112 protein-coding genes, 1 tRNA gene, 1 pseudogene and 1 riboswitch (2 of these 115 running past the window's edge) are annotated in these 112367 nt (G+C 71.3%); of the genes and pseudogenes, 56 read left to right on the top strand and 58 right to left on the bottom strand.

Annotated elements, in window-relative coordinates; all coding sequences use genetic code 11:
* Positions 1-150, top strand: the end of a protein-coding gene (locus ASF35_RS13445; protein WP_055968363.1) for a cytochrome c oxidase assembly protein. 1809 nt of this gene lie to the left of the window's left edge; the window shows 150 of its 1959 coding nt (coding positions 1810-1959); its start codon lies off the left edge, out of view; its stop codon occupies positions 148-150.
* 95 nt (positions 151-245) lie between these two features.
* Here the strand turns inward: ASF35_RS13445 and ASF35_RS13440 are convergent, their stop codons facing one another.
* Complete coding sequence (locus ASF35_RS13440; RefSeq protein WP_055968361.1) at positions 246-863, bottom strand: superoxide dismutase; 618 nt, start codon at positions 861-863, stop codon at positions 246-248.
* A gap of 207 nt (positions 864-1070) precedes the next feature.
* On the opposite strand from ASF35_RS13440, the gene ASF35_RS13435 reads away from it, so the two are divergent.
* From ASF35_RS13435 to gcvP, 10 genes are all read left to right on the top strand, one after another.
* The gene (locus ASF35_RS13435; RefSeq protein WP_235492973.1) at positions 1071-1646 is read left to right on the top strand and encodes a CDP-alcohol phosphatidyltransferase family protein; all 576 of its coding nucleotides are present in this window, start codon (positions 1071-1073) and stop codon (positions 1644-1646) included.
* Positions 1647-1655: 9 nt separating this feature from the next.
* A complete protein-coding gene (locus ASF35_RS13430) occupies positions 1656-2468 on the top strand; it encodes a DUF881 domain-containing protein (RefSeq protein WP_055968357.1) in 813 nt (270 codons plus the stop codon).
* Positions 2469-2470: 2 nt separating this feature from the next.
* Entirely contained in the window at positions 2471-2803 is a 333-nt protein-coding gene (locus ASF35_RS13425; protein WP_055968355.1) for a small basic family protein, read from the top strand.
* Positions 2796-3524, top strand: coding sequence for a DUF881 domain-containing protein (locus ASF35_RS13420; protein WP_055968353.1), 729 nt, complete (start codon positions 2796-2798; stop codon positions 3522-3524). Before ASF35_RS13425 ends, ASF35_RS13420 begins: the two co-directional genes overlap by 8 nt.
* Before the next feature lie 61 nt (positions 3525-3585).
* Complete coding sequence (gene gcvH / locus ASF35_RS13415; RefSeq protein ID WP_055968352.1) at positions 3586-3963, top strand: glycine cleavage system protein GcvH; 378 nt, start codon at positions 3586-3588, stop codon at positions 3961-3963.
* A gap of 128 nt (positions 3964-4091) precedes the next feature.
* Positions 4092-4526 (top strand): FHA domain-containing protein, encoded by a 435-nt coding sequence (locus ASF35_RS13410; RefSeq protein ID WP_055968350.1) that lies wholly within the window; start codon positions 4092-4094, stop codon positions 4524-4526.
* Positions 4523-5239, top strand: a complete 717-nt coding sequence (locus ASF35_RS13405) for a MerR family transcriptional regulator (protein WP_055968348.1) — start codon at positions 4523-4525, stop codon at positions 5237-5239. The genes ASF35_RS13410 and ASF35_RS13405 overlap by 4 nt, the downstream gene beginning before the upstream one ends.
* Before the next feature lie 4 nt (positions 5240-5243).
* Positions 5244-5705 carry a bifunctional nuclease family protein gene (locus tag ASF35_RS13400; RefSeq protein ID WP_055968346.1) on the top strand — a complete coding sequence of 154 codons (462 nt, stop codon included), beginning with the start codon at positions 5244-5246 and terminating at the stop codon, positions 5703-5705.
* Between the two features lie 178 nt (positions 5706-5883).
* Positions 5884-6474 (top strand): MerR family transcriptional regulator, encoded by a 591-nt coding sequence (locus tag ASF35_RS13395; protein WP_055968345.1) that lies wholly within the window; start codon positions 5884-5886, stop codon positions 6472-6474.
* A 52-nt stretch (positions 6475-6526) separates the two neighbouring features.
* A riboswitch (glycine riboswitch) is annotated at positions 6527-6615 on the top strand.
* Positions 6616-6690: 75 nt separating this feature from the next.
* A complete protein-coding gene (gene gcvP / locus ASF35_RS13390; protein ID WP_055968343.1) occupies positions 6691-9573 on the top strand; it encodes an aminomethyl-transferring glycine dehydrogenase in 2883 nt (960 codons plus the stop codon).
* A 13-nt stretch (positions 9574-9586) separates the two neighbouring features.
* On the opposite strand, the gene ASF35_RS13385 is transcribed toward gcvP, so the two are convergent.
* The 3 genes from ASF35_RS13385 to sigK all read right to left on the bottom strand — a co-directional run bounded on the left by ASF35_RS13385 (position 9587) and on the right by sigK (position 11713).
* On the bottom strand, positions 9587-10351 hold the full coding sequence (locus ASF35_RS13385) for an alpha/beta fold hydrolase (protein WP_235497339.1): 765 nt from the start codon (positions 10349-10351) through the stop codon (positions 9587-9589).
* A 64-nt stretch (positions 10352-10415) separates the two neighbouring features.
* Positions 10416-11120, bottom strand: coding sequence for an anti-sigma factor domain-containing protein (locus tag ASF35_RS13380; protein WP_055968339.1), 705 nt, complete (start codon positions 11118-11120; stop codon positions 10416-10418).
* On the bottom strand, positions 11117-11713 hold the full coding sequence (gene sigK, locus ASF35_RS13375; RefSeq protein ID WP_055968337.1) for an ECF RNA polymerase sigma factor SigK: 597 nt from the start codon (positions 11711-11713) through the stop codon (positions 11117-11119). Before sigK ends, ASF35_RS13380 begins: the two co-directional genes overlap by 4 nt.
* A 149-nt stretch (positions 11714-11862) precedes the next feature.
* Between sigK and ASF35_RS13370 the strand changes: the two genes are divergently transcribed.
* The 3 genes from ASF35_RS13370 to ASF35_RS13360 are packed head-to-tail and all read left to right on the top strand — an operon-like array spanning position 11863 to position 13343.
* The gene (locus ASF35_RS13370; RefSeq protein WP_055968334.1) at positions 11863-12549 is read left to right on the top strand and encodes an alpha/beta hydrolase; all 687 of its coding nucleotides are present in this window, start codon (positions 11863-11865) and stop codon (positions 12547-12549) included.
* A gap of 1 nt (position 12550) precedes the next feature.
* On the top strand, positions 12551-12916 hold the full coding sequence (locus ASF35_RS13365) for a hypothetical protein (RefSeq protein WP_055968332.1): 366 nt from the start codon (positions 12551-12553) through the stop codon (positions 12914-12916).
* Positions 12909-13343, top strand: a complete 435-nt coding sequence (locus ASF35_RS13360; RefSeq protein WP_055968329.1) for a hypothetical protein — start codon at positions 12909-12911, stop codon at positions 13341-13343. Before ASF35_RS13365 ends, ASF35_RS13360 begins: the two co-directional genes overlap by 8 nt.
* Here ASF35_RS13360 and ASF35_RS13355 read toward each other — a convergent pair.
* From ASF35_RS13355 to ASF35_RS13325, 7 genes are all read right to left on the bottom strand, one after another.
* Entirely contained in the window at positions 13313-14131 is an 819-nt protein-coding gene (locus ASF35_RS13355; RefSeq protein ID WP_055968327.1) for a hypothetical protein, read from the bottom strand. The two genes, ASF35_RS13360 and ASF35_RS13355, sit on opposite strands and share 31 nt — an antisense overlap.
* Before the next feature lie 31 nt (positions 14132-14162).
* The gene (gene cobA / locus ASF35_RS13350) at positions 14163-15347 is read right to left on the bottom strand and encodes a uroporphyrinogen-III C-methyltransferase (protein WP_055968325.1); all 1185 of its coding nucleotides are present in this window, start codon (positions 15345-15347) and stop codon (positions 14163-14165) included.
* Positions 15348-15349: 2 nt separating this feature from the next.
* The gene (locus tag ASF35_RS13345; RefSeq protein ID WP_055968323.1) at positions 15350-16657 is read right to left on the bottom strand and encodes a sulfate adenylyltransferase subunit 1; all 1308 of its coding nucleotides are present in this window, start codon (positions 16655-16657) and stop codon (positions 15350-15352) included.
* Positions 16657-17595: a sulfate adenylyltransferase subunit CysD gene (gene cysD, locus ASF35_RS13340; protein ID WP_055968321.1), complete on the bottom strand. Its 939-nt coding sequence runs from the start codon at positions 17593-17595 to the stop codon at positions 16657-16659. Before cysD ends, ASF35_RS13345 begins: the two co-directional genes overlap by 1 nt.
* A gap of 37 nt (positions 17596-17632) precedes the next feature.
* Entirely contained in the window at positions 17633-18457 is an 825-nt protein-coding gene (locus tag ASF35_RS13335) for a phosphoadenylyl-sulfate reductase (protein WP_082495506.1), read from the bottom strand.
* Between the two features lie 62 nt (positions 18458-18519).
* A complete protein-coding gene (locus tag ASF35_RS13330; protein ID WP_055968319.1) occupies positions 18520-19767 on the bottom strand; it encodes an MFS transporter in 1248 nt (415 codons plus the stop codon).
* Positions 19764-20345 carry a winged helix-turn-helix domain-containing protein gene (locus ASF35_RS13325; RefSeq protein WP_055968317.1) on the bottom strand — a complete coding sequence of 194 codons (582 nt, stop codon included), beginning with the start codon at positions 20343-20345 and terminating at the stop codon, positions 19764-19766. The genes ASF35_RS13330 and ASF35_RS13325 overlap by 4 nt, the downstream gene beginning before the upstream one ends.
* Positions 20346-20448: 103 nt before the next feature.
* Here ASF35_RS13325 and ASF35_RS13320 point away from each other — a divergent pair, with 103 nt between their 5' ends.
* Together ASF35_RS13320 and ASF35_RS13315 are read left to right on the top strand one after the other, a co-directional pair.
* Positions 20449-21069 carry an L-threonylcarbamoyladenylate synthase gene (locus ASF35_RS13320; RefSeq protein WP_055968315.1) on the top strand — a complete coding sequence of 207 codons (621 nt, stop codon included), beginning with the start codon at positions 20449-20451 and terminating at the stop codon, positions 21067-21069.
* The gene (locus ASF35_RS13315; RefSeq protein WP_055968312.1) at positions 21066-21779 is read left to right on the top strand and encodes an alpha/beta fold hydrolase; all 714 of its coding nucleotides are present in this window, start codon (positions 21066-21068) and stop codon (positions 21777-21779) included. Before ASF35_RS13320 ends, ASF35_RS13315 begins: the two co-directional genes overlap by 4 nt.
* Here ASF35_RS13315 and ASF35_RS13310 read toward each other — a convergent pair.
* Genes ASF35_RS13310 through ASF35_RS13290 form a run of 5 tightly spaced genes read right to left on the bottom strand, consistent with a single transcriptional unit; the run spans position 21765 to position 26804 of the window.
* Positions 21765-22916: an MFS transporter gene (locus ASF35_RS13310; RefSeq protein WP_055968310.1), complete on the bottom strand. Its 1152-nt coding sequence runs from the start codon at positions 22914-22916 to the stop codon at positions 21765-21767. The genes ASF35_RS13315 and ASF35_RS13310 overlap by 15 nt on opposite strands.
* Positions 22917-22950: 34 nt before the next feature.
* Positions 22951-23901: a DNA-3-methyladenine glycosylase gene (locus ASF35_RS13305; protein ID WP_235499156.1), complete on the bottom strand. Its 951-nt coding sequence runs from the start codon at positions 23899-23901 to the stop codon at positions 22951-22953.
* Positions 23861-24466 carry a DUF1992 domain-containing protein gene (locus ASF35_RS13300; protein WP_055968309.1) on the bottom strand — a complete coding sequence of 202 codons (606 nt, stop codon included), beginning with the start codon at positions 24464-24466 and terminating at the stop codon, positions 23861-23863. Before ASF35_RS13300 ends, ASF35_RS13305 begins: the two co-directional genes overlap by 41 nt.
* Before the next feature lie 57 nt (positions 24467-24523).
* Positions 24524-26044: a glycerol kinase GlpK gene (gene glpK / locus ASF35_RS13295; protein WP_055968307.1), complete on the bottom strand. Its 1521-nt coding sequence runs from the start codon at positions 26042-26044 to the stop codon at positions 24524-24526.
* A 37-nt stretch (positions 26045-26081) separates the two neighbouring features.
* On the bottom strand, positions 26082-26804 hold the full coding sequence (locus ASF35_RS13290; protein WP_255353967.1) for an MIP/aquaporin family protein: 723 nt from the start codon (positions 26802-26804) through the stop codon (positions 26082-26084).
* 239 nt (positions 26805-27043) lie between these two features.
* Between ASF35_RS13290 and ASF35_RS13285 the strand changes: the two genes are divergently transcribed.
* Positions 27044-27319, top strand: coding sequence for a hypothetical protein (locus ASF35_RS13285; protein ID WP_156364793.1), 276 nt, complete (start codon positions 27044-27046; stop codon positions 27317-27319).
* Positions 27320-27339: 20 nt separating this feature from the next.
* On the opposite strand, the gene ASF35_RS13280 is transcribed toward ASF35_RS13285, so the two are convergent.
* Positions 27340-28611, bottom strand: coding sequence for an HNH endonuclease signature motif containing protein (locus ASF35_RS13280; protein WP_055968303.1), 1272 nt, complete (start codon positions 28609-28611; stop codon positions 27340-27342).
* Between the two features lie 229 nt (positions 28612-28840).
* Positions 28841-29572 (bottom strand): hypothetical protein, encoded by a 732-nt coding sequence (locus ASF35_RS13275; protein ID WP_055968301.1) that lies wholly within the window; start codon positions 29570-29572, stop codon positions 28841-28843.
* Positions 29573-31549: 1977 nt separating this feature from the next.
* On the opposite strand from ASF35_RS13275, the gene ASF35_RS13270 reads away from it, so the two are divergent.
* From ASF35_RS13270 to ASF35_RS13255, 4 genes are all read left to right on the top strand, one after another.
* Positions 31550-32275: a transglutaminase family protein gene (locus ASF35_RS13270; RefSeq protein ID WP_055968299.1), complete on the top strand. Its 726-nt coding sequence runs from the start codon at positions 31550-31552 to the stop codon at positions 32273-32275.
* Positions 32276-32463: 188 nt separating this feature from the next.
* The gene (locus ASF35_RS13265) at positions 32464-33531 is read left to right on the top strand and encodes a BtrH N-terminal domain-containing protein (protein ID WP_055968297.1); all 1068 of its coding nucleotides are present in this window, start codon (positions 32464-32466) and stop codon (positions 33529-33531) included.
* Between the two features lie 137 nt (positions 33532-33668).
* Complete coding sequence (locus tag ASF35_RS13260) at positions 33669-34124, top strand: PaaI family thioesterase (RefSeq protein WP_055968624.1); 456 nt, start codon at positions 33669-33671, stop codon at positions 34122-34124.
* A 94-nt stretch (positions 34125-34218) separates the two neighbouring features.
* A complete protein-coding gene (locus ASF35_RS13255; RefSeq protein WP_255354069.1) occupies positions 34219-34836 on the top strand; it encodes a 1-acyl-sn-glycerol-3-phosphate acyltransferase in 618 nt (205 codons plus the stop codon).
* Positions 34837-34880: 44 nt separating this feature from the next.
* Here the strand turns inward: ASF35_RS13255 and ASF35_RS13250 are convergent, their stop codons facing one another.
* From ASF35_RS13250 to ASF35_RS13240, 3 genes are read right to left on the bottom strand one after another with little or no spacing between them, the layout of a single operon-like run.
* The gene (locus ASF35_RS13250; protein WP_055968294.1) at positions 34881-36083 is read right to left on the bottom strand and encodes an NAD(P)/FAD-dependent oxidoreductase; all 1203 of its coding nucleotides are present in this window, start codon (positions 36081-36083) and stop codon (positions 34881-34883) included.
* On the bottom strand, positions 36080-37468 hold the full coding sequence (locus ASF35_RS13245) for a cytochrome P450 (protein WP_055968293.1): 1389 nt from the start codon (positions 37466-37468) through the stop codon (positions 36080-36082). Before ASF35_RS13245 ends, ASF35_RS13250 begins: the two co-directional genes overlap by 4 nt.
* 25 nt (positions 37469-37493) lie before the next feature.
* Positions 37494-37814, bottom strand: coding sequence for a 2Fe-2S iron-sulfur cluster-binding protein (locus ASF35_RS13240; RefSeq protein WP_055968291.1), 321 nt, complete (start codon positions 37812-37814; stop codon positions 37494-37496).
* A 131-nt stretch (positions 37815-37945) separates the two neighbouring features.
* On the opposite strand from ASF35_RS13240, the gene ASF35_RS13235 reads away from it, so the two are divergent.
* Positions 37946-38953, top strand: a complete 1008-nt coding sequence (locus tag ASF35_RS13235) for an AraC family transcriptional regulator (protein ID WP_055968289.1) — start codon at positions 37946-37948, stop codon at positions 38951-38953.
* 27 nt (positions 38954-38980) lie between these two features.
* Here ASF35_RS13235 and ASF35_RS13230 read toward each other — a convergent pair whose 3' ends face one another.
* Complete coding sequence (locus ASF35_RS13230) at positions 38981-39649, bottom strand: TetR/AcrR family transcriptional regulator (protein WP_055968287.1); 669 nt, start codon at positions 39647-39649, stop codon at positions 38981-38983.
* 296 nt (positions 39650-39945) lie between these two features.
* Here ASF35_RS13230 and ASF35_RS13225 point away from each other — a divergent pair.
* Positions 39946-40452, top strand: a pseudogene (locus ASF35_RS13225) (hypothetical protein); the annotation flags it as partial.
* 33 nt (positions 40453-40485) lie between these two features.
* On the opposite strand, the gene ASF35_RS18100 reads toward ASF35_RS13225, so the two are convergent.
* Both ASF35_RS18100 and ASF35_RS13220 read right to left on the bottom strand, forming a co-directional pair.
* A complete protein-coding gene (locus tag ASF35_RS18100; protein WP_156368041.1) occupies positions 40486-40794 on the bottom strand; it encodes a hypothetical protein in 309 nt (102 codons plus the stop codon).
* 183 nt (positions 40795-40977) lie between these two features.
* On the bottom strand, positions 40978-41781 hold the full coding sequence (locus ASF35_RS13220) for an alpha/beta fold hydrolase (RefSeq protein WP_055968282.1): 804 nt from the start codon (positions 41779-41781) through the stop codon (positions 40978-40980).
* 143 nt (positions 41782-41924) lie between these two features.
* On the opposite strand from ASF35_RS13220, the gene ASF35_RS18455 reads away from it, so the two are divergent.
* Entirely contained in the window at positions 41925-43685 is a 1761-nt protein-coding gene (locus ASF35_RS18455) for a GNAT family N-acetyltransferase (protein ID WP_055968281.1), read from the top strand.
* Here ASF35_RS18455 and ASF35_RS13210 read toward each other — a convergent pair.
* Entirely contained in the window at positions 43669-44622 is a 954-nt protein-coding gene (locus ASF35_RS13210) for a DMT family transporter (RefSeq protein WP_055968279.1), read from the bottom strand. The two genes, ASF35_RS18455 and ASF35_RS13210, sit on opposite strands and share 17 nt — an antisense overlap.
* Positions 44615-46969, bottom strand: a complete 2355-nt coding sequence (locus ASF35_RS13205) for an excinuclease ABC subunit UvrA (protein WP_055968277.1) — start codon at positions 46967-46969, stop codon at positions 44615-44617. Before ASF35_RS13205 ends, ASF35_RS13210 begins: the two co-directional genes overlap by 8 nt.
* A gap of 87 nt (positions 46970-47056) precedes the next feature.
* Here ASF35_RS13205 and ASF35_RS13200 point away from each other — a divergent pair, with 87 nt between their 5' ends.
* The 3 genes from ASF35_RS13200 to ASF35_RS13190 are packed head-to-tail and all read left to right on the top strand — an operon-like array spanning position 47057 to position 49041.
* Positions 47057-47485: a hypothetical protein gene (locus ASF35_RS13200; RefSeq protein ID WP_055968275.1), complete on the top strand. Its 429-nt coding sequence runs from the start codon at positions 47057-47059 to the stop codon at positions 47483-47485.
* On the top strand, positions 47482-48645 hold the full coding sequence (locus tag ASF35_RS13195; protein ID WP_055968273.1) for an MFS transporter: 1164 nt from the start codon (positions 47482-47484) through the stop codon (positions 48643-48645). Before ASF35_RS13200 ends, ASF35_RS13195 begins: the two co-directional genes overlap by 4 nt.
* A gap of 9 nt (positions 48646-48654) precedes the next feature.
* Positions 48655-49041, top strand: a complete 387-nt coding sequence (locus ASF35_RS13190; protein ID WP_055968271.1) for a low affinity iron permease family protein — start codon at positions 48655-48657, stop codon at positions 49039-49041.
* A gap of 4 nt (positions 49042-49045) precedes the next feature.
* On the opposite strand, the gene ASF35_RS13185 is transcribed toward ASF35_RS13190, so the two are convergent.
* On the bottom strand, positions 49046-49840 hold the full coding sequence (locus tag ASF35_RS13185; RefSeq protein WP_055968269.1) for an alpha/beta fold hydrolase: 795 nt from the start codon (positions 49838-49840) through the stop codon (positions 49046-49048).
* Between the two features lie 45 nt (positions 49841-49885).
* Positions 49886-50794 carry an alpha/beta hydrolase gene (locus ASF35_RS13180; protein WP_055968267.1) on the bottom strand — a complete coding sequence of 303 codons (909 nt, stop codon included), beginning with the start codon at positions 50792-50794 and terminating at the stop codon, positions 49886-49888.
* Between the two features lie 55 nt (positions 50795-50849).
* Here ASF35_RS13180 and ASF35_RS13175 point away from each other — a divergent pair, with 55 nt between their 5' ends.
* From ASF35_RS13175 to ASF35_RS13150, 6 genes are all read left to right on the top strand, one after another.
* On the top strand, positions 50850-51509 hold the full coding sequence (locus tag ASF35_RS13175; RefSeq protein WP_055968265.1) for an MBL fold metallo-hydrolase: 660 nt from the start codon (positions 50850-50852) through the stop codon (positions 51507-51509).
* 25 nt (positions 51510-51534) lie between these two features.
* The gene (locus ASF35_RS13170; protein ID WP_055968620.1) at positions 51535-52464 is read left to right on the top strand and encodes a DMT family transporter; all 930 of its coding nucleotides are present in this window, start codon (positions 51535-51537) and stop codon (positions 52462-52464) included.
* Between the two features lie 45 nt (positions 52465-52509).
* The gene (locus tag ASF35_RS13165; protein ID WP_055968263.1) at positions 52510-54045 is read left to right on the top strand and encodes a UDP-N-acetylglucosamine 1-carboxyvinyltransferase; all 1536 of its coding nucleotides are present in this window, start codon (positions 52510-52512) and stop codon (positions 54043-54045) included.
* Positions 54046-54089: 44 nt separating this feature from the next.
* Complete coding sequence (locus ASF35_RS13160; RefSeq protein WP_055968618.1) at positions 54090-54866, top strand: glycerophosphodiester phosphodiesterase; 777 nt, start codon at positions 54090-54092, stop codon at positions 54864-54866.
* The gene (locus tag ASF35_RS13155) at positions 54863-56203 is read left to right on the top strand and encodes an MFS transporter (protein ID WP_055968261.1); all 1341 of its coding nucleotides are present in this window, start codon (positions 54863-54865) and stop codon (positions 56201-56203) included. The genes ASF35_RS13160 and ASF35_RS13155 overlap by 4 nt, the downstream gene beginning before the upstream one ends.
* 62 nt (positions 56204-56265) lie before the next feature.
* A complete protein-coding gene (locus ASF35_RS13150; RefSeq protein WP_055968259.1) occupies positions 56266-56640 on the top strand; it encodes an RNA polymerase-binding protein RbpA in 375 nt (124 codons plus the stop codon).
* Between the two features lie 13 nt (positions 56641-56653).
* Here ASF35_RS13150 and ASF35_RS13145 read toward each other — a convergent pair whose 3' ends face one another.
* The 3 genes from ASF35_RS13145 to ASF35_RS13135 are packed head-to-tail and all read right to left on the bottom strand — an operon-like array spanning position 56654 to position 60070.
* Complete coding sequence (locus ASF35_RS13145) at positions 56654-57466, bottom strand: polyprenol monophosphomannose synthase (protein WP_082481942.1); 813 nt, start codon at positions 57464-57466, stop codon at positions 56654-56656.
* 14 nt (positions 57467-57480) lie between these two features.
* The gene (gene lnt, locus ASF35_RS13140) at positions 57481-58980 is read right to left on the bottom strand and encodes an apolipoprotein N-acyltransferase (protein WP_055968257.1); all 1500 of its coding nucleotides are present in this window, start codon (positions 58978-58980) and stop codon (positions 57481-57483) included.
* A gap of 13 nt (positions 58981-58993) precedes the next feature.
* Positions 58994-60070 carry a Xaa-Pro peptidase family protein gene (locus tag ASF35_RS13135; protein ID WP_055968255.1) on the bottom strand — a complete coding sequence of 359 codons (1077 nt, stop codon included), beginning with the start codon at positions 60068-60070 and terminating at the stop codon, positions 58994-58996.
* Between the two features lie 106 nt (positions 60071-60176).
* Here ASF35_RS13135 and ASF35_RS13130 point away from each other — a divergent pair, with 106 nt between their 5' ends.
* Together ASF35_RS13130 and ASF35_RS13125 are read left to right on the top strand one after the other, a co-directional pair.
* A complete protein-coding gene (locus ASF35_RS13130) occupies positions 60177-61724 on the top strand; it encodes a M20/M25/M40 family metallo-hydrolase (RefSeq protein ID WP_055968252.1) in 1548 nt (515 codons plus the stop codon).
* Between the two features lie 136 nt (positions 61725-61860).
* Positions 61861-62796: a 5'-3' exonuclease gene (locus tag ASF35_RS13125; protein ID WP_235497768.1), complete on the top strand. Its 936-nt coding sequence runs from the start codon at positions 61861-61863 to the stop codon at positions 62794-62796.
* Here ASF35_RS13125 and ASF35_RS13120 read toward each other — a convergent pair.
* The 8 genes from ASF35_RS13120 to pafA form a co-directional block, all read right to left on the bottom strand.
* Positions 62786-65572: an RNA helicase gene (locus ASF35_RS13120; protein WP_055968250.1), complete on the bottom strand. Its 2787-nt coding sequence runs from the start codon at positions 65570-65572 to the stop codon at positions 62786-62788. The two genes, ASF35_RS13125 and ASF35_RS13120, sit on opposite strands and share 11 nt — an antisense overlap.
* Positions 65573-65595: 23 nt before the next feature.
* Positions 65596-66465 carry a YegS/Rv2252/BmrU family lipid kinase gene (locus ASF35_RS13115; protein WP_055968248.1) on the bottom strand — a complete coding sequence of 290 codons (870 nt, stop codon included), beginning with the start codon at positions 66463-66465 and terminating at the stop codon, positions 65596-65598.
* 35 nt (positions 66466-66500) lie between these two features.
* On the bottom strand, positions 66501-67343 hold the full coding sequence (gene tatC, locus ASF35_RS13110) for a twin-arginine translocase subunit TatC (RefSeq protein WP_235492968.1): 843 nt from the start codon (positions 67341-67343) through the stop codon (positions 66501-66503).
* Positions 67344-67346: 3 nt separating this feature from the next.
* Entirely contained in the window at positions 67347-67625 is a 279-nt protein-coding gene (gene tatA, locus ASF35_RS13105) for a twin-arginine translocase TatA/TatE family subunit (RefSeq protein WP_055968245.1), read from the bottom strand.
* Positions 67626-67650: 25 nt separating this feature from the next.
* Positions 67651-68616, bottom strand: a complete 966-nt coding sequence (locus ASF35_RS13100) for a YafY family protein (protein WP_235492967.1) — start codon at positions 68614-68616, stop codon at positions 67651-67653.
* A complete protein-coding gene (locus tag ASF35_RS13095; protein ID WP_055968242.1) occupies positions 68613-69581 on the bottom strand; it encodes a YafY family protein in 969 nt (322 codons plus the stop codon). Before ASF35_RS13095 ends, ASF35_RS13100 begins: the two co-directional genes overlap by 4 nt.
* A gap of 20 nt (positions 69582-69601) precedes the next feature.
* Positions 69602-70522 carry an FKBP-type peptidyl-prolyl cis-trans isomerase gene (locus ASF35_RS13090; protein ID WP_055968240.1) on the bottom strand — a complete coding sequence of 307 codons (921 nt, stop codon included), beginning with the start codon at positions 70520-70522 and terminating at the stop codon, positions 69602-69604.
* Positions 70523-70625: 103 nt separating this feature from the next.
* Complete coding sequence (gene pafA, locus ASF35_RS13085) at positions 70626-71987, bottom strand: Pup--protein ligase (RefSeq protein WP_055968239.1); 1362 nt, start codon at positions 71985-71987, stop codon at positions 70626-70628.
* A 114-nt stretch (positions 71988-72101) separates the two neighbouring features.
* Between pafA and ASF35_RS13080 the strand changes: the two genes are divergently transcribed.
* Positions 72102-73082: an aldo/keto reductase gene (locus ASF35_RS13080; RefSeq protein ID WP_055968237.1), complete on the top strand. Its 981-nt coding sequence runs from the start codon at positions 72102-72104 to the stop codon at positions 73080-73082.
* A 34-nt stretch (positions 73083-73116) separates the two neighbouring features.
* On the opposite strand, the gene ASF35_RS13075 is transcribed toward ASF35_RS13080, so the two are convergent.
* From ASF35_RS13075 to dop, 5 genes are all read right to left on the bottom strand, one after another.
* Positions 73117-74736 (bottom strand): alpha/beta hydrolase, encoded by a 1620-nt coding sequence (locus tag ASF35_RS13075; protein ID WP_055968235.1) that lies wholly within the window; start codon positions 74734-74736, stop codon positions 73117-73119.
* Between the two features lie 114 nt (positions 74737-74850).
* The gene (gene prcA / locus ASF35_RS13070) at positions 74851-75546 is read right to left on the bottom strand and encodes a proteasome subunit alpha (RefSeq protein WP_055968233.1); all 696 of its coding nucleotides are present in this window, start codon (positions 75544-75546) and stop codon (positions 74851-74853) included.
* 22 nt (positions 75547-75568) lie between these two features.
* On the bottom strand, positions 75569-76384 hold the full coding sequence (prcB, locus tag ASF35_RS13065; protein ID WP_055968610.1) for a proteasome subunit beta: 816 nt from the start codon (positions 76382-76384) through the stop codon (positions 75569-75571).
* A gap of 11 nt (positions 76385-76395) precedes the next feature.
* Complete coding sequence (locus ASF35_RS13060) at positions 76396-76602, bottom strand: ubiquitin-like protein Pup (RefSeq protein ID WP_055968231.1); 207 nt, start codon at positions 76600-76602, stop codon at positions 76396-76398.
* A gap of 105 nt (positions 76603-76707) precedes the next feature.
* Positions 76708-78210, bottom strand: coding sequence for a depupylase/deamidase Dop (dop, locus tag ASF35_RS13055; RefSeq protein WP_055968229.1), 1503 nt, complete (start codon positions 78208-78210; stop codon positions 76708-76710).
* A gap of 152 nt (positions 78211-78362) precedes the next feature.
* Between dop and ASF35_RS13050 the strand changes: the two genes are divergently transcribed.
* Positions 78363-79538 (top strand): glycosyltransferase family 1 protein, encoded by a 1176-nt coding sequence (locus ASF35_RS13050; RefSeq protein ID WP_055968226.1) that lies wholly within the window; start codon positions 78363-78365, stop codon positions 79536-79538.
* Here ASF35_RS13050 and ASF35_RS13045 read toward each other — a convergent pair.
* The 5 genes from ASF35_RS13045 to ASF35_RS13025 form a co-directional block, all read right to left on the bottom strand.
* A complete protein-coding gene (locus ASF35_RS13045; protein ID WP_055968223.1) occupies positions 79528-79950 on the bottom strand; it encodes a GNAT family N-acetyltransferase in 423 nt (140 codons plus the stop codon). The genes ASF35_RS13050 and ASF35_RS13045 overlap by 11 nt on opposite strands.
* 89 nt (positions 79951-80039) lie before the next feature.
* A complete protein-coding gene (gene arc, locus ASF35_RS13040; protein ID WP_055968220.1) occupies positions 80040-81761 on the bottom strand; it encodes a proteasome ATPase in 1722 nt (573 codons plus the stop codon).
* Positions 81762-81870: 109 nt separating this feature from the next.
* A complete protein-coding gene (locus ASF35_RS13035) occupies positions 81871-82758 on the bottom strand; it encodes a tRNA (adenine-N1)-methyltransferase (RefSeq protein ID WP_055968217.1) in 888 nt (295 codons plus the stop codon).
* Positions 82755-83708, bottom strand: coding sequence for a site-2 protease family protein (locus ASF35_RS13030; protein WP_055968214.1), 954 nt, complete (start codon positions 83706-83708; stop codon positions 82755-82757). The genes ASF35_RS13035 and ASF35_RS13030 overlap by 4 nt, the downstream gene beginning before the upstream one ends.
* Positions 83709-83736: 28 nt before the next feature.
* Complete coding sequence (locus tag ASF35_RS13025; RefSeq protein ID WP_055968211.1) at positions 83737-84384, bottom strand: HAD family phosphatase; 648 nt, start codon at positions 84382-84384, stop codon at positions 83737-83739.
* A gap of 53 nt (positions 84385-84437) precedes the next feature.
* Here ASF35_RS13025 and ASF35_RS13020 point away from each other — a divergent pair, with 53 nt between their 5' ends.
* The 4 genes from ASF35_RS13020 (at position 84438) to ASF35_RS13005 (ending at position 91350) form a co-directional block, all read left to right on the top strand.
* Positions 84438-85736, top strand: coding sequence for an MFS transporter (locus tag ASF35_RS13020; RefSeq protein WP_082495504.1), 1299 nt, complete (start codon positions 84438-84440; stop codon positions 85734-85736).
* Positions 85737-86009: 273 nt separating this feature from the next.
* On the top strand, positions 86010-89657 hold the full coding sequence (gene metH, locus ASF35_RS13015; protein WP_235499159.1) for a methionine synthase: 3648 nt from the start codon (positions 86010-86012) through the stop codon (positions 89655-89657).
* 117 nt (positions 89658-89774) lie between these two features.
* Positions 89775-90620, top strand: a complete 846-nt coding sequence (locus ASF35_RS13010; RefSeq protein ID WP_235492966.1) for a PAC2 family protein — start codon at positions 89775-89777, stop codon at positions 90618-90620.
* Between the two features lie 28 nt (positions 90621-90648).
* Entirely contained in the window at positions 90649-91350 is a 702-nt protein-coding gene (locus ASF35_RS13005) for a DUF2786 domain-containing protein (RefSeq protein WP_055968202.1), read from the top strand.
* Here ASF35_RS13005 and ASF35_RS13000 read toward each other — a convergent pair.
* Together ASF35_RS13000 and mshC are read right to left on the bottom strand one after the other, a co-directional pair.
* Positions 91340-91813, bottom strand: a complete 474-nt coding sequence (locus ASF35_RS13000) for a hypothetical protein (protein WP_156368040.1) — start codon at positions 91811-91813, stop codon at positions 91340-91342. The genes ASF35_RS13005 and ASF35_RS13000 overlap by 11 nt on opposite strands.
* A gap of 43 nt (positions 91814-91856) precedes the next feature.
* Positions 91857-93074, bottom strand: coding sequence for a cysteine--1-D-myo-inosityl 2-amino-2-deoxy-alpha-D-glucopyranoside ligase (mshC, locus tag ASF35_RS12995; protein ID WP_055968195.1), 1218 nt, complete (start codon positions 93072-93074; stop codon positions 91857-91859).
* A 126-nt stretch (positions 93075-93200) separates the two neighbouring features.
* On the opposite strand from mshC, the gene ASF35_RS12990 reads away from it, so the two are divergent.
* From ASF35_RS12990 to corA, 3 genes are all read left to right on the top strand, one after another.
* Positions 93201-93470, top strand: a complete 270-nt coding sequence (locus ASF35_RS12990) for a hypothetical protein (protein ID WP_055968192.1) — start codon at positions 93201-93203, stop codon at positions 93468-93470.
* Position 93471: 1 nt separating this feature from the next.
* On the top strand, positions 93472-94305 hold the full coding sequence (locus tag ASF35_RS12985) for an FHA domain-containing protein (protein ID WP_055968189.1): 834 nt from the start codon (positions 93472-93474) through the stop codon (positions 94303-94305).
* A gap of 78 nt (positions 94306-94383) precedes the next feature.
* Positions 94384-95343 (top strand): magnesium/cobalt transporter CorA, encoded by a 960-nt coding sequence (corA, locus tag ASF35_RS12980; protein ID WP_055968186.1) that lies wholly within the window; start codon positions 94384-94386, stop codon positions 95341-95343.
* 3 nt (positions 95344-95346) lie between these two features.
* On the opposite strand, the gene ASF35_RS12975 is transcribed toward corA, so the two are convergent.
* Both ASF35_RS12975 and ASF35_RS12970 read right to left on the bottom strand, forming a co-directional pair.
* The gene (locus ASF35_RS12975) at positions 95347-96039 is read right to left on the bottom strand and encodes an SDR family oxidoreductase (RefSeq protein WP_235499154.1); all 693 of its coding nucleotides are present in this window, start codon (positions 96037-96039) and stop codon (positions 95347-95349) included.
* 10 nt (positions 96040-96049) lie between these two features.
* Entirely contained in the window at positions 96050-96889 is an 840-nt protein-coding gene (locus tag ASF35_RS12970; protein ID WP_055968181.1) for an undecaprenyl-diphosphate phosphatase, read from the bottom strand.
* A gap of 48 nt (positions 96890-96937) precedes the next feature.
* On the opposite strand from ASF35_RS12970, the gene ASF35_RS12965 reads away from it, so the two are divergent.
* A complete protein-coding gene (locus tag ASF35_RS12965) occupies positions 96938-97897 on the top strand; it encodes an aldo/keto reductase (RefSeq protein WP_055968178.1) in 960 nt (319 codons plus the stop codon).
* A 1-nt stretch (position 97898) separates the two neighbouring features.
* The gene (locus ASF35_RS12960) at positions 97899-98102 is read left to right on the top strand and encodes a DUF5703 family protein (RefSeq protein ID WP_369797013.1); all 204 of its coding nucleotides are present in this window, start codon (positions 97899-97901) and stop codon (positions 98100-98102) included.
* 57 nt (positions 98103-98159) lie between these two features.
* Here the strand turns inward: ASF35_RS12960 and ASF35_RS12955 are convergent, their stop codons facing one another.
* The gene (locus tag ASF35_RS12955) at positions 98160-99470 is read right to left on the bottom strand and encodes a M20/M25/M40 family metallo-hydrolase (protein WP_055968175.1); all 1311 of its coding nucleotides are present in this window, start codon (positions 99468-99470) and stop codon (positions 98160-98162) included.
* A gap of 9 nt (positions 99471-99479) precedes the next feature.
* Positions 99480-99878: an SRPBCC family protein gene (locus ASF35_RS12950; protein ID WP_156364791.1), complete on the bottom strand. Its 399-nt coding sequence runs from the start codon at positions 99876-99878 to the stop codon at positions 99480-99482.
* Between the two features lie 36 nt (positions 99879-99914).
* On the opposite strand from ASF35_RS12950, the gene ASF35_RS12945 reads away from it, so the two are divergent.
* The 8 genes from ASF35_RS12945 (at position 99915) to ASF35_RS12910 (ending at position 109068) form a co-directional block, all read left to right on the top strand.
* A complete protein-coding gene (locus tag ASF35_RS12945) occupies positions 99915-100790 on the top strand; it encodes a MoxR family ATPase (RefSeq protein WP_055968169.1) in 876 nt (291 codons plus the stop codon).
* Positions 100791-100807: 17 nt separating this feature from the next.
* A complete protein-coding gene (locus tag ASF35_RS12940) occupies positions 100808-102271 on the top strand; it encodes a VWA domain-containing protein (RefSeq protein ID WP_082495503.1) in 1464 nt (487 codons plus the stop codon).
* A 175-nt stretch (positions 102272-102446) separates the two neighbouring features.
* Positions 102447-104600 carry a family 16 glycosylhydrolase gene (locus ASF35_RS18095; RefSeq protein ID WP_156368039.1) on the top strand — a complete coding sequence of 718 codons (2154 nt, stop codon included), beginning with the start codon at positions 102447-102449 and terminating at the stop codon, positions 104598-104600.
* Between the two features lie 174 nt (positions 104601-104774).
* A complete protein-coding gene (locus ASF35_RS12930; RefSeq protein ID WP_055968163.1) occupies positions 104775-105851 on the top strand; it encodes an SDR family oxidoreductase in 1077 nt (358 codons plus the stop codon).
* Between the two features lie 78 nt (positions 105852-105929).
* Positions 105930-106475: a hypothetical protein gene (locus ASF35_RS12925; protein ID WP_055968160.1), complete on the top strand. Its 546-nt coding sequence runs from the start codon at positions 105930-105932 to the stop codon at positions 106473-106475.
* 2 nt (positions 106476-106477) lie between these two features.
* Positions 106478-107125 carry a hypothetical protein gene (locus ASF35_RS12920; RefSeq protein ID WP_055968157.1) on the top strand — a complete coding sequence of 216 codons (648 nt, stop codon included), beginning with the start codon at positions 106478-106480 and terminating at the stop codon, positions 107123-107125.
* Between the two features lie 172 nt (positions 107126-107297).
* On the top strand, positions 107298-108248 hold the full coding sequence (locus tag ASF35_RS12915) for a class II glutamine amidotransferase (protein WP_055968154.1): 951 nt from the start codon (positions 107298-107300) through the stop codon (positions 108246-108248).
* Positions 108249-108381: 133 nt separating this feature from the next.
* Positions 108382-109068: a GAF and ANTAR domain-containing protein gene (locus ASF35_RS12910; protein WP_156364789.1), complete on the top strand. Its 687-nt coding sequence runs from the start codon at positions 108382-108384 to the stop codon at positions 109066-109068.
* Positions 109069-109105: 37 nt separating this feature from the next.
* Here the strand turns inward: ASF35_RS12910 and ASF35_RS12905 are convergent, their stop codons facing one another.
* On the bottom strand, positions 109106-109651 hold the full coding sequence (locus ASF35_RS12905; protein ID WP_055968147.1) for a TetR/AcrR family transcriptional regulator: 546 nt from the start codon (positions 109649-109651) through the stop codon (positions 109106-109108).
* Between the two features lie 89 nt (positions 109652-109740).
* On the opposite strand from ASF35_RS12905, the gene ASF35_RS12900 reads away from it, so the two are divergent.
* Complete coding sequence (locus ASF35_RS12900; RefSeq protein WP_055968145.1) at positions 109741-110688, top strand: alpha/beta hydrolase; 948 nt, start codon at positions 109741-109743, stop codon at positions 110686-110688.
* Positions 110685-111479, top strand: a complete 795-nt coding sequence (locus ASF35_RS12895; RefSeq protein WP_055968141.1) for an SDR family oxidoreductase — start codon at positions 110685-110687, stop codon at positions 111477-111479. Before ASF35_RS12900 ends, ASF35_RS12895 begins: the two co-directional genes overlap by 4 nt.
* A gap of 69 nt (positions 111480-111548) precedes the next feature.
* On the opposite strand, the gene ASF35_RS12890 is transcribed toward ASF35_RS12895, so the two are convergent.
* Together ASF35_RS12890 and ASF35_RS12885 are read right to left on the bottom strand one after the other, a co-directional pair.
* Positions 111549-111634 (bottom strand) — tRNA-Leu (locus ASF35_RS12890).
* A gap of 76 nt (positions 111635-111710) precedes the next feature.
* Positions 111711-112367: the 3' portion of a DUF445 domain-containing protein gene (locus ASF35_RS12885; protein ID WP_055968137.1), read on the bottom strand. It continues 621 nt past the right edge of the window; only the last 657 of its 1278 coding nucleotides appear in the window; its start codon lies beyond the right edge, outside the window; the stop codon is at positions 111711-111713.

The raw sequence follows: 112367 nt of genomic DNA, 5'->3' as shown, positions 1-112367 counted from the left end.
CTGCTCGCGCAGTGGTTCCGCTCCGACCAGCGGGAGGCCCGGCGCCTCGACCGGGCGGCCGACCGCGACGGCGACGCCGAGCTCGCGGCGTACAACGCCCGGCTCCAGGACCTCGCCGCCCACGGCAAGCGGCGCGACCCGGACGCCTGACGGCCCGCCCTCGGCCCGGACGCCCACGTCCTGCACGCACCGGGGCCCCGCACCGAACTCGGTGCGGGGCCCCGGTGACGAGGGGGAACAGGTCCTCAGAAGATGACCTGGCCGCCGCTCGTGGCTGCCGTGAAGCGCTCCTGGGCGTCGGCCCAGTTCGCGATGTTCCAGAACGCCTTGACGTAGTCGCCCTTGACGTTGAGGTAGTCGAGGTAGAACGCGTGCTCCCACATGTCGAGCTGGGAGACCGGGATCAGCGTGGCCGGGATGTTGGCCTGCTGGTCGTACAGCTGCACGATGACGAGCTTCTGTCCGAGCGTGTCCCAGGCCGTGATGGCCCAGCCCGAGCCCTGGATGCCCAGGGCCGTGGCCTCGAACTGCGCCCGGTAGGCGTCGAACGAGCCGAAGTTGTCGTCGATGGCCGCGGCGAGCTCGCCGGTCGGCTTGTCGCCGCCGTCGGGGGACAGGTTCTTCCAGAAGATCGAGTGGTTGATGTGACCTCCGAGGTTGAACGCGAGGTTCTTCTCGAGCAGGTTGATCGTGTCGTACGACCCCGCCGCGCGGGACTCCTCGAGCTTCTCGAGGGCCGTGTTGAGGCCGTTCACGTAGTTCTGGTGGTGCTTGCTGTGGTGCAGCTCCATGATCTTGCCGGAGATGTGCGGATCGAGTGCGCCGTAGTCGTAGGGCAGCTCGGGCAGGGTGTAGTCGGCCACGCGTCCTCCTAGGTCGGGGCACACGTGGTGCCCGCGGTTTCGAATCTGGTCGTGCTCGTTCAGTCTGTCAGTCGCTCCCGCACACGCAAGAGCGGCCCGCCATGCGGACGCGGGGAGCTTTCGTCGCGCCGGTCCGGGACGTCCCCGTCCGTGCGGTGCGATGCCCTAGGCTGATCCCCGCGATGACGGAGCAGCAGGAGGATCGACGTGGGTGAGGACAGGGTCCTGACGATCCCGAACCTGCTCAGCGTGGTTCGGATCGTCCTGCTGCCGGTCTTCCTCTGGCTGGTGCTCGTGCCCGAGGCCGACGTGCTGGCCCTGCTCGTGCTCGTGGTCTCCGGCATCACCGACTACCTCGACGGCAAGCTCGCCCGGCGCCTGAACCAGACCTCGAAGATCGGCGCGATCCTCGACCCCGTCGCCGACCGGCTCTACATCCTCGCCGTGGTCGTCGGGCTCGCGCTGCGCGACATCATCCCGTGGTGGCTGGCGGTCATGCTGCCCCTGCGCGACGTCTTCCTGTTCAGCCTCGTGCCGTTCCTGCGCACCCGGGGCTACAGCTCCCTGCCGGTGCACTTCCTCGGCAAGGCCGCCACGGCGGGCCTGCTCTACGCCTTCCCGCTCCTGCTGCTGGGCGACGGCAGCGGCACGGTCGCCGACCTCGCCGACGTCTTCGGCTGGGCCTTCGCCATCTGGGGCGTGGGTCTCTACTGGTGGGGCGGGGTGCTGTACGCCTTCCAGGTGCGCCGGCTGCTGGCCACCACCGAGCGCGTCCCGCGCTGAGGTCGCTGCGTGTCCGCCGTCCGTCCCGCCGAGAACCTGCTGGAGCAGGTGGCCGAGAACGCGCTCGACGACGACTACTACGTCGTGCGGGCGGGGGAGCCGTACGGCGACCGCTCCGCGACGACACCCGCGGTCGGTGTCGTGGTGGCGGTCCTCGCGGCGCTGCTGACCATCACGGCGGTCCAGACGCAGAACGACCGGCCCGGGTCCGACCTCGAGCGGCGCACCCTCGCCGCCGACGTGGCCGACCGGCGTGACGTCCTGGCCGCCCGCCAGGGTGCCGCCGAGGCGTTGCGCGACCAGGTCGCAGCGCTCCAGGGCGGCGCCGGCCCCGAGACGTCGACCGACGTCGCCTCCGACACGGTGCTCGCCGGGGGCAGGGCGCTGCGCGGCACGGCGCTCGTGGTGACCATGGCGGGCAGCCCGGACGGCGAGCGCGCGGGTCGTCTGACGGTGCAGGACCTGCTGACCGTGGTGAACGGACTCTGGTACGCCGGCGCGGAGGCGATCTCGGTGGGTGGCCAGCGCCTCACGTCGGAGTCGGCGATCAGCAGCATCGACGGCAACCTCACCGTCAACTTCTCGCGCATCGAGGTCCCGGTGCGCATCGTCGCCCTGGGCGACGGGGCCTCCCTGCGCTCCCGGCTGGAGTCCAACCCGGCGGGACGGTACCTCGCAGGTCGGGCCGACAGCGTCGGCATCTCCGTGGGCATGGCACCATCGGACGACGAAGAGGTGCCGTCCGCGCCCGAGGAGCAGACTGGCCTGCGCCGCGCCGAGCCACTGCCGGCGTCGGCGGACGACGCGCGAGGGGAGGGCTGAGCATGATCCCGGTGCTCGGACTCGTGGTGGGCGTGGCGCTCGGGCTGTTCCTGCAGCCGGAGGTGCCGTTGTGGCTGCAGCCGTACCTGCCCATCGCGATCGTCGCCGCCCTCGACGCCGTCGTCGGCGCCCTGCGCGCGCTCGGGGAACGACGCTTCGACGACCGGGTCTTCGTGGTCTCCTTCATCTCCAACGTGTTCATCGCCGGCTTCATGGTCTTCCTCGGCGACCAGCTCGGCGTGGGCTCGCAGCTGTCGACCGGCGTGATCGTGGTGCTGGGCATCCGCATCTTCGCCAACGCGGCGGCCATCCGGCGCAGGATCTTCCATGCCTGAGTCCGACGACGCCGCGCCCGTCGCCCAGGAGTCCGGCAACCGGTTCGCGTCGCAGGCCGTGGTGGCCCTGCTCGTGGGCGCCCTCGCCTTCGGTGTCACCGTCCAGGTCCGTCAGGACGACTCGACCGACTTCGGGTCCTTGCGGGGGATCGAGCTCGTCGAGCTGCTCAAGTCGGTGGACGTCGCGAACGAGCGCCTCGCGGCCCAGATCGACGACCTGACCGCCACCCGCGACCGGCTCCTGAGCTCGCGCGGCGACTCCGGCGAGGCCGAGGACGTGGCGCGCCAGCGGGCCGAGCAGCTCGCCGTGCTCGCCGGCTCGATCGGTGCCACGGGCCCCGGCGTCCGGCTCAGCATCGACGACGCCGACGGCGTGGTCGACGCGGGACTGGTGCTCGACGTGCTCCAGGAGCTGCGCGAGGCGGGGGCCGAGGCGATCGTCGTGAACGAGACCGCCCGCGTCGTGGCGCAGACCTACGTGCTCGACGACGAGGACGGCCTGCGCATCGGAGGTCGCCAGGTCACCAGCCCGTACGTGATCGACGTCATCGGGGATCCCGGCACCCTGGACGAGGCGGCGTCGTTCCGCGGCGGCATCATCGACATCCTCCGCGCCCGCGGCGCCCAGGCCTCGGTGGCCCGGCGCGACACCATCACCATCACAGCCCTGGCTGACGTGAAGACCCCCGAGTACGCTCGTCCCGACGTCGGCGGCTCGTGAACCGGCCCCAGCTGATCTCACGACCCCACCCCACCACGACAGCACTGACCAGGAGCGACGCGTGATCCCTGAGGACCTGTACTACAGCGAAGAGCACGAGTGGGTGCGCGTCGAGGGCGACGTCCTCGTCGTGGGGATCACCGACTTCGCGCAGGACCAGCTCGGCGACATCGTGTTCGTCGACCTCCCCGACGTCGGCGACGACGTCCAGTCCGGGTCCGTCGTGGGCGAGCTCGAGTCCACGAAGTCGGTCAGCGACATCTTCTGCCCGGTCGACGGCGAGGTGGTGGCCCGCAACGAGAGCCTCGACGGGGCGTCGGAGGTCATCAACTCCGATCCCTACGGCGAGGGCTGGCTGTTCAAGGTCCGCCCCGCCGACGATGACCCCACCGAGGCCCTGCTCGGCCCCGAGCAGTACACCGCTCTCGTCTCGTCCTGACCTTCGCGGAGGGGCCCTGGGCGACCGTCCACGGGTGCTAGGTTGGACACCTGAACCTCGACCTCGGGGTCAGACATGGTCCCACCGTCCAGCCCACGCCCAGCACACGTACAGCCAGGAGTGATCCGATGTCCTCGCCCGGTCCCGAGCACGGCAACATCCCGGACGAGACGACGCACATCCCGTTGATCGACGCCGACACCGAGGAGATGTCGTCGACCGACGTCGCCGCGGTCGAGAACCTGCCGCTGGGCAGCGCGATGCTGCTCGTCCAGCGTGGTCCGGGTGCCGGTGCACGGTTCCTGCTCGACACCGAGAAGGTCTCGGTCGGGCGTCACCCCGACAGCGACATCTTCCTCGACGACATCAGCGTCTCGCGGCGTCACGCCGTGTTCGCCCGCGCGGGCCAGGGCTACGTCGTGAGCGACCTCGGCAGCCTGAACGGCACCTACGTGAACCGCGACCGCATCGACGGCGACATCACGCTCGGCGGCGGCGACGAGGTCCAGATCGGTAAGTACCGGCTCATCTACTTCGCCGGCGCGCAGCGAGGCCAGGCGTGACCCAGCCGCTGCCCGAGCTCGCGCGGCTCGGCATCGGCAAGGTCCTCGCCGAGCTCCGCGAGGAGTTCCCGTCGCTCACGATCAGCAAGATCCGCTACCTCGAGCGCGAGGGTCTGCTGGAGCCCGAGCGGACCCCGTCGGGCTATCGCAAGTTCTCCTTCGACGACGTGGAGCGGCTGCGCTTCGTGCTGCGCCAGCAGAAGCGGTACTGGCCCCTCAGCGCGATCCGTCAGGCCCTCGACGAGATGGACCGAGGTCTGGTCCCGCAGACCGACATCGACGGCAACATCCGCGTGCCCGACGTCTCGAGCGACGCCGACGGCCTGCCGACGCCCGCGGCGTTCCTGGAGGGACGCAGCCGGGTGCGGCTGAGCCGGGCGGAGGTGCTCGAGAGCTCCGGCGCCACCGAGGAGCTGCTCGAGCAGGTCGAGCAGCACGGGCTGCTGGCCCGCCGACCCGGCCAGAGCGCCTACGACGGCGACGACCTCGTCGTCGTCGACGCGGTGGTCCGGCTGGCGGCCCTCGGGGTCGAGCCGCGCCACCTGCGCGCGGTCGTCACCGCCGCCGAGCGCGAGTCCGACCTGCTGGCCCGCGTGGTGCCTGAGCGTCGTCGGCGGGAGGACAAGGCCGCCGCTGCCGAGCAGCTCGGTGAGCTCGCGGCCCTCACCATGCGCCTGCACACCGTTCTCCTGCGCCACCACCTCCGGGACTGACGTCGTGCGTGAGCTCGACGTGGTCGGCGTCCGGGTGGAGATGCCCACGAACCAGCCGCTCGTGCTGCTGCGCGAGAGCGACGGCGTGCGCTACCTGCCGATCTGGATCGGTGCCGTCGAGGCGTCGGCCATCGCCTTCGCCCAGCAGGGTGACGCGACGCCCCGCCCCCTGACGCACGAGCTGATGCAGCGGGTGGTGGAGGTGCTGGGCGACGAGCTCGACGAGGTGCGCATCACCGACGTGCAGGACGGCGTCTTCTTCGCCTCGCTCGTCTTCGGCTCGGGCGCGACGGTCGACGCCAGGCCGTCGGACTCCATCGCGCTCGCCCTGCGGACGGGTGCGCGGATCGTGTGTGCCGAGGACGTGCTGGACGAGGCCGGCATCGCCTCGACCACCGACGAGGACCAGCAGGTGGAGCGGTTCCGTGCGTTCCTGGACGACGTCGAGCCCGAGGACTTCGCCTGAGCGGTCGGACGACCGGATGAACTCTCAACCCTCGCGTGAGGGTTGCGACACGCCGGTGAACGCTGATGTGATTGACCGGGGGCATCCGCGGGCCTACCGTGAGACCACTGCCGCAAGCGAACACCGTTGTAGTTTCGCCGAGGTGGTCTTTCTTCTCCCCATCTGGAAGGCCAGACCCATGATCGAGCGACGCGACGACGCCCCGGCTGCTGCGGAGGCCGCCGAGGCCGCTGCGCAGGCCGGCGACCAGGGTCTGCTGTTCACCGACGACCTCGAGCCACTGCCCCGCAACACCGGGTTCCGCGGCCCCACGGCCTGCAGCGCCGCCGGCATCACCTACCGCCAGCTCGACTACTGGGCACGCACCAAGCTCGTGGAGCCGACCGTGCGGTCGGCCACCGGCTCGGGCACGCAGCGGCTGTACTCCTTCAAGGACATCCTGCTGCTCAAGATCATCAAGCGACTGCTCGACGCGGGTGTCTCGCTGCAGCAGATCCGCACGGCCGTCGAGCACCTGCGCGAGCGCGGGACCGACGACCTCACCCAGGTCACGCTCATGAGCGACGGCGCGAGCGTCTACGAGTGCCGTTCGGCCGACGAGGTCATCGACCTGCTCCAGGGTGGCCAGGGCGTCTTCGGCATCGCCATCGGTGGTGTCTGGAAGGAGATCGAGGGCACGCTGCACGAGCTGCCGAGCGAGGTCTCCGTCTCCGACGACACCGCGGCCGACGAGCTCGCTGCGCGTCGCCGCGCCCGTCTGACCAGCTGAGGGCCCACCTCGCCGCTCACGCGTGCCGTCGCTGGTACCGTGAGCGTGCTGTCGAGCACGCGTGGGAGAGATCGCCCAGGCGGCGCCGAAGGGGCAATTCCTCCCCGGAACCTCTCAGGCACCACGGACCACGCGGACAAGGCGACCCTGAAGCACCCGTTCCATCGGGGGTGACAGGTGGGGAGGGACCCAGTCGACGACCCCTGGAGCCCTCTCATGTCCTCTGACCGCCCCTCCTCCGACCGGCCGCAGTCCGTCCCGGCGGCCCTGCGCCGCGACACCGACCACTTCGTCGACCGTCACATCGGACCGCGCGCGAGCGACCAGCAGGCCATGCTGGCCCGGATCGGCCACGACTCCCTCGACTCGCTCATGCGGGCCGCGGTGCCGGAGAGCATCCGCGCCTCGGCTCCGCCCGCGCTGCCCGAGGCCCTGGGGGAGCCGGAGGCGCTCGCGACCCTCAAGGCCCTCGCGACGCGCAACAACCCCGGCGTCTCGATGATCGGGCTCGGGTACCACCCGACCGTCACCCCGGCCGTGATCCGCCGCAACGTCCTCGAGGACCCCGCCTGGTACACGGCCTACACCCCCTACCAGCCCGAGATCTCGCAGGGACGGCTCGAGGCGCTGCTCAACTTCCAGACGATGGTCGCCGACCTCACCGGTCTGTCGACGGCCAACGCCTCCCTCCTCGACGAGGGAACGGCCGCCGCCGAGTCCATGACGCTGGTGCGCCGCGCCGCGCGGGGCAAGGACCTGCGGCCCCTCGTGCTCGACTCGCGCCTGCTGCCGCAGACGATCGCCGTGGTGCGCACGCGTGCCGAGGCGCTCGACATCGAGCTGCTCGACGTCGACCTGGGCGTCGACGACGTGCCGGCCGACGTGGCGGGCGCGATCATCGCGTACCCGGCGGCCGACGGTGCCGTGACCGATCCCAGCCGTGCCATCGAGGCGGTGCACGCCGCCGGAGGGCTCGCCGTCGTCGTGGCCGACCCGCTCGCACTCGTCCTGCTGCGCTCGCCGGGGTCGCTGGGTGCCGACGTCGTCGTCGGGTCGTCCCAGCGCTTCGGCGTGCCGATGTTCTACGGCGGACCGCACGCCGGCTTCATGGCGGTGCGCGACGGCCTGGAGCGACACCTGCCCGGGCGACTCGTGGGAGTCTCGGTCGACAAGGCGGGCCGACCCGCCTACCGGCTGGCCCTGCAGACGCGTGAGCAGCACATCCGCCGGGAGAAGGCGACGTCGAACATCTGCACCGCCCAGGTGCTGCTCGCCGTCACGGCGTCGATGTACGCGGTCTACCACGGCGCGGAGGGCCTGCGGCGGATCGCCGACCACGTGCACACCACGGCTACCACGCTCGCGGCGGGTCTGGTGGCCGGTGGCGTCGAGGTGCTCCACGAGTCGTTCTTCGACACGGTCGTGGCCCGTGTGCCCGGCGAGGCCGACGCCGTCGTGGGCCGGGCTCGCTCCGAGGGGCTGCACCTGCGCCGCGTGGACACCGACCACGTGGCGGTGAGCACGTCGGAGGTGACCACCCTCGGCCACCTGCAGACCGTCTGGCGGGCCTTCGGGGCCGACACGTCGCACACGGCGCCCGCCCCGGCAGCCCTGCCCGACGCCCTGCTGCGCGACGACGCGATCCTCACGCACCCGGTGTTCTCCGAGCACCGCAGCGAGACGCAGCTGCTGCGCTACCTGCGCACGCTGAGCGATCGCGACTACGCCCTCGACCGCGGGATGATCCCGCTCGGCTCGTGCACCATGAAGCTCAACGCCACCGCCGAGATGGAGCCGATCAGCTGGCCCGGCTTCGCCGACCTCCACCCCTTCGTGCCGGCCGAGGACGCCGCCGGCATGATCGAGCTGGTCGAGACGCTCGAGTCCTGGCTCGCGAGCGTCACCGGCTACGCGGCGGTCTCGGTGCAGCCGAACGCCGGGTCCCAGGGCGAGCTGGCCGGTCTGCTGGCCATCCGGGCGTGGCACCGCAGCAACGGCGACGAGGCCCGCGACGTCTGCCTGATCCCGAGCTCGGCCCACGGCACGAACGCCGCCTCGGCCGTCATGGCCGGCATGCGCGTGGTCATCGTCAAGGCCACCGAGGCGGGTGAGGTCGACCTCGAGGACCTGCGCCGCACGTGTGCCGAGCACGCCGACGACCTCGCCGCGATCATGGTCACCTACCCGTCGACCCACGGGGTGTACGAGGACGGCATCACCGAGCTGTGCGACGTGGTGCACGCGGCCGGCGGCCAGGTCTACGTCGACGGTGCCAACCTCAACGCCCTGCTGGGCCATGCCGAGCCGGGCACGTTCGGTGGCGACGTGTCGCACCTGAACCTGCACAAGACCTTCTGCATCCCGCACGGCGGCGGCGGACCGGGCGTGGGCCCGGTCGCGGTGGCCGAGCACCTGGTCCCGTTCCTGCCGAGCCACCCGCTGCACCCGGTCGCGGCTCGCCGTGAGGGGATCGGTGCCATCAGTGCCGCCCCGTACGGGTCGGCCGGCATCCTGCCGATCCCGTTCGCGTACGTGTCGATGATGGGGGCGCAGGGACTGACCGACGCCACGTCGGTGGCCGTGCTGTCGGCCAACTACGTCGCCGCCCGGCTGAAGGACGCCTTCCCGGTGCTCTACACCGGACGGTCCGGGCTCGTGGCCCACGAGTGCATCCTCGACCTGCGCGGCATCGCCAAGCAGACCGGGGTGAGCGTGGACGACGTGGCCAAGCGGCTCGTGGACTACGGCTTCCACGCCCCCACGATGAGCTTCCCGGTGGCCGGCACCCTGATGGTCGAGCCGACCGAGTCCGAGGACCTGGCCGAGCTGGACCGCTTCTGCGACGCGATGCTCGCGATCCGCGCCGAGATCGACCAGGTCGCGGCAGGGGAGTGGCCCGAGGGCGACAACCCGCTCGCCCAGGCGCCGCACGCCGCACGTGAGCTGCTCGACTGGCAGCACGCCTACCCGATCGCCACGGGCGTGTTCCCGACCGGCAGCACCCAGGACAAGTACTTCCCGCCGGTGGGCCGCATCGACCAGGCCTACGGCGACCGCAACCTGGCCTGCTCGTGCCCGCCGATCGAGGCCTTCGCCTGACGGTGCCCGGACCTCAGCGTCGGTCGGCCGCGTCGTCCCACCAGCGGACGACCCGGTCGACCACGACGGAGGGGTGACGCACCCACTGCACGTGGTCGGTGGTCCCGCCCTCGGGGGTGGCGTCCTGCGTGTACACCCAGCGGGTGACCGCCGACGGCTCGCAGAACAGCTCGATGAAGCGCTTGTTGGCCGCCGACACGGCGTAGGCGTCGGCCTGGAGGTGCACGACGAAGGTCGGCGTCGACACCCTGGCCGAGGCGTCGAACGGAGGCTCGCCGGTGCGCACGAAGTGCGCCCACTCCCGCATGAGCGTGGCGGCACCGGGTGCGCCGAACGCAGGCTTGGGCAGGTGCCCCATGACCCGGGCGAGGACGGGGATGGCCGAGGCGAACGCCAGCATCGGCAACCCTCCGTAGGGGTAGTACCGGTGGTGCGGGACGGAGGCGCCGACGAGCACGAGGCCGTCGGCCGTGCGTCCGGGGTCGGCGCTGCCCTGCAGGCCGATCGCGAGCTGGGCCCCGAGGCTGTGGCCCATCAGCAGGACGGGGCGCTCGGGGTCCTCACGTCGCGCGGCCGAGACCGCGTCGGCGAGGTCGGCGATCTCGTCACCGTAGGACCAGTCGGCCGAGCGGGAGGCGACCGGGGTGTCCGGCTCGAACCCGCGTCGGCCAAGCGCACGCGCCTGCCACCCCACGTCCTCGAAGGCGGCGACGAGTGGCCGGTAGAAGCGCGACGGCACGGCCATGGCCGGGGAGACGAGCACGATCGGGTCGGACACGAACGTCATCGTGACGTACCGCGCCGACCGGCCGACCGCCAGGGTCGAGCAGGGGCGTCGAGCCTCAGGCGTCCATCTCGGCGACCGGGTCGGTCGTCGGGGCCGGCGACCCTCCGTCGGGCTCGACGGTGACGGCGAACGCGTCGGCACCGCTGATCGACTTCGCGTACATCATCCCGGCACCGCGTCCGAGGACGCCGACGGAGCGCGGGATCCCGTCGTGCATCGCCCAGACCTGATAGACGTGGTCGTCGTCGAGCGTCTCGAGATCGGTGCCCATGACGACGGCCGCGTCGTGCGACGGGGAGGCGACGATGCGCATCGTGCCCCCGGTGCGCACGCTCCCGTCCAGCATGGTCGCGTCGTCGGCCACCATGACCGCGCTGATGCCTGCGGTGTCGGCCCGCAGCTCCTCGGCCCGGTCGTGCTCCACGAGGTACCCACCGACGGACACCGCGGCCACCAGGAAGGACGCCGCGACCAGCAGACGGGGCACGGCTCGCCGCACCCGGCTGTGCTGGGCGATCGACGTGACCACCGGCCGCTCCTGGGCGGTGGTGGCCACCTCGGCCAGGAGCCGGTCGCGCAGGGCGAGCGGCGGACTGTCGGCCTCGGCCTCGGCCAGGCGTGCAGCAGTCAGGTGGAAGCCGCGGAGCTCCTGCCTGCACTCGGCACACTGGTCGAGGTGGGCCTCGAAGCGGCCCCGCTCGTGGGGGTCGAGGGCGTCGAGCGCGTACGGCGCGGCGAGTCCGTGCAGATCGGTGGTCATGAGGCCTCCACCCCGAGGCAGTCGCGCAGGCGGATCAGCCCGTCGCGCATGCGGGTCTTGACGGTGGCCGGGTTGGCGTCGAGCACCTGGGCGACCTCCGCGTACGTGTATCCCTGGTAGTACGCGAGGTTGACGGCCTCGCGCTGCAGGTCGGTGAGTCCCTCCAGGCAGCGACGCACCTGCTCGTGCTCCAGCCGCACCGTGACGGTCTCGAGCACCTGGTCGTGGTCGACGCCGGGGGACCAGTCATAGCTGTTCTCGCGGTTGGTGGCGGCCTGGTCGTGCCGGACGGCGTCGACCGCGCGGCGGTGGGCCAGCGTCAGCACCCAGCTCTTGGCACTGCCACGGGCCGGGTCGAAGCGGGCGGCGGTCTGCCAGACCTGGAGGAAGACCTCCTGGGCGACCTCCTCGGCCCGCGCGGGGTCGCGGATGACCCGGCGGGCCATCCCGAACACGGTGGCACCCAGGGCGTCGTAGAGAGCGGCGAAGGCCGTCTCGTCCCCTCGTGCCACGAGGACCAAGAGGTCGTCGGGCTCGACGGGTTCCTGGGACTCGGGAACGGCGGCGAGCCGATCGGCTGCTGACTGGCTCATGCGCGACTCCTTCCCGAACAAGCTTCTACGTGCCATTCGCGGCTGCCTTCGATTCGGATGGGTGGTGCAGGGGAGGACTTCTCAGGTCATCCTAGGCGGGACCCTCTGCTCGCCCTGCGACCGTGGTCCCGCTGTGCCACCGTGGTCGCATGGACGCCGAGCAGCGATCGGGTCGCCTGGACGACGTGCACGTCCCCCAGCGGCCGAGGGCCGTCGTGCTGATGCTGCACGGAGGCCGGCAGCAGAGCGAGGAGCCGGTGCGCAATCGGCACGCGAGCTGGTGGCGGATGGCCCTGCTGTCGAAGGCGTTCGCGCGCACCGCTCGCCGTGAGCACCTGGCGGTGCACCTGCTGCAGTACCGCGCACGCGGATGGAACGACGCGGCCCGCCCGTGGCCCGTGGCCGACGCGCGCTCGGCTCTCTCCGCGCTCCGCGAGCGGCACGGCGACCTGCCGGTCGTCCTCGTCGGGCACTCGATGGGTGGGCGCACCGCGTGCCGCGCGGCCGACGACCCCTCGGTGGTCGGTGTCGTGGCCCTGGCGCCGTGGCTGCCGCAGGGTGAGCCCGTGGGCGCGCTCTCCGGACGTGCCCTGCACGTCCTGCACGGCACGATGGACCGGTGGACGTCGGCACGGCTCAGCGCCGACTTCGTGGAACGTGCTCGACGGGTGGCCACCGAGGCCACCTGGGAGTCGCTCGCCGGCGCCGGGCACTACATGTTCCGGCGGGTGCGGGCCTGGAACGCGTTCGTGGAAGACTCGGTCCTGCGGATCGTCGGCGCACGGGCGGACGGCCGCCACGACCACGACGACGACGCCACCAGAGGACCAGCCTGACGTGACCGACACGATCGCCTACGGCGTGGCACTCCTCGCGACCGTGGTGGCCGTGTTCGCGGCGGGCCACACGGTCCGGGACGCCCCGTTCGGCAATCCGCTCTTCTACGCCGTCGCCGTGCTGGAGGCCGTGCTCCTCGTGGTGATGGTCGGGGCCTTCGTGGCGCTGGCCGGCACGGACCGCGACGTCGCGGGTGGGCTCTTCGTCTCCTACCTCGTGACCGTCGTGGTGATCCCGCCGGCGGCCGTCCTCTGGGGGATCGCCGAGAAGAGTCGCTGGGGCACGGGGGTCGTCGTGGTGGCGCTCCTGACCGTGGCCGCCCTCATGGTGCGGCTCCTGGGCATCTGGAAGGGAACCTATGTCTGAGTCGTCCGCCCCGTCGCCGGGTCGCACGTCCACCGGGCCGGGCCGCGCCCTCGTCGCCGTCTACGCGGTCTTCGCCGTCGCGGCCACGGCACGGTCGGTCTACCAGCTCCTCGTGAAGGCGGACGAGGCCCCGGTGGCCTACACCCTCTCCGCCGTCGCCGGCGTCGTCTACGTCGTGGCGACCGTGGCGCTCGCGACGGACCGGCACCGGCTGGCCGTCGCCGCCGTGGGCTTCGAGCTGGTGGGGGTGCTCGGCGTCGGTGTGCTGTCGCTCGTCGACGGTGCGCTGTTCCCCGACCAGACGGTGTGGTCCGACTTCGGTGCCGGGTACGGGTACATCCCCCTGGTGCTGCCGTTCGTGGGCCTGTGGTGGCTGCACCGCACCGCGGGCCAGGCTCAGTCCAGGCCGCAGGCCGACCGCACGTAGTCGAGGATCGCGGTCCGGCGCTGACGGTCGAGCGGCAGGACGAAGGTGGTCCCGTCGGGCAGACCGGGAGCGGAGACCTCGACGGGGACGAGGCGACCCACCTTGTCCTCGGCGATCGCGTGCGGGTCGCAGCGCGCCGGCTCGAGGACGAGGTCGGCGCGTACCGGAGCGCCACCGACCGCCACGTCGGTCGCGGACCCACGGGTGGGCCGGACGAGCGGCGTGGGGCGGTAGCCCACGATCCGGACCGCGCTCGCCCGGTCGCGCGGCGTGAGCGTGATCGGGATGCGCAGTGCACCGCCGTCCTCCACCGGCAGGCCGACGTCCAGCCGCGCGGCTCCTTCCAGCGTCGCGCGGGCGCAGTCGCCGTCCAGGACCCGCGTCACGGCCCCGTAGCGGTCCTCGACGGCGAGGGTGGATCGTCGTTCGCCGCCGTCACCGAACCGGTAGGTCAGGGTCACGGTGTAACGCGTCGTGCCACCGCACCGCCCACGGGGGAGCGTGACGACCACGTCGGTGTCGTACCCCGCTCCCACCGTCTCGGTGCCGGTCCAGACGACGGCGCGGGAGCGGCTGGAGGTCAGCACCAGGTCGGAGACGACCAGGTCGCGGTCGCTGCGGTTGCTGATCCGCACGAACGCCCCACGGTCCTGACGCTGCATGCGGCCCTGGTCGACGAGGGCGCTCACGCCGTCGGGCAGTGGAGCGTCCCGCGGGTCCGGGCTGCAGGCCGGGAGGAGCGCGGCGAGCAGCGCGACGCCACCGACGACGACGCGGGCAGACCTCATGTCGTCATGGTGACGTGTGGTGGGGGTCGTGTCAGGAGGCCCAGTCGGGGGAGAGCCGCACGACCTCGCCCACGACGGTGACGGCGGGGGAGCGGACTCCCCGCTGGACGCAGAGGTCGGCGATCGTGCCGAGGGTGCCGACGGTCGTGCGCTGGTCGGGGGCGAAGCCACGCTCGACCACCGCCACCGGTGTGCCGGGCGCGTGCCCCGCCGCGACGAGGCTGTGCGCGCTCTCGGCGAGCCGGCGCACGCCCATGAGCATCACGATCGTGTGGCCCGGGGACACGGGCAGCTCACCGAGCTCGTCGTGGGCCGTGACCACGCTGAACCCCGTGGCCACGCCGCGATGGGTCACGGGGATGCCGGCAGCCGCCGGCACGGCGATCGCGCTCGTGACCCCGGGGACGACCTCCACGGCCACCCCGGCGGCCTCGCACGCCAGGCGCTCCTCGCCGCCGCGACCGAGCACGTAGGGATCCCCGCCCTTGAGCCGCACGACGACCTTGCCGGCGCGGGCGTGCTCGACGAGGAGCCGGTTGATCTCGTCCTGCGGGACCGGGTGGTGGTCGGGCAGCTTGCCCACGTCGATCACCTCGACGTCGGCCGGCAGCTCCGCGAGCACGTCGAGCGGGGCGAGCCGGTCGACCACCACGACGTCGGCCTCGGCGAGAAGACGCCGCCCGCGCGTGGTCAGGAGGTCGGCGCTGCCGGGGCCCCCGCCCACGAGGGCCACGAAGCCCTCGGGGTGGTGGGTCCGGTGCCGCAGCGGGAGGTCGCCGGACTGCAGGGCCGCCGCGACGGCGTCGCGCAGCGTGGAGGCTCGACGGGCGTCGCCACCGCCGCTGACCGCGACGTGCACGTCGTCGACCGCGGCGACCGCCGGCATCCAGGCGGTCGCCCCGTCGGGGTCGCCCCCCTTCAGGCACCACACGCGTGCCTGCTCGGCGTCGGCGGCCACCTGGTCGTCGACCGGGGTGTCGGTGGCGGTCTGCACGAGCCAGGCGCCGTCGAGGTCGCCCGGGCGGTACCCACGCTCGATCCAGGCCAGTCGACCCTCGACCGCGAGCTCCCGGATGCGTGCGCTCACCGTGGGGGAGACCACCACGAGGTCGGCCTCGGCCGCCAGCAGGGCGTGGACCCGTCGGGTCGCCACGTTGCCACCCCCGACGACCACCACACGGCGTCCCTCGGGGCGCAGGGTCAGCGGCAGCGGCATGATCAGACCGAGGCGGTCGCGAGCAACGCGTCGCCGACCATGCCGGCCGCGAGGGTCGTGCCGTCCTGGGCGTCGACGAGCAGGAACGAGCCACCTGCGCGGGCGTGCAGGTACTCCTCGGCCGGGACGGGCGAGGCCAGCCTCAGGCGCACGTGGCCGATGTCGTTGAGCTCCAGGCGGTCGGCCGCGTCGAGGCTGGCGGTCTCGAGGTCGAGCCGGCCGGTGATCTCGGTGACCATCGCCTGCACCGTCCTGGTGCCGTGCTTCACGAGGACCTTCGTCCGCGGCGCCAGCGAGTGGTCGGCGAGCCAGGCGATCGTGCCGTCCACGTCCTGGGTGAGCGACGGGACGCTGCGGGAGGTGACGATGAGGTCTCCGCGCGCGACGTCGACGTCGTCGGTGAGCCGCAGGGTGACCGACTGCGGTGCGAAGGCCTCCGTCAGCTCGCCGTCGGCCGTGTCGATGGCGGCGACGGTGCTCGTGCGGCCGCTCGGCAGCACCGTGACCGGGTCGCCCGGGCGGACGAGACCCGACGCGATCTGCCCCGCGTACCCGCGGTAGTCGCGGTGCTCCTCGCCGCCGGCCGCCTGAGGCCGGATGACGAGCTGGACGGGGAAGCGCAGGGGCTCGGAGTGCGGCTCGCCCGCGGGCGAGAGCGTCTCCAGGAACGTGAGGAGGCTCGGTCCGTCATACCAGGGGGTGCGCACCGACCGCTCCACCACGTTGTCGCCGTCGAGGGCGGACACCGGGATCGTGGTGACGTCGGTGAGACCCAGGGACGCCGCCGAGGTGACGACCTCGTGCGCGACGCGCTCGTAGGTGGCCTCGTCGAAGCCGACCAGGTCGATCTTGTTGACGACCACGACCACGTGCGGCACCCGCAGCAGCGACGCGACCGCGAGGTGCCGACGGGTCTGCTCCTGCAGCCCCTTGCGGGCGTCGACGAGCAGCACCACGACGTCGGCAGTGCTGGCGCCGGTGACGGTGTTGCGCGTGTACTGCACGTGCCCGGGGCAGTCAGCGAGGATGAACGACCGCTCGGCGGTCGCGAAGTACCGGTAGGCCACGTCGATCGTGATGCCCTGCTCGCGCTCCGAGCGCAGGCCGTCGGTCAGCAGCGCCAGGTCGGCGGAGGCGAGGCCGCGGTCGCGGCTGACCCGCTCGACGGCGTCGAACTGGTCGGCGAGCACCGACTTGGAGTCGTAGAGGAGCCGACCGACGAGCGTCGACTTGCCGTCGTCGACGGAGCCGGCCGTGGCGAGCCTGAGCAGCGTCTTGGTGGGCAGCGTCTTGGTGGGCAGCGTGCGCATCAGAAGTACCCCTCCTTCTTGCGGTCCTCCATGGCGGCCTCGGACGCGCGGTCGTCGGCCCGGGTGGCTCCCCGCTCGGTCAGACGCGTGGCCGCGACCTCGACGACGACGTCGTCGACGGTGGCGGCGTCGCTCTCGACCGCACCGGTGCAGGACATGTCGCCGACGGTGCGGTAGCGGACCAGTCGGCGCTCGACGGTCTCGCCGGGCCGCGGCTGCGAGACGTCGCTGACGCTGACGAGCATCCCGTCGCGCTCGAAGACGTCGCGCTCGTGCGCGTAGTAGAGCTCCGGCAGCGCGATGTCCTCGGCGGCGATGTACTGCCAGACGTCGAGCTCGGTCCAGTTGCTCAGCGGGAAGACCCGCACGTGCTCACCCGGACGGTGGCGGCCGTTGTAGAGGTTCCACAGCTCGGGGCGCTGGTTGCGGGGGTCCCACTGGCCGAACTCGTCGCGCAGGCTGAACACCCGCTCCTTGGCGCGGGCCTTCTCCTCGTCGCGACGGCCGCCGCCGAAGACCGCGTCGAACTTGTGGTCGGTGATCCCGTCGAGCAGCGGCTGGGTCTGCAGCTGGTTGCGGGTGCCGTCGCTGCGCTCGCGAAGACGGCCGTCGTCGATGTAGTCCTGCACCGACGCGACCTCGAGGCGCAGGCCGAGCCGCTCGACCGTGGCGTCGCGGAAGGCGAGCACCTCGGGGAAGTTGTGGCCCGTGTCGACGTGCATGACCGGGAACGGCACCGGCGCCGGCCAGAAGGCCTTCGTGGCCAGGTGCAGCATGACGACCGAGTCCTTGCCGCCGGAGAAGAGCAGCACGGGCCGCTCGAACTCCGCCGCCACCTCGCGGATGATGTGGATGGCCTCCGACTCCAACCAGGAGAGCTGGTCGAGCCGGTAGGTCGGGCGGCCGGCCGTGCCGGGCGCCTCGTCGACGACGGTCATGCGTTCCTTCTCGATCTCGGTGGTCGCGCGGGGGTGCTCACGTGTGCAGGCCGCACTCGGTCTTGTCGACGCCGGCCCAGCGGCCGGCGCGGGGATCCTCGCCCGGGGCGACCCGCCGGGTGCACGGCGCGCACCCGATGGAGGGGTAGCCGTCGTTGACGAGCGGGTTGACGATCACGTCGTGCTCGTCGGCGTAGGCGAGCACCTCGTCGAAGGTCCACGCCGCGAGCGGGTTGACCTTGACCAGCTGGTTCTTCTCGTCCCAGGTGACGAGCGGCGTGTCGGCACGCGTCGGGCCCTCGTCGCGGCGGACGCCCGTGATCCACACCTCGTACGCGCCGAGGGTGCGGGTGAGCGGCTCGACCTTGCGCAGGTGGCAGCACAGGCCCGGGTCGCGGGCGAAGAGGTCCTTGCCGTGCTCGGCGTCCTGCTCGGCCACGCTCTGGCGCGGCTTGACGTCGACGATCGTGAGCTCCATGGACGACTCGACGGCGTCGCGGGTGCCGATCGTCTCGGCGAAGTGGTACCCGGTCTCGAGGAACAGCGTGTCGACCCAGGGCAGGTGCTGCGCGACCACGTGGGGGAGCACGGCGTCGGCCATGGAGCACGCGACTGCCGTGCGGTACCCGAACTCCTCCGCGACCCAGGCGAGCACCGCGCGGGTGCCGTCCGGGCCGGCCGGCTGGTCGGCGAACCGGGCCTCGGCCTGCTCGGCGACGGCGCGCAGGGTGGCCGAGTCGCGTCGCGGGCCGAGCACGGCCTCGCGGGTGCGGTGGTGCTCCACGCGGGCCTCGTCGTGGGCGACCTGACGGGCGCGACGCTCGGCGAGCGTCGGTCCCGCGGGCGGGATGGTCTCGGACATGGTCCCAGCGTAGGCGGGGGTCCCGAGCGGTGAGAGCGGTCGCCGCATCGTGGACAGGTGCGCTAGGACACCTCGACGGGCACGCGGTCCATGGCCCGGAAGCGACGGTCCACGACCGGCGCCAGCGTGGTCACGAGGTAGAGCACGCCGGCCACCAGGAGGGCGGCCCGCAGGTCCAGCAGGGCGAGCAGGGCGCTGCCCACGAGACCCCCGAACGGCATCAGGCCCCAGGCCACGGCGGTCGACATCGCGCCGACCCGGCCCACGAGGTGCCGCGGGATGCGCTCGAAGAACACGGCTCCCACGACCGGGTTGAGGAACCCGGAGGCGAGTCCGGCCACGGCCATGACGACCACCGGTGCCGAGGTGACGTCGGACCAGGCGAGCACGGCGAACCGGGGCAGGCCGCACACCACGAACGCGACGACGTAGACGGCGAACCGGGGCATCCGGTCGGCCCACGCGGCCGCCACGAGCGAGCCGACGACCGACGTCCCCGCCATGACCGCGAGCAGCAGTCCCAGCGCGCCGACCCCGGACCCGGTCTCGACGGCCCAGACGGGCAGGAGGACCGCGGTGAACGCGACGTCCAGCAGGTTGGTGAACGCGATCATGACCGTGAGCGCCAGGATCACGGGGTCGCGGCGCAGGAACTGCCACCCCGCGCGCAGCCGCGCGAGGTAGGAGTGGGGATCGTCGTCGGCCGGCACGCCACGGCCGACCGAGCGGGCTCCGAGGCCCAGGACGACAGCCGCGAGCGCGAGTCCCGCGGCGTTCACGGCCAGGGCGTCCGCGGCGCCCACGAGGGCGACCAGGCCCGCTGCCAGGGCCGCGCCCACGAGGCTCGAGGTGCGCTCGACCGTGGACGCCAGCCCCGTGACGCGCTCCATGGGCTGTCGCGTGGACTCCGCGAGCACCGGGACGAGGCTGTGCCGGGCGGCGTCGGCCGGACCGCGCAGGGCGCCGGTGGCGGCGACGAGCACGAGGAGCGCCGGGAAGGAGAGCGCCTCGAGATGGTGCAGCGCGGGGATGGCGGCGACCGTGAACGCGCTCGCGGCGTCGCAGCCGACCGCCACGCGCCGGGCGCCGAGGCGGTCGATGGCCGGCCCTGACAGCACCTTCGCCACGACGAGGGGAGCGAGCTCGGCGAAGGCCACCACGCCCGCCGCGGTGGCGGATCCCGTGGTCGTGAGGGCGAGCCAGGGGAGGGCGACCGCGGCCAGCCGCGTCCCGGTGAGCGCGAGGGCGTCGGCGAGCAGCCAGGCGGCCAGGACCCGCCGACCCCGGTCGGTGAGCGGACGCCCGGTCACGTTCTCGTCACGCTCCCGGGCCAGGGGTTGGCGTGCAGGCGCACCACGACGGGACGGGCCTCGGGGTGGTCCTCGTCCTGCACCTCCTCGAGCACCGCCTCCAGCCGTTCGACGAGCCGCTGGGCCGTCTCGGGGCGCAGGCGCCGCACGTAGTCGCTCAGGGTCGAGGCCGAGCGCCAGGCCTGGGGCAGCAGAGAGAACTCCTCGACGGCGCGCTGCATCTGCTCGGCGTGCACGACCGCGACCGCCTGGGCGAAGGCGTCGACGGCTGCGAGCTCGTCGGAATCGCGGGGGCTGCCGGTCGACGTGCTTCGGTGCGAGGCACGCCACCGCCGGGTCCGGGCGTCGACGTCGTCGCCGGCGTCCTCGACGAAGCCGTGCACCGCGAGCTGGCGCAGGTGGTACGAGGTCGCTCCCGACGACGTCCCGGTCCGCGCGGCGAGCTCGGACGCGGTGGCGGGTCCCTCGAGCCGCAGCAGACCGAGCAGGCGCAGGCGCAGCGGGTGGCTGAGGGCTCGCAGTCCCGTCGGGGACGGGGTGACGCTGTCGGCGGTCGGGGCGTCGCACTCGTCGGTCATGACGCGAGGCTAGATCACAAAGGAGTCTTTGCAAAGATCTCTTGGCGATTCTGGTCGACCTGACGGGGGTGACCGGACGGCACCGGGCTCGTAGGGTCGAGCCATGGCGCGCTACCTCGAGATCCACCCGGAGAACCCCCAGCCCCGCGCGGTCGAGCAGGCCACCGCGATCCTGCGCGACGGCGGTCTGATCGCCTATCCGACGGACTCCGGCTACGCCCTCGGCGCCGCGCCCGGGAACCAGGAGGCCCTGGACCGGATCCGCAGCATCCGTCGGCTCGACGACAAGCACCACTTCACGCTCGTGTGCAAGGACTTCGCCCAGCTCGGCCAGCTGGTGCACGTCGACAACGCGATCTTCCGTGCCGTCAAGAGCGCGACGCCCGGCCCGTACACGTTCATCCTGCCGGCCACCCGCGAGGTTCCCCGGCGGATGCTGCACCCGAAGAAGAAGACGGTGGGCGTGCGGATCCCCGACCACGTGGTCGTGCGCGCGCTCCTGGAGTCGCTGGGGGAGCCGATCCTGTCGAGCACGTTGATCCTGCCCGACCACGACGAGCCCATGACCGAGGGGTGGCTGGTGAAGGAGGAGCTGGACCACCTCGTCGACGCGGTGGTGGAGTCCGGCGACGTGGTCGCCGAGCCCACCACGGTGGTCGACTTCGTGGACGGCGTCCCCGAGATCGTCCGCGAGGGCGCCGGCGACCCCGACCGCTTCCGATGAGCGGACCGGCCACCTTCGTCCTCGTCCCCGGCGCGGGAGGGGCACCGTGGAGCTGGAGCCGGCTCACCCCGTTGCTCGAGGCCGCCGGCCACCGGTGCGTGGTCGTCGACCTCCCCGGTCCGGACCCGACGGTCGACCTCGACGGCTACGTGGCGCTGGTCGTCGACGCCATCCACTCGGCGCGGGAGACGCCTGGACCCGTGGTGCTCGTCGGTCAGTCCTTCGGCGGGTTCAGCACGTCGGCGGCCGCCGCGCGGGAGCCGGTCGACCTGCTGGTGCTGCTGAACGCGATGATCCCGTCCCCGGGCGAGTCCGGCGGCGCGTGGTGGTCGGCCGTGGGCCTCTCGGGCGCCCGGCGCGAGGCCGAGGCGGCGGCCGGTCGCGATCCTCAGGCTCCTTTCGACCCGCTCGCGGTCTTCTTCCACGACGCCGCCGACGACGTGCTGACCGAGGTCGCTGACCAGGACCGCGACGAGTCCGACGCCTCCTTCGGGTCCGTCTGGCCGGCCGACGCCTGGCCCGACGTCCCCACGGTCGTGCTCGTCGCCGACGACGACCGGCTCTTCCCGCCCGACTTCCAACGACGCGTTGCACAGGAGCGGCTCGGCCTGGGGGTGACCGAGGTGCCGGGCGGTCACCTCAACGCCCTGACCCGACCGAGCGAGCTCGCCGAGGAGCTGGTGAGGATCGCCCGCTCAGCGGGTCGCTGAGGTGCGTCGACCGACGATTGCGACGAGCGCGGAGGCCGCGGTGAGACCGGCGAGCAGCAGCATCGTCTGCGTGCCGTCCAGCCACGACAGCAGCAGGGTCGCGAGGTACGGCGCCGCGAAGCCGACGTACGTGAGGCTGTAGAACACCGCGTTCACGGTGGCCAGGTCCCGCGCCGGGGTGATCGTCTCGACCGTCTGGAGTCCAGCCACCAGGACGAAGCCGTAGGCCGTGCCCAGCAGCATGCAGGCCGGGAGGACCAGCCAGGACGCGCCGGTGGTGGCGGCGAGCGCCCCCACGCCGAACCCGGCCACGCCCGCTCCCATGCCCACCGCGAGCGTGACGCCGGTGGCGAGCCTGCGGCCGTACGGCTGCAGCGCGACCCCGGTGCCGAGGGTCAGGAAGACGAGCGCCCCGACCAGCGCGTACGCGGGTCCGGGGACGTCGACGACGGCCGGCAGCGTCGCGAAGGCGAGGGTCGCGGTGCCGAACACCCACGGGGCCGTCGGCACGACCTGCGTCAGGAACCGTCGTGAGCCGAGCACCTGGCGCAGGGTCGCGGCGTCGGGATCGCTGGTGGCGACGTCGTCCGGATCGGGCTCCGGTGCCGGACGCAGGAGCACCGCGACCACGACGGTGAGCACCAGGTGAGGCACGTACGGAAGCACCGTGGGTGCCGGTGCCCACTGGGCCAGGACGCCGGTGACGAGCGGCCCGGTGCCGAAGCCGGCCGACAGCGCGATCGCCGCCCGCCGCGCGCCGGTGCCGGGCGCGGCGTCGGACAGCTCCTTGACCCATGCGGTGCCGGGTGCGAACGCCGCGCCGCTCGCGACGCCGGCCAGGAGGCGACCGACGAGCAGCAGGGTGAGCGAGTGACCGTCCACCATCAGCACGACGGTGGCGACGAAGGACAGCACGAGCACCGGGCGCAGGACGCGGCCGCGTCCGATCCGGTCCGAGACCGGGGCCACGAGCAGCAGGGCGGGGACCAGCCCCACCGCGTAGGCGCCGAACAGCGCGGTGACCTGCCCGGCGGTGGCTCCGTCGACGTCGCGGTACACGGGCAGCAGGGCGGCGAACTGGTTCGCGCCCCATCCCACGGCGAAGAGCGCGAGCGCGGCTCGGAACCAGGACGGCACGGCGCCACGCTACGCGCGGCGTCGGCGAGATCCCTCAGCGGGCGCGGTGGTCGACGCGCGACATGCGGGCCCCGTGCCGCTCGACCCGGACGTGCGGGCTCAGCTGCATGAGGCGCAGCGCCAGGAAGCGGTGGGGCCGGAACGGCTCCAGCACCTCCGCCACCTCGTGGTCGTGCTCGAGCCGGTGACCGAGCAGGGCCGTCCCGACGGTGCTGGCCAGGTGGTAGTCGCCGAACGGCACCGCGTCGGTGTCGCCGAAGGCCCGCGAGCCGACCTCGGCCGCGGTCCACACGCCGACTCCTGGCAGCGACCGCAGGGCGGCCGAGGCGTCGGTGGGCTCGCGGTCGGCGAGTCGCTCGAGGGACTCGCCCAGACGCGTGACGGCCTGCACCGTCCGGTACCGCTTGGGGTCGACCCCGGCGCGGTGCCACTCCCACGAGGGCAGCGCCGCCCATGCCTCGGCCGTCAGCGGCAGCCGCATGCCCGACGGCGCCGGACCTGGCGGGACCTCCCCGTGCCGTGTGAGCAGCTGGCGCCACGAGAGGAAGGCGTCGGCACCCAGGACCTTCTGCTCGATGATCGCCGGGACGAGCGCCTCGACCACCCGGCGGGTGCGGGGCACCCGGAGCCCGGGGTGTCGTCGATGGGCGTCGGCGACCACGGGGTGGGCCAGGGGAGGGCGGTGCGGCTGGTCCCCGCCGAGGCACGCGGGCAGCTCGTCGAGCACCTCTGCCGCGCCCGGGCCCCAGGCCGCGGCCTCCACGACGTGAGCGTCCAGCTGGCGCAGGTGGAGCGTGGCCGGGCCCGACGGCGGGCGCGTGGCGCGCCAGATCTCGGCACCCCGGCCGCGGAAGGCCGGGTCGGCGGGACCGCGGCGCAGGGTCGACAGCGTGCGCCAGACGTCGATGGGAGCGGTGCTGCGCCAGGTGCGGCCCAGACCGTCGTCAGTCACGCGCACCGCCGCGTCGGGGGCGTAGGCGATCACGCCACGACACCCGCCGGGGCGGGGGAGGGGAGGGACGGGCCGCAGCACGCCGGCGCAGGCGCTCGCGCCAGGCCCGCACCTCGTCGTCGACGTCGCGGGTCGGGGTGATGACCGGCGGACCACCCTGGAGCTGGCGTCGTGCCTCGACGACGCGACGGTTGAAGTCCGCGAGCATCTCGCGGACGCGTTCCTCCGAGCCGGTGGAGTCGAGGAGGTCGTCGAGCTCGGCGTCCTCCTTGCGCAGCGCCAGGGCGGGCGGCAGGACGCCGGAGACGTTCTCGCGCTCGATCAGCTGCTTGAGCCACCAGTCGGGATCGTGGCGGAAGACCCGGGGCGGCAACGGCTTGCCGGACAGCGGCAGGTCGTCGAAGTCGCCGCGGGCGATCGCGGCGCGGATCTGGCCGTCGACGTAGAGAGCCTGGTCCTCGGGGCGCCGCCCGCGTGCGGGTGCCGCGCCCTCGTCGCCCTCGTCAGCGGCATCCGGGTCGGGAGCGCGCGACGTGTCGGGCGCCGGGTCGTCACCGAGGCGGTAGTGCGCCGCTCGGCGTCGCGGGTCGTCGGACATCGTTCCTCCTGCCACCACTCTAGGCAGGAGGAACGACACCGGCCGCTCGGCCGATCCTCAGTCGACGTCGTCGTCGACCCAGTCGAGGGTCTTGGTGACGGCCTTCTTCCAGCTGCGGTAGTACTTCTCGCGCTCGTCCTCGGGCATCTGCGGCGTCCACCGCTTGTCCTCGCCCCAGTTGGTGCGGATGTCGTCCTCGTTCTCCCAGTAGCCGACGGCCAGACCGGCGGCGTACGCAGCGCCGAGCGCGGTGGTCTCGGCGACCTTCGGGCGGACGACGTCGACGCCGAGGATGTCGGCCTGGAACTGCATGAGGGTCTCGTTGACGACCATGCCGCCGTCGACGCGCAGCTCGGTGAGCGGGACGCCGGAGTCGGCATTCATGGCGTCCAGCACCTCGCGCGTCTGGTACGCCGTGGACTCCAGCACCGCCCGGGCGATGTGGCCCCGGTTCACGTAGCGCGTCAGGCCCACCAGGGCGCCGCGTGCGTCGGGGCGCCAGTGCGGGGCGAACAGGCCCGAGAACGCCGGCACGAAGTACGCCCCGCCGTTGTCGTCGACCTGCTTCGCGAGGTCCTCGATCTCGGGGGCGCTGCCGATGAGGCCGAGGTTGTCGCGGACCCACTGCACGAGGGACCCGGTGACCGCGATGGAGCCCTCGAGCGCGTACACCGTGGGCTCGTCGCCGATCTTGTAGCAGACGGTGGTGAGCAGCCCGTTCTCCGACGGGACGGCCTCGGTGCCGGTGTTGAGCAGCATGAAGTTGCCGGTGCCGTAGGTGTTCTTGGCCTCGCCCTTCTCCAGGCAGGCCTGCCCGAAGGTCGCGGCCTGCTGGTCGCCGAGGATGCCGGCCACCGGGGTGCCGTTGAGGATGCCGGGCTTGCACTCGCCGTACACCTCCGAGCTCGACCTGATCTCCGGCAGCATCGACAGCGGGATGTTCATGTCGGCGGCGATGCTCTCGTCCCACTCCAGGGTCTCGAGGTCCATCAGCAGGGTGCGGCTCGCGTTGGTGACGTCGGTGACGTGGACGCCGTCGTTGTCCGCACCGCCCGTGAGATTCCACAGCACCCAGGTGTCCATGTTGCCGAACAGCAGCTCGCCGGCCTCGGCGCGCTCCTGGGCACCCTCGACGTGGTCGAGGATCCATCGCACCTTGGGCCCGGAGAAGTAGGTGGCCAGGGGCAGCCCGACCGTCTCCTTGTAGCGGTCGAGCCCGCCGTCGGCGGCCAGGCCGTCGACGATCTTCTGGGTGCGGGTGTCCTGCCAGACGATCGCGTTGTAGATCGGCTGTCCGTTGGACTTGTCCCACACGAGGGCGGTCTCGCGCTGGTTGGTGATGCCGACCGCGGCGATGTTCTTGCTGTTGAAGTTCGCCTTGGCCAGGGCGCCGCCGATGACGTCGCGCGTGTTGGTCCAGATCTCGAGCGCGTCGTGCTCGACCCACCCGGCTCGCGGGAAGATCTGCTCGTGCTCGACCTGGTCGACGGCCACCACCGATCCTGCGTGGTCGAAGATCATCGCGCGGGTCGAGGTGGTGCCCTGGTCGATGGCGAGGACGTACGTGTTGTCGGCCATGCTCGAATCTCGATTCTGTGTGGGGTCGGGGTGCGGGTCAGACGTAGTTCGCGGCGGCGGCCAGGAGGCCTCCGAGGATGCCACCGATGGCGGGTCCGACGACAGGGATCCAGGAGTAGGACCAGTTGCTGTCGCGCTTGTCCTTGATCGGCAGGACGAAGTGGGCGATGCGCGGGCCCAGGTCGCGCGCCGGGTTGATGGCGTAGCCCGTGGGACCGCCGAGGCTGGCGCCGATGCTGACGACGAGCAGCGCGACGGCCAGGGGGCCGAGCTCGGTGGGTGTCTTGCCGAACGCGATGATCACGAACACGAGGACGAAGGTGCCGATGATCTCGGTGATGAGGTTGGAGGACGTGCGCGCGATCTGCGGTGCGGTGCAGAAGACGCCGAGCTTGTCGTCCGGATCGCTCTCCGGGGCGTCGAACTGGTCGCGGTAGGCCAGCCAGCACAGCGTGGCGCCGAGGAAGGCGCCGAGCAGCTGGGCGGCGAGGTACACCAGCACCTTGACGGCGGTGTTGCCGCCGAGGTCGTCGCCGGACGCGACGAGACCCAGTGTCACGGCGGGGTTGATGTGCGCGCCGGACTTGTAGGCGACGTAGACGCCGGCGAACACCGCCAGGCCCCAGCCGAAGCTGACCATCAGGAAGCCGCCGGCGTTGCCGTTCGTCTTGGCCAGCGCGACGTTCGCGACGACGCCGCAGCCGAGCAGCAGGAGCGTGGCGGTGCCCATGACCTCGGGCAGGAAGATGTCTGTGAGCACGTGGTCCCCCCGGCCGACCCGACAGACTCGTAGCCCGCTCGGTGCGGACGTCCCCCGAGACGCCTCGGTCGGTGTGGGTCGAGCCTATCGTGACCCCCGTCACATCGCGGTGTGGGTGCGGCGTCGCCGGGACCGGGAGGATGTTCCAGGTCAGGGAGTCGAGCCGTCGGGTCGTGACCTCCGGGGTTGCGCGCTCGTTGGGGGTGATGACATCGATCGGGGGTCGCGAGGAGGTCGTCGTGCCCGTCCTGACCTTCGACATGCCTGCGGACTCCGGGGCGAGCCTGTGCGTGTCGACGCGACTGCTCGTGCGGGCCCCCGAGGTCGAGCTGTGCTGGCTCGAGGGTGACGAGGGCGTCCTGGTGCTGCGCCTGGAGTGCGACGAGAGCGACGTCGCGGTCCTTCGGCACCACGTGCTGACGGCTCACCCAGCAGTCGTGGACGCGGCGTCGCCGGGGGAGGGTCCTCCGGCACGTCCCGAGGCGCGGCGCGGCGTCGGTCGGCATCGGCGCTGACGTCGGCTGTAGACGCCTCGTCAGGCGGCGACGTACTCGAAGGCCCCCGTGGCTGGGTAGTGCTCGGCGAGCACGACGACGGGTTCGGTCCTCCTCGTCCAGGCGCGGGTGAAGGCGGTGCGTCCGGGCACGGCGCGTGTGGGCAGGTGCCATCGGGTGGTGCCGTCCTCGTCGTGGTCGACGGGGAGTGCTCCGCGGGTCTTGAGTCCGTGGTGGGGGCGACATCGTGGGTGGAGGTTGCCTGCGGTGGTGGGTCCGCGGTCTGGGTGGTCGGGGTCGAAGGGTTGCTGGTGGTCGAGGTCGCACGCTTCTGCTGGTTTGTCGCAGGTGGGGATGTCGCAGACGCCGTCGACGAGCTCGAGGGCGCGGCGGAGTGGGGCGGTGGGGAAGCGGCCGAGCTCGGTGACGTCGAGGATGCCGCCGGCCTCGTCGGTCAGGAGGCGACTGAACAGCGTGCCGGGCTGCGTGGCGAGCTCGCGGACCAGTGTGGGGTCGATGGCGTGCTGGCCGTCGCCGGTGACGGCGGGTTCGTCGTCCAGGCCCAGCAGGGTGGCCAGGGAGACGGTGATCCCGACGTGGAACCGGCCCCGGCCGGGGGCGTCCGCGGTGCGACCCAGGAGCCGGTCGGTCAGGACGTCGGCGCGGGCCTGGGACAACCGTCGGTCGTCGTCGGGGTCGTCGGCACGTTGCGCTTTGGCGGCCAGGGACAGCTTGCGCTCGATCAGCAGGGCGTCGTGGGTCGGGATGAACGCCTGGAGCAGGCTCATCCCGTCGTCCATCGCCGTGATGGTCACGTGGCGCTGGGCGGTCGCCTCGCGGCGGCGCCGTGCAACGTTCTCGGCCTCGACCCGTGCCACGAACCGGCGCAGCCAGCCCTTGAGCTGGGACAGCGTGTGGGTCGTGGCGTAGGGGACCACGGACTCGTCGAGCAGCTCCACCGACGCGACCTCGTGCAGGCGCCACCGGGCCGAGGCGATCGCGCGGGCCTTCGCCCGATCGAGCTCACCGTCGCTGTGGGCGGCCCACACCGTCGGCAGGTCCGCCGTGAGGGTCCTGGTCGTCGCGACCAGGTGCGCGACGAATCCCGACGCGACCTCGAGCTCGACCGCGACCTCCAGGATCGCGACCTGGCGGGCGTCCTCGGCCGAAGCAGCGCTCCGCCCGGCCGCGACCGCGTCGGACCGACGACCCTCCACGAACGCCAGCACCGTCGCAGCCTGCGCAGCCTCGGCCCGCCACAGCACCCGCGACGCATCCGTCGCGAGGCCGAGGAGAGAGTCCGTCGAGGTCATGTAACGAACATAGATTCGACGTCCGACACCGAGTTTCGCCGCGTTCGCCTCGGTGCCAAAAGCATCGGGGGGAGTGAAGCTACCCGTCCGCGCTTCTCAGGCTCACGTCGAGGCGGGTCATGAGTCGGGCGACCGGAGTGCGACCCGTCGGCGCCGGGGGATAGCGGCGCAGGATCGCCACGAGCGCGGGGGAGACGAGGCGTCGGGTGTCGTCGCCGCGGGAGTCGACTCAGGCGTCCTCGGCCGAGGTCGAGGCGCGCTGCTCCACGGCGATGAAGACCTTCACGCTGTCGTACGTCGCCACGTCCGTCGGTGCGAGACGCACGTCGGCCTCGCTGCGAGCCGCTAGACGTGTCGGCTCGCCGACAGGGGAGACCGTGAGAGCTTGTTGCGACTCCCCCTCGGCGGGGCGGTTCCAGGTGATCCCCACGAGGCGGACCACGTAGTCGCTTCTGCCGGGATTGCTCACCCTGGCCGTGCGAGCCTCGTACGGACGGTCGACCGGCTCTCCCTGGGCATCCAGGAAGTCGACCTCGGGATAGGCCGTCCCGGCGTCCTCGGCGGTGCGCATCCCTTCGACCGTGACCTCGACGTCCTCCACGTCGCCGGACCCGGGGCCCTCGAAACGCAGGATGTCGAGCACCTCGTAGTTCGCCGGCGCGACGACCAGACCTCGATCGCTTCCGAACACCGTGGTCACCGAGACATCGGTCATCGGCTCCGAGTCCGAGTCAAGTGCCACGAAGGACAGGGTCGGAGCTGCGGAGAGGGTCCTGGACGTGTTGGTGATCGTGAGCGTCTGGTCGATCGTTCCCTCGTCGGAGACGCCGGAGTAGGCGAACCGCAGGTCGACCGCATCGTCTGCGGGCTGGTTGGTGGAGCTCTCACTCGGGTCGTTCGACCCGGTGCAGCCGGCGAGGGCGAGCGACAGCAACGCGACGGTGATCGTTGTCCTGAACATCGTGCGACTCTAGAGGCCGGATCGTCCCTCGGCTCGCCTGGACGGAGCGAGCACGGCTTCGCTGGGTGGTTCGGGTGCGCCCGGGAGTGGAGGAGCGCACTTGACAGTTGACAGATGGGTTGTCACTTTTGCCAGGGTTCTGTCGTCCGAGTTCCCCGCAGTGACGTCTAGACCCCGACTCCGCGATTGTCAGATTGGTTGTCACGGATCGCTGGACCAGCGGGTCTGGGTCAAGTTTGTCACTTAATTTGTCGCGTCTGGGCGCGTCCAGACGGAGGGTTGGGTTACGACCACCATTGAGGCGCTGATCCAACCGTGAATCGCCTAGCGAGGTGCCACTCGTCATGCTGGTCGGGAATGTCGCGTTCGCTGAACTCGCGAGGCGGTTCGACGGACAGGCGGCTGTCTAGCCGAGATGCTCGGGCACTGGCGTCGATAGGAAGCTGAAGATTGAGATCGATCTTCCGTGCTCGAAGGAGAGGGTCCCCCTCACCGGGGTCAAGTACGTGTTCCCCGCGAAGACGGAGTTCTCCCGGACCGCTGACTGCGACACTGCTCCGTCCGAGTATCCGTACGCCACCGTCCGGTACCCGCCGCATCTGTCCGCTGGCCGAAGATCCCTCAAAGCGGTAGGACCCCTGCAGATTGAATGGACCCAGATCGACCGGACCGCCCGCTTTCGTGCGAACAGCAAGTATCTGGCGGTGTTGCGGCATGTGGGCGGGTGCCCTTGCCGAAAGGTGCATATCCAGCGCAGTGCGAGCCCGGAGTCTGCCGAGCTCGTACCCGTTCGGATCTCCAAAGCCCCCGTAGCGCCCCACATAGCTCTCGATCTCGACAGTCGCGCCAATGAGTTCCAGTGCGGGCACGGATGCCTCGCCGACGAGAGACCTGATCATCTCGTGGCGAAAGGCTGTGCGAATTGAAGTACTCGAACGCCACGGGACCTCTCGATGAACCTGCCCCGGCTTGGCGACATTCACAACATAGGGAGCGCGTTCGGTAGTGAACTGGAGAGCCATCACGTCGGCGTTGCCAGACACCAGTACCCGCAACCACGTCGGCTCGGGAGATGGACCGTCAAAGTGCTTTCGAACCGCATTCCACCAGTTCGCCGGTTCGACGCCCGAGGTACTTCCGATGCGCCGACGACGCTCGTCGAGGCCGATGACCCAGAGAATCGATTCACCGCCAGCAGCGTTCGCGTGGCCGGCGATACGGCGAGCAACATCATGATTAGCGGATGGCCATAGGGCCTTGAGTTCGATGCGGTCGTCTTCGACTTGTCGGCCCGCGATTACGGCTTCAACGATGGCACCGACGCGAGCCTCCAACATCTGCAACTCAATAACGGTCAGGTCTAGCAGATGAAGGACCCGGTGACTGGTGCCGCGTTTGGCGGCATAGTTCGCGTCCTGAGCCCTCGCGATGGCTCCTGGGCGTCGCTGCGCGCTAGTCCCAGCAGGGGGCACCGCTTACTCGATGCCCTTGACGCCGATGAAACGATCGATCGCATGGCCGTTTGCGACGCGCCCTGCCCCAGAGCGTGACGCGAGCGCGGTCTTCCGACATGCGCGGAGAGGAGAGCGGGCCGTACGCGCGGCGGTTCGCGTTGTGCGGAGCGCTGGCGCGGGCCGCTGCGACCGGAACAGAATCAAAGCTATGTCGCTTCGTTGACAAAAACTGTAAGTTGTCACACCATGGCAAGGGTGTGCTGATGTGCAGACAACTGGGCATCGCACTGTCAAACCCAATCTCGTGTTGGTGCGACCTGTCCTCTCGGAAGCTAGACGTCCGGGGGCGAGTGGCAGCAGCGACCTGGACCGCGGCGAAAGGACACCTGATGCCGAGCCTCCCGTCGGTGAGCGGCGTTCGCGTTGCTCCTGTCCGTCGACGAGGCTTGCGCGACGATGACCTGGCCTCGGTCACGTACTCATCCGTCACGGCCGTCGGGCCCATGAGCAGTGCGGAACACAGATGAGTCAGTCGCCGGCAGCCTTTCTCGACGCGACGGAGTTCCTCGATATTGAGCACGCAGCTGTCCGCGAGTTCACTGCAGCTTCGATCGAGGGCGCGAGAACCGACCGTGAGAAGTCGGTTCGCCTCTTCACCGCAGTCCGCGATCAGATTTGGTACGACCCCTACTCGGCGTCGGAAGACCCTGCTCACTACCGAGCGAGCTTCGTCCTAGAAGCAGGGCGTGCCTATTGCGTTCCGAAGGCGGTGCTGCTGACCGCGGTGTGCCGGGCCGCCGGGATCCCGGCTCGGCTTGGCTTCGCCGACGTCCGTAATCATCTGCAGACTGACTCGCTGCGCAGCCTCATGAGCGGGTCGGACTTGTTCGTCTATCACGGTTACAGTTCACTGTTCATCGACGGCAGGTGGGTCAAGGCGACGCCGGCGTTCAACACCGAGCTGTGCGCCCGATTCGGAGTTCCCCCGGTCGAGTTCGACGGCGAGCACGACGCGCTGATGCACGCCTTCACTGCCGATGGAACCCAGCACATGGAGTACGTCCAGGATCGCGGCGTCTTCGACGACCTGCCGCTGACCGACATCCTGACGGAGCTTCGTCGTTCCTACGGGTCGCTGATGGTCGCCTCCGCGGAGCGCGTGACGGATGAGTTCACCGATCCTCCAGCCACGAGCGCGTCGTCCGATGACAGTTCACGTCCTCTTGACTCGCCGGCAGATCGCCGATGAGCACGACCGCTGCCGGGTTGCTCGGCCACGACCGCCGCCGGGTCACTCGGCGCAAGGACCCCGCCACCCCATCCGTCATGCCCAGTCCGCGGCTCAGCTGAATGTGAGGCCCGCGGCACCTCTTCGCCGCGAAGCCTGAGCCGCCTCCTTCTGCCCCTGACCTACCGAGATCTGCCAAAGGACGTCACATGTCAGACACCGCGCTCATCCAGGACTACCCCCACCAGATGGGCGGCCACTGTGGCTCTGGTGCTCTGCGCGACCTGCTGCACTGGAACGGGCTGGGATGGGAGGGCCCGCCACGCGAGGGCCTGGTCTTTGCGCTCGGCGGTGCTCTGGGTTTGTCGTACGTGCGATCGAGTGGCCTGATGCCTCCGGTCTACCTGGTGGGTCGGGGCTCAGACTTCGAGGTCGATCTCCCCGTGCGCCTGGGAGGGAAGGTCAAGGTCCTGACGACGGACGATCCCGAGGAGGGATGGACGTGGGTCCGCGACGAGGTCGACGCCGGCCGTCCCAGTCTTGTCTGGGGTGACATCGCCGAGCTCCCGTACCTGCGGGTCAAGCTCCAGATGAGCCGTCACGACATCGTGGTGATCGGCTACGACGAACGCCAGCGCGTGGCGTATGTGGTGGACAACGACCGGGCCGACGTTCAAGAAGTCCCACTCGAGGCCCTGGCGCGTGCGCGGTCGTCGAAGTCCTTCCCTGAGCCGACGCGCCACTGCACGTACCGGATCACTTGGCCTGAAGTGCTGCCCGAGCTTTCGGAGGTCGCGGCCGAAGCGTTCCAGCAGTCCGCATCGCGGATGAGCCACCCGTCGGGTCCGGGGATCATCGATCTCGCGGCGGCAGGCCACGGCGCCGAAGGCCTCGCCGGGGTGGCGCTGCTGGCCTCCGATGTGCAGACCTGGGTCGACCTTCCGGCCGACGAGCTCGAGGTGCTGCTGTTCAGCCTGAGCGCGTTCGTCGAGAAGGCCGGGACCGGGGGCGGACTGTTCCGCCGCTTGCTCGCCGACGGTTGTGAGGACGTCGCCCGATTGACCGGAGACGCTGCAACCGCTGACCTTGCCGAAGCGGCCAGCCGGTGCGCGCAGGCGTGGACGCAGACTGCGCGCGCCGCAGTGCAGCGCGACGTCGACACCCGAGCTCGCGCCGAGGCGGTCGCCGAGGCAGCCAGCGCCTTGCCCGACCTCGAGGCGAAGGTGGTCGAGTCACTGGAAGCGGCCGCCGAATCCTTGGCGGCTGCGGATCGTTGAGTGTTGAGGTGACAGGCGAGATGGACGTGCGGCGCCCTGGTGGCAGTGACCCGACCCTGAGTAGCGACGCTGAGATCCGAAGAGCGGACGCGGAGCTCTTCGCGCAGTGGACATCCCATCTCGCAGCTCAGGAGGCCGTGGCTATCGGCCAGACGCTGCCTCCTCATTCGCAGGAATGCGTCGGGTGCGGACCAGCCAATCCTGCAGGTCTCGGCCTGCAGGTGGTGCGCACGGCGGACGGGGTTGAGGCGGTCCACAGCTTTTCTGACGCTCACGTCGGTGCACCTGGCATCGCCCACGGAGGCGCTGTCGCGCTCGCTTTCGACGACCTGTTCGGCTTCACCCTCTACACCGTCGGTGCACTTGCAGTCACCCGCAGCATCACGGTCGAGTACCAGGCGCCTTTCCGTCTCCACCACCCGTACACGTTCCGCGCGCAGTTGAGAGAGCGGAACGGTCGACGGCTTCTCCTGCACGCTGAAGCGTGGGACAACGTTGGACGTATGGCGGGTTCGGCCACGGCGACCTTCGTGGTGGTCGGTGCTGGTCACTTCGCCTCAGGCGGGCAGCGGCCTGACGGAGAAGTCGATTAACGCCGGCCGGGCTGTGGTGACTCGATCGTTCGGTCCACGGTTCCCTCCGCGGTGGGGTGCAGCGTGGTGGACCGCGTTCCTGGTCTGTAAGCCCGTGCTACTGGTGGTGCGTCGTCGGGACTGGCGCGGCCTCGACAACATCCCCCAAGAGGGAGGCGTGGTGCTCGCCGTCAATCACGTCTCGGAACTCGATCCGTTGCTCGTGGCTGAAGCGGTGCTCGCCACGGGACGGACTCCGGCTTTCCTGGCCAAGAGCAGCTTGTTCGACAGCGCGATCGTGGGTCGGTGGTTCCGAGCCGCCGGGCACGTCCAGGTAGACCGCGACCATGGTCGCGGCGGATTCGATGCCGCCCTGGAGGCGCTTCGCGCGGGCACTCTCGTCGTGGTGTACCCGGAGGGGTCGATCACCAAGAACAACGACGGCCGTCTGATGGGGCTGAAGTCGGGAGCCGTGCGACTCGCGCTCGAGTCAGGTGCACCGCTGATTCCGGTGGCGCAGCTCGGAGCTCAGCAAGTCCTCCCGGCATACAGTCGACGGCCGCGGCTTTTCAAGCGGCCCGTGGTCACGATCGACGTCGGTCAGCCTCTGGGGTTGGACAACCTTCGCAGGCGCGGATCCGGGCCGGAAGTCGTGCAAATCGGGACCCGCCGCTTGACGAACATCCTGACGACCATGATCGAGGATCTCGTGCGAGGTCGGCGCCCCGTGTGAAGCCCTTTGGCGGGCGTCTGGCCGCTGAACGTCGGGGCGCCACCTCAACCGACGGACAGGCCGAGGAGCTCCTCCCGATGCACGGGAGTTCGCTGAGTGATGGCTCGTTTGCTGAACATGAAGTCGCGCGGCCGGTTGACGCAGTCGGCGGCGATGAGCTCGCCCTCGCGCAGGTAGAAGCAGGCGAAGTCGCGGTCGCACGCCGGGTCGCCGCTCAGGATCACCTCGTCATACCCAGTGTTGAGGCCGGCGATCTGGAGCTTGAGATCGTACTGATCCGACCAGAACCATGGCAGAGCGGCGATCTCCTTGGATTTGCCGCACATCGTCGCCGCGGCCACCTTGGCCTGCTCGCCCGCGCTCGACACTGACTCCAGACGAATCCGGCGGCCGTATCGGGCAATGTCGCCGCTGGCGCAGTCGCCAGCGGCCACGATGTCCGGATCGCTCGTGCGTGCTTGCGAGTCGATCAGGATGCCGTTGTCCACGGTCAGGCCTGCTGCTGCGGCAAGCTCGACGTTCGGTTCGACACCGATTCCGACGATGACCAGGTCGGCGGGGATCGATTCGCCCGTGGACAGGACCACCTCGCGGACCTGGACGTCGCCGGCGAGTGCGTGGACGAGAGCTCCGGTCCGGATGGTGACCCCCTCTTCGCGGTGGATGCGATCGAAGAACGCCGAGACTGCGGGCGCCGTGACGCGCTCGAGGACCCGCTCGGTGGCCTCCAAGACGGTCACCTCCAGACCGAGGGTCCGAAGCGAGGCGGCCGTCTCGAGTCCGATGTAGCCGCCTCCGACGATGACTGCGCGACGGGCAGTGGTGGCGGCGTCCCGGATCAGTTCGACATCGGCGGCTGTGCGCAGGTAGAAGACTCCCGCCAGATCGGCCCCTGGCGCCGGAAGTCGCCGGGCGCGAGCGCCGAGGCACAGCGCGAGCTTGTCGAAGGTCAGGGTCTGCCCGTTGCTCAGCCCAAGCTGTCCCGCCGAACGGTCGATCGCCTCGACCGTGACGTCCATCAGCTTGATGTCCTGCTTGGCGTAGAACTCGGAGCTTCGGATCGCTAGGTCTTCGAGCGTGCTCCTGCCGGAGAGGTAGGCCTTCGACAATGGGGGTCGTTGGTAGGGCAACGCCGACTCGTTGCCGATGAGGATGATCTCTCCGTCCCACTTCTCCTGGCGCAGACTGGCCGCGAGCTGTGCTCCGGCGTGGCTCGCCCCGACGATCACCGCTCGGGGCAGTGTCATGTGCTGGTCTTCGGTGTGAGCTGGACCATCAGCTTGCTGATGCCTCGCACGAAGTTCGACTGCACATATTCCGGTTCGCCGACGACCTGGATGTTCTCGAAGCGCGGCAGCAGCTCCTCCCAGAGGATCTTCAGCTGCAGCTCGGCCAACCGGTTCCCCATGCAGCGGTGGACGCCGAAGCCGAACGAGATGTGGTTGCGCGCGTTGGCTCGGTCGATGATCAGGTCGTCGGCGCGGTCGAACAGCGCCTCGTCGCGGTTTCCGGAGGCGTACCACATGACGACCTTGTCGCCCTTGCGGATGAACTGGCCGTTGAGCACGACGTCCTTCTTGGCGATACGGCGCATGTACGCGAGCGGGGTCTGCCAGCGGATGATCTCCGAGACCATGTTGGGAATCAGGTCGGGATTCGCCTTCAGCTTCTCGAACTGGTCGGGGAATCGGTTGAGCGCCAGGACTCCTCCGCTCATCGAGTTCCGGGTGGTGTCGTTGCCGCCGACGATCAGCAGCGTGAGGTTGCCAAGGAATTCCATTGGGCGATCGATCAGGTCCTTGGTGTCCTCGTTGCTCTGCAGCATCGTGATCAGGTCGAAGCCGGGAGCTTCGCCAGCGGCAGTCCGCGCGGCCTTGTCGCGCCAGAGGGCGCTCAAACCGAGCGCCGCGTCCCGCATGCCGCGAAACACCTTGTCGTTGTCGGAGGGGCCACCGTTGGCCTGCTCCATCGAGGACGCGAGGTCTGACCATTCGACCAGCTTGTGGCGCTGCTCGTAGGGAAAGTCCAGCAGCGTGGCAAGCATCCGCGCGGTGAGCTCGACCGAGACGTTGCTGACCCAGTCGAACGGTTGGTCCACGGGCAACTCGTCAAGGACCTCCTGGACGCGTGATCGGATGAGCCCCTCCATCTCGCGAAGATTCTTCGGGGCGACGACACCTTGGACAGCTGCTCGCTGGAGGTCGTGTCGGGGAGGGTCCATCGCGATGAACATCTCGACGTCGAGAAAACGCGGCGGCGTGCCGATGATGATGAACGGCTCGGCGGAGAAGGCGTCGTGGTTCTTGTCGACAGCCACGATGTCGGCGTGGCGGGTGACGGACCAGAACGGTCCGAACGGGCTGTTCGCCTGGTAGTGAACCGGAGCCTCCTTGCGCAGCCGCTCGAAGTAGGAGAGCCAGCGTCCCTGGCGGTACATGAACGGGTTGCTGACGTCGATGTCGGTCAGCTCCACGTCCTCCACCGGGGGGATCGGCTCCTCGACGAACATCTTCTGGCCGTTCGTGCCGGTCACCCAACGGCGGGTCTTGTCGTAGAGGTGCGCACCCTGGATCTGGCGGTCGACCGGGATGGTCGACTGGACCCTGGTGGAGATGGCTTCTGAGATCTTCATGGCGTGGCTTCCGTCTCTCTCGTCGTCACAGCTGAAATTCGGGCAGTTTGACGGTCAAGCCGTCCCACGAGGGGCAGACCGACATCTGGCACGCGAGCCGGGAAGTCGGCTGCCGCTCGGGGTTCATCGCGAGCATTGCTTCTTCTTCAGCTCCGGACAGGCCGACCTGCTCGGACCACTGGGGGTCGACGACCACGTGACAGGTCCCGCAGGCAGCCTCTCCGCCGCAGTCCCCGTCGATGCCCGGGATTGCCTCGTTGACCGCGACCTGCATCAACGACTGGCCCTCCTCCAGCGGGGCTTCGTACTTCTCGCCGTCGTGCGACACGAAGGTGACAACTGCCATGTGAGTCTCCTGAAGAACTGTCCCGGGCGTGATGAACTTCATAAGAGTGTTGCCGGGTCCGACAGCGGTGGCTATGGTCACCGAAGTCAATACCTTGTGATTTCGGCTCACGAAGAGACGAGAGGGTGAACATGGTCGAGCCGTGCGTGCCGCCGCTTGCATTCGTGCAGCTGCTCGCGGGCGAAGCGCTGGAGCCGGACGCCGTCGCGCGGTTTCGCCGCGTAATGGCTCGCGAGGGAGTCAGCGAGTCGACGATGGTCGAACGCGATGTCCAGGCGCCGCTGCGCTGGTTTCGAGAGGTGTATCCGGCACTTGACTCCGCCCAAGCCACCCATCTCGGACGTGCGTGCGCAGCGCAGGCTCAATTGACCACCTTCGGGCCACTGAGCCTGCCGTTGGTCAGTGCAGGCTCGGTCGCGGAGATCGTGGAGCTGCTGACCTACCTGCCGTTGATTTCGACCGCTCTCAGTCCTCAGCTGCATCACTCCGATCACGGTCTGACCGTCGGTTTCACCGGACATACCGGTGATCCGGACCTGGATCGGTTGGTGATCACTTATTGCGGATCGGCACTCGTGCGACTGCTGAAGCTGCTCGTCGGTGACATGTCGGCCGTCACGCTGCACCTGGCTTGGTCGGCGCCTGCAGACCTGGCCGGTCATCCGGATGTGCTGAGTGGCCAGCTGGCTTTCGATGCCCCGATCTCATTCCTCCGGGTACCTGCTGAGACCCTGAGCGAGGTTTGTCGGTTCTCCGATCCGATCGCCTACCGGCACGCGATCGCCGAGCTCGAGAAGGCTCTCGAGCTCCGGAATGGGCCTCTGTCGTTCTCACGGACCGTGAGGCTTCTGGTGGATGAGGGCGACGTCCTGAGAAGCAGCCGATCGGTCGCCGATGAGCTGTCGATGTCGGCCAGCACTTTCAAGCGGCGACTTGCCGGTGAGGGAACCACCTTCCGTGAGCTGCGCGAGACCTCCCTGCGAGAGCGGGCGGTACTGCGTCTGCTGGAGCGAACGGCGACGGTGAGCGAGATTGCCAGCGACCTTGGCTACAGCGACCTTGCCAACTTTTCGCACGCGTTCAAGCGATGGACCGGGAAGTCTCCGCGTCAGTTCCAGCGCGAGCAGGGAGTTCGGTGATACCCGGGCCCTGCCGGATATGTCTGGTCAGCGGACGGTGACGGTGGGGTCGACACGTCGGGGCGCGTCGGCGGGCTCCGATCGACGCAGTCCGAGGTACCGAAGTGCCACCTCGGAGATCTGCTGGCCCGTGGCCTCGGCATCCGCGCCCGGGAGGGCGAGGTGGCTGACGGCAAGTCGGACGAGGGCGTCGGTCGCGTTCTGGACGTCGACGACGTCAAGCTGAGGAAACTGCTGATGCATCCAAGCCGCCAGGGCATCGCTTGCGACGTCGAGCAGACGCCCTGAGGTCGTGATGAGGGGCAGCATGCCCTTGCGGGCGTCGAGAGCGCTGGTCTCCAGCGCCGGATCGCGGTGTGAGACGAGGACTGCCCGCAACAACGGGCTCCTCTCCGCCTCGGTCAAGGTGTACTGAACCGCCGCCTGGATGCCGCCCGCGGCGTCGGTCGGGTACGACGCCAGAAGATTCTTGATCCCCGCAAGGAAACGGTCGGCCTCGTGAAGGACCAGCGCTTCACCCAGCGCCTGCTTGTCGCCGAACTCCTTGTACAACATGGCGCGCGGGGCACCGATCAGGATCGCAATGTGTCCCACCCGGACCTTGTCCCAGCCCTTTGCCACGGTCTCGACGTACGCCGCCTCCAAAGCACGTCTCCGCAGATGGGCTCGGTACGACTCCCGAAGCGGCGTGGGCATGGACAAATCCTAGGCGATTGTTCATCCGTCGACAGTGACTCGAGCGGAAACTAGCGATGCATCGATGGTCATTCGAAGACACTGGTGTGTCCGAAAACCTAGCGCCGAAACTTTCGGCCCCTGAAACCTCGAACGGTTCTGGCGCGGGTTACCGACTCCCTTCGGTGCCGAACGCCGCAAAGGACCGATTACGGACTTGGGTGAGCGCCGCCCCGAGGCTGCGCTGTTGAACCCCGAGACGACCACCGAGCGCGGCGCCACGACCGACACCGGATAGGTACCCGGGCGGGCGGTGCCGGATTCAGTCGCGACGCGGTCACGACATTACGAGCGGCTTCCCCGACGTCGCGGACGCGGCGGCCGCGATGTTGCCGGCCGGCACGGTCCTGGACGGTGAACTCGTCGTGTGGGGTGATGGGGCGCTCGACTTCGGCGAGCTGCAGCGCCAGCTCGCCTCACGCGGCGCCACCCGTCGTGTCGGGTCTCGGCCGCCAGCGACGTTCATGGCGTTCGACGTCCTGCAGAGCGATGGCGTCGACCGGCGCGCGCACATCCTGCGCGATCGCCGGCACGTGCTCAAGGAGCTTTTGGCCGATGTGCGGCCGCCGATCCAGCTTGTGCCCCAGACCGCCGGCGTCGACGAGGCTCGCGACTGGCTCGAGCGGTACACCGCGGCGCAGGTCGGGATCGAGGGCCTGTGCGCCTGGCACGCACTGGCGTGCTGTTCCACCACATCGTCGGCACGTCATATGCGGGGCAAAGGTCGAAGACAGAACTGTCGAGAGTCGTTGGTTCAACCATAGCGGCGGGTTTGATGGGGGAGCGGCGGTCCCACGTCAAGCGCTATCTGGGTCGTGCGCCGTGTCGCCGCGTCCTCGGTCGTATCCTGCGACACCGCCTTCAAACCAAGCGTGCACAGCCAGGTGGACCAGGGTGAGTTGAATGTTCTCGCCGCGACGTAGGGATGCCTCGGCCGTCCGGACCAAGTAGTCCAGGACCGGATTGTCCGGATCTGGGAACGCGGGATCGGGCATGTGTGCGTCGGCTCGGGGATCGGACCACGCGCCGCGATCGGCGTTCTGGCGGGCGGTGTGCGCCGCGACGTCCAAGGCCAGCTGAGCGTCGGTGCGGAATGTTCTCGACATGCCGAGATCCTTGATCGAGATCAGCCGTCGACGCTCAGAGCGAATCGCACATGACAACTAGTTGGCAAAAGATGACAACCAACTTGGCAAAATGACACCTTTCCTGACAACTGACAGCACTGGGCGCCGTGAGGCGTGCCACGATGTCCACTACTTGACATAATGTGCATTATCGGAGCATTGTCAGACTGGGCGAGAGTGGCCTGTCGGGGCCACTGCGCCGACGTGGTCGGCCAGCTCGTTCACCCACCGGCGCACGTCGTCCGGATCCTCCGCAACGACGCTGCGACAGTGCGGCAGGACGGCGCCTAGCTCGTCGGCGGTCTCCAGCGGGTGCGCCGGGTCGGCCGTCCACGCCAGCACCAGTGTCGGGACGTCCAGCGTCGTCAGGGACGACCTGGACGGCAGGTCCGACGACGCCGCTCCGCGCAGCACCGTCGGGAGCAGGCTCGGTGGCACGTCGGGCAGGGTGTCAGGACGTCCTCGGGTCGCCGGAGGCTGCGGAGCGCCTGCGCCGGCGGCCATCCAGGCCGCCACGCCGCTGGACTCGACGAGCCGCGCCGCCCACTCGTACTCCGACGCCTTCGACGCGCGGGTCCGCCAGCCGGTCGGCGGGATCAACAGCGTGAGGGTCGCGAACCTGGCCGGGTCGCCGAGGGCGGCGTGCAGGAGCGTCCCCGTGCCCATGGAGGCCCCGATCCCGTGCACCACTTCCCCACCGAACACGTGTTCGACGAGCAGGTGGAGGTCGTCGGCCAGCTGCGGCCAGCAGTAGTCGCCGATGCGGTCGCGCCCGGTGGACCGACCGTGCCCACGGGCGTCGTAGCGAAGGAGTCGCACGCCCTCGAGCCCACCGGCGACGTCGAGCCCCAGGGCCGCCTCGCGGTGCCGGCTCGACGTGAGGCCGTGCAGCGCCACCACCGCAGGCCCGTCCGCACCGGTCACGTCGAAGTCGAGCGTGGCCCCTGGTACCGCGAACGACGACACGGTGGCTGCTCCTCGTGCTCGGCTCCCCTGACGGCCCAGGCTACGACGACCGGGACGCTCGGAGCGCCGGCGCGACCCCACGTGTGACCGAGCCGACACGTGCCTGCCCTGACCGGTGGCTCGATCGGCCTAGAGTGAGCCGCATGCGGCTGACCCATGTGGCCCACCTCCGGCTGCCGTTCGGTCGCATCGTGGGCTACGACCTCGACGTCGGACCCGTCGGCGAGCAGCTGCCGATCTCGTTCGACCAGGCTCGCCACGTGGGCCTGGGCGACCGTGCCGGGTCGTGGATGGCGATCACCTTCCGCCCGCCCGACGTGGACCGCGACACGCTGGCGGCGGCCTGGCTGTCGGTGGTCCGGCGCCACGGCACGCTCCGCACGGTCTTCTCCCCCGCCCCCTCCGACGGGCCCGACACCGGGCCCACGCTGCACGAGGTCGAGCTGGGTCCCGGGCGGTGGCGGGAGCACCCGGTGGGTCCCGGCACGCGGCTCAGCGACGCGATCCGTGGGGTGCTCGACGAGCACTGCACGCCGTTCTCGTCGCCCTCGCACCGGCTGTGCGTGGTCGAGTCGCACGACCGGCCCACCGTCGTGGTCGCCGCGGACCACGCACACGTCGACATGTGGTCGTTGCTGGTCGTCGTGCGGGACCTGCAGCGCGCGCTCGCCGGAACCCTCGACGACGCGGCTCCGGCGCGACCGTTCGCCGACCACACCGCCGCGCTCGTCGAGCGTGAGCGCGCACCGCAGTCGGTGCGCGAGCGCTGGAACGAGGTCATCGAGGCGTGCGGCGACACCATGCCGCGCTTCCCGCTCCCGCTGGGCGACGTGGAGCGACCGGTTCCCGAGCGGGTCGAGCTGCGCGACGTGCTCGACGTCGACGCCCTCGCCTGGCTGTCGCGAGGGGCGCGCGCCCGCACCGTGTCGACGCTCGCGCTCGTGACCTCGGCCCTGACCCAGGTCACCCGCGACCTGGCCGACGCTCCCCTGCGCGCCGTGTTCCCGGTCCACAGCCGGTACGAGGACACGTGGCACGACTCGGTCGGGTGGTTCATCACCAACGCCGTCCTCGACTCCCCCGACGCCGACCCCGTGGCGTGCGCCGCGGCCGTGAAGGAGGCCATCGGACTCGGTTCGTGGCCGCTCGAGGACGTGTTCGCGCCTTGGGGCGGCATGCCGCAGTCGCCGGGGATGTTCGCGATCTCGTGGCTGGACCTGCGGCGGCTGCCGGTGCACGTCGACCACGTGGGGCTCGAGGCCCAGTACGTGAGCGCGGCCGGGCGCACCGACGGCGTCATGGTCTGGTTCGTGCTCGACGAGGCGGGGATGCACCTGCGGTGCCGCTACCCCGACACCGAGCAGGCGCGGAGGAGCGTCGGAGGGTGGCTGGACGAGGTCGTCGACGAGATCCGCCGCGCTGCGCGCGACGCCGGGGCGACGCTGGAGGTCGACGGTGCGCTGCTCCAGGTGGGACGGGCCGAGCGGCACGACGTGCCGGCGATCCTCGCGCTGCTCGCGGACGACCCGATCGGCGCGACACGCGAGCTGGCCGACGCGACCGCCTACGAGGACGCCTACGACGCCCTGGTGCGCGATCCGTCCCAGCTGCTCGTGGTCGTGCGCGACGGCGACACGGTGGCGGCCACCGCGCAGCTGACCGTCATCCCCGGGCTGTCACGGGGCGGCGCCACACGGCTGCAGATCGAGGCCGTGCGGGTGGCGTCAGCGTGGCGCGGCCGAGGGCTCGGTGGTGCCCTGCTGGAGTGGGCGCACGAGCACGGACGTGCCCGCGGTGCCGTGCTGAGCCAGCTGACGACCGACACGTCGCGCGTCGACGCCCGCCGGTTCTACGAGCGCCTCGGATACGAGGCGAGCCACCTGGGGCTCAAGCGTCCGCTCTGAGACCGGACCGGCCCCGGGTGGGGCGTGACGGGTCGGTGCGTGCCGTGGCGAGCACCGCGAGGCCGCACGCCAGCACGACGAGGCCGAGGCCCGCGACGGCGCCGACCCGCTCCCCCAGCACGACGACACCCAGCACCGTGGCGCAGAGCGGCTCGGCGAGCGTCAGCGTGGCGACGTCGGCGGCGGGCAGGCGTGCCAGCCCCCAGCCGAACAGCAGGTACGCGACCGCGGTGGTGACCACGCCGAGCCACAGCACCAGCAGGAGCCCGGGCCCGCTCCAGAGCCATGGACCGGCCAGCAGCACGAGGGCGGGGAGGCTGACGACGCCGGCCGTGCCGAACAGGACCCCCATGGTCCGGCCCGACGACCAGCCGCGGCCGAGCAGCTCCTTCGCCGCGAGCGTGTACAGCGCGTAGGAGGCGCCGGCTCCGACGGACCACCCCACCGCGGAGCCCGCGACCGCCGACCCCGACGCGAGGCCCGACACCAGCACCACGCCCACGATGCCGAGGGTCGTCGCCACGCCCCACCGGACGCCGGGCACGCGACGGCGCAGCACCGCCTCGAGCGCGCCCGTCACGACCGGTGCGGACCCGAGCGCCACGACGGTGCCCACGGCGACGCCGTTGCGGGCCGTGCCCTCGAAGAACGTGGGCTGGTAGGCCACGACTCCTCCGGCGCCGACGGCGACGACCACCCAGGCGGGCATCCTCGCGCCGGCGGGAGACGGTGGAGCGACGCCGGTCGCCCGGCCCCGGGACAGCCACGTCGCTCCCAGGGCCAGGAGGGTGCCGCCCAGGGCGATGCGGGCCAGCCCCACGGCGACGGGCGACCCGGCCACGTCAGCCAGCTCCTGCGCGGTCCCGGTGGTCGCGAAGCACAGCGCGGCGAGGACGATCGCGCCGACGGCCCGCCCTCGGGGTGCGCCGTCAGGCATCGACGTAGCCGGCCAGGTGCTCCCCGGTGAGACCGGCGCGGGCGGCGACCAGCTCGGCCGGGGTTCCCTCGAAGACCACGCGGCCGCCCTCGTGGCCCGCGCCCGGACCGAGGTCGATGATCCAGTCGGCGTGGGCCATCACGGCCTGGTGGTGCTCGATCACGACGACCGAGCGACCGTCGTCGACGAGCCGGTCGAGCAGCCCGAGCAGGTTCTCGACGTCGGCGAGGTGCAGGCCGGTGGTGGGCTCGTCGAGCACGTACACCTCGCCGGCGTCCGACATCTGCGCGGCCAGCTTCAGCCGCTGGCGCTCACCGCCGGAGAGGGTGGAGAGCGGCTGCCCGAGCGTCAGGTAGCCCAGGCCCACGTCGACGAGGCGCGCGAGGATCTTCTGGGCAGCGGGGACGCGCCCCTCCCCCTCGGCGAAGAACGCCTCCGCCTCGATGATCGACATCTCGTGCACCTCGGCGATGTCCTTGCCCCCGAGGGTGTGCTCGAGCACCTCCGCGCGGAACCGACGGCCGCCGCACTCCTCGCACGGCGACTCGACGGTCGCCATGACGCCCAGCTCGGTGATGATCACGCCGGCGCCGTTGCACGTGGGGCAGCCGCCCTCGGAGTTGGCGCTGAACAGCGCCGGCTTCACCCCGTTGGCCTTGGCGAACGCCTTGCGGATCGGCTCGAGCAGGCCCGTGTAGGTGGCGGGGTTGCTGCGTCGGGACCCCTTGATGGCGCCCTGGTCGATGACGACGACCCCGTCACGCCCTGCGATCGAGCCGTGCACGAGCGAGCTCTTGCCCGAGCCGGCCACGCCGGTCACCGCGCAGAGCACGCCCAGTGGCACGTCGACGTCGACGCCCTGCAGGTTGTGGGTGTCGGCGCCGCGGATCTCCAGGTGGCCGGAGGGCCGGCGGACGGTGTCCTTGACCCGGGTGCGGTCGTCGAGGTGGTGACCCGTCACGGTGTCGCTGGCCCGCAGTCCGGCGACGTCGCCCTCGAAGCAGATGGTCCCTCCGCCGGAGCCGGCTCCGGGTCCGAGGTCGACGACGTGGTCGGCGATGGCGATCGTCTCGGGCTTGTGCTCGACGACGAGCACGGTGTTGCCCTTGTCGCGCAGCTGCACGAGCAGCCGGTTCATCCGCTCGATGTCGTGGGGGTGCAGGCCGATGGTGGGCTCGTCGAAGACGTAGGTGACGTCGGTCAGCGACGACCCGAGGTGCCGGATCATCTTGGTCCGCTGCGCCTCGCCGCCCGACAGCGTCCCGGCGGGGCGCTCCAGCGAGAGGTAGCCCAGGCCGATGTCGGTGAAGGAGTCGAGCAGGTGCTGCAGGCCCTTGAGCAGCGGTGCGACCGACGGCTCGTCGAGCTCGCGCAGCCACTCGGCCAGGTCGCTGACCTGCATGGAGCAGAGGTCGGCGATGTTCCTGCCCCGGATGCGGGACGAGAGCGCCTCGGGCGTGAGGCGGGTGCCGTCGCAGTCGGGGCAGGTCGTGAACGTGACCGCACGCTCCACGAACCGACGCACGTGCGGCTGCATGGCCTCGAGGTCCTTGCTCAGCATCGACTTCTTGACCTTGGTCAGGACGCCCTCGTAGGTGAGGTTCACCCCGTCGACCTTGATCTTGGTGGGCTCGCCGTGCAGGAGCGTCTGCAGCTGGTCCTGGGTGAACTCCCCCACGGGCGTGTCCATCGGCAGGCCGGCGCCGGCGAAGATGCGGCCGTACCAGCCGTCCATGCTGTAGCCCGGGACGAGCAGCGCGCCGTCGGCGAGGGTCTTGCCGGCGTCGTAGATGGCCGTGAGGTCGAAGTCGTTGACCGACCCCATCCCCTCGCAGCGTGGGCACATGCCGCCGAGGTAGACCTCCTTGCGCGCCACGCGCTTCTCGACCCGGCCGCCCTTCTCGGTCTGCATGACGCCGCTGGCGGTGCGGGTGGGCACGTTGAACGCGAAGGCGGTCGGCGGGCCGACGAAGGGGTCGCCGAGGCGGCTGAACAGGATCCGCAGCATCGCGTTGGCGTCGGTGGCGGTGCCGACGGTGGATCGCGGGTTGGCGCCCATGCGTTCCTGGTCGACGATGATCGCCGTCGTGAGCCCCTCGAGGTGGTCCACCTCGGGCCGCGCGAGCGACGGCATGAAGCCCTGCAGGAACGCGCTGTAGGTCTCGTTGATGAGGCGCTGGGACTCCGCGGCGATCGTGCCGAACACGAGCGAGCTCTTGCCCGAGCCCGACACCCCCGTGAACACGGTGAGCCGACGCTTGGGCAGGTCGACGCTCACGTCCTGGAGGTTGTTCTCGCGGGCGCCCTGCACGCGGATGACGTCATGGGTGTCGGCGGTGTGGGCCATGGGCCCAGGCTAGCGATCCGCGGGACCGCCGGTTGCCGTCCGCGCCCAGCATCGGAGCCGTGGCGAGCCACCTGGCATCCTCGTGCGGTGAGTACTCCCCACCGTGTGGTCCAGCACGTCGCCCGCGTGCTGCTCGGCGCCTTCCTCGTCCTCGCCGGGGTGGCGCACGTCGTGACGCGCGAGGAGTTCCGTGCGCAGGTTCCGTCGTGGTTCCCGGTCGACGAGGACCTCACCGTGCTCGCGTCGGGTGCGGTGGAGCTGGTCCTCGGTCTGGCGGTGCTGCTGGCACCGGCGGCACGGCGGGCGCTCGTCGGGCTGCTCGTCGCGACCCTGTTCGTCCTGGTCTTCCCGGGCAACGTCGCGCAGTACGTGGAGGGGGTCGACGCGTTCGGCCTCGACACGGACCGCGCGCGGCTCGTCCGCCTTCTCTTCCAGCCGCTGCTCGTGCTCTGGGCGCTGTGGTCCTGCGGAGCCTGGCCCCGCGCGGCGCGACCCCGCCCGGGGCGTGACACGTGACGCCCGCCGTCCGAGCGGCGCGCAACGCCGTCGCCGTCGTCTTCGCCCTCAACGGGTTCATGTTCGCCAGCTGGATGGCGCGGCTCCCCGCGGTCCGTGACGCGCTCGGGCTGTCCCCTGCCCAGCTCGGCCTGCTCCTGCTCGCGATCTCCGCCGGGTCGCTGACCGGCCTCCCGCTCGCCGGAGCCCTGTGCGACCGGTTCGGCGCCGCCCGCGTGGTCGCCGTGTCCGCGGTCGTCGTCGCCCTGGCGCAGACCGCCGCGGCCGCCGGGGCGGAGTCGGGCGTCGCGCTCGCCGCCGCGGTGCCGATGGCCTTCATGGGCTTCGGCATCGGTGCGTGGGACGTGGCGATGAACTTGCACGGCGCTCGTGTCGAGCAGCACATGGGCCGTACGGTGATGCCCCGCTTCCACGCAGGCTTCAGCCTCGGCACCGTGGTCGGTGCGGGGCTGGGCGCCGGTGCCGCGGCGCTGGACCTCGACCTGCGCGTCCATCTCGCGGCCACCAGCACGATCGGTCTCGTGGGCGCGCTCGCGGCGGTCCGGGCGTTCCTGCCCGGCCACGAGGACCACGGCGAGGATCCGCAGGGCGCACGGTCCGCGTCGGCCTGGACGGAGCCGCGCACGCTGCTCATCGGCCTGATGGTGCTGGCTCTCGCCTTCACCGAGGGGACGGCCAACGACTGGTTGGCGGTGGCCCTGGTCGACGGCTACGACGTGCCGGACTGGGCCGGTGCGCTCGGCTTCGGCGCCTTCGTCACGGCGATGACGCTGGGCCGGGTCGTGGGCCCGGCGCTGCTCGACCGCCACGGTCGGGTGACGGTGCTCTGGTCGACGATGGGACTGGCCTTCGTCGGCGTGCTGCTCACCGTCCTGGCGCCCGTCCCCGAGCTCGCGGTCGTCGGCATCCTGCTCTGGGGCCTGGGCGCCTCGCTGGGGTTCCCCGTCGGCATGAGCGCCGCCGCCGACGACCCACGCCGCGCCGCGGCCCGGGTCAGCGTGGTCTCCACGATCGGGTACACCGCCTTCCTGGCCGGCCCGCCCCTGGTCGGCTTCGTCGGCGAGCACTCCGGCACGCTCCAGGCGCTGCTCGTGGTGGCCGCCCTGCTGGTCCCGTCCGCGCTCGTCGTTCCTGCTGCGCGGGAGCGCCGCACGCCCTAGCGTGCCGTCATGGGTACTGAGGAGGCCGCCCGCGGCGGCGACGACCGGTCCGTCTTCGACCGCTTCGTGGAGTCGGCGGAGTCGGTGGTCACCCGGGCTCCGTTCTTCCTGGTGTGCGCCGGCATCGTGGTGGCGTGGGCGGTCAGCCTGCCGCTCTGGGCCGACCTGAAGGCGTGGCAGGTCGCGATCCACACCGTCGCGAGCGTCCAGTCGCTGTTCCTGCTCGCCCTGCTGGAGAACGCCGGGCGGCGGGCCGAGGAGGCGTCGCAGGAGAAGCTCAACGTGATCGCCGAGGCGCTGGCCGACCTGATGGAGTCACGGGCGCGCGACGACGAACGGCTGGGCGAGTCGGTGCAGCGTCTGCGCGACGCGGTCGGTCTCGAGGACCGGCACTGACGGCTCAGGCCAGGAGGAAGGTCCGTAGCGCCGAGGCGAAGGCGTCCGGCTTCTCCGAGTGGACCCAGTGGCCGGCGCCCTTCACGGTCACGAGGCGTGTGCGGGGGAACAGGGTGCGCATGTGTTCGGCGTCGTCGTCGCCGACGTAGTCCGACCGCTCCCCCGCGAGCCAGAGGACGGGCCTGTCGAAGGTCCCGTCGATCTCGGGGAAGCCGCCGATGACCGGCAGGTCCCGGCGCAGGAGGGCGAGGTTCGCCATCCAGCGGAACCCTCCGCCCTCGCTCGGGGGGATCGATCGCAGGTTCTGCAGGAGGAACCCGCGCACCGTGTCGTTGTCGATCCGCTCGCGCAGCTGCTCGTCGGCGTCGCCGCGCCGCGCGAGCGTGTCGAGGTCGAGCGAGGCCAGGCTGTCCAGCAGGTGCTCGAACTCCCCTGCGCCGTCGCTCGGAGCAGGGGCGATGTCCACCACGACGAGTCGGTCCACGAGGTCCGGGTGACGCAGGGCCAGCACCATGGCGACCTTGCCGCCCATGGAGTGCCCCACGACGTGGGTGCGACCCCCCGACGCCCACCGCTCGCTCAGGAACGCCGCCACCTGGTCGGCCACGTCCACGTAGTCGACGGAGTCGGTCCACGCGGAGTGGCCGTGGTTGGGCAGGTCGACGAGGAGCGAGCGCAGCTCGGGCTGCAGCGCCTTGGCGGCCTGCGTGAAGTTGCGGCCCTGGCCGAAGAGTCCGTGCAGGAAGACGACCCGCTCCCCCGTGTCGCCGACCTCGCGGGCGTAGATGGCGTCGGTCACGGACCCAGGGTAGATCGGCGGTGAGGACCGTCCGCACGTGCCGTCCTAGACGAGTGCCCGTGCGATCGCGTCGGCCATGAGGTCCATCCAGCGACGCGCCTGGCGCAGGTCCGCCGGGTCGAGGAAGTAGTGGTCCTGACCGGGGACGACGTGGTGCTCCACCGGGATGCCCACGTCGGCGAGACGCCGCGCGTAGGCGTCCCCCTCGGCCCGCAGCGCGTCGTGCTCGGCGGTGACGACGAGCGCCGGTGGCAGCCCGTGCAGGTCGTCGGCGAGCAGGGGTGACGCGTACGGCTCGCTGCGGCGTGAGGCGTCCTTGAAGTACGTCGCGCGGACGAGCCGGACCGTCCGTTCGCTGATCATCGGTCGCGGGACCGTGGCGGGCTTGTGGGTGGTCGAGACGTCGAGCGACGGCACGCCGAGCAGCTGCAGACGCGCCGGCTGGTGCCCCTGGTCCCGGGCCTGCAGGCAGACCGACGCGGCGAGGTTCCCGCCTGCACTGAAGCCGCCGACCACCAGGCGGCGTCCGTCGAGGCCCTGCGTCCCGGCGTTCTGGGCGACCCACTCGACCACGTCGTGCGCCTGGTGGTGCGCCACCGGGTACCGGTGTCGCGGCGCCACGTCGTAGTCCACGTTCACCACGGCCGCACCGGTCGTGGCGACGACGTGCCGGGCGAAGAAGTCGTCCATCGCCGCGTGCCGCATGAGGAAGGCCCCGCCGTGCAGGTGCACGTAGACGCCTGGCGCCGAGGGGGCGTCCCCGGAGCGCGCCGCGTGCCGGCCTGCCGTGGGTCGGTAGACGTAGCAGCGGACGGTCCCGTGCCGGGTCGGCACCCGCCAGGTCTCGGGGTCCTCGACGTCGGCGCCGGAGATCTGCAGGGCGTCGCCGTAGCGCACCGTCAGCGGTGCGGTGAGGTTCATCAGGAGCGCCGTGGCGTCCGCGTACCAGCCCATGTGTGCCATTCGACACCGCGCTGCGTCCGGATCGGCGCAGGTGCATCATGGGCGTGTGAGGATCACGAGACTCGGACACGCCGCCCTCCTGCTCGAGACGTCGGGGGCGAGGGTGCTCGTCGATCCGGGCGCGTTCAGCCTCGACGCCGCCTTCGAGCTGAGCGACCTGGACGCCGTGGTCGTCACCCACCAGCACCCGGACCACCTGCACCCGGCGCGCGCCGCCGAGGTCGTGGCCGCCAGCCCGGGGGCGGTCTTCCTGGCCGATCCCGAGACCGCCGAGCAGCAGGGCGGACCGTGGCGCGCGCACGCCGACGGCGTGGTCACGCAGGTCGGCGACATCACCCTCACCGGCGTCGGTGCCCGGCACGCCACGATCCTGCCCTCGATCCCGGTGGTCGCGAACGTCGGCGTGCTCGTGGAGGGCCCGAGCAGCGACGGCGGGACGACCACGCTCTTCCACCCCGGCGACTCCTACGAGTCGACCCCGGCCGGTGTCGACCTGCTGGCGCTGCCCCTCAGCGCCCCCTGGGCGAGGATCAGCGACACGGTGGCCTTCCTGTCCGGCGTCGCGCCGCGCGGCTTCCTGCCCATCCACGACGCGACCATCGCCGACGTCGCCTACGACCTGTACTGGAACCACGCCGTGAACCACGGCGGGGTCGACGCCGAGCAGGCGCACCGCCTCGCCCCCGGCGACACCCTCGACGCCTGAGGTGGAACGCCCCCTCCTGCGGGCCATGACGGTCCCGCTGATGCTGCTGGTCGGTGCGCTCGTCACGCTGCAGTCGCGTGTCAACGGCTCGCTCGCCGGCCAGCTCGGTGACGGTCTGCGGGCCGGCGCCCTGGCCGCGGTCGTGAGCTTCGGCAGTGGTTTCCTCCTGCTCACGCTGGTGGTCCTGTCGCACCCGCGCCGACGGGCCGGGCTGCTGCGGGTGCGCGACGCCCTGCGGCTCCGCAGGCTGCGGCCGGTCGAGCTGCTCGGCGGCCTCGGCGGGGCCTTCTTCGTGGCGAGCCAAGGCATCGCCGTCGGCATCATCGGGGTGGCTCTGTTCATCGTGGCGTTCACGGCCGGTCAGTCGGTGGCGTCGCTCGTGGTCGACCACGTGGGGCTCGGACCGGGCGGCCGGCAGGCCGCGTCCCGACCGCGGGCGATCGCCGCCCTGTTCGCCGTCGCCGCGGTCACGGTCAAGGTGCTCGGCGACCTCGACGGCACCGAGCTCGGGCCCTCCCTGCTGCTGGCGTCCCTGGCGCTGGTGGCCGGGTGCCTGCAGGCGGTGCAGCAGGCGCTGAACGGTCGGGTCTCGGCGATCGGCGGTCCTCTCGCGACGACGTGGAACAACTTCGTCGTCGGCACGGCCGCTCTCCTGGTGCTGCTCGTGGTGAGCCTGGCCCTCCCCGGCCGGATCGACGGCTTCCCCACGCAGTGGTGGTACTACGTCGGCGGCGTCCTCGGGGTCGGCTTCATCGCGATCTCCGCCGTGGCCGTGCAGATCCACGGTGTCCTCGTGCTGGGGCTGTGCTCGATCGCCGGCCAGGTCGTCGCGGCGGAGGTCGTCGAGGTGGTCGATCCCGACGTCGCGGTGTCCCCTCTGGGCCTGCTCGGCGGGGTCCTGGCCGTGCTCGGCGTGGTCGTGGCGCTCGTCGCACGTCGGCCCCCGCGGACGTGACCTGACCGTCGTTGTCTTATCTCACAACTGAGATAGTGTGGTCGGGTGACTTCACGAGACGACTACCTCGCCCGCATCGGCACCCTCATCCGCGACGCGCGTCAGCACAGCGGTCTCACGCAGACCGAGCTGGCCACGCAGCTGCGCACCAGCCAGAGCGCGGTCAACCGGATCGAGAAGGGCCAGCAGAACCTGACCCTCGAGATGATCGCGCGCATCGGCACGGCGCTCGACTCCGAGATCGTCAGCGTCGGCACGTCCGGCCCGAGCCACCTGCGGGTCAAGGGCGGCACGCGGCTCTCGGGCTCGATCGACGTCAAGTCCAGCAAGAACGCCGGTGTGGCGCTGCTCTGCGCGTCCCTGCTCAACGAGGGAACGACGATCCTGCGCAAGGTCGCGCGGATCGAGGAGGTCAACCGGCTCCTGGAGGTGCTGTCCTCCATCGGCGTGCGCACCCGCTGGCTGGGTGACGACGGCGACCTCGAGCTGGTCGTCCCGGCCGAGCTGGACCTCGCCGCGATGGACGAGGCCGCGGCCCGGCGCACCCGCAGCATCATCATGTTCCTCGGTCCGCTCATGCACCGCGTGGAGCAGTTCGAGCTGCCCTACGCCGGCGGCTGCGACCTCGGCACGCGCACCGTCGAGCCCCACATGACGGCACTGCGCCCGTTCGGGCTCAAGGTCGTGGCCACCGAGGGCAGCTACCACGTCGACGCCGCCCGCGGCGTCGGGCCGGAGCGGCCGATCGTGCTCACCGAGCGCGGCGACACCGTCACCGAGAACGCGCTGCTGGCCGCCGCCCGCTTCGACGGCGTGACCGTGATCCGCAACGCGAGCCCCAACTACATGGTCCAGGACCTCTGCTTCTTCCTCGAGAAGCTCGGCGTGGGCATCGAGGGCATCGGCACGACGACCCTGCGGGTCACCGGCAAGCCGAAGATCAACACCGACGTCGACTACGCGCCGAGCGAGGACCCGATCGAGGCGATGAGCCTCATCGCCGCCGCGATCGTCACGCAGTCCAGCATCACCGTGCGCCGCGTCCCGATCGAGTTCATGGAGATCGAGCTCGCCCTCCTGGAGGAGATGGGACTGCACTACGACCGCAGCGAGGAGTACCCGGCCGAGAACGGCCAGACCAGGCTCGTCGACATCACCACGCACCCCTCGTCGTTGCGGGCACCGATCGACAAGGTGCACCCGATGCCGTTCCCTGGCCTCAACATCGACAACCTGCCGTTCTTCGCGGTCATCGCCGCCACGGCCGAGGGTCAGACCCTGCTGCACGACTGGGTATACGAGAACCGGGCGATCTACCTGACCGAGCTCAACAAGCTGGGCGCGCGGGTCAAGCTGCTCGACCCGCACCGGGTCCTGGTCGACGGACCGACGCACTGGAGCGGGACCGAGATCGTGTGCCCGCCGGCGCTGCGCCCGGCCGTCGTCATCCTGCTGGCCATGCTCGCCGCCAAGGGCACCTCCGTGCTGCGCAGCGTGTACGTCATCAACCGTGGCTACGAGGACCTGGCCGAGCGGCTGAACGCCCTCGGTGCGCAGATCGAGACCTTCCGCGACATCTGACGACGAGGGCGTCCCGCGGACCCTGCGGGCGCTAGCGTGAGGTGGTGTCCAGCCACCCGTACCTCGACGCGCCCCTCCCCCTGGCCCTGGCCCACCGCGGTGGCGCCCTGCTGCCGGTGAACGGGGGCCTGGAGAACACGTTGGCAGCGTTCACGAACGCGGTGGCGCTCGGGTTCCGCTACCTCGAGACCGACGTGCACGCCTCGCGGGACGGCGTCGTCTACGCGTTCCACGACGAGCACCTGGGTCGCCTGACCGGGGTCGACACGCCCCTGGCCGACCTGACGGCCGAGGAGGTCGACGCCGTGCGGGTGGTCGGCAAGGAACCGGTGCCGCGCCTGGCGACGTTGCTGGAGGCCTTCCCGCACGCACGGTTCAACATCGACGTGAAGTCCGACGCCGCCGTCGTCCCGACGGTCGAGGTCATCCGTGCTGCCGGGGCGCAGGAGCGGGTCTGCCTCGCCTCGTTCTCCGGCCGTCGCCTGGCTCACCTCCGCCGGATCTGCCCCGAGGCCGCCCGCTCGGCCGGGCCGCTGGAGGTCGCGGCGCTGCGGCTGGGTCCCGTCGCGGCGATCCGCCGGTACGCCGCCCGGCGCGGTGTCCACTGCCTGCAGGTGCCGGTGCGCAGGGGCCCCGTGACGGTCGTGACGCCACGATTCGTCCGCCACGCGCACGCGACCGGCCTGCAGGTGCACGTGTGGACCGTCGATGACCCCGACGAGATGCGATGGTTGCTCGACATCGGCGTCGACGGCATCGTCACCGACCGTCCCGACGTCCTGCGCGACGTGCTGACCGAACGAGGAGCCTGGCCACGATGAGCACCGGACGCACGAGTCACGCTGACGGCGGCGGGGCGGTCGCCCGCAGCACCAGCCGGGGCCAGGTCCTGGCCTGGTCCTTCTGGGACTGGGGCTCGGCCGCGTTCAACGCCGTGATCGTCACGTTCGTGTTCTCGGTCTACCTCACCGACGGCGTCGGCAAGGACCTGCCCGGACCGGTCTCGGCCAGCACGTGGCTGGCGTGGTCGATCGCGGCCGGCTCCCTCGTGATCGCCGTCCTCGCCCCCGTCCTGGGCCAGCGGTCCGACGCGGGCGGGCGGCGCAAGCGCTCCCTGGCCCTGCTCACGGGCGCCGTCGTCGTCCTGATGGCCCTCATGTTCTTCGTGAAGGACGACTACCACTACCTGTGGCTCGGCCTGCTCCTGATCTCGCTGGGCATCGTGCTGTTCGAGCTGGCCCAGGTCCCCTACTTCGCCATGCTCCGCCAGGTGTCCACGCCCGAGACGGTCGGCCGGGTGTCCGGGCTCGGCTGGGGCTTCGGCTACCTGGGCGGCATCGTGCTGCTGATCATCGTGTTCGTCGGGCTGATCAGCGGCGACGGTGGCCTCCTCGGCGTGACCACCGACGACGGGCTCAACATCCGGCTCGTGGCGATCGTGTCCGCCGTCTGGTTCCTCGTGTTCGCGCTGCCCGTGCTGCTGTTCGTCCCCGAGCTCCCGGCCGAGGCGAGCCCGCTGCCCCGCACCGGCTTCGTCGACTCGTACCGCGTGCTGTTCGCCGAGGTGCGGACCATGTGGCGCGACGACCGCGAGACCCTCAAGTTCCTCATCGCCAGCGCCCTCTACCGCGACGGTCTGGCCGGGGTGTTCACCTTCGGTGCGGTCATCGCCGTGTCCGTGTACGGCTTCACCGACGAGACCGTGATCCCGTTCGGCATCGTGGCCAACGTGGCCGCGGCGGGCGGTGCGATCCTGGCCGGTCGTTTCGACGACCGTGGAGGGCCGCGTCGCGTGGTGGTGTTCTCGCTCGTGTCGATGATGGTCGTGGGCACGGTGCTGCTGTTCGTCGAGGGCAGCACGGGATTCTGGATCTTCGGGCTGCTGCTGTGCCTGTTCGTCGGTCCGGCCCAGTCGGCGTCCCGCACCTACCTGGTGCGCCTCACGGCGGTCGGCAAGGAGGGCCAGAACTTCGGCCTCTACGCCATGACGGGGCGTGCCGCGTCGTTCCTCTCCCCCGCCCTCTTCGGGCTCTTCGCCTTCATCGGCGGTGACGACCGGTGGGGCATCGTCGGCATCCTCGTGGTCCTCGCCGCCGGGCTCGCGGCCCTCTTCCTGGTCGCTCCCCAGGTCCGCGACCGCGCACTCGAGGTGCGGTGACGACGTACTCAGGGGAATCTCAAGGGGGTGCCCTACGTTGGTACCGATGAGAGGAGTGACCCATGGCTGAACGAGCACTGCGCGGGGCCCGGCTGGGTGCCCAGAGCTTCGAGGACGAGCGCGGGGTCGAGATGGCCCCTCGTCAGGAGATCGAGTACGTCTGCGACGACGGACACACCTTCACGGTGACCATGTCGGTCGAGGCCGAGGTCCCCTACGAGTGGGAGGACCCGAAGACCGGCCGCATCGGCAAGCAGGCCGACGTCGCGGAGCCGGCGAAGAAGGAGGAGAAGGCGGCGCGTACCCACTGGGACATGCTGCTGGAGCGACGCTCGGAGTCCGAGCTCGAGGAGATCCTCACCGAGCGCCTGGAGCTGTTGCGCTCCGGCGAGATCGGCCCGCCGCACCTGCACCGTCGCAAGCGCAAGACGGCCTGACGGCCCGTCGGGCTCAGCCCGACCCGTCCGAGCCCGCCCCGAGACCCCGGTCCTGCACCGGGGTCTCGTGCTGTCCGGGTCCGGCATCACCGGGGCGGGGCAGCGCGGCCCGGGCGAGCGGTCCCACCCGCAGCCGGCGGGGCACCCGGCGCGCGAGGCCCCAGAGGGTCACGCGCCACAGCGCCTCGCGCACGATCGCCGAGCTCATCTTGGACCGCCCGAGAGCGCGCTCGACGAAGGTGACCGGCACCTCCACGATCCGCAGTCCTGACGCGTGGACCCGGCGCGTCATGTCGATCTGGAAGCAGTACCCCTGCGAGGCGACGCCCGCGAAGGCGATCCGGCGCAGCGTGTCGGCCCGGAAGGCACGGAAGCCGGCGGTGGTGTCGTGCACGGGCAGGCCGAGCGCGAGGCGGGCGTACATCGTGCCGCCCCGCGAGATCATCCGTCGGTGCCATGGCCAGTTGACCACCGAGCCCCCCGGGACCCAGCGCGAGCCGATGACGAGGTCGGCCGACGCGACGGCGGCCAGGAGGTCGGGCAGCTCCTCGGGCAGGTGGGAGCCGTCGGCGTCCATCTCCACCAGGACGTCGTAGCCGCGGTCCAGGCCCCAGGCGAAGCCGGCCCGGTAGGCGGCTCCGAGCCCGTCCTTGCCCGTGCGGTGGAGCACGTGGACGGCGGGGTCGCGCAGCGCTCGCTCGTCGGCGAGCCGGCCGGTGCCGTCGGGCGAGGCGTCGTCGACCACGAGGACGTCGGCGTCGGGGACGCAGCTGCGGAGCCGCTCGAGGGTGCCGGGCAGGCTCTCCGCCTCGTCGTAGGTCGGCATGATCACCAGGACGGTCACGACGACGTCCTCCGGACCGCGCGACGGCGGTGCAGGATGCCGAGGACCCAGCCCAGCAGACCGATCGACACCAGCGCCACGGCGGGCCAGCGGCCCGCGGCGGTGGCCGGGGTCGTCCCGGTGGCCGTGCCGACGTCGGCGACCAGCGTGGCGGGCTCCTCGGTGGGCGCCTGCTGGACCACGCGCCCGTCGGCGTCGACGATGCCGCTGATGCCGTTCGTCGACGGCACGACGACCCAGCGGCCGGTCTCGATCGCGCGGAGCCGCGAGATCTTGAACTGCTGCGCGGGCTGCGACGTGCCGGTGAAGCTGGCGTTGCTGGTCTGGACCACGAGCATCTCGGCCCCGCCGCGCACCGCGTCCTCGACGATGCCGTCGTAGGCGATGTCCCAGCAGATGGTGTCGCCGACGACGACGGACCCGGCCTGCAGGTCGCCCGCCCGGTCCCCCGGCAGCATGTCGCGCGGGATGTCGCGGTCGAAGCGCGGGACCAGCCCACCCAGCTCGCGACGGAACGGCACGTACTCGCCGTACGGCACGAGCCTGCGCTTCACGTAGACCTCGCCGGGGCCGTCGCCGTTCCAGACCACACCGGCGTTGTAGGCGGTGTCGTTCGTGGGGCCGTCGAGGATGGCGCCCACGAGGATCGGCGCACCGATCCGTTGCACCAGGGACTCGATGCGGGCGGCAAGCGCCTCGTCGGCGAAGGGGTCGACGTCGAGCGCGTTCTCCGGCCAGATGACGAGGTCCGGTGCCTGGGTCCGCCCGGACTCCACGGCCGCCGCCAACCTGCTCGTCTCGGCGAGGTGCAGCTCGCCGATCTCGCCGCGTGGCCAGGTCAGGAAGGCGCCCGGCGTGTTGCCCTGGATCGCGGCGACGCGCCGCTCCGGACCCGGGTCCGCGAGCCCCGTGGGCAGGAACAGCCCGCCCAGGATGACGGCGACGACGACGGCGACGGCCGCGGTCCGACGCAGGACGCCGGAACCGGCCAGCACGACCAGCATCGCCGCGAGCACGAACAGCAGGGCGGACGTGCCGGGCATCCCGACGAGGCGCGCGTACGGGGCGAGCGGGGTGTCGATGGACGTGTGGGCCAGGCGTCCCCACGGGAACCCGGAGAACGGGAAGCCGCCGCGCACCTGCTCGCCCAGCACCCAGGCAGCGGCGCCCCACACGGGCCACCAGGGCAGCCGCAGCGCCGCGCGGAGCGGCAGGGCGATGACGGCCAGCAGCACGGTCTGGGCGACCACGAGCGCGACGTAGGCCCCGCTGCTGACCGCGTTCATCCACCAGATGAGCGGGGCCATGAAGGCGAGCCCGTAGACGGCGCCCGTGGTCATGACCGCGACCACGCGAGCCTCCGCCTGGCGGCGCAGCACCCAGACGAGCAGGGCCACGCCGACGACCATCGTGTACGGCACGGACCACGGGTCGAAGGCTGCCGCGCTGAGCAGTCCGGAGACGGCCGCCAGCACGGCGGCCAGGTACCACCTCATCGGGGTGACCGTCTCACAGGACCGTGAGCGTGCGCGGTGCGTGGTTGAGGACCTCGAGGCCGTCGTCGGTGCAGACCGCGATGTCCTCGATGCGGGCGCCGAAGCGCCCCTCGAGGTAGACGCCGGGCTCGATGGAGAACGCCATGCCGGGCTCCAGCACGAGGTCGTTGCCCTCCACGATGTAGGGCTCCTCGTGCGTCTCGGTGCCGATGCCGTGCCCGGTGCGGTGGATGAACAGGTCGCCGAGGCCGGCGTCGACGAGGACCTGGCGGCCCACCGCGTCGACGGACTCCGCGGTGACGCCCGGTCGTGCGTGCTCGCGCTGGACGCGCTGGGCCTCCTCCAGCACGGCGTACGCCTCGAGGTACTCCGCCGGGGCGCTGCCGCCGGCGAGGTAGTTGCGGGTCGAGTCCGAGCAGTAGCCGGCCGCCGTCGTGCCGCCGATGTCGACGACCACGGGGTCGCCCACCTCGATCGTGCGGTCGGAGACCTCGTGGTGGGGCGACGCACCGTTGGGGCCGGAGCCGACGATGACGAAGTCGACCTGCGCGTGCCCCTCGTCGACGATCGCGCGGGCGATGTCGGCGCCGACCTCGCGCTCGGTGCGTCCCGGACGCAGCCACTCCCCCATGCGGGCGTGCACGCGGTCGATGGCGGCGCCCGCGTCGCGCAGTGCCGCGATCTCGTCGGTGTCCTTGCGCATGCGCAGCTGGGTGAGCAGGGGGCCGGCGAGGCTGACCCGGGCGAACCGGTCCTGCAGGGCCAGGACGCGCTCGGCCCACATCTGGTTGTCGACCGCCACGGTGGCGTCGGCGGGCAGGAGCGAGGCGACGAGGGCGTAGGGGTCGTCGGTCTCGCCCCAGGTGGCGATCTCCACGTCGACCCCGGCGGCCTCGGCGGCCGCCCGCTCGAGCGCGGGCACCACGAGGGTCGCGGGCCCGTCGGCGGGCACCACCAGGCAGGTCAGACGCTCGAGCGGCTTGGCGTGGTAGCCGGTCAGGTAGCGCAGGTCGGCGCCGGGCGTGACGAGCACGGCTCCGACGGACTGGGCACGAGCGAGCTCTTGGGCGCGGATCCAGCGAGAAGTCACCCGCCGAGCCTACGTCGTGGGCCAACGCAGGACCTTCGACAGGTGCCCCGTCCGCCGCCGTCGCCTAGGGTGAGGCGTACATCACATCGAAGGATCGGGGGGTCCCATGCGCAAGATCGTCGCTGCCACCGCAGCCGTCGTCCTGTCCGCCGGGCTCGTCTCCGCGTCACCGGCACTCGCCGGTGGCTCGAAGGGCGAGGTCGACACCACCAAGCTGACCAAGGCGGTGCAGGTCAACGGGGTGCTCCAGCACCTGCGCCAGCTGCAGACCATCGCCAACCGCAACGGCGGCAACCGAGCGTCCGGACTGCCCGGCTACGACGCGTCGTCGGCCTACGTCGCCAAGACGCTGCGTGCGGCGGGCTACACCGTGCGCAAGCAGACGTTCACCTTCCCGTTCTTCGCCGAGAACGGCCCGGCCACGCTGACCCAGCTCACGCCGGGCGAGAAGACGCTCGAGACGGCCGTGTTCACGTACTCCGGATCGGGTTCGGTCACCGGCACGGTCGTGCCGACGAAGGACGTGATCATCCCGGCCACGCCCGAGCCGAGCAGCACCTCCGGGTGCGAGGCATCGGACTTCGAGGCAGCCCCCGCGGATCCCGCGATCGCGCTGGTCCAGCGCGGCACCTGCGACTTCGGCGTCAAGGCGGCCAACGCGAAGGCCGCCGGCTACGACGCCGTCATCATCTTCAACGAGGGCAACCCCGAGCGCACCGAGCTCGCCGTGGGCACGCTCGGCACCCCGATCGACGTCCCGGTCGTGGGCCTGTCCTACGACGACGCCGTCGCCCTCGTCCAGGACGCACGCTCCGGCGGTGCCACCGCTCGCGTCACGACGGACACGGTGACCGACCTCGAGCGTGAGACGCACAACCTGATCGCCGACTGGCCGAAGCGCACGAAGAACGACGACCAGGTCGTCGTGGTCGGTGCCCACCTGGACTCCGTCCCGGAGGGCGCGGGCATCAACGACAACGGCACCGGCACCGCGGCGATCCTCGAGATCGCCGAGCAGATGGCCAGGACCGGCTACACGAAGAGGGCACAGCGCCCCGTCCGCTTCGCCTTCTGGGGTGCCGAGGAGCTGGGCCTGCTCGGCTCGCAGCACTACGTCGACACGCTGTCCGACGCGAACCGGTCGAAGATCTACGCGAACCTGAACTTCGACATGCTGGGCTCGCCCAACTTCGTCCGGCTGGTCTACGACGGGGACGGGTCCGCGTTCGGCGCTGCCGGTCCCGCCGGGTCGGGCCAGATCGAGAAGGTCTTCACCGACTTCTTCGACGGCTCGGGCCTCCAGACCGATCCGACCGCGTTCGACGGCCGGTCCGACTACGGACCGTTCATCCAGTACGGCATCCCGGCGGGCGGCCTGTTCAGCGGTGCCGACGACGTCAAGACGCCCGAGCAGGCTGCGATCTACGGGGGTACGGCGGGCGAGACGCTCGACCAGAACTACCACTCGGCCGCCGACGACATCACCAACATCAACACGGCGGTGCTCGGCCAGCTGAGCGACGGTGCGGCGCACGCGACGGCGACGTTGGCGCTGTCGAAGAAGGGTCTCTACGGCGACGCCGCGCGGGCCAAGGTCCGCACGAGCGCCAAGAAGGCTCCGGCCGTCACCCAGGGGCCGCAGGCCCAGCGTTGACGACACCGCGCTGACGACAGAGCGCTGACGCGTTCCTCGCGTCTCGGAACACCATCGCCCTCCCAGCACGACCGGGAGGGCGATGGTGTTCGAGTTCGGGACGGTAGTCGCCCTGGCGACGCCCTACGCTGGCGACGTGACCACCGGACGCCTGCTCCTCCTCGACTCCGCCAGCCTGTACTTCCGCGCGTTCTACGGCGTGCCCGACTCGTTCAAGGCGCCCGACGGGACGGTGGTGAACGCGTTGCGCGGGCTGCTCGACTTCGTCTCGACCCTCGTCGACCAGCACTCCCCCGACGCCGTGGTCGCGTGCTGGGACGACGACTGGCGTCCGCAGTGGCGGGTCGACCTGCTGCCCTCCTACAAGACCCACCGGGTGGCCGAGGTCGCCGACCCGACCTCGGGCGAGCTGGTCGCGGAGGAGTCGCCGGAGCTGCTGAGCCCGCAGGTCCCGCTCATCGCCGAGGCGCTGGGCATCCTCGGGATCCCCGTGGTCGGCAGGCAGGGCGCCGAGGCCGACGACGTCATCGGCACGCTCGCGCAGGCGTGGGACGGGCCGGTCGACGTGGTCACCGGCGACCGCGACCTCTTCCAGCTCGTCGACGACGACGCGCAGGTGCGCGTGCTCTACACCGCACGAGGGGTCTCGTCGGCCGACGTGGTCGACGCCGCGTGGATCCGCGCCAAGTACGGCGTGGAGCCGCAGCAGTACGCCGACTTCGCCACCATGCGCGGCGACACGTCCGACGGCATCCCCGGCGTCGCCGGCATCGGCGAGAAGACCGCCGCGACGCTGCTGGGCGAGTTCCACGACCTCGACGGCATCGTCGCGGCCGCCCAGGACCCGGACTCCTCGATCAAGCCGCGGGTCCGGCAGTCGCTGCTGGACACCCGCGAGCTGATCGACGTCATGCGTCAGGTCGTGCGGGTGCGCGACGACGTGTGCGGCACCGACGTCGTGCGGCCGCTGGCGCCGCTGTCCCCCGAGCAGCGCGACGCCCTCGAGGCGTTCGGGGCGCGGTGGGGCCTCGGTGGCGTGCCGGAGCGTCTCGTGAAGGCGCTCAGCCGCTGAGCGAGGAGTAGGCCACCACGCCGCGTCGCAGGCCGTCGAGCGTCTGCCGGGCGGTCGTGCGCAACGGTCCGGGGCCGGCGGCGTCGGCGACCTGCGCGACGAGGTCGATGAGCTGCTTCATGGCGCGCACGAAGTCACCGGCGGCCATGCCCGTGGTGCGCAGGACCTCGTCGAGCGGTGCTCCACCGACCCAGGCCGACGCGGTCTCCGCGAACCCGAAGTCGGGCGTGGACAGGAAGCGGACCCGGTTCCGACGCTCCAGGGCCTGCAGGTCGGCGCACAGCGCGAGCATCGTCTCCGAGACGTCGAGCGTGCGTCGGTCCGGGAACCGAGGGGCGGGCGGGTCGTCGATCCTGCTCTCGAAGGTGAGGCCCGACAGCACGGCACCCAGCTGGCCAGCGTCCAGACCGTCCCAGACCCCCTGCCGCAGGCACTCGCTGACGAGCAGGTCCAGCTCGCTGTACAGCCGCTGCAGGCGACGGCCGTCGGTGGTGACCTCGTCGCCGTCGAGATAGCCGAGCTCGTCGAGGACCTCGCACACGTGGTCGAACTGGCGCGCCACGGTGTTGGTGCGCTGCTCGATGCGGCGCCGCTGGTTGGCGGTGTCGCGCTCGAGCTTGGTGTAGCGCTCGGCCCATCGGGCGTGCGCCTCGCGATCGGGGCACGCGTGGCACGGGTGCTCCTTCATCGCCCGCCGCAGCTCGGCCACACGCGGGTCGGTGCGCTCGTCCGCGACCCGCTCGGTCGGGCGGTCGGCGTGGTAGCCGGTGTCGTTGTGCCAGCGCAGGCCCTCGGCGCGGTCCCGCAGCGAGGACGCGAGGTCGCGGCGCGCCTGGGCGTTGCGCGCGTTGAACGACTTGGGGATCCGCATCCGCGTGATGGGCTCCACCGGCACCGGGAAGTCGATCGTCCCGAGACGCCGCGAGTGGCGGCTCGCCGTGAGCACGAGCGGACGAGGAGCCTCCGGAGACCCGCTGACACCGGGGTCGAGCACGACGGCGAGCCCGGCGAACTTGCCCCCGGGCACGTTGATGACGTCGCCGACCTTGAGCGCCGCCATCGACGCGACGGCCTCCTGGCGGCGGTCGGCCTTGCGCTGGCGTGCTCCGGAGGACTCGACGTCGCTCAGCTCGCGGCGCAGCGCCGCGTACTCCAGGAAGTCTCCGAGGTGGCACTGGGCGGCCTCGCGGTAGCCGTCGAGCGCGTCGTCGGCCTTGCGGATCTGGCGGACCATCCCCACCACGGCGCGATCGGCCTGGAACTGGGCGAACGACTGCTCGAGCAGCTCGCGTGCCGGCCGGCGGCCCATCTGGTCGACCAGGTTGACCGCCATGTTGTAGGAGGGCCGGAACGAGGAGTTGAGCGGGTAGGTGCGGGTGGAGGCGAGACCGGCGACCTGCCGGGGGTCGAGCTGGGGCTGCCAGAGCACGACACCGTGCCCCTCGACGTCGATCCCGCGTCGTCCGGCCCGCCCGGTGAGCTGTGTGTACTCCCCCGGCGAGACGTTGACGTGGGCCTCTCCGTTCCACTTCGTCAGCCGTTCGATGACGACCGAGCGTGCGGGCATGTTGATGCCGAGCGCCAACGTCTCGGTGGCGAACACGACCTTGACGAGCCCGTCGCTGAACAGCTGCTCCACGACCTCCTTGAACGCGGGCAGCATGCCCGCGTGGTGCGCGGCGACTCCTCGCCCCAGACCGTCGCGCAGCTCGTGGAAGCCGAGGACGTGCAGGTCCTCGTCGGGCAGGTGCGCGCACGCCTCGTCGACCCGCGCCTCGATCTCCTTGCGCTCGTCGGGCGTGGTCAGCATGATGCGCGCGTCGAGCACCTGCTGGACGGCCGCAGCGCACCCGGCCCGGCTGAAGACGAAGACGATGGCGGGCAGCAGGCCCTCGGCCGCGAGCTTCTCGACGACCTCCACCCGGCTGGGCGTGCGGTGCCGGCTCTGCGGCCGCTTGCCGCCCTTGGCCGGCCGGCCGCGACCGCCGCCCTTGCGTGCGCGGTCCAGCTGCCAGTCCTGGCGCGCCATGCTCTCGAGCTGGCGGTTGACGCGGGGGCCCTCGTCGGACGACCCGCTCGAACCGGGTCGGGTCTCGGCCGTGTCGTCCTCGAACAGCGGGAACAGCTTGCGACCCACCAGCACGTGCTGGTGCAGAGGGACCGGGCGCCGCTCCTCGACGATCGTGGTGGTGGAGCCCCGGACCTCGCTGAGCCAGTCGCCGAACTCCTCGGCGTTGGAGACCGTGGCCGACAGCGAGATCACGCTGACGGACTCGGGCAGCCCGATGATGACCTCTTCCCACACCGCCCCGCGGAACCGGTCCGCGAGGTAGTGCACCTCGTCCATGACGACGAAGCCGAGCCCGTCGAGGGTGCGCGAGCCCGCGTAGAGCATGTTGCGCAGCACCTCGGTGGTCATGACGACCACCGGAGCCTCCCCGTTGACGGTGCTGTCGCCGGTCAGCAGCCCCACACGGTCGGCGCCGTAGCGCTCGACCAGGTCGTGGAACTTCTGGTTCGACAGCGCCTTGATCGGCGTGGTGTAGAAGCACTTGCGCCCGGTCGCGAGGGCGAGGTGCACCGCGAACTCACCGACGAGCGTCTTGCCGGAGCCCGTCGGAGCCGCGACCAGCACCCCGCGCCCGTCCTCGACCTCGTGGCACGCCTCGACCTGGAAGGGGTCGAGCGTGAAGCCGTAGAGACCACGGAACTCGGCGAGGTGGGGGTGGCGACGCGAGGCCGTGGCCTGGGCGAACTTCTCGGCCGGGCTCGTCATGCTCCCCAGCCTACGGATCGCGGCTACGGAACGAGGACGCGCAACGCGGCGGGGCGCACACGGGTCGTCATCGGAAGAGGGCCGAGACGCTCGCCGTCGCCGTACGCGACGATGCCCGGGCACTCCAGGACGGCCTCGCGGACCAGGTGCCGCTCGAACTCCGGGAGGTCCACGTGCGTCCCGCGGTACAGCCGCGGGAACACCCGGACCAGCTTCGCCTTGCTGACCGGCCTGATGATGCAGACGTCGAGCAGGCCGTCGTCGAGCACCGCTCCCTCGGCGATCCTCAGTCCCCCGCCGAACGACGGTCCGTTGCCCACGGCCACGAGCATGGCCTCGGTGTCGAGCCGGACGCCGTCGAGGGTCAGCGTGAACGACAGCGGGGAGAACGCGCGGAGCTCGGCGAGGATCGCGAGGTTGTAGCGCATGTTGCCGCGGGGCCAGCGCATGGCGTTGGCGCGCTCGTTCACCTTGGAGTCGAAGCCCGACGCCACGACGGTGACGACCGGCCCGTGGTCGGTGTCGGCGAGGTCGATCGTGCGCGTGCGGCCCGACAGGACGACGTCGAGCGCGGCGTCGGGGTCCCCCACGGGGATCCCGAGCGACCGTGCGGTGTCGTTGCCGGTGCCGGCGGGCAGCAGGCCGACGGTGACGCCGCGCGCGGTGAGCGCCGGCAGCACGTCGTGCAGCAGGCCGTCACCTCCGACGACGAGCACCAGCTCCGATCCCGCGTCGATCTCGGCCGCGACGGCAGCGCGCGCCTGGGCGCCGTCGGCGCTGTGCACCCGCACCACGTCGTGACCGGCGCGGATCAGGCGGTCCCCCGCCTCCCGCGCGATCTGCTCGCCGCGCTGCTTGCCCGAGACCGGGTTCACGACGAGCGTCACGAGCATGGCCGCAGCCTAGACCCCGCGCAGTCGCAGGATGGTCAGTCCTCGTCGAGGCGTGACGGTCCGTCGAGCGGGGAGGCGTCGTCGTCGGCGGTCGCGTCGACGCGCTCACGTCCGCGCCGCCGATCGGTGATCTTGGTGATGATCTCGGCGATGAGGTAGAGCACCGTCATGGGCGCGGCCAGGAAGAGCATGGTGAGCGGGTCGGTGGTGGGCGTCGCGATCGCGGCGAAGACGAAGATGCCGATGATGGTCCAGGGCCGTGCCGACGCCAGCTGCTTCGCCGACACGATCCCGAGCCGGTTCAGCATGACCACGACGAGCGGGATCTCGGCGGCGACGCCGAAGACCAGCAGCATCTTGATGATGAAGTCGAAGTACTCGGCCCCGGTCACGAGGCTCCCGAACCCGTCGGGCACGAACCCGATGAGGATCTCCATCGCCTTCGGCAGGACGACGTAGGCCAGGGCGGCGCCACCGACGAACAGCGGGGCGCCGGTGCCGGCGAGGATGGCCGCCCACTTCTTCTCGTGCCGGTGCATCGCCGGCAGGATGAACGCCCACAGCTGCCACAGCCACAGCGGGCTCGAGGCCAGCAGGCCGAACACGAGCGAGATCTTCAGCTGGAACTGGAACGCGCCGCCGACGCCGGTGATGACCAGCTCGGACTCGATGCCCTGCGTCTGCAGGATCGGCCGCATGTCGTTGTAGGGCTGGGTGAGGAAGTCCAGGATCGGGCCGTAGAAGACGAACCCCAGGATCGTGAAGACGAGGATCGCGAGCACGGCACGCGTGAGGCGCGTCCGGAGCTCGCGGAGGTGCTCCACGAGCGGCATGGTGCCGCCGGTGGCCCCGGACGGCGTGCCGCTGATCGCGGCCAAGCCTTAGCCCTGCTCGGGGGTGGAGTCGCGGCGCACCGGCTCGGGGCGCACCGTGAGGTCGTCGGCGACCTGGTCGGGGCGCACCGTCGGGTCGGAGGCGGCGGCCACGTCGGCGTCGTCGCGCTTGTCGTCGCCGTCGTTCAGCTCCTTGACCTCGGACTTGAAGATCCGCAGGGCACGTCCGGACCCGCGGGCGAGCTCGGGAAGCTTGCGGCCGCCGAACAGCAGCAGGACCACGCCGAGGATGAGGAGGATCTCCGTAGGGCCGATCTGCCTGAACATGATGTCTCTTTCGTCGGGTGCGGTCTCAACCATCGTACGCGGCGAGTGCTGAACGTGCCGTGTCCATCACCTGTCCGCGAAGTGTGCGTGGCTCGACGACGTGCACCGTGCCGCCGTTGCGCAGCACGAGCCGACGCAGCCAGGCCTCGTCGCCCCCGTACAGGCGCACGCGGCGACGGCCGTCGACCTCGCCGAGCTCCTCGACCTGGTAGTACTCGGTGAGCCAGTGCGCAGCCGGGTCGAGGTCGAGGACGGCGGACGGGGTCTGGTCGCTCACGGAGAACAGCTCGTCGCCGAGGTCGCGGGCGGTGGCGTCGTGGCGCTCGACCGCCTGGCCGGTGTCGACGGCGCGCGTGATGCGGTCGAGCCGGAAGAACCGGACGTCCTCGGCGCGCAGGCAGTAGGCCTCGAGGTAGGTGTGGCCCTGCCGGGCGAACAGCTGCTGCGGGTCGACCTGGCGGGTCGTGACGTCGTCGCGGGAGTCGGTGGCGTAGTCCAGCTCGAGCCGGCGGCCGTCGGCCAACGCGGCCGCCACGGTGTCGCGGATGGCGGGATCGACCTCGGCGACGTGCACGTCGACGGCCTCCACGGCGGTGTCGCCGGCCACGGCGGTCTCCAGCTTGGCCAGGGCGGCGTCGACGATCGGCAGCTGAGGACCGGCGGCCGACGCGCGCAGGGTGCGCAGCGCGGCGACGAGCGCGATGCCCTCGTCGGCTGTCAGGCGCAGGGGTCGGGACAGGAACTCGGCGTCGCGGATGTGGATGACGTCGTCGCCCTCGAGCGCGGCGAGGTCGACGTCGATGAGCTCACCGGCGTACTCCCCCACCCCGGTGAACATGAGCAGGCGAAGGTCGTCACGGATCTGCTTGGGCGGGACACCGAACTCGCGGGCGACGTCGTGGACCGGCACCCCGTCGTTGCCCTGCAGGTACGGCACGAGCGCGAGCATCCGTACGACCTGCTGTGCGGAGCGGTTCGTCGGTCGGCTCACGAGGCCGCCCCCGTGGCCTCGAGCACGGCGCGCAGGCGGCCGATCACCTGGTCACGGAGCTCCGGCGGGTCGAGGACGACGACGTCGGGCCCGTACGAGGCGATCTCGGCGGCCAGGTCCCAGCCGGTGGAGAACGGGACGACGAGCTCGTCGCGACCGTCGTCGCCCGGAGTGACGGAGGCGGCGCTGCGGCGCAGGGCGTTGGCCCGGGCCGTCGCGACGCTGAGGCGCGCGGTGCGGTCGGACGGACGGGGGAAGAGGGCCGTGGCGGCCGCGGAGACGACCTCCTCGGCCGGGCGCTCGAACGCGCCGGGCTCGCCGTCGTGCTCCAGGTCGCCGACGACGCGGGAGAGGCGGAACATGCGCGGCGCGTCGCGGTCGACGTCGTGGCCGACGAGGTACCAGCGGCCACGCCAGGACAGGATCCGCCACGGCAGGACCCGCCGCTGCGTGGCCTCGGCGCCGGGGCGCCGGTACTCGAAGCGCACGGGGATCCGACGGGTGGCGGCGTCGAGGGCCGCCTCGAAGGCCGGCTCGTGCGCCGACAGCTTGGGCTCGGCCATGCGCAGCACGTCGGTGTCGACCGCGACGCCGGCGGCCTTGAGCTTGACGAGGGCCGACGTGGAGCTGGTGGCCAGGCCGGCGTGCTCCCACACCTGCGCGGCCAGCCCCAGCACGGCGGCCTCCTCGCGGGTGAGGTCGAGGTCGGGCAGCTCGGCGGCGTCGCGTCGGATCCGGTACCCGGGCTCGTCGTCGAAGTACTTGTCGTTGGTGCCGGTCTCGACGGCGATGCCGAGCTCGCGCAGCTCCTCCTTGTCGCGCTCGAACTTGCGCTCGAAGGCCACCTGGGTCGAGGCGCGGTAGTCCGCGATCGCCTGGCGGATCTGTTCCTTGGACAGGTACTGACGGGTGACGAGCAGGGTGAAGATGAGGTTCATCAACCTCTCGGTCTTGCGGTCGGCCACGCCCCCAGCATGTCAGACGGTCAGGAGGCGTCCAGCAGGTCGATCGCGAAGGTCAGCGTGTCGCCGGGCTCGATGCCGCTGCCCTCCTGCGGGCTGTCGCCGTAGGCGGAGTCGGCGGGACACACCAGGACCACGCGGCTGCCGATCGTCTGGCCGGGCAGGAGGTCCTTCCAGCAGGCGATGACCTGGTCGAGCGAGAACGTCGACGGTGTTCCGCGGTCCCAGCTGCTGTCGAACACCTTGCCGTCGGGGTAGACCTGGCCGACGTAGTGCGCCGTGATGCTGGCCCCCTTGGCGACCTTCTCTCCGTCGCCCTTGATCGCGACGTACGCAGCCGCCTTCTCGGGGTCCTTCGTGACGTCGCCACTGGTCTTGAACCCGGCCGGCTTGTCGTCCTTCAGGGTGATCGAGGGGACGGTCTCGGGCAGCTTCTCGGCCGCACCCTTCGCCTCGGTGGGGACCTTGGCGACGATGTCGAACAGGAAGACCATGGTGTCGTCGGCCTTGACGCCCAGCGTCTGCTCGGCCTGGTCGCGCGCCTGGCCCTCGGCGAAGCCGTCCTTCGGCGGGATGGCGACCAGCACGCGGCTGCCGACCTTCTGCCCGGTCAGGCCCTTCACGAACCCGGTCAGCACGCTCCCCTCGGTGAGCTGCGTCGTGAGCGGGCTCTCGGCCTTGAACGAGTTGTCGAACTGCTTGCCCGTGCGACCGTTCACGGCCACGTAGTTGAGCTTGACGGTGTCGCCGTCCTGGACCTCGTCGCCGCTGCCCTCGTTGACGACCCGCGTCTCGGTGGAGTCGGTGGTGAAGTCCTCCGGGACCGTGACGCTCGGGTTCTTGCTCGAGCCGACCTCGACGGCGTCGAGTCCTCCACCGGAGCCGGAGCCGCAGCCGACGAGGACGAGGGCGGAGGTCAGGACGATCGCAAGGTTTCGACGCACGGGAGCACTTTCGTCGGGGTGATGGCCTCGATCACCGTAGCCCGGGCGCCCAAGAGGATCCTGAGCGGCGACCGTGCATCGGCCGTGGGGTCACGACGCTGCGTCACATGCCGTCGATGAGCCGCTGCACGCGGTCGTCGGCGGAGCGGAACGGGTCCTTGCAGAGCACCGTGCGCTGGGCCTGGTCGTTGAGCTTGAGGTGCACCCAGTCGACGGTGAAGTCGCGCCGGCGCTCCTGGGCACGCTTGATGAAGTCGCCGCGCAGCCGGGCCCGGGTGGTCTGCGGTGGCACCGACTTGGCCTGGAAGACCCCCAGGTCGGTCGTCACCCGCGCGACCGCTCCGCGGTTCTGCAGCAGGTAGAAGATGCCGCGGTCACGCCGGATGTCGTGGTAGGCCAGGTCGAGCTGCGCGATCCGCGGATCGGCCCAGCTCATGCCGTGCGCCGTGCGGTAGCGGTCGAGCAGACGGAACTTGATGACCCAGTCGATCTCGCGCTCGACGAGGGAGAGGTCCTCGGACTCCACGGCCTTGAGGGTGCGCTCCCACAGGTCCATCGTGCGGTCGATGGTGGGGGTGTGCAGCCCGTGCCGGTCGACGAACTCGGCGGCCTTGCCGAAGTACTCGGCCTGGATCTCCAGGGCGGAGAGCTCGCGGCCGTTGGCGAGCTGGACCTTGCGCCGTCCGGTCATGTCGTGGGAGATCTCGCGGATCGCCCGGATCGGGTTCTCCAGCGTCATGTCGCGCATCGTGACGCCCGCCTCGATCATGCGCAGGACCAGGTCCGTGGTGGCGACCTTGAGCAAGGTGGTGGTCTCGCTCATGTTGGAGTCGCCGACGATGACGTGCAGCCTGCGGAAGCGCTCGGCGTCGGCGTGCGGCTCGTCGCGGGTGTTGATGATCGGTCGCGACCGGGTGGTGGCGCTCGAGACGCCCTCCCAGATGTGCTCGGCGCGCTGGCTGACCGAGAAGATCGTGCCGCGGGGCGTCTGCTGGACCTTGCCCGCGCCGCAGATGATCTGTCGCGAGACGAGGAACGGGATGAGCACGTCGGCCAACCGGCTGAACTCGCCGCCTCGTCCGACGAGGTAGTTCTCGTGGCAGCCGTAGGAGTTGCCGGCGGAGTCGGTGTTGTTCTTGAACAGGTAGATGTCGCCGTCGACGCCGTCGTCGGCCAGGCGCTGCTGGGCGTCGAGCATGAGGCCCTCGAGGATCCGCTCCCCCGCGCGGTCGTGCGTGACCAGGTCGACCAGGTCGTCGCACTCGGGCGTGGCGTACTCGGGGTGGCTGCCGACGTCGAGGTAGAGCCGCGCGCCGTTGCGCAGGAACACGTTGCTGCTGCGCCCCCACGACACGACCCGGCGGAAGAGGTAGCGGGCGACCTCGTCGGGCGACAGACGACGCTGACCCTTGAACGAGCAGGTGACGCCGTACTCGTTCTCGATCCCGAAGATCCGCCGGTCCATGTCGTCAGCCTAGTCCGGCGACGCCGGCCCCGTCGGTCGAAGCGCCGGTCGAGGCGCGGTGCGCGCGGCACCGTTCGGGGCGCGGGCGCGCAGGCGGCCCGTAGGGTCGAGACCATGGAGCACAGGACCCTCGGAAGGACCGGCCGCGAGGCCTCGGTCGTCGGCCTCGGCACGTGGCAGCTCGGAGCGGACTGGGGCGACGTGAGCCGCGACGACGCCCGGGCCGTGCTGGACGCCGCCGTGGACTCCGGCGTGACGTTCCTCGACACGGCCGACGTGTACGGCGACGGCCGCAGCGAGCAGGCCATCGCGGACTTCCGGCGTGCGCGTCCGGACCTCGACCTCACGGTGGCCACCAAGATGGGCCGCCGCCTCGACCAGGTGCCCGAGAACTACGTCATGGACAACTTCCGTGCCTGGACCGACCGGTCGCGCAGCAACCTCGGCGTCGACACGCTGGACCTCGTCCAGCTGCACTGCCCCCCGAGCGCGGTCGTGACCGACGACGAGGTGTACGACGCCCTCGACACGCTCGTCTCCGAGGGCGTCATGTCCGCCTACGGCGTGAGCGTCGAGACGTGCGACCAGGCACTCGCGGCGATCGCGCGACCGGGCGTCGCGACGGTGCAGATCATCCTCAACGCCTTCCGGCTCAAGCCGCTCGACGAGGTCCTCCCCGCCGCGCAGGCGGCCGGCGTCGGGATCATCGCGCGGGTGCCGCTGGCCAGCGGCCTGCTGAGCGGCCGCTACACGGTCGAGACCACGTTCGCCGAGGACGACCACCGCTCGTACAACCGCAAGGGCGAGGCGTTCGACGTCGGCGAGACCTTCTCGGGCGTCGACTACGAGGTCGGTGTGCAGGCAGCGCGCGAGTTCACCGACCTGGTGCCCCAGGGCGTCACCTCCGCCCAGGCCGCCGTCGCCTGGGTGGTCGCCCAGGAGGGCGTGAGCACGGTCATCCCCGGTGCCCGCTCCCCCGAGCAGGCCCGCGCCAACGCGCGCGCCGCCGCGGTCGACGTCCGGCCCGAGCTGCTCGAGGGCGTCCGGCGCATCTACGACACCCACCTGCGCGAGGCCGTCCACCCCCGCTGGTGAGCACCGGCGGGGGCGGACGTCGTCGGGCGGTGGCTCAGAGCCCGGGCAGCGGTGCCGGCAGTGCGGGTGCCGGGGCACCCCGGTTGGCGGGCTGCTCCGCGAACGGGGCACGGTCCTGCGCGCAGGTCTCCCCGTCGGCCGGCGCGTCCCCGTCCACCAGGTAGCGCGCGACGACGGAGTCGGCGCACGCGCTGACCCCGAGCGTCGTGTGGCCGTATCCCTCGACCGTCAGCACGCGAGCGTCCGCGAAGTTCTCGGCGAAGGGTCGGGTGTTCGCGTACGGCGTCGCCGGGTCGAGGCGTGTGCCGATCACCAGGACGCTCGCGTCGGTCGTCTGCGTCCACGGCCCGGTGAAGGCGTCGCCGTCCCGCAGACCGATCTGCGGGCACTGGACGCCGACCCAGCTGCGGAAGCGTCCGAACCGCGGCGCGAGCCGGTCCTCGCGGTCGGCGAGCGCGGGGTACGCGGCGGGCGGGAGGATCGAGCGGGAGTCGACGCAGAGCTGGGCCAACGAGCTGCCGAGCGAGGTGTAGCGCTCCTGGGCCGGGGCCAGCTGCCGCTGCAGCGTCGTCGACGGCTCGCCGCCGTCCTGGGCGAGGAGCACGAGGAAGTCCGAGAGCCCGGCGAACGAGCTCGGCGAGTAGAGCTGGAGGAAGATCGACGAGATGGCCAGCGAGTAGGTGTACTCGACGGCGGTCCCCTGGACGTCGAGCGTCACGGGCTGCGTCCTCAGCCGCTCCAGGAGCTCGCCGACGACGTCCGAGGGATCACCCAACGCGTTCAGGGAGCAGCGCTCACCTGCCAGGCGGCACTGCTCGAGGAACGCGTCGAACGCCTCCTCCGCGGCCGGACCCTGGGCGAGACGTGCGCCGACCGAGCGCGGGTCGCGGTTCGCGCCGGAGTAGGCGTCCACGTCGACGGTGCCGTCGAGCACCATCGAGCCGACCCGGTCCGGGAACAGCCGGGCATAGGTCGCGCCGAGGTAGGTGCCGTAGGAGTAGCCCTGGTAGGCGAGCGTGTCATCGCCCGCGGCACGACGCAGGAGCTCGAGGTCGCGCGCCACGTTCGCGGTGGACGCGTGGCGGATGACGTCGCCGGCCTCGTCGCGGCAGGCGCGAGCGATCCGTGCCGACTGGCGGACGAAGGCGCGCTCCTCGGCCCGGGTGACCGGGAACGCCGGGAGCCCCTCGAACGCGGCCGCCTCGTCCGCGGCGTCGTCGTAGCAGAGCGCGGGGTCGGACAGACCGACACCGCGCGGGTCGAACCCGACGAGGTCGTAGCGCTCGCGTACCTCGGGCGTGACGACGAGGTCGGAGATCTGGTGCAGGGTCGAGACGCCCTCGCCGCCGGGGCCGCCGAAGTTGAAGAACAGGCTGCCCTTCCGCGCGTCCGGGTCGCTCGCCGGGAGGCGGGTGAGCGCGACGGTGGTGGTGTCGCCGCGCGGCCGGTCGTAGTCGGTGGGCAGCTCCACGGTGGCGCACTCGAAGCCCGCCGGCGCGCCCGCGCTGCAGGCCCCCCAGTCCAGCGAGGGCGTGGCGATGCGGTCGAGCCGCTTCTGCTCCGAGCCGCTGCGGGCCTGGGCGGGTGTGGTGGTGGTGGCCAGCAGGCCGGCGGCCAACGTGGCCGCGGTGACGCACGACAGGAGACGTCGCATGGGTTCCCCCCGAGGGATCGATGACGTGACCCTCACGACGCTAGGCGTCGCGGTCGGGCGGGCGCATCGGTCGCGCGGCCGATCCCGCCTCCTCCCTCCGGCGGAGCGGGGGCGTCAGCCGGCGAGGGCCGTGGCGATCGTCGCCTCGTCGAGCCGCTTGAACTTGCGCGGCTGCGTGCGGGTGCGGTCGAGGACCGCGGCCTCGAGGTCGCCGGCGGCGATCGAGCGGGCGGGATCGGCATCGGAGGCCAGGGCCTGGGTGGCGAGGCGCACGGCCCCGGCGAGGTCGAGCCCGGCCGTGAAGTGCTGGGTGAGGTGCTCGTCGACCTGGTCGCTCTGGCCGCCCATCACGGCGTGGCCCTGGACGTCGGCCACGGAGCCGTCGTACATGAGCCGGTAGATGGTGTCGGTCTCGACGGAGTCGCCCACCTCGGCGACGAAGATCTCCACCTCGTAGGGCTTCTCGCCGCCGGAGGAGAAGATGGTGCCGAGGGTCTGGGCGTAGGCGTTGGCCAGGCCGCGGCCCGTGACGTCGCGGCGGTCGTAGGCGTAGCCGCGCATGTCGGCGAGTCGCACGCCCGCGATGCGCAGGTTCTCGAACTCGTTGTACCGCCCGACCGCGGCGAAGCCGATCCGGTCGTAGATCTCGCTGATCTTGTGCAGCGCGCGCGACGGGTTCTCGGCCACGAGCAGGATGCCGTCGGCGTACTGCAGGACGACCACGCTGCGGCCCCGGGCGATGCCCTTGCGCGCGAAGTCGGCCCGGTCCTTCATCAGCTGCTCGGGCGAGACGTAGAACGGTGCGGTCATGCTGCTCCTCCGGAGGGGGCGTTCAGGTGAGGGGGGCCGAGGGCCCGTCGGGGCGCGTCATGCGGCCCCCGATGACCGCGTCGGCCACGGCGGCGGTCTCGGTCTCGTCCCAGGCGCGGTAGCCGTCGGCGGTGATCACGCTGACCAGCGGGAAGATCCGCCGGGTCAGGTCGGGCCCGCCCGTGGCGGTGTCGTCGTCCGCGGCGTCGTAGAGCGCCTGGATGACGGCGGTGACCGCGGAGCGCTCGTCCATGTCGGGCGAGTACAGCTTCTTGAGCGAGCCGCGGGCGAACGTCGAGCCCGAGCCGACCGAGTGGAAGGTGCGCTCCTCGTTCTTGTTGCCCGTCACGTCGAAGGCGAAGATGCGGCCGCACTGCTGCACCAGGTCGAAGGCGGCGAAGAGCGGCACGACCGCCAGACCCTGCATCGCCATGCCGAGGTTGCCGCGGATCAGGGCGGCGAGCCGGTTGGCCTTGCCGTCGGTGGAGAGCGTGGCGCCCTCGATCTTCTCGTAGTGCTCGAGCTCGACCTGGAACAGGCGGGTCATCTCGATGGCGATGCCCGCCGTGCCCGCGATGCCGACGCACGAGAACTCGTCGGTGGGGAAGACCTTCTGGATGTCGCGCTGCGCGATGACGTTGCCCATCGTCGCGCGGCGGTCGCCGGCCATGACCACACCGCCCGCGAACGTGGCGGCCACGATCGTGGTGCCGTGCGCGACGCCGGCGAGCTCACCGGAGGCGGCGCCGGCCGCACCGGGGAGCATCTCGGGCGACTGCGAGGCCAGGAGGTCGGCGAACGAGGTGCCTCCCACGGACCGGTAGCCGTCGGGAAGCATCACGGGGCCGCTCACTGGCCGCCCTTCTGGACGAAGCTCCGCACGAACTCCTCGGCGTTCTCCTCCAGGACGTCGTCGATGTCGCCGAGGATCGAGTCGACGTCGTCGTCGAGCTTCTCCTTGCGCTCGGTGTCCTGGGCTGCGTCGACGTGCGACGTCTCGACCTGCTCCTCGTCGTCGGAGGACTTCCGCGTGTTCCTGTGCTGCTGCTCGGCCATGCCGTCAGCCTATCCCCCTGCGACCCACACGCCGCTCGAGTTCGGGCCTGTCGCTGGCGGGTGCTCGTCGCGGCCGGACCGATGCGTCGCCTGCGGGCGCGGGACTCAGCGGCCGGTGATCGCCCGGAACAGCGCCGTCGCGTCGGCGCTGGACTCGAAGAGCGCACCCACGTGGTCGGCGGTGCCGCGGAGAGGCTCCATGGTCGGGATCCGCTGCAGGGACTCGTAGCCCGGCAGGTCCAGGATCACCGAGTCCCAGGAGGCTGCGGCGACCTCGGAGGCGAAGGTGCTCAGGCAGCGGCCGCGGAAGAAGGCGCGGGTGTCGTGCGGCGGCTCCTCGACGGCGCGCACCACCTCGGCGTCGCTGACGATCCGGTCGATCCGTCCGGAGTGCACGAGCCGGTGGTAGATGCCGCGCTCGGCACGGACGTCGTGGTACTGCAGGTCGACGAGGTGGAGCTTGGCGTGGTCCCAGTCGAGGCCGTCGCGGTCCCGGTAGGACTCCAGCAGCGACAGCTTGGCCACCCAGTCGAGCTCGCGGACGCACTCCATCGGGTCGCGGGCGAGCCGGGTGAGCACGCTCTCCCAGCGCTGCAGCACGTCGTCGGTCTGCTCGTCGGACCCCTCGCGGGCCACGAAGGCCCGTGCCTGCTCCAGGTAGTGCCACTGCAGGTCCAGGGCGGTCGCCGTGGTGCCGTCCTGCAGCTCCACGAGCGCGGTGAGGGTCGTGTCGTGGGAGATGTCGTGCAGGGCCTTGACCGGCTGCGCCAGGGCGGGAGGCGGGGTCAGGAACCCCGCCTCGAGCATGGCGAGGACGATCGAGGTGGTGCCGTGCTTGAGGTAGATCGACGTCTCGGCCAGGTTCGCGTCACCGATGATCACGTGCAGACGTCGGTACTTCTTCGGGTCGGCGTGCGGCTCGTCGCGCGTGTTGACGATCGGTCGCTTGAGCGTGGTCTCCAGACCCACGCCGACCTCCATGTAGTCGGCGCGCTGCGAGAGCTGGTAGGCGTGCACGCTGCCGTCCTGGCGCTGCCCGACCCGGCCGGCGCCGCAGACGACGGGGCGCGAGACGAAGAACGGCGTCAGCTGCGCGACGATCGCGTCGAACGGGACCGCCCGGTCCACGAGGTAGTTCTCGTGCGAGCCGTAGGACGCGCCCTTGTTGTCGATGTTGTTCTTGTAGAGCACGATCGAGCCCGCGCCGGGCACCTGGGCGGCGAGCTCGGCGCCGCGCCGCATCACGAGCTCGCCGGCCTTCTCCCAGACGACGACGTCGCGGGGCGACGTGACCTCCGGCGAGGAGTACTCGGGGTGCGCGTGGTCGACGTACAGGCGGGCGCCGTTGGTCAGGATGATGTTGGCCAGACCCAGGTCCTCGTCGGTGAGCTGGGTCGGGTCGGCGACCTCCCGGCTCAGGTCGAACCCGCGCGCGTCGCGCAGCGGGCTCTCCTCCTCGAAGTCCCAGCGGGCGCGCCGGGTGAGCCCGTGGGCGGCGGCGTAGCTGTTCACGACGTGCGTCGACGCCACCATCGGGTTGGCGTTCGGCTGTCCCTGGACGGCGATGCCGTACTCGACCTCGCTGCCTTGCACGCGTCTCACCGTCATGGCCCCAGCGTAGGCGTCCCCGCCCCACTCCCCCGACGTCCGGCGCCCGGTGGGTACGACGACCGGACCGTGCGCACGCTCGTCGCCCACCCTTCAACCGTCGGCCACCTCGCGGTGACCGTGGCGTCGTCGGCGCCCGCGAGGCTCGCGGCATGAGGATCGTGATCGTCGCAGAGTCCTTCCTCCCCCAGACCAACGGCGTCGTGCACTCGGTGCTCCGCGTCCTGGACCACCTCGCGGCCCGCGGGGACGACGTGCTGGTCGTCGCACCCGACGCCGGACCGGACGTGCCCGCCACCGTGGCCGGGGCCCGCGTGGTGACCGTGCCGGCCTGGTCGTTCCCGGGGTACGCCGACGTGCGGGTCGCCACCGGACGGGTCTCCCCGCTCACCGCGATCCTGCGGGACTTCGGCCCCGACGTGGTGCACCTCGCGTCGCCGTTCGCCCTGGGCTGGCGAGCGGCCCTGGCCGCCGCGGCGCTGGACCTGCCCGTGGTCGCCGTGTACCAGACCGACGTCCCGACCTACGCGGGTCGGTACGGGGTGCGAGGCGTGGAGAACCTGCTGTGGAAGCGGGTCCGCGACCTGCACGGCCGGGCCGACCTCACGCTCGCGCCGTCGACGGCCACCATCCGGACCCTCGAGGAGCGCGGGGTGGAACGGCTGCGCCTGTGGCGGCGTGGGGTCGACACCGACCGCTTCTCCCCTGCGCGGCGTGACGAGTCGTGGCGACGCCGGCTCGCACCCGAGGGCGAGCGTCTCGTGGGGTACGTGGGCCGACTCGCACCCGAGAAGCAGGTCCAGGACCTGGCGGCCCTGCAGGACCTGCCCGGGACCCGGATCGTCGTGGTGGGCGACGGGCCGGAGCGTGCCCGCCTCGAGCGGTTGCTGCCCGGCGCCCACTTCACCGGCATGCTCCACGGCACGGCGCTGGCCACCGCGGTGGCCGGGCTGGACGTGCTGGTCAGCACGAGCGAGACCGAGACCTTCTGCCAGGTGGTCCAGGAGGGCCTCGCCTCCGGCGTCCCGGTCGTCGCCTCCGGCGTCGGAGGTCCGGTCGACCTCGTCGACCACAGCCGCACCGGCTGGCTCTACGAGCCGGGCGACCTCGGTGGACTCGCGGCGCGGGTGCGGGACCTGACCGGCGACGACGCCAAGCGAGCGGCGTTCGGCAGGGCGGCCCGTCGCTCCGTGGAGGGCCGGAGCTGGCAGGCGGTGTGCTCCGAGCTGGTCGGCCACTACGCCGCCGCGATCGAGCAGCACCGCGGCACCGGACCCCACGACATCGGGCGTCTGCACTGGACGACCCGACGCATGGTCAGGAGCTGAGCACCTTCGCCAGGTGGACGCTGTCGTCGTAGGCCGCGTAGAAGCCGAACGCCGGCTCGTCGACGTACCCGGCCGACCGGTACAGGGCGATCGCCTCGGGCTGCTGCGTGCCGGTCTCCAGCACGAGCCGACGCAACCCCGCCTCGGCCGCGGTGCGCTCCAGCTCGGTCAGCACGACGCGCGCCAGACCCCGCCGACGGAACGCCTCGCGCACGAACATCCGCTTGATCTCCGCGTCGGACTCCCCCTGCGGTCCGCCGCGTCGCCAGCCGCCCATCGCGGCTGCCGCGCCGTCGACCTCCAGCACCAGGAAGAGCCCGTGCGGGGGCACGAAGTGCTGGTCCTCGATCGGTGAGATGTCGCCGCTGCCGCCGTACAGCCGGCCGTACTCGGCCTGGACCTCGGTGGTCATCGCGACGACGTCGGGGTCGCCGTACCGGGCACGACGCAGCAGCGGCCGGTCCGAGGGACCGGCCGCGCTGCGCTCCCCGGGTCGTGCGCTCAGAGGTACTGCCCCGTGTTCGCGACCGTGTCGATCGAGCGACCCGGCTCGTTGCCACCCTTGCCCGTGATGAGGGTGCGGATGAAGACGATGCGCTCGCCCTTCTTGCCCGAGATGCGTGCCCAGTCGTCGGGGTTCGTCGTGTTCGGGAGGTCCTCGTTCTCCTTGAACTCGTCGAGGCACGCCTGCAGCATGTGCTGGACGCGCAGGCCCTTCTGGCCGGTCTCGAGCAGGTCCTTGATCGCCATCTTCTTGGCGCGGTCCACGATGTTCTGGATCATCGCCCCGGAGTTGAAGTCCTTGAAGTACAGGACCTCCTTGTCGCCGTTGGCGTACGTGACCTCGAGGAACTGGTTGTCCTCGGACTCGGTGTACATGGCCTCGACGGTGCGCTGGATCATGCCCTGCGTCGTGGCCGTGCGGTCACCGCCCCACTCGGCCAGGTCGTCGGGGTGCAGCGGCAGCGTGGGCGTCAGGTACTTGCTGAAGATGTCGCGGGCGGACTCGGCGTCGGGTCGCTCGATCTTGATCTTCACGTCGAGGCGTCCCGGGCGCAGGATGGCCGGGTCGATCATGTCCTCGCGGTTGGAGGCGCCGATCACGAGCACGTTCTCGAGGCCCTCGACACCGTCGATCTCGCTGAGCAGCTGCGGGACGATCGTGTTCTCGACGTCGGAGGACACGCCCGAGCCGCGGGTGCGGAACAACGAGTCCATCTCGTCGAAGAAGACGATGACCGGCGTGCCCTCGCTGGCCTTCTCGCGGGCACGCTGGAAGACGAGCCGGATGTGCCGCTCGGTCTCGCCGACGTACTTGTTGAGCAGCTCGGGGCCCTTGATGTTGAGGAAGAAGGAACGTCCTTCCTCGCCGGTGCGCTCGGAGACCTTCTTGGCCAGGCTCGCCGCGACCGCCTTGGCGATCATGGTCTTGCCGCAGCCGGGCGGCCCGTACAGCAGCACGCCCTTCGGCGGCTTGAGCTCGTGCTCGATGAAGACCTCGGGGTGCAGGTACGGGAGCTCGACGGCGTCGCGGATCGACTCGATCTGGCTGCGCAGGCCTCCGATCGACTCGTAGTCGATGTCGGGGACCTCCTCGAGGACGAGCTCCTCGACCTCGCTCTTGGGGATCCGCTCGTACACGTACCCGGCGCGGCCGTCGAGCAGCAACGAGTCGCCCGCACGCAGCTTCATCCCCAGCAGCGAGTCGGCGAGCCGGACGATCTTCTCCTCGTCGGCGTTGCCGAGGACCAGGGCGCGCTCGCCGTCGGCCAGGATCTCCTTGAGCATGACGACCTCGCCGGTCGTCTCGAAGTCCAGCGCCGCGACCACGTTCATGGCCTCGTTGAGGATGACCTCCTGGCCCTTGCGGAGCTCGTCCCTGTCCACGGCCGGGCTCACGGTGACGCGCAGCTTGCGGCCACCGGTGAACACGTCGACCGTCTCGTCGGCGTTGAGCTGCAGGAACGTGCCGAAGCCGGTCGGCGGCTGGGCGAGCCGGTCGACCTCCTCCTTGAGCGTGACGATCTGGTCACGTGCCTCGCGCAGCGTGGACGTGAGCCGCTCGTTCTGCGCGTTGGTCGAGGACAGTCGGGCCTCGAGGTCGGACAGCCTGGAGTCGAGGGAACCCTCCGAGCCCAACCGGCGCCGGAGGTGCTCGACCTCCGCGCGCAGGTACGCCAGCTCGTGTTCCGATCCACCGGGGTTCTCGTTCACGATCGCCACCTCCTGCTCGTCGAGTTCGACCCTAGCCGAGATCAGGTTGCACCAAGGGTCGACCGAGCGCGCGCCGGATGACGATCCGGTTTCGCCGTGCCTGCGGTGCCCGAGGTGATCAGTCGGACATGCCCGCCGGTCGGGGCCCGTCGTAGTCGGGTCCGTAGGCCCCCGGGGCGGGGCGACGGGTCTTCTCCAGCGCCGGGTGTCCGGGTGCCATGCGCCGCGCGGTGACCAGGAAGGCGGTGTGCCCGACCATGCGGTGGTCGGGGCGCACGGCGAGTCCCTCGAGGTGCCAGCCGCGCTGCATCGTCTCCCACGCCGTCGGCTCGGTGAAGCCACCGTCGGCACGCAGGGTCTCCACGAAGCGCGACAGCTGCGTGGTGGTGGCCACGTAGGCGCACACGAGACCACCGGGGACCAGGCGCTCGGCCGCGAGCGGGACGCACGACCACGGGTCCACCATGTCGAGCACGAGCCGGTCGATCTCCGGCTCGGCCATGACCTCGCGCACGTCACCGACGGTGAGCGTCCACTGCGGAAGGTCCGGCCCGACGATCTGCTCGACGTTCTGGCGGGCCGTCTCGGCGAACTCCTCACGGATCTCGTACGAGCCCAGGTGCCCGTCGGGTCCGATCGCCCTCAGGAGGTAGGCGGTCAGGCTGCCGGAGCCGGCTCCGGCCTCCACGACCCGCGCGCCCGGGAAGATGTCGGCCATCGTGACGATGTGGGCGGCGTCCTTGGGGTAGATGATCGCGGCGCCGCGGGGCATCGAGACCACGTACTCCGACAGCAGTGGACGGAACACCTGGTACTGCCCGTCGAGCGTGGACGTGACGACGATGCCCTCGGGCTCGCCGATGATGTCGTCGTGGCGGAGCTGGCCCTTCTTGGTCGAGAACTCACGCCCGACCTCGAGCCGGATGTTGTGCTTGCGCCCCTTCGCGTCGGAGAGTCGTACCCACTCCCCCTCGACGAACGGTCCACTGCGCATCCAGGTGGTCATGATTCCCTTCGGTAGGCCGTGTCGACGTCCGCCGCCAGCAGGATCCCCACCGGGCGGTCGTCGTCGTCGACGAGCAGGTACACGTCGGCGGGGTGGGCGGTCATCGCCCGCAGCAGCGTGGTGCCTCGGGCCCGCACGCTGAGGCGCGGCCACTCCGGCGACACGTCGTCGCCCAGGGGGCGGCCGAGCTCGTCGGCGCGCAGCGCGTTCATGCGTGCCCCGCGGTCGGCACCGCGCAGCGCGGCCGTGGCTCCCGTCCAGAGGAAGAAGGCGACGAAGCCGACGAGCAGCACGTCGATCCACCAGCGGGCGCCCCAGGCGGCGCCCTGGACGGCCCGCACGACCACGAGGACGCCCAGGGCGAGGGCCGCCAGACGTCCGATCCACGCGGTCACCACGACACCCCGACGTTCGGACCCGGTGAGCTGCCAGATGATCGCGCGCAGGACCCGGCCACCGTCGAGCGGGAGACCCGGGAGCATGTTGAAGGCGGCGACCAGCAGGTTGACCCAGCCGATCGACCACCACAGGTCACGGGCGACGCCGGTGGAGCCGTCCGCGATCCCGTGGGCGAGCAGACCGATCGCGAGCGAGGCGAGGGGACCGACGACCGACGTGACCAGCTCCTGCCACGGCGTGCGGCTCTCGCCCTCGATGGCGGTCTCGCCGCCGAGGAGGTGCAGCGTGACCGTCGGGACCCGCATGCCGAACGACCGGGCGACGGCGAGGTGCGCGAGCTCGTGCACGAGGACCGAGACGTAGAGCGCCAGGACGAACGACGCGGCGACCACGTAGGCGTTCGTGCTGGCCTCGACGGCGAAGCGGGGCGCGAACAGCACGACGAGCACCACGCCCATGAGCAGCAGCGAGGGCCGGGCGAGCAGGTCAGCACCCGCCAGCCGGCCGAACCGGACGGTGCCTGCAGGACGCGGGCTGGACGGGACGCTCACGACGCCAACCTAGCGGGCGGTCCAGGCGTCACGCGGTGGCCCAGAGCTCCCTCAGCATCGAGACGTCGAGGCCGGCCAGGCTGGGCCGCACCAGGCGGCGCGGACCGTCCGGCACCGTGACCATGTGCGGCACGACGAGGACGACGCAGCCGGCGGCGTCCGCCGAGGCGGCTCCGGTGGCGGAGTCCTCGACGGCCAGGCAGTCGGCCGGGTCCACCCCCAGCATCCGGGCGGCCGCCAGGTAGGGCTCGGGGTGCGGCTTGCCGCGGCTGACCTCGTCGCCGGTGACGACGGCGTCGAAGGGCAGCGCCTCGACGACCGGTGCGGCGATCGAGCGGTACGACATCGTCACGAGGGCCTGGGGAACACCGGCCTCGGCGAGGGCCCGCACCAGCTCGGGAGCGCCCGGACGCCAGGGCTGGTCGCGCCGCATCGCCTCGCCGAGCTCGTTCACGAGGTGGTCGACGATCTGCTCGGGGTGGAGCCCGGAGCCGATGTGGGCCTCGATCCGGTGCGCGGCCTCGAGCAGGTCGCTCCCGACGAGGGCGAGGCCGTCCTCCTCGGTCCAGGTGGCCCCGTGCCGGGCCGCCAGGGCGGTCTCGGCGGCCATCCAGAGCGGCTCGGTGTCGACGATGGTGCCATCGAGGTCCCACAGGACGGCGGCGGGGAAGGTCACCGCACGAGCCTAGAAGACGCTCCGTCGGACTCCACGCCTAGGTTGGACCCGTCATGACCGAGCTCACGCCCCGCCCGCCCGCCCACGGGGCCGACGCCGTGCGCACCTGGGCCCGCGGACCGCTGCGCCCGTTCCGCCATCCGCAGTACCGACCGCTGATCGGTGCGGCGGCCTTCGAGCTGCTCGGCGAGGGCGTCTGGGTCATCGCGGTCGTGTGGCAGGTCATCGCGCTCGGGGGCGGCCCCGGTGCCCTGTCGCTCGCCATCACGGGCTACTCCCTCGGCATGGTGGCCACCGTGCTGGTCGGCGGCGTCGTCGCCGACCGCGTGCCGCAGCGTCGCATCCTCATGGCCACCGCCACGACCCGCATGGTCGTGCTCCTGGGCGTCGCGGCCCTGGCGCTCGGGGGCGGGCTCGAGATCTGGCACCTCACGGTCGGGGGCACCGTGCTGGGCATGGCTGTCGGCTTCTACTTCCCGGCCTACAGCGCCCTGCTCCCCTCGATCGTCGAGTCCGACGACCTGCTCGCCGCCAACGGCGTGGAGGGGTTCCTGCGGCCCACGCTCCAGCACGCGGGCGGCCCCGCGCTCGGCAGCGTCGTGGTCGCGTTCGCCTCGCCGGCGTGGGCCCTGCTGCTCGTGGCCGTCTGCCAGCTCGGCTGCCTGCTCACCCTGCTGCTGCTTCGCCCGGTCCCGCTGCGCCGCGACCCGGCCAGCCTCGGTGGCCATCCCGTGCGGGGTGCTCTCGCCGACCTGCGGATCGGGCTGCGCTACATGGTCACCACGCCGTGGTTCCTGGCCACGCTGCTGTTCGCGTGCCTCATGCTCCTGCTGGTCATCGGACCGATGGACGTCCTCATCCCGTTCGTGGTCAAGGAGGGCGGAGGCGACGCCACGGGGCACGCGTGGATCCTCGCGGCCTACGGCGCCGGCAGCGCGCTCGCGTCGCTCGGCATGAGCATGCTGCGCATGCCGCGTCGCTACCTCACGGTCATGAACCTCATGTGGGGCGTCGGGTGCCTGCCGCTCGTGGTCGTCGGCTTCACGTCGTCGGTGCCGCTCATCGCCGTCGCCCTGTTCGTCGTCGGGGTGCTCATCTCCGCGCCGATGGTGATCTGGGGCACGTTGCTGCAGCGTCGCGTGCCGCCCGAGCTGCTCGGCCGGGCCTCCAGCCTCGACTTCTTCGTCTCGCTGCTGCTGGTGCCCGCATCGGTCGCGATCGCCGGTCCCACGGCGGAGGCGGTGGGTCTGCGCGAGGTGTTCCTGGTCGCCGCCGCCGTGCCGCTCGTCGTGGCCGCGGTCGCGATCCTGTGGGCCCGGATGCCCGCCGACGAGATCGCCCACCCGCTCTGACCGTGACCTCCCACGGACCCTTGCGTTCTCGTGGGAGGATGGGTGCGAATCTCCGCGAAGGTCCACGCGAGCCCGCCGCCGGCTGGGGATTCCCACCATCACCCGAAGGACCCGACTCCGCTCCCTGCGGACGACGGAGTCTCGCAGTGTCGATCGTGGAGGACAGAGCCGACCGTGGAGCAGCGTGTGACCCGACCCCAGGCGTGGCGCCCCGACGCCACCGCGGACCTGACCGCTCGACTGAGCGAGCGCATCCTGGTGCTCGACGGCGCCATGGGCACCGCGATCCAGCGCGACCGTCCCGACGAGGCCGGGTACCGCGGTGAGCGCTTCAAGGACTGGCCGAGCGACGTGGTCGGCAACAACGACCTCCTGACGCTCACCCAGCCCGACATCGTCGCCGGCATCCACCGCGAGTACCTCGAGGCCGGCGCGGACATCATCGAGACCAACACGTTCAACGCCAACGCGATCTCGTTGCGTGACTACGACATGGTCGAGCTCGCCTACGAGCTCAACTACGAGGCCGCCGCGCTCGCGCGTCGCGAGGCCGACGCCGTCGCCGAGGCCACGGGTCGGCCCCGCTACGTCGCCGGCGCCCTCGGGCCGACCACGCGGACCGCGTCCATCTCGCCCGACGTCAACGACCCCGGCGCCCGCAACGTCTCCTACGCCGAGCTGGTCGACGCCTACGCCGAGGCGACCCGCGCCCTGCTCGACGGCGGCAGCGACCTCGTCTTCATCGAGACCATCTTCGACACGTTGAACGCACGTGCCGCGATCTTCGCGGTCGAGACCGTGTTCGAGGAGTACGACCGCCGGTGGCCCATCGTCATCTCCGGCACCATCACCGATGCCTCGGGACGCACGCTGTCCGGGCAGACCACGGAGGCCTTCTGGTACTCCGTCCGGCACGCGAAGCCGCTCCTGGTCGGCCTCAACTGTGCCCTCGGCGCCGAGGAGATGCGCCCCTACGTGGCCGAGCTCTCGCGCCTGGCCGACTGCTTCGTCTCCTGCTACCCGAACGCCGGGCTGCCCAACGCCTTCGGCGAGTACGACGAGACGCCGGACCAGACGGCCGCCGTCCTGCGCGAGTTCGCCGAGGCCGGTCTCTACAACCTCGTGGGTGGGTGCTGCGGCACGACGCCCGACCACATCGCGCACATCGCGGCGACGGTCGAGGGCCTGCCCCCGCGGGTGCCCACGACGGTCGATCCCGCGCTGCGGCTCTCCGGGCTCGAGCCGCTCGTCGTGACCCCGGAGTCGCTGTTCGTCAACGTCGGTGAGCGCACCAACATCACGGGGTCGGCACGCTTCCGCAACCTGATCCGCGACGGTGACTACGACACGGCGCTGGCGGTCGCCCTCCAGCAGGTGGAGAACGGCGCGCAGGTCATCGACGTCAACATGGACGAGGGCATGATCGACGGGGTCGCGGCCATGGACCGCTTCCTCAAGCTGGTGGCCGCCGAGCCCGACATCTGTCGCGTCCCGGTCATGGTCGACTCCTCCAAGTGGGAGGTCATCGAGGCCGGGCTGCGGGTCCTGCAGGGCAAGTCGATCGTGAACTCGATCTCGCTCAAGGAGGGCGAGGAACCTTTCCGCGAGCACGCGCGGCTGTGCCGCAAGTACGGCGCGGCCGTGGTCGTGATGGCCTTCGACGAGGACGGTCAGGCCGACAACCTCGAGCGCCGCAAGCAGATCTGCGAGCGGGCGTACCGGATCCTCGTCGACGAGGTCGGCTTCCCGGCCGAGGACATCATCTTCGACCCGAACGTCTTCGCGGTCGCCACGGGCATCGAGGAGCACGCCGAGTACGGCATCGACTTCATCGAGGGCACCCGCTGGATCAAGCAGAACCTGCCCGGGGCCCTGGTCTCCGGTGGCGTGTCCAACGTGTCGTTCTCGTTCCGCGGCAACAACGCGGTGCGCGAGGCCATCCACGCCGTGTTCCTGTTCCACGCCATCCAGGCGGGCATGGACATGGGCATCGTCAACGCCGGTGCCCTGGTGGTCTACGACCAGGTGGACGAGAAGCTCCGCGAGCGGATCGAGGACGTGATCCTCAACCGACGCGACGACGCCACCGAGCGTCTGCTCGAGATCGCGCAGGACTTCGCCGGCACCGGCGAGAAGGCCGAGGCCGCCAGCGAGGAGTGGCGCTCCCTGCCCATCGGCGAGCGGATCACCCACGCCCTCGTCAAGGGCATCGACGCCCACGTCGAGGCCGACACCGAGGAGCTGCGCGCCCTCATCGAGGAGCGCGGCGGCAAGCCCATCGAGGTCATCGAGGGGCCGCTGATGTCCGGCATGAACGTCGTCGGCGACCTGTTCGGGGCCGGCAAGATGTTCTTGCCGCAGGTGGTCAAGTCGGCCCGGGTCATGAAGAAGGCCGTCGCCTACCTGATCCCCTACATCGAGGCGACCAAGGACGCCGCGGACCAGGGTCGCAGCAACGGCACCGTCATCATGGCGACGGTCAAGGGCGACGTCCATGACATCGGCAAGAACATCGTCGGCGTGGTCCTGCAGTGCAACAACTACGACGTGATCGACCTCGGGGTCATGGTGCCCGTCCAGAAGATCCTCGACGCCGCGCGCGAGCACGACGCCGACGCGATCGGCTTGTCCGGCCTCATCACGCCGTCCCTCGACGAGATGGTCACCGTGGCCGGCGAGATGGAGCGGCAGGGCTTCGACGTGCCGCTGTTGATCGGGGGTGCCACGACCTCGCGTGCGCACACCGCCGTCAAGGTCGACGAGCGGTACCACGGCCCGGTCGTGTGGGTGAAGGATGCGTCCCGCTCGGTGCCGGTCGTCGCGTCGCTGCTCTCCGACGAGCAGCGCCCGCCGTTCCTCGAGGCGCTCAAGGACGACTACGACGGCCTGCGCGAGCGCCACGCCGCCCGTCAGGACACCCGCAAGCTCCTGTCGATCGCCGACGCCCGCGCCGCCCGCACGGTCGTCGACTGGTCGGAGTACTCCCCCGCCGAGCCGCAGTGGGAGGTGGGCGTCCCGCACGTGCTCGACGACTACCCGCTCGCGGAGCTGCGCGAGTACATCGACTGGCAGCCGTTCTTCAACGCGTGGGAGATGAAGGGACGCTTCCCCGACATCCTGCACAACCCGGCCACGGGCGAGGTGGCCTCCAAGCTGTACGCGGACGCCCAGGAGATGCTCGACCGGATCATCGAGGAGCGCTGGATCACCGCCCGCGGAGTCGTCGGGATCTTCCCGGCGAACGGGTCGGGCGACGACACCGTCGTGTACGCCGACGAGCAGCGTGAGGAGGTCGCCGCGACCCTGCACCACCTGCGCCAGCAGACCGAGCACCGCGCCGGCGTCTCGCACAAGAGCCTGGCCGACTTCGTGGCACCGGTGGAGACCGGTCTCCGCGACCACGTCGGCGCCTTCGCGGTGACGGCCGGCCACGGGATCGGCGACAAGATCACCGAGTTCAAGGAGGCGCTCGACGACTACAGCGCCATCCTGCTCGAGGCGCTCGCCGACCGTCTCGCGGAGGCCTTCGCCGAGCGCCTGCACGAGCGGGTGCGTCGCGAGATCTGGGGCTACCAGCCGCAGGAGTCGCTCGACAGCGACGCCCTCATCGCCGAGAAGTACGTCGGCATCCGCCCGGCGCCCGGCTACCCGGCCTGCCCCGAGCACACCGAGAAGAGCACCCTGTGGGATCTGCTCGAGGTCGAGAAGCACACCGGCATCGAGCTCACCGAGAGCATGGCCATGTGGCCGGGCGCCTCGGTGAGCGGCTGGTACTTCGCGCACCCGCAGTCGCAGTACTTCGTGGTCGGGCGACTGGGCCGCGACCAGGTGGCCGACTACGCCGAGCGCAAGGGCTGGACCGTCGACGAGGCAGAGCGCTGGCTCTCGCCGAACCTCGGCTACCGCCCCGACAGCGAGTAGGGCACGTGGCGGCCCGGCACCCCCGCCTGTGCTGTTCGCCGCCCACGGCCCGGCACCCCCGCCGGGCTGTATGCCGCCCCGGGCCCGGCACCCCCGCCGGGCCCGTAGGGTGGTGACGTGCAGTCGATCCCCCCTCTGAACGATCCCTGGATGGTGGCGGCGTTCGAGGGTTGGAACGACGCCGGTGACGCCGCGTCGTCCGTCGTCGACCACCTCGTCGACGAGTGGGACGCGCAGGTCCTGGCCGAGCTCGACCCGGAGGACTACTACGACTTCCAGGTCTCGCGCCCGATCGTCCACCCCGACGAGGACGGCGCGCGGGTGCTGCACTGGCCCACGCCGACGCTGTTCCACGCCCGCCCCCGGTCGTCGGACCGTGACGTGCTGCTCTTCAAGGCGCCCGAGCCGAACTTCCGCTGGAAGGGCTTCTGCTCGACCGTGCTCGGCCTGGCGAGGCTGGCCGGGGTCACCGAGGTGGTCACGCTCGGTGCCCTGCTGGCCGACACCCCGCACACGCGGCCGGTGCCGGTGAGCGGCTCCACCATCGACCCGGTCCTCGCCGAGCGTCTCTCGCTCCGCCCGTCCAGCTACGTCGGACCGGTCGGCATCAACGCGGTCCTGGGCGACGTGGCCTCGGCCGAGGGCCTTCCCGCCATCTCGTTGTGGGCGGCGGTGCCGCACTACGTGGCCGACCCGCCCTGTCCCAAGGCCACCCTCGCGCTGCTCGGCGCCCTGGAGGATGCGGTCGGTGTCGCGCTCCCCCAGGGGTCGTTGGAGGAGATGGCGCAGGCGTGGCAGCACGGCGCCGACGACCTCATGGGCCAGGATCCCGAGATCGCCGAGTACGTCGCGGAGCTGGAGAGCGAGCACACCACCGACGAGCTGCCCGAGGCCAGCGGCGACGCGATCGCGCGCGAGTTCGAGCGGTACCTGCGTCGGCGCAACGTCGACGGCGGGCCATGAGCGGGCCTCGCCTGAGGGTCGTCGAGGCGTGAGCGAGGACGCCAAGCTCCGCAAGATCCGTCAGCTGCTGGTGCTGGCCGAGGACCCCGGGGCGACGCCGGCCGAGGCGCAGTCGTGCCGCGACAAGGCCGAGCGGCTCATGGCGCAGTACGGCATCGACGCCGCGCTGCTGGCCAAGGACGGGCATCGCGCCGTCGGGATCGTCGACGCCTTCGTCCGTCTCGACGCGCCGTACGTGCGCGACAAGGCCACCCTCGCCGTGCACGTGGCCCACGCGATGCGCTGCCAGTCGGTGCTGGTGGGTGCCGAGCCCTGTATCTCGGTGCACGTCTTCGGGCTCGAGGCCGACGTCCGGTGCACCGAGATCCTGGTCACCAGCCTGCTGCTCCAGGCCGCCCACGAGCTCGCACGGGTCGAGATCCCGCGCGGCGAGCACGTCGCCGCGTTCAAGCGGTCCTGGTGGCAGGGGTTCTCCCAGGCGGTCTACGTGCGGCTGCGGACCGTCGAGGACGACGCACGAGCGCAGGCACAGGCCGGGCGCGACGACGGCGAGCCCTCGGTCGAGATGGTGCTCGCCGACCGCAGCCACGAGGTCGAGCAGGTCATGCACGAGCGCTACGGATCGTTGCGCCGGGCACCCCGACGTCGCCTGAGCGGCACCGGCATCGACCACGGCTACGCCAGCGGTGAGCGGGCCGACTTGGGCCGCGGCACGTCGCTCACCCCCTGACGACGGCCGACTCGATGCCGAGGAACGCGCCGGTGCTCGTGGCGGACCACCAGCCGGGACGTGCCCGCCCCGGCGCACGAGGGTGCTCGGGACGTATCGACCCGATGTCGAGCAGTGCGGTCGGCACGACCGAGCACGGGCTGGTCTCTCCGCCCGCGTCCAGCGCAGCGACCACCCAGGTTCCGGTGCGCAGGGCCGGTCCACCGCCGGCGTGCCAATGGCGGAGCTCGACCTCGGCGGCGACGTCCCTGCCCACCCAGATCTCCTTGACCTCGACGGAGAGGAGCGCGGGATCGCCCGACCCAACTGGCCGGAGATGGCTGACGACCGCGAGGACGAGCGAGGTCGGTCGCTGCTCGGCGAGCCCGATGCAGGAGAGGGCACCCGCAGGCGCAGGTCCGCCCAGCGGTGCGAGCAGCCCCAGCGTCGAGCCGAGGACGACCACACGTCGAGAGGGGCTCACACCCCCTTCTGTCCCGAGCCGGCGGTTCGTCTCGTCGTGAGTGCTAGAGCGCCACGCCGAGCAGGGCGTCGACCGCGGCCCGGACCTCTTGCGACGCCTCGGCGTCGGTGCCGTCGAGTGCGGTCCACGCGTCGACGGCCTCGAGGGCACGGGGCGCGTCGAGGTCGTCCGACAGAGCTGCTGCCAGGTCGGCGACGAGCGCGCCGGCCGGAGCCCCGGTCGGACGCTCGACGGCCGTGCGCCAGCGGCGCAGCCGGTCCTCGGCCTGCGTGAGGTCGGTGTCGAACCACTCCCAGTCGCCGCGGTAGTGGTGGGCCAGCAGGGCGAGCCGGACGGCCATGGGGTCGGTGCCGGCTTCGCGCAGTGCCGAGACGAGCACGAGGTTGCCCTTGCTCTTGGACATCTTCTCGCCGTCGAGGCCGACCATGCCGGCGTGCACGAAGGCGCGGGCGAACTCCTCGCCCGTGGCCACGCGAGCCTCCGAGGCCGACATCTCGTGGTGCGGGAAGGCGAGGTCGGAGCCTCCGCCCTGCACGTCGAAGTCCGTCCCGAGGTGCTGCAGGGCGATGGCGGCGCACTCGATGTGCCAGCCCGGACGCCCCGGCCCGAGGGGGGACTCCCACGACGGCTCCCCCGGGCGGGGGGCCTGCCACACGAGGCAGTCGAGGGGGTCGCGCTTGCCCGCGCGGTCAGGGTCTCCCCCGCGCTCGCCGAAGACGGCCCGCATGGCCTCCTCGTCGAGGTTCGAGACCGATCCGAAGGCGGCGTCGGCGTGCACGTCGAAGTAGAGGTCGTCGTCGACCCGGTAGACGGACTCGCCGAGGCGGGCGACCAGGTCGGTGACGAGGTCGATGGACTCCACCGCGCCCACGTAGTGCTGCGGGGCCCGCATGCGCAGGGCGGTCATGTCGGTGCGGAACAGCTCGGTCTCCCGCTCGGCCAGCGCCTGCCAGTCCTCCCCGGTGGCCTCGGCCCGCTCGAGCAGCGGGTCGTCGACGTCCGTGACGTTCTGCGTGTAGACGACGTCGAGCCCGCGGGCCAGCCACTGGCGCTGCAGCAGGTCGAACGTCAGGTAGGTGGCGGCGTGCCCGAGGTGGGTGGCGTCGTACGGCGTGATGCCGCAGACGTACAGCCGGGCCGTGCCCTCGGGAACGGAGTCCACGAGCGAGCCCGACCGGGTGTCGTGCAGACGCAGCGTGGGCATCTCGTCCCGAGCCGCTGGATCGATCGTGGGGATCTCGGGACCGGTCCAGGCACGCATGGGTCGAGCGTATCCGTCGGGGCACGACGCTCGCCCGTCGCGTCCTCGAGCGGGACGTCCCCGTTCGAGTTGCCGTCGAGTGTGAGCCTCGTCACCCTGGAGGGACCCGCTTCGAAGGAGCCCCCGATGACCAGCACACCGTCCTCGCCCCGCGACCTCAGTGGCCAGACGTCCGGCCCCCAGCCCGTCACCGACTGGACCGACCTCGGGCGGGAGATGTGGGAGTACCTGACCGGGCGCGGCGCTGCCGTGAGCTACGAGCTCAAGGACCTCGAGGTCGAGGTGCCGCGCGACACCGGCCCGGACGCCCCGCGCGCCCTCTGGAAGTTCAACGGCACCGTCAGGGTGACCACGAGCGACGACGAGATGCCCGGCGCGGACCCGGCGCGGGGCTGACGTGAGCGGACTGCGCGCTCTCGTCGACGTCGAGGTCGCCACGCCCGGGGGCACGCCGGTGACGGCCCAGGTCACGGCCGTGGGCCGACGCGTCTCGTTCCGCACCGCCGACCTGGGTGCCTTCGCCGCCGGGCGGACCGGAGGTGACTTCCGGACGGTCGCACGTCGCCTGGCCGAGTCCGACGTCGTCCTGGAGATCGCCGACGAGGTCGGCCCGATCCTGCGTCTCGGCGCCGTCCGCGAGCGCTTCTGGCACAGGCTGGCCACCGGCACCTCCCACGTGCAGATCGTGCGCTGGCGCGCCGCGGCCCGGCTCAAGGCACGCGCGGTCACCGGCGCCGGCGACGCTCTCGCGCTCCCGCCCCCGATCGCGTGGCCCGACCTGCCGACGGCGCCGTGGGCGCGGCGACGCGTCACGACCACCCACGACCCGTACGGCGGCGGACACCCTCGTCTGTACCTGTCCGACACCCGCGTCCCGGCCACGGGCCGCGAGGTGCGAGTCCACCACCTGGCCCTGGGCGAGACGACGGTCGGGTCGACCGCGGACGCCGACCTGTGCCTGGACGGTGTCAGCGACCTGCAGGCCGTCATCACGCGCACCGACACCGACGAGTACGTGATCGGTGCCCGCGGACGCCAGACTCCGACCTTCGTCAACGGTCGCGAGCTCCCCGTGCAGACGCTGCGGACGGGGTGTCGCATCGAGATGGGCCCGTGGCGCCTGACCTACGTGCGCGACGAGTTCGCCGACCACGGTCGCCCCTTCGGCGGACGCATCGGCGGGGAGCTCGGTCACCAGCGTCCGCAGGACCCGCCTCGCTACCAGCGCTGAACCCTCCCCGAGGTGATCCGCGGCGGGCCGTGCGGCACGTCGCGAAGCGGATCGGCCTCGTGGGGCCAGAATGAGCACGTGATCGTCGACTGCGCCACCTACCGCGACGGTGCCCGTCAGGACACCTCCCACGACGCGGACGCCCTGCGCGAGACCCTCGCGACCCTCGGTGCGGGCGAGTTCATCTGGATCGGCATGGCCAATCCCCGTGCCGACGAGCTGAGCCGGGTCGCCAGCGCCCTCGACCTGCACCCGCTCGCCGTGGAGGATGCCCTCGAGGCGCACCAGCGCCCGAAGGTCGAGCGGTACTCCGACCACCTGTTCGCGTCGCTGCGCAGCGTCACCTACAGCGACGACGACATCCGTACGCACGAGGTGAACCTGTTCCTCGGCGGGCACTTCCTGCTGACCGTCCGCCACGGTGGCGAGTCGCTGCGCGAGGCGCGCAAGCGTGCCGAGGCCGTCAGCGACGCGATGTCCCACGGGCCGACAGCAGCCTTCCACGCCGTCATCGACACCATCGTCGACCACTACGAGGACGTCGCCCGCGAGCTCGAGCAGGACGTGGAGGAGGTCGAGAGCTCGGTCTTCTCCACCGAGCGGACGAGCGACTCGACGCGCATCTACCGGCTCAAGCGCGAGACGCTCGAGTTCCGTCGCGCGGTGCTGCCGCTGCGCGAGCCGGTGCAGCGGTTCGCGAGCGTGGCCGTCCCGGAGGACGCCCGCCCCTACTTCCGCGACATCGCCGACCACCTCGCGAGGGCGGCCGAGGCGATCGACGCGATCGACCACCTGCTCGACAACGCGCTCAACGCCCACCTGGCGCAGCTCTCGGTCCAGCAGAACGAGGACATGCGCAAGCTCACCGCGGGCGCCACGATCTTCGCCGTCCCCACCGCGATCGCCGGGATCTACGGCATGAACTTCGAGCACATGCCCGAGCTCACGTGGACCTACGGCTACCCGCTCTGCCTCGCCCTCATCGGCGGCCTCTGCCTCTACATCTACCGCCGGTTCAAGAAGTCGGGCTGGCTGTAGCGCTCAGGGACCCTTCGGGTCGAGCGTGGGGCGGATCGAGACGGTCTCGAACTGGGCCTCGGGCGGTGCGTCGACGGCGGTGCGGACTGCGGCCGCGATCGTCTCGGGAGCGATCATCCGCTCGGGGCGACTGCCCTCACGACGTTCGAGGACAGCGCGGCCCATGTCGGTGTCGACGATGCCGGGGTGGATCGACACCACCCGCACCCCGTTCTCGCGCTCCTCCTCACGCAGGCAGTCGCCGAACGTGCGCAGCGCGAACTTCGAGGCCGAGTACACGCTGTTCCCGGGGGTGGAGAACAGGCCGGCACCGGAGTTGACCAGCACGACCGTGCCGCTCGCGCCACGGAGTGCTGGGAGGGCGCGAGCCGTGAGGTGCGCCACGCCGAAGACGTTGGTCTCGAACACGTGGCGCCAGTCGCCGCGCGAGACCTCCTCGACCGTGCCGTGCTCCGAGATGCCGGCCGCGTGCACGAGGACGTCCAGACGGTCCGGCAGGACGGCGGAGTCCACCGCGTGCTCGTCCGCGACGTCGAGGACGAGGACGGCGGCACCGGCGAGGCGGTCCGCGACCGCGTGCAGGCCGTCGGCGCCGCGGCCGACCAGCACGACGTCGTGCGTGCGGGCGAGGTCCTCGGCGACGGCGAGACCGATGCCGCGGGAGGCTCCGGTGACGAGGGCGGTGGGGCGGCTCACGTCGACCACCTCAGGCCGACGTCGAGACGCCGGCACCGATGACGCCGAAGGCCAGCAGGGCGAGCACGAGGGTGCCGAGCGCGATCCGGTAGACCACGAACGGGGCGTAGGAGTGCTTGCTCACGTACTGCAGCAGCCAGTGGATGACGGCGAGCCCCACCACGAACGAGACGACCGTGCCCACGAGGGTCGGGCCCCACCCGTAGGCGTTCTCGCCGCCGGGCACGTCCTTGAGCTTGTAGAGGCCGGCGCCCACGACGGCCGGGATGGCCAGGAGGAAGGCGTACCGCGTGGCCGCGGCCCGCTCGTAGCCGAGGACCAGGCCCATGCTGATGGTCGCGCCGGAGCGGGAGACCCCTGGGACGACCGCAGCGGCCTGCGCCAGGCCGAGGGCGATGGCGTGCGTCAGGGTCAGGGACTCGATGGGCCGGGTGCGTCGTCCGACCCGTTCGGCGATGCCGAGCACGATGCCGAGGGCGACGAGCATGGTCGCGATGACCCAGAGGTTCCGGAAGTCGCGGTCGATGAGGTCCTCGAGGGCGAGACCGACGAGCACGATCGGCAGGGACCCGATGATGACGAACCAGCCCATGCGCCACTCCGGCAGGGCCCGCGCGTCGGCCGAGACGAGACCCTTGAGCCAGCCCGTGCCGATCGTCCAGATGTCGCGCCAGAAGTAGAGGACCACCGCCAGCTCGGTGCCGATCTGCACGACGGCGGTGTAGGCGGCCCCGGGATCCTCCCACCCGAGGAACCGCGGGATGATCGCCAGGTGGGCACTGCTCGAGATGGGCAGGAACTCCGTCAGCCCCTGGACGAGGCCGAGCACGACAGATCGCAGGACATCCACCCTGCGAGCCTAGACGCCGGGCGCCAGGGGCCCGACTAGGGTGCTGCCATGCAGGAGCGTCACGTCGGCCACTCCGGTCTGCAGGTCTCGCGACTGGGCCTGGGGACCATGACCTTCGGGTCGCAGGTCGACGAGCTCGAGGCCGAGGACCAGCTCACCGCGTTCCTCGAGGCCGGTGGGACCTTCGTCGACACCGCTCCGGTCTACGGCGAGGGTCGGGCCGAGGCGCTCGTGGGCGACCTGCTCGCCAAGCGTGGAGTGCGCGACGACGTGGTGCTCGCCAGCAAGGCCGTCGTGGGCCTGCGCCGCGGCCAGGTCGTCTCGGACGCCTCGCACGGCCACGTGCTCGCCCAGCTCGACGCCTCCCTCCGTGCGCTGCGGACCGACCACCTCGACCTGTGGCAGCTGCACGCCTGGGACCCGCTCACGCCGTGGGAGGAGACCCTCGCGGCACTGGAGCACGCCGTCTCGAGCGGTCGCGTGCGGTACGTCGGCGTGTCGAACTTCTCCGGGTGGCAGGTCGGCGTGGCCCGGACCTCGGCCACGCGGGCGCTCGGTCCGCTGCTCGTCTCCCACCAGGTCGAGTACTCGCTGCTCAACCGCACGATCGAGGACGAGGTCGTCCCCGCCGCACAGCACCTCGGGCTCGGCACGATCGCCTGGTCCCCGTTGGCCCGCGGGGTGCTGACCGGCAAGTACCGCTCCGGCGTCCCCTCGGACTCCCGCGCCGCGGTCCCGCAGTGGGAGCACTTCATGGCGCCGTACCTGTCGTCCGAGTGCGCCCCCGTCGTCGAGTCCGTCGTCAGGGCCGCCGAGGGACTCGACGTCTCCCCCGCCCACGTGGCCCTGGCCTGGGTGCGGGAACGGCCGACGGTCGCCACCACGCTGCTCGGCGCCCGGACGACGGCCCAGCTGCGGACGCTGCTCGCGTCCGAGACCCTCGACCTGCCCGCGGAGATCGTCTCGGCCCTCGACGACGTCTCCGCACCCCACGCCTGGGAGGACTGACGTGGCCCTGCGCAACGCGACGGTGGAGTACGAGTTCTGGGACTTCGCGCTGCCACGGACGCAGTCGCGCTCGGCGGTCTGTCGGCTGCTCACCGACGCGGCCGAGTTCCAGGGCTGGGAGCTCGACCGGCTCCGCAAGGACCCCTCGGGGCGGCGCACCATCAGGCTGCGGCGCAAGATCATCCGCGTGCGCGCCACCATCTAATTGATTTATTGCTGATATTCCAAGATCAGCACATTCTTTTCGTGCTCCGGGAGCGCGTCAGACCAGGTCGAGAAAGCGATCGAACACCCGGGAGCCGAATTCCAGCGCGTCGACCGGAACTCTTTCGTCGACGCCGTGGAACAAGGCCGTGAAGTCCAGGTCACCCGGCAGGCGAAGCGGCGTGAAGCCGTACGACGTGATGCCGATCTTGTCCCACGCCTTCGCGTCGGTGCCGCCGGACATCAGGTAGGGCGCGATGTGTGCGTCGGGGTCCTCGGCGTGCAGCGCGACCGTCATGGCGTCGACCAGGTCGCCGCGGAACGGGTACTCCAGGGCGCGGTCGAGGATGTAGGGCTCCACGCTGACCCGGTCGCCGACGATCTCCTGCACGGCGGGCATGAAGGACTCCGCGTGGCCGGGCAGGTACCGGCCGTCCACGTAGGCGACAGCCTCCCCCGGGACCACGTTGTGCTTGTAGCCGGCCTGCAGCATCGAGGCGTTGGTGGAGTTGCGCAGCCCGGCGCCCAGCATGCGGATCGCCGGACCGACGTGCGCCAGGAGCGCGTCGGGGTCGTTCGCGTCGTCTCCGGTGAGCTCGGCGATCTTCGCCAGGAGCAGCTCCATGGACGGTCCGGGAGTCGCCGGCCACGCGTGCTCCCCGATGGCCACGAGCGCGTGGGCGAGGTGGGTGATCGCGTTGTCGGGCTGGCGCATGGACCCGTGCCCGGCCGTGCCCCTGGCCGTCAGGCGCATCCAGCTGATGCCCTTCTCCCCGGACTCGATCAGGTAGAGGCGCTGGCCGCCGACCTCGATCGAGAAGCCGCCGACCTCGCCGATGGCCTCGGTGCACCCCTCGAACAGGTCGGGGCGGTGCTCCACGAGCCAGTGGGCCCCTTCCCGTCCGCCCGCCTCCTCGTCGGAGGTGAACACGAGCGTGATGGGACGGTCCGGGACGGCGCCCGCACGCTGACGTGCCCGCACCACCGACAGCAGCATGGCGTCGAAGTCCTTCATGTCGACGGCGCCGCGTCCCCACAGGTAGCCGTCCTTGACCTCTCCGGCGAAGGGATCGACCGACCAGTCGTCGGCCTGCGCGGGCACGACGTCGAGGTGCCCGTGCACGAGGAGTCCGTCGCGGCTCGACGTCTGGTCGCCCCACCGGGCCACGAGGCTGGCGCGACCGGGCGCGGCCTCGATGATCTCGGACTCGATGCCCACCTCGGCGAGCAGCGTGGCGACGTGCTCGGCGGCCTTGCGCTCCCCGGGGCCCTTCCCGTCGCCGTAGTTCGACGTGTCGAGCCGGATCAGGTCGCGGCAGATGTCGAGCACCTCGGTGTCGACGGCGTACGGCGCTTCAGGAGTCCCCATGCGTCGATCCTAGGTGCGCAGCAGATGGTCGACCACGCGGCCGAAGAGCGCACGACCGGCGGCCTCCTCGACGCCGGCGGCGAACCGCGGGACGCCGAGCCAGTGGGCCTCCTCGCGCCACCGGACACGCGATCCCGACGTCGTCGGCTCGACCGACAGCTCGGCCCAGCCCTTGACCACCCGGCCACGCTTCTCGATGCGGCAGAAGGTCGGCGGCTCCCACGTCACGATGTCCATGACGTCGTCGAAGCCGACCGGTCCCACGGCCGTGCGCGCCACGAACCCCGTGTCGCTCGGCCTGATCCGTGTGAGCGGGACGACCTCGCCATGACGTTCCCAGTCGGTGAGCCGCGCGAACACGTCGGGCGGTGCCATCGGTACCTCGCGGACGACCTCGAAAGCTCCCACGGCACGATGGTAGGCACCAATGCCGGAAGGGGCACGATGGCCACCACGAACTTCAGCTCGGTCCAGGACGTCACCGAACGTCTGGCCGAGGTCGGCTACCTCGCATCGGACGCGGTGTCCACGACCGTCTACCTCGCGTCGGTGCTCGGCAAGCCACTGCTGGTCGAGGGTCCGGCGGGCGTCGGGAAGACCGACCTGGCGCGTGCCGTGGCCGAGTCGCAGGGCGCGGAGCTGGTGCGCCTGCAGTGCTACGAGGGCGTCGACGAGGCGCGTGCCCTCTACGAGTGGAACCACGCCAAGCAGCTGCTGCGCATCACGGCCGGGCGCGACGAGTCGTGGGACGAGGCGCGCACGGACGTCTTCAGCGAGGAGTTCCTCCTCCCCCGGCCGCTGCTCACGGCGATCCGACGGACGGAGCCCACGGTCCTGCTCGTGGACGAGACCGACAAGGCCGACGTCGAGATCGAGGGTCTGCTCCTCGAGGTCCTGGGTGACTTCCAGGTCACCGTGCCGGAGCTCGGGACGATCCGTGCCACGCGACGACCGTTCGCGGTGCTCACGTCCAACGCGACCCGGGAGCTGTCCGAGGCGCTGCGCCGACGCTGCCTGTTCCTGCACGTGGACTTCCCCGACGCCGCGCTCGAGCGGCGCATCGTCGCGCTCAAGGCGCCCGGCCTCGACGACGCCGTCTCGGAGTCCCTCGTGCGGGTCGTCAACGCCCTGCGCGCGCTGCCGCTGCGCAAGGCGCCGTCGGTCTCGGAGACGATCGACTGGGCGCAGACGCTGCTGGCGCTCGGTGGCCGGCTCGACGACGAGGCGGTCGACCAGACCCTCGGCGTGGTGCTCAAGCATCGCGAGGACATCGACAAGGCGCGCGACGCGCTCGACGTCCGCGCGGTCCTCGAGGCCTGAGCGGGCCCGGGACAGCCGTGTCGAACGACGAGTCGGGAGCGACCGCCGGTCTGGCCGCCGGGGAGGACCTGGCCGCCCGCCTGGTGGCCTTCGCCGGCGCCCTGCGGTCGAAGGGGCTGCGCATCGGGACCAGCGAGGTGGTGGATGCCGGCCAGGTGGCCACGGTGCTGGGGCTGCAGGACCGGACGCTCCTGCGGGAGGGGCTCGCCGCGGCCCTGATGCGGCGCAGCGGCCAGCGCGAGGTGTTCGACATGACCTTCGACCTGTACTTCCCCGCCGGGGTGGGTGTCTCGGCCGCCGTCGAGGAGCACGAGGGTCCCGTGGACGCCCAGGACCTGCGCGACCTCCTGGCCATGGCCCTGGCCGACGGCGACCTGCGGACGCTGGAGCAGGTGGCCGAGCTGGCGGTGGACGCCCTCGGCGTCGTGGGCAGCGCCGGCACGCGGACCGAGGGATGGTCGGCGTTCCAGACCCTCGACCGGCTGGCACCGCAGACGACGATCGCCGCGGCGCTCGGGCTCCGCGGGTCCGGGGGGCCGGGGAGCGGGTCCGCACGTGGGTCCGGGACCGGTCAGGGCTCGGCGGCGCCGCCCCAGGCGCCGGCCGAGGCGCCGTTCACCGACCGGCTCGAGCGCGACGAGGTGCGCCGACTGGTCGAGGCGTTCCGCCAGATGGTGGCCGCGGAGGCACGGCGACGCACGGCCGAGTCGCGGGGGCGTGACGTCGTGACCCGGCACGCGGTGCGCTCCACGAGCGACCACATCGACTTCCTGAGTGCCAACCGTCAGCAGCTGGAGGACCTGCGCTCGGCCGTCGGCCCCCTGGCCCGGCGGCTCGCCACCCGGCTGTCCGCTCGTCGCCGAGCCGCGCGCCGAGGTCGGATCGACGTCCGGCGCACCATGCGGCGCGCCATGGGCACCGGTGGCGTGCCGATCGTCCCCGTGCACGCGCGGCCCCACCCGGGTCGTCCGGAGCTGGTGCTGCTGTGCGACGTCTCCGGGTCGGTGGCCGGATTCTCCGCCTTCACGATGCTGCTGGTCCGCGCACTGAGCGACCAGTTCAGCAAGATCAGGGTGTTCGCCTTCGTGAACGCCACGGCGGAGGTCACCGACATCGTCAAGGACGGCGGAGACCTTGCCGATCGCATCGCGCAGGAGGCACGCGTGACCTCGTGGCACACCTCCAGCGACTACGGCGAGGCGTTCGCCGACTTCGCCACGACCCACCTCGAAGCCGTCGGACCACGGACGAGCGTGCTCATCCTGGGAGACGCCCGCAACAACAACCAGCCCTTGGGACTTCCGGCCCTGGCCGCCGTGGTGGACCGCGCGCGACGCACCTTCTGGCTCAACCCCGAGCACCCGTCCCGCTGGGGCCTCGGCGACTCCGTGGCGCCCGAGTACGCCGAGGTCGTGCCGATGCACGCCTGCAGCACGATCGAGCAGCTCGAGTCCTTCATCGGCCGACTTCTTCCGGCCTGAGTTCTCGACCTCGAGAAACTCGCCCGGGTTTATCCGGGTCCTTTTCCGATCAATTCTGAACTTTGTCGGGACTAAAGTCCCGAAGTGTGGTTGAGTCGGCGCAGCGTGGTGGGCGGATGGGAGACCGCAGCACCGCGTCTGGGAGAGAACAACAACACACACGAGGTGGCATGCCATGGGAGAACGCACCGTCACCGGGATGTCCGCAGCACGACGGGGATGCGTCGTGCTGATCTCGGGGATCGTCACCGTGGGGGTGCTCGGCACCCCCGCGGTGGGCGGTCAGACCAGCGAGGCGCCGACGTCGGCGACCGTCTGGACCCCCACGACGGCGGACGTCGTCCGCAACCACGACTTCCGGCAGGGCCGCGCGTACTGGTACCCCAACGCGGGGGCTCGTCTGAGCGTGGGCTCGTCGGGGTCGGCCAGGTCGCTCGCGGTCACCAACACCTCGCGCCGCACGAAGTCGATCAACGTGCGCAGCGGCGTGAGCCCCACGACCTTCGCCGCCGGCACCCGGGTCACGGTCTCGGCCCAGGTGCGCGCCAGCAGCAGCGCCGGCCGGATCGCCCTCCGCGCCCAGGAGCACGCCGCCGTCGCGTCGGCCCCTCGCTGGCGGACCAGCCCGCTCGTGAAGAGCTCGGTGCGCTACCGGACCCTGACGACCACCCTCACGATCGGGCGTGACGACAGCCGCATCACGGTGCGGGCGTTCAACCTGAAGGCCAAGGGCCGCCAGCACCTCTTCGTCCGCTCCCTGAAGGTGACCGTGGTCGAGCCGCCCGCGAAGCCGGGCGAGTGGATCCCCAACCCGGGCTGCACGTCCGGCGCCACGGGGTGGACCCCGTCGGTCAATGCCAGCGTCACCGCGCTCTCAGGCGCCGAGCCCGCGTGCCAGGTGCAGACCCGGTCGTCCGGTGACGACGTGACGGCGACGTCGCGGACCTCGACCGAGTCGGTCAGGTCGGCGGGCTCGCTGGTGCACGTGGCGAGCCAGGTCGACGTCGCCGGGTCCGTGAGACCGGTGCGGATGACGCTGCAGGAGGTCGCCCCGGACGGCTCGATCCTCCAGTCGTTCGCCGGTGTCCGCGACTCCGCCGGTGCGTGGGTGTGGCTCGGCGCGCAGCTGCGCACCGAGCGCGCCGGCAGCCGCATCCGCGTCGTGTACCGGGGCGACGGCCTCGCGGCCGGCGAGGCCCTGCGCTTCCGGCGCGCCACGGTGACGGTCACCGATCCGGCAACGACGCCCACGCCCACCCCGACGCCGTCACCCACCCCGACGCCGTCACCCACCCCGACGCCGTCACCCACCCCGACGCCGTCACCCACTCCGACGCCGTCACCCACCCCGACGCCGTCACCCACCCCGACGCCGTCACCCACTCCGACGCCGTCACCCACTCCGACGCCGTCACCCACTCCGACGCCGACGCCCACCCCGACGCCGACGCCCACCCCGACGCCGACGCCCACCCCGACGCCGTCACCCACCCCGACCCCGACACCTGAGCCGACGCCTCCGCCGAGCACCTCGACGCAGACGTGCAACGACCTCAACGTCCCGAGCAAGCGGACGCTCGCGTTCTCCGACGAGTTCACCGGCACGAGTCTCGATCCCGGCAAGTGGCGGGTGCGGGACAAGACCCACCTGTCCTTCGACGCCGCGTACCTGACGAAGGACGCGATCGACGTCTCGGACGGCACGATGACGATCGAGGGCCGACGTCGCAGCAGCGCCGCGACGGTGAGCACCGGCATCAGGGAACGCTGGTACGACACCGGCTACATCGACACGATCGGCAAGTTCTCGCAGAAGTACGGCCGTTGGGAGATGCGCGCGAAGCTGCCGACCGCCCACACGATGACGCGCGGTGTCTGGCCGGCCTTCTGGCTCCGCGGTGACAGGACCAACGGAGAGATCGACATCATGGAGGCGTACGGAGGCGAGTCCATCCAGCGCTGGAACCCCGCGGGCTCGTACACGACGACCCTGTGGGAGGACACCAACCTCGGCAAGCAGCGGGGCGAGTGGTACTCCTGGGCCCACACGAACTGGGCGTCGAAGTCGCCCGGCGTGTACTCGGACTTCCACACCTACGGCTTCAACTGGACGCCCGACTGCATGCAGTTCACGTACGACGGCCAGGTGCTGTCGACCATCCCGGTCGAGGAGGTGCCCTGGGCCGAGAGCGCGTTCGACAGCCCGTTCAACATCCGTCTGAACATGCAGGTCGGCTCGTCCTACTGGGGCATGCCCGACCAGCAGTACACCAAGGACGCCTTCGACTACGTGGTCGACAGCGTGAAGGTGTACCGCATGAACCCCTGAGCGGCCTCGGCAGCCCAGGTCCCGCCGCCCGGCGGCGTGCGTCGACCCTCTCGGTCCGGGAGGGTCGACGCGCCGCGTCCGGAGCGGACGACGCGCGCCGTGTGGAGCGACCACGCACGATGGCGATGGGCCCGTCCGCCTCCGCGTCGGGTCCTCCCCCACCGAAGGATCTCCGTGACCACTGACGCTCCTGCCCGCCGTGCCCTCGTCGTCGGTGCCTCCGGCATCGTCGGCCAGACCCTCGCCGCGACGCTGGCGGCCGATGGCTGGCAGACCTTCGGCCTCTCGCGCAGTGGCCGTGCGCCCGACGGCGTCACGCCGGTGGCTGCCGACCTCGGCGATCCCGACGGCCTGGTGCGAGCGCTGGAGGGCGTCGACCCGCAGCTCGTCGCCATCACGGCGTGGACGCGACAGGACACCGAGGAGGAGAACATCCGGGTGAACGCGGGTGCCGTGCGACACCTGCTGGCTGCCCTCGCGCCGTCCGGCTCCGTGCAGCACGTGGCCCTCATGACGGGGCTCAAGCACTACCTCGGCCCGTTCGAGGCCTACGGGACGGGCGAGGTCCCGGACACCCCCTTCCGCGAGGAGGAGCCGCGCCTGGACCACCCCAACTTCTACTACGCCCAGGAGGACGAGCTCTTCGCGGCGGCCGAGCGCGACGGCTTCACGTGGAGCGTCCACCGCTCGCACACCGTCCTCGGCTTCGCCACCGGCAACGCCATGAACCTCACGCTCACGGTCGCGGCCTACGCCGCCTTGTGCCGCGAGCTGGGGCTGACCTTCGTCTTCCCCGGGTCGCAGCAGCAGTGGGACGGTCTCACCGACGTGACCGACGCGGACCTGCTCGCGGAGCAGATCGTCTGGGCGGCGACCCACGACGCGGGTCGGGACCAGGCGTTCAACATCGCCAACGGTGACGTCTTCCGGTGGCGGACCCTGTGGCCGCGCATCGCGGAGCACTTCGGCGTCCCGTGGGAGGGCTTCGAGGTCGAGCCGCGCCCGCTGGAGGTGGCCATGGCCGGCATGGAGGACGCATGGCGCGACCTCGCGGAGAAGCACGGCCTGGCGGAGCCCGACCTCGGCCGTGTGGCCTCCTGGTGGCACACCGACGGCGACCTGGGACGCTCGATCGAGTGCGTGACCGACATGAACAAGAGCCGCGCGGCCGGCTTCCTGGGGTTCCGTGACACCCGTGAGAGCTTCTTCCACCACCTCGAGCGCTACCGCGAGGCCCGGATCATCCCCTGAGCCCGTCCCGGCGGCCCTGAGTGCGAGGTCACACGTGAAGGACTGCATGGTTCGGGGCGGGGTGGGCACGTCGTCCCCATGACCCACGACAAGGACGACACAGCAGCCGAGGCCCGCGAGGGCCTGCTGGACAACATCGCCGGCAAGGCCAAGGAGGTCGTCGGTGCGGTGACGGGCCGTGACGACCTCGCCGAGGAGGGCCAGCTCCAGCAGGCCGAGGCCGCCCACCGCAAGGACGCCGTGGCCGAGAAGGCCGTCGCCGACGCCAAGCGCGAGGAGGCCGCTCGCGAGCTCCGGGAGACGAACCACGAGGCTGCGGCGCACCAGGAGGCCGCGAACGACCAGGCCGACGCCGCCCAGCGTGCCGTCGACCGTGAGCGCCAGGAGCAGCACGTCGCCGCCGAGCACGAGGCGGCGCAGCAGGAGGCGGTCGGGCGTCAGGCCGCCGAGCAGCGCGCCGAGGACCTGGCCGAGACGGCCGTGGGCGACGCCGAGGCGCTGGCCGCCGACGCCGCCACCACCGAGCGTCAGGCCGCCGAGGACCGAGCGCGTCTCGAGCGCGAGGCCGACGCCGCCGCACGACAGGCCGCGCAGCTGCGCGACCAGGACCCGAGCCAAGGATGACCATGATCAGCACCCTCATCGCCCTGCCCTACGCAGCAGCACGACTGCCCCTCACCGTGATCGACCGGGGACTGACGTCGCGCCTGCCGGAGTCGTCGGCCGTTCGCCTGACGGTGGACCGCACGATCGGCACCGCTGACCGCGCGGCCGGGACGCTCCTGCACCACGACGCCCTCGCCGCGCGCGGGACCGCCCGCATCGAGCGGGTCGACGCCCTCGTCGAGGCCGCCCGCCTCCAGAAGCAGGCCGACGAGCGTCGCGCGGCGGCCGAGCGCGTCGCCGCAGACGGTCGCCGCGAGGCCGAGCGGAAGCGTCAGGCGGCCGCCGAGCGCGTCGCCACCGGCGCCACCGAGGCGACGAAGGCGGAGGAGCAGGGCAAGCAGCAGGCCACACGGAAGGCCCAGGCCAAGGCGTCGGAGAAGAAGGTCGCCGCCGACGAGGTCGCCGCGCGCCGCACCGAGACCGTCGAGCAGCGCAAGAAGCGTGTCGCCACCGCGGCGGAGGCCAAGAAGAAGGCGGCCCGGACGAAGGCCAAGGCCGGCCTGGACGAGGCGAAGAAGGCCAAGGAGGCCGCCACCGAGGCGCACGCCGACGCCGAGGTGCTGGACGACCTCGTCGAGGCCAAGAAGGACGAGCGCACGCAGGACTGAGCGCGAGCGCGGGCGCCCCTGACGACCACGGTCGCCAGGGGCGCTCGTGCGTGCGGCGCGCAGCGACGTGCAGGATCTGCTCCGAGCCGTAGGCTCGGAGGCTCGCGCCCGATCGGACGCGCCGCATCCGCGGCGACCTCTCGCCGGAGCCGACCACCAGTGAGGGACGCCCATGTGCCGAGTTCTCGCCTACATCGGGCCGGAGGTCCCCGTCGAGAGCCTGCTGCTCACGCCGGAGAACAGTCTGGTCAACCAGTCGCTCGACCCGGAGCGTCACCCGCAGCTCCAGCTGGCCGGGTGGGGGTTCGGCATCTGGAGCGAGCACCTGCTGAAGCCCGACGAGCCCCTGCTCTACCACCGGCCGATGGCGGCGTTCTACGACGACAACGCGCCCGGCATCGTCCCCAGCCTGCAGGCCAGCACGCTGCTGGCCCACGTGCGGGCCGCCAACTACGACGCGAGCTGCGTGCTGGCCGACGAGAACTGCCATCCCTTCTCGTTCGACGGCGCCCCGTGGATCATCGCCCAGAACGGCGACCTGCCGGGCTGGCAGCTCCTGCAGCGTGAACTGCTGCAGCACTGCAAGGACGAGTTCCTCAGCCAGATGCGCGGGACCACCGACACGGAGTTCCTGTACGTCCTGCTGCTCTCCCTCCTGAAGGAGGACAGCGACGACGGCGTGCAGCTCGCGGTGGAGGAGCTGCTGCGGCTCGTGGCCAAGGCGATGGAGACCCTCGACCTCCCGGCTCTGACCAAGCTGAAGATGGCGCTCGTCGCGCCCGGACGCATCATCGGCGTCAACGCCGGGCTCGGGCACCAGGGCGAGACCGCGCCCGAGGGCGACTGGCGGGAGCTGCGCAAGGCCGGACCGGGTACCGACGACTTCGCGCTGTCGATGCTGCTGGAGCCGATGTACCTGTCGGCGGGACGCGACTTCGAGCACGATGCCGGGACCTACGGGTTCGGGCAGTACTCGCCCGAGGAGGCGACGTCGGCCATCTTCGCCTCCGAGCCCCTGACCGACGGCGAGGACGACTGGTCCCACCTCGAGTTCGGCCACGTCGTGTTCCTGCGCACCACCGACGAGGGGATCAGCCAGGACGTCCGCGCGCTGTCGGTGTAGGCGACGAGGCTCCTGCGATCGGCACCGTGAGTTCCGGTCCTCACCGGGTACGTGCCCGGTGGTGCCCGCGCTCGTGGGCGCCCTCCAGGCGCCGGGCCCGGTGCCCTGGACCCAGCCAGCGGAGGTCGACACCATGGAACTCCAGCAGCTCTTCTCCACGATGGCGGTGGAGCTGAGTCCGCAGACCGACACGGAGGCTCTCGAGAGCATCGGGCAGTACGCCTGTCGGGCCGTGGACGCCGACGACTCGGGCATCCTGCTCCTGCGAGCGCGCGGACGGATCGAGACTCCGGTCAGCACCTCACGCGTCGTGAACGAGGCGCACGCCCGACAGGCCGAGCTGGACGAGGGACCGTGCCTCGACGTGGTGCGCACCGACACCTCCGTCCTCTTCACCGGCGACGCGGCCCACGACCCCCGGTGGCCGCAGTGGGGTGTCTACGCCGAGGACCGCGGCTACTCCAGCTCCCTGAGCGTGCGCCTGGCCGTCGGCGACCGGCGCTACGGCTCCTTGAACGTGTACGCCCGGCGCCGCGACGCCTTCAGCACCAGCGACGTGGACGCCCTCAGCGTCCTCGGGGCCCACGCGTCCGTCGCCCTCGCCGCGGCGCAGGAGCGCGCCCACCTCATGCGCGCCGTCGACAACCGCACCACCATCGGACAGGCCCAGGGAGTCCTGATGACGGTCTTCGACATCGACGCCGAGTCCGCGTTCGCCTACCTCACGCGTCTCTCCCAGGGCCGCAACGTCAAGCTCAGCGAGGTGGCCGCCGAGATCGTCGATCGGCGCAGCGAGATCCGCTCCCGGTCCGAGGGCTGAGCCCGGACCCGCGGCGCCGACGCGACGGTACCGGAGCTCAGCGACCTCGGTGTCCGTTCGAGAACGCGTCGAGGACGGCGCGCTGCTCCTCGACCGGCAGCGGATGCATGAGCAGTCCCTCGACGGCGAAGACCCCCAGACGCGTCATCGCGGGCACTTGGGTCTCGGGAACGCCTGCGTGCCGCAACCCGTCGGCGAGGATGGCGTCCGTCAGCTCGTGGAAAGCGGAGTGCCACGCCTCGACCCTCGGGGACGAGGTGGCCAGCGAGTGCACGGTCGTCACCAGCCGACTCTGCCTGGTGAGGCGCTCGACGACCCACAGGAGCCGATCGGTCAAAGGCTGCTCGACGTGCTCCTCCGCGCCCTGGAGCGCCTGCCCCAGGAGATGGTCGAGGACCGCCACCAGGAGGGCGTCCTTGTCCTCGAAGTACCAGTAGATGGTCGTGGTGGTGACCCCGGCGGCACGGGCGACCTTGGCCATCGACGTGTTCTCGAACCCGTCGTCGGCGAACAGCGTCGCTGCTGCCACGACGATCTCGGTGGACTTCTCCTCGCGATCACGGGGGCGGCGGTTCCGAGGCATGCGTCACTGTATCTTGCACGCCGTTCAAGAACCAAGTACGTTCTTGATCGTTGTTCAAGACAGCAGCCGCCGCAGACGAGGAGCCCACCATGGTCGCGTCCAGCGACGCCTTCACGACGTCGGAGGAGTGGTTCGACTCCTCCGGCACCCGCTGTGCCGCTCGGGTGTACCGACCCTCCGGCGCTCCGCAGGAGCGTCCCGTCGTGGTGATGGCCCACGGGTTCGGGTCGGTGCGTGCGCTCCGGCTCTACGCCTACGCCGAGCGCTTCGTCGCAGCCGGGTACGTCGTCGTGGTCTTCGACTACCGCGGCTTCGGTGAGAGCGACGGCGAGCCACGACAGGTGCTGGACATCGCCATGCAGCACCAGGACTGGCGGGCGGCCCTCGGGCACGCCAGGTCCCTCGACGGAGTCGATCGCAGTCGCGTCGTGGCGTGGGGCACCTCCTTCGCCGGTGGCCACGTCATCACCATCGCCGGGCAGGGAGAGCCTCTGGCGGCGATCATCGCCCAGGTCCCCCACGTCAGTGGCCCCGCCGCTGTCAGGTCGACCGGGCTGCGCGCCGCCCTACGTGCCGTCGTGCCGGGCGTCCGCGACGTCGTCGGTGCTCGACTGGGCCGCGACCCCGTCTACATCGCGAGCGTCGACGTCCCGGGCCGCACCGCGATGATGACCTCCCCCGACGCCTACGCCGGGATGCTCCGGCTCGTGCACGAGTCCGGCCTGTCGGAGGACGCCTATCCCCGAACGGTCGCGGCACGCATCGCTTTGAGCATCGGCGCGTACTCACCTCGCCGCTGGGCGGCCGGCATCGAGTGCCCGGCGCTCGTCCAGATCGTCTCGCAGGACGCGATCACTCCCCGACGTGTCGCGGAGCGGGCCGCGGCCACGATCCGACGGTCCACCGTCCACGTCTACGACGGCGGCCACTTCGATCCCTACGTCGAGCCCCTGTTCGAGACGGTCGTCTCGGACCAGCTCGCCTTCCTCCTGCGACACCTACCCCCGACGCCGACCCGCTCGAAGGAGACCTCATGACCGTTCCCACCCGTACCGCACTCGTCACCGGAGCATCCGCCGGCATCGGTGCCACCTTCGCCCGCACCCTCGCGGCCGAGGGTCTGGACCTCGTCCTCGTCGCCCGACGCAAGGACAGGCTCGACGAGCTCGCCCAGGAGCTCACCGACGCCCACGGCGTGCGCTGCGAGGTCCTCGCCGCGGACCTGAGCGACCCGGGCGCTCCAAGGGCGATCATGGCGTTCGTCGAGGACCGGGGACTCGTCGTCGACGTCCTCGTCAACAACGCCGGCATGTCGGGCAGCACCGCCTTCGCCGAGACCCCGTGGGACTCGCTGGCTGCCGAGCTCCAGGTGATGGTGACCGCCGTGACCGAGCTGACGCACCTCGTCGTCCCGGGCATGAAGCAGCGGCGCTGGGGTCGGATCGTCAACCTGTCCTCCCTCGCGGCCTTCGCCCCGCCCGGCGAGAGCCTGCTCTACACCGGCATCAAGAGCTACGTCCTCGACATGTCCCAGGCGCTGGACATGGAGCTCAAGCCCTTCGGCGTCCACGTCACGGCGCTCTGTCCCGGGTTCACCCACAGCGAGTTCCACCAGACGATGGGAAGCGCGGAGGCCGCCTCCGCGCTTCCGTCCGTCCTCTGGCAGGAGCCCGAGGCCGTCGTGCGCGCGGGGTGGGCGTCGGTCAACGCAGGCAAGCCCGTGTGCGTGCCCGGCCTTGTCAACAAGGTCCTCTCCCACGGCATGCGGCCGGTGCCGTTCCGCCTCCAGTACGTCCTGGGCAGGACGTTCAACCCGTTCAAGCACTGAGGTCGCCGTCTGCGCCGGGCGGATGCGGAACGACGAAGGGACCGGCCCAGTGGGCCGGTCCCTTCAACGTGTCCGAGGGGGGACTTGAACCCCCACAGCCCTATCGGGCCACTAGCACCTCAAGCTAGCGCGTCTACCAATTCCGCCACCCGGACGTGGACCCTGAGGATCCGTGGTGCAGTCAGGAACTGTACCAGCCGGTCCGGGAGCGCCCAGCACCCCCACCCCTGCTCAGACGAGGTGGGAGACCGTGTGGATGACCAGGCCTGCGAGACCGCCGACGACGGTGCCGTTGATCCGGATGAACTGCAGGTCGCGACCCACGTGCAGCTCGACCTTGCGGGCCGTCTCGTCACCGTCCCAGCGGTCGACGGTGGCGGAGATGATCGTCGCGACCTCGCCTCCGTAGTGGTCGACCATGTAGGCGACGGCCTCGGAGACGACCCGGTCGCCGCGTGCCTGGAGGGCCTCGTCCTCCTGGAGGCGGGCGGCGAGGTTCTGCAGCTCCTGCAGCGCGCGGCGCCGCAGCATCCCCTCCTCGTCCTGCAGGGTGTCGATGAGGGCGCGACGCAGCGCGTCCCACACGGCGACGCCCGTGCGGGTGACCTGCGGCTGGTTGAGCATGCGGGTCTTCAGCCGCTCGAACTTCTGCTGGGTCTCGGCGTCGTCCTCCAGGTCGTCGGCGAGGCGGCCGAGCCAGCCGTCCAGCGCGCGGCGGGCGCGGTGGTCGGGCTGGCTGCGGATCTCGCTCACCCAGGAGACGGCCTCGAGGTGCAGGCGAGCGCCGACGCGCTCGTCGACCCACTGCGGGGTCCACCACGGTGCCCGCTCCCCCACGAGCGCGCTCACCTCGTCGGCGTTGTCGAGCAGCCACGCGTGCAGCTCGTC

Source organism: Aeromicrobium sp. Leaf291 (assembly GCF_001423365.1).
GTDB lineage: Bacteria > Actinomycetota > Actinomycetes > Propionibacteriales > Nocardioidaceae > Aeromicrobium.
Note: the sequence above shows the minus strand (reverse complement) of the source record. Positions and strands in the feature narration are given on the sequence as shown.

Bases quoted from the DNA above. Each gene is read 5' to 3' on its own strand.
- ASF35_RS13265 (WP_055968297.1), top strand. From the start codon at position 32,464: ATGTCAGACACCGCGCTCATCCAGGACTACCCCCACCAGATGGGCGGC.
- ASF35_RS13420 (WP_055968353.1), top strand. From the start codon at position 2,796: ATGCCTGAGTCCGACGACGCCGCGCCCGTCGCCCAGGAGTCCGGCAAC.
- prcA (WP_055968233.1), bottom strand. From the start codon at position 75,546: ATGACCGCACCGTTCTACGTCTCGCCCGAGCAGCTGATGAAGGACCGG.
- ASF35_RS12900 (WP_055968145.1), top strand. From the start codon at position 109,741: ATGGTCGCGTCCAGCGACGCCTTCACGACGTCGGAGGAGTGGTTCGAC.
- ASF35_RS13245 (WP_055968293.1), bottom strand. From the start codon at position 37,468: ATGAAGATCTCAGAAGCCATCTCCACCAGGGTCCAGTCGACCATCCCG.
- ASF35_RS13115 (WP_055968248.1), bottom strand. From the start codon at position 66,465: ATGCTCGTGACGCTCGTCGTGAACCCGGTCTCGGGCAAGCAGCGCGGC.
- dop (WP_055968229.1), bottom strand. From the start codon at position 78,210: ATGACGGTGAGACGCGTGCAAGGCAGCGAGGTCGAGTACGGCATCGCC.
- ASF35_RS12955 (WP_055968175.1), bottom strand. From the start codon at position 99,470: ATGGGGACTCCTGAAGCGCCGTACGCCGTCGACACCGAGGTGCTCGAC.
- ASF35_RS18455 (WP_055968281.1), top strand. From the start codon at position 41,925: ATGCGGCTGACCCATGTGGCCCACCTCCGGCTGCCGTTCGGTCGCATC.
- ASF35_RS13325 (WP_055968317.1), bottom strand. From the start codon at position 20,345: ATGACCGACGAGTGCGACGCCCCGACCGCCGACAGCGTCACCCCGTCC.
- ASF35_RS13425 (WP_055968355.1), top strand. From the start codon at position 2,471: ATGATCCCGGTGCTCGGACTCGTGGTGGGCGTGGCGCTCGGGCTGTTC.
- gcvP (WP_055968343.1), top strand. From the start codon at position 6,691: ATGTCCTCTGACCGCCCCTCCTCCGACCGGCCGCAGTCCGTCCCGGCG.
- ASF35_RS12990 (WP_055968192.1), top strand. From the start codon at position 93,201: ATGACCAGCACACCGTCCTCGCCCCGCGACCTCAGTGGCCAGACGTCC.
- sigK (WP_055968337.1), bottom strand. From the start codon at position 11,713: ATGAGCCAGTCAGCAGCCGATCGGCTCGCCGCCGTTCCCGAGTCCCAG.
- ASF35_RS12915 (WP_055968154.1), top strand. From the start codon at position 107,298: ATGTGCCGAGTTCTCGCCTACATCGGGCCGGAGGTCCCCGTCGAGAGC.
- ASF35_RS13370 (WP_055968334.1), top strand. From the start codon at position 11,863: ATGGACGCCGAGCAGCGATCGGGTCGCCTGGACGACGTGCACGTCCCC.
- ASF35_RS13270 (WP_055968299.1), top strand. From the start codon at position 31,550: ATGAGTCAGTCGCCGGCAGCCTTTCTCGACGCGACGGAGTTCCTCGAT.
- ASF35_RS18095 (WP_156368039.1), top strand. From the start codon at position 102,447: ATGGGAGAACGCACCGTCACCGGGATGTCCGCAGCACGACGGGGATGC.
- ASF35_RS13050 (WP_055968226.1), top strand. From the start codon at position 78,363: ATGAGGATCGTGATCGTCGCAGAGTCCTTCCTCCCCCAGACCAACGGC.
- ASF35_RS13230 (WP_055968287.1), bottom strand. From the start codon at position 39,649: ATGCCCACGCCGCTTCGGGAGTCGTACCGAGCCCATCTGCGGAGACGT.
- ASF35_RS13120 (WP_055968250.1), bottom strand. From the start codon at position 65,572: ATGACGAGCCCGGCCGAGAAGTTCGCCCAGGCCACGGCCTCGCGTCGC.
- ASF35_RS13355 (WP_055968327.1), bottom strand. From the start codon at position 14,131: ATGAGGTCTGCCCGCGTCGTCGTCGGTGGCGTCGCGCTGCTCGCCGCG.
- ASF35_RS12965 (WP_055968178.1), top strand. From the start codon at position 96,938: ATGCAGGAGCGTCACGTCGGCCACTCCGGTCTGCAGGTCTCGCGACTG.
- ASF35_RS13145 (WP_082481942.1), bottom strand. From the start codon at position 57,466: ATGCCGACCTACGACGAGGCGGAGAGCCTGCCCGGCACCCTCGAGCGG.
- ASF35_RS13020 (WP_082495504.1), top strand. From the start codon at position 84,438: ATGACCGAGCTCACGCCCCGCCCGCCCGCCCACGGGGCCGACGCCGTG.
- ASF35_RS13345 (WP_055968323.1), bottom strand. From the start codon at position 16,657: ATGCGCACGCTGCCCACCAAGACGCTGCCCACCAAGACGCTGCTCAGG.
- ASF35_RS13410 (WP_055968350.1), top strand. From the start codon at position 4,092: ATGTCCTCGCCCGGTCCCGAGCACGGCAACATCCCGGACGAGACGACG.
- ASF35_RS12925 (WP_055968160.1), top strand. From the start codon at position 105,930: ATGACCCACGACAAGGACGACACAGCAGCCGAGGCCCGCGAGGGCCTG.
- ASF35_RS13315 (WP_055968312.1), top strand. From the start codon at position 21,066: ATGAGCGGACCGGCCACCTTCGTCCTCGTCCCCGGCGCGGGAGGGGCA.
- ASF35_RS13235 (WP_055968289.1), top strand. From the start codon at position 37,946: ATGGTCGAGCCGTGCGTGCCGCCGCTTGCATTCGTGCAGCTGCTCGCG.
- glpK (WP_055968307.1), bottom strand. From the start codon at position 26,044: ATGGCCGACAACACGTACGTCCTCGCCATCGACCAGGGCACCACCTCG.
- prcB (WP_055968610.1), bottom strand. From the start codon at position 76,384: ATGCTTCCCGACGGCTACCGGTCCGTGGGAGGCACCTCGTTCGCCGAC.
- pafA (WP_055968239.1), bottom strand. From the start codon at position 71,987: ATGGACCGGCGGATCTTCGGGATCGAGAACGAGTACGGCGTCACCTGC.
- ASF35_RS12895 (WP_055968141.1), top strand. From the start codon at position 110,685: ATGACCGTTCCCACCCGTACCGCACTCGTCACCGGAGCATCCGCCGGC.
- ASF35_RS13380 (WP_055968339.1), bottom strand. From the start codon at position 11,120: ATGACCACCGATCTGCACGGACTCGCCGCGCCGTACGCGCTCGACGCC.
- ASF35_RS13360 (WP_055968329.1), top strand. From the start codon at position 12,909: ATGTCTGAGTCGTCCGCCCCGTCGCCGGGTCGCACGTCCACCGGGCCG.
- ASF35_RS13210 (WP_055968279.1), bottom strand. From the start codon at position 44,622: ATGCCTGACGGCGCACCCCGAGGGCGGGCCGTCGGCGCGATCGTCCTC.
- cobA (WP_055968325.1), bottom strand. From the start codon at position 15,347: ATGCCGCTGCCGCTGACCCTGCGCCCCGAGGGACGCCGTGTGGTGGTC.
- cysD (WP_055968321.1), bottom strand. From the start codon at position 17,595: ATGACCGTCGTCGACGAGGCGCCCGGCACGGCCGGCCGCCCGACCTAC.
- ASF35_RS13300 (WP_055968309.1), bottom strand. From the start codon at position 24,466: ATGTCCGACGACCCGCGACGCCGAGCGGCGCACTACCGCCTCGGTGAC.
- ASF35_RS12910 (WP_156364789.1), top strand. From the start codon at position 108,382: ATGGAACTCCAGCAGCTCTTCTCCACGATGGCGGTGGAGCTGAGTCCG.
- ASF35_RS12945 (WP_055968169.1), top strand. From the start codon at position 99,915: ATGGCCACCACGAACTTCAGCTCGGTCCAGGACGTCACCGAACGTCTG.
- ASF35_RS13280 (WP_055968303.1), bottom strand. From the start codon at position 28,611: ATGACCTCGACGGACTCTCTCCTCGGCCTCGCGACGGATGCGTCGCGG.
- ASF35_RS13395 (WP_055968345.1), top strand. From the start codon at position 5,884: ATGATCGAGCGACGCGACGACGCCCCGGCTGCTGCGGAGGCCGCCGAG.
- ASF35_RS13180 (WP_055968267.1), bottom strand. From the start codon at position 50,794: ATGGGCTGGTACGCGGACGCCACGGCGCTCCTGATGAACCTCACCGCA.
- ASF35_RS13075 (WP_055968235.1), bottom strand. From the start codon at position 74,736: ATGCGACGTCTCCTGTCGTGCGTCACCGCGGCCACGTTGGCCGCCGGC.
- ASF35_RS13205 (WP_055968277.1), bottom strand. From the start codon at position 46,969: ATGGCCCACACCGCCGACACCCATGACGTCATCCGCGTGCAGGGCGCC.
- ASF35_RS13335 (WP_082495506.1), bottom strand. From the start codon at position 18,457: ATGTCCGAGACCATCCCGCCCGCGGGACCGACGCTCGCCGAGCGTCGC.
- ASF35_RS13150 (WP_055968259.1), top strand. From the start codon at position 56,266: ATGGCTGAACGAGCACTGCGCGGGGCCCGGCTGGGTGCCCAGAGCTTC.
- ASF35_RS13060 (WP_055968231.1), bottom strand. From the start codon at position 76,602: ATGGCCGAGCAGCAGCACAGGAACACGCGGAAGTCCTCCGACGACGAG.
- ASF35_RS13275 (WP_055968301.1), bottom strand. From the start codon at position 29,572: ATGTTCAGGACAACGATCACCGTCGCGTTGCTGTCGCTCGCCCTCGCC.
- ASF35_RS13130 (WP_055968252.1), top strand. From the start codon at position 60,177: ATGCGCAAGATCGTCGCTGCCACCGCAGCCGTCGTCCTGTCCGCCGGG.
- ASF35_RS12905 (WP_055968147.1), bottom strand. From the start codon at position 109,651: ATGCCTCGGAACCGCCGCCCCCGTGATCGCGAGGAGAAGTCCACCGAG.
- ASF35_RS13155 (WP_055968261.1), top strand. From the start codon at position 54,863: ATGAGCACCGGACGCACGAGTCACGCTGACGGCGGCGGGGCGGTCGCC.
- ASF35_RS13240 (WP_055968291.1), bottom strand. From the start codon at position 37,814: ATGGCAGTTGTCACCTTCGTGTCGCACGACGGCGAGAAGTACGAAGCC.
- ASF35_RS18100 (WP_156368041.1), bottom strand. From the start codon at position 40,794: ATGTCGAGAACATTCCGCACCGACGCTCAGCTGGCCTTGGACGTCGCG.
- mshC (WP_055968195.1), bottom strand. From the start codon at position 93,074: ATGCGTGCCTGGACCGGTCCCGAGATCCCCACGATCGATCCAGCGGCT.
- ASF35_RS13250 (WP_055968294.1), bottom strand. From the start codon at position 36,083: ATGACACTGCCCCGAGCGGTGATCGTCGGGGCGAGCCACGCCGGAGCA.
- ASF35_RS13190 (WP_055968271.1), top strand. From the start codon at position 48,655: ATGGGTACTGAGGAGGCCGCCCGCGGCGGCGACGACCGGTCCGTCTTC.
- metH (WP_235499159.1), top strand. From the start codon at position 86,010: ATGGGCACCGCGATCCAGCGCGACCGTCCCGACGAGGCCGGGTACCGC.
- lnt (WP_055968257.1), bottom strand. From the start codon at position 58,980: ATGAGGTGGTACCTGGCCGCCGTGCTGGCGGCCGTCTCCGGACTGCTC.
- tatA (WP_055968245.1), bottom strand. From the start codon at position 67,625: ATGTTCAGGCAGATCGGCCCTACGGAGATCCTCCTCATCCTCGGCGTG.
- ASF35_RS13035 (WP_055968217.1), bottom strand. From the start codon at position 82,758: ATGACCACCTGGATGCGCAGTGGACCGTTCGTCGAGGGGGAGTGGGTA.
- ASF35_RS13045 (WP_055968223.1), bottom strand. From the start codon at position 79,950: ATGACCACCGAGGTCCAGGCCGAGTACGGCCGGCTGTACGGCGGCAGC.
- ASF35_RS13080 (WP_055968237.1), top strand. From the start codon at position 72,102: ATGGAGCACAGGACCCTCGGAAGGACCGGCCGCGAGGCCTCGGTCGTC.
- ASF35_RS12920 (WP_055968157.1), top strand. From the start codon at position 106,478: ATGATCAGCACCCTCATCGCCCTGCCCTACGCAGCAGCACGACTGCCC.
- ASF35_RS13320 (WP_055968315.1), top strand. From the start codon at position 20,449: ATGGCGCGCTACCTCGAGATCCACCCGGAGAACCCCCAGCCCCGCGCG.
- ASF35_RS13170 (WP_055968620.1), top strand. From the start codon at position 51,535: ATGACGGTCCCGCTGATGCTGCTGGTCGGTGCGCTCGTCACGCTGCAG.